This is a genomic window from Staphylococcus arlettae (assembly GCF_025560845.1).
Taxonomy (GTDB): Bacteria; Bacillota; Bacilli; order Staphylococcales; family Staphylococcaceae; genus Staphylococcus; species Staphylococcus arlettae.
Genome location: NZ_CP094803.1, coordinates 1,787,812 through 1,903,154, shown reverse-complemented (window position 1 = coordinate 1,903,154; position 115,343 = coordinate 1,787,812). Strand labels below are relative to the sequence as shown.

At 33.2% G+C, this 115,343-nt stretch carries 108 protein-coding genes, 1 tRNA gene, 2 pseudogenes and 1 riboswitch (2 of these 112 only partly in view); of the genes and pseudogenes, 75 read left to right on the top strand and 36 right to left on the bottom strand.

All coding sequences use genetic code 11. The annotated features are described in order from the left end of the window. A protein-coding gene (locus MUA37_RS09300) for a TM2 domain-containing protein (protein ID WP_002510131.1) crosses the window boundary here: on the bottom strand, positions 1-164 show its 5' portion. 46 nt of this gene lie to the left of the window's left edge; only the first 164 of its 210 coding nucleotides appear in the window; the start codon lies at positions 162-164; the stop codon falls past the left edge of the window. Between the two features lie 184 nt (positions 165-348). Between MUA37_RS09300 and MUA37_RS09295 the strand changes: the two genes are divergently transcribed. Further along, a complete protein-coding gene (locus tag MUA37_RS09295; protein ID WP_002510130.1) occupies positions 349-903 on the top strand; it encodes a GNAT family N-acetyltransferase in 555 nt (184 codons plus the stop codon). 101 nt (positions 904-1,004) lie between these two features. On the opposite strand, the gene MUA37_RS09290 is transcribed toward MUA37_RS09295, so the two are convergent. Next, the gene (locus tag MUA37_RS09290) at positions 1,005-1,943 is read right to left on the bottom strand and encodes a 1,4-dihydroxy-2-naphthoate polyprenyltransferase (RefSeq protein ID WP_021459265.1); all 939 of its coding nucleotides are present in this window, start codon (positions 1,941-1,943) and stop codon (positions 1,005-1,007) included. Positions 1,944-2,125: 182 nt separating this feature from the next. Here MUA37_RS09290 and MUA37_RS09285 point away from each other — a divergent pair, with 182 nt between their 5' ends. The 5 genes from MUA37_RS09285 (at position 2,126) to MUA37_RS09265 (ending at position 7,439) form a co-directional block, all read left to right on the top strand. Continuing rightward, positions 2,126-3,478: an isochorismate synthase gene (locus MUA37_RS09285; RefSeq protein WP_002510128.1), complete on the top strand. Its 1,353-nt coding sequence runs from the start codon at positions 2,126-2,128 to the stop codon at positions 3,476-3,478. Then, complete coding sequence (menD, locus tag MUA37_RS09280) at positions 3,471-5,153, top strand: 2-succinyl-5-enolpyruvyl-6-hydroxy-3-cyclohexene-1-carboxylic-acid synthase (RefSeq protein ID WP_002510127.1); 1,683 nt, start codon at positions 3,471-3,473, stop codon at positions 5,151-5,153. The genes MUA37_RS09285 and menD overlap by 8 nt, the downstream gene beginning before the upstream one ends. Further along, positions 5,140-5,946 carry a 2-succinyl-6-hydroxy-2,4-cyclohexadiene-1-carboxylate synthase gene (gene menH, locus MUA37_RS09275; RefSeq protein WP_002510126.1) on the top strand — a complete coding sequence of 269 codons (807 nt, stop codon included), beginning with the start codon at positions 5,140-5,142 and terminating at the stop codon, positions 5,944-5,946. The genes menD and menH overlap by 14 nt, the downstream gene beginning before the upstream one ends. After that, positions 5,939-6,757, top strand: coding sequence for a 1,4-dihydroxy-2-naphthoyl-CoA synthase (menB, locus tag MUA37_RS09270; RefSeq protein WP_002510125.1), 819 nt, complete (start codon positions 5,939-5,941; stop codon positions 6,755-6,757). Before menH ends, menB begins: the two co-directional genes overlap by 8 nt. A 229-nt stretch (positions 6,758-6,986) precedes the next feature. Beyond that, a complete protein-coding gene (locus tag MUA37_RS09265; RefSeq protein WP_002510124.1) occupies positions 6,987-7,439 on the top strand; it encodes a MarR family winged helix-turn-helix transcriptional regulator in 453 nt (150 codons plus the stop codon). Between the two features lie 77 nt (positions 7,440-7,516). Here the strand turns inward: MUA37_RS09265 and MUA37_RS09260 are convergent, their stop codons facing one another. Together MUA37_RS09260 and MUA37_RS09255 are read right to left on the bottom strand one after the other, a co-directional pair. Next, entirely contained in the window at positions 7,517-8,683 is a 1,167-nt protein-coding gene (locus tag MUA37_RS09260; RefSeq protein ID WP_021459254.1) for an aminotransferase class I/II-fold pyridoxal phosphate-dependent enzyme, read from the bottom strand. 117 nt (positions 8,684-8,800) lie between these two features. Next, positions 8,801-9,805, bottom strand: coding sequence for an acyltransferase family protein (locus MUA37_RS09255; protein ID WP_142019736.1), 1,005 nt, complete (start codon positions 9,803-9,805; stop codon positions 8,801-8,803). A gap of 174 nt (positions 9,806-9,979) precedes the next feature. Between MUA37_RS09255 and MUA37_RS09250 the strand changes: the two genes are divergently transcribed. Together MUA37_RS09250 and MUA37_RS13365 are read left to right on the top strand one after the other, a co-directional pair. After that, a complete protein-coding gene (locus tag MUA37_RS09250; protein ID WP_002510121.1) occupies positions 9,980-10,417 on the top strand; it encodes a MarR family transcriptional regulator in 438 nt (145 codons plus the stop codon). 491 nt (positions 10,418-10,908) lie between these two features. Next, positions 10,909-10,995, top strand: a pseudogene (locus tag MUA37_RS13365) (IS3 family transposase); the annotation flags it as partial. An 83-nt stretch (positions 10,996-11,078) separates the two neighbouring features. Here the strand turns inward: MUA37_RS13365 and MUA37_RS09245 are convergent. The 4 genes from MUA37_RS09245 to MUA37_RS09230 form a co-directional block, all read right to left on the bottom strand. Next, on the bottom strand, positions 11,079-15,224 hold the full coding sequence (locus MUA37_RS09245; protein ID WP_262624545.1) for a glucosaminidase domain-containing protein: 4,146 nt from the start codon (positions 15,222-15,224) through the stop codon (positions 11,079-11,081). Between the two features lie 211 nt (positions 15,225-15,435). Beyond that, positions 15,436-15,858 (bottom strand): GNAT family N-acetyltransferase, encoded by a 423-nt coding sequence (locus MUA37_RS09240; RefSeq protein ID WP_142019733.1) that lies wholly within the window; start codon positions 15,856-15,858, stop codon positions 15,436-15,438. A gap of 68 nt (positions 15,859-15,926) precedes the next feature. After that, positions 15,927-16,397 carry a DUF2538 family protein gene (locus tag MUA37_RS09235; protein WP_142019732.1) on the bottom strand — a complete coding sequence of 157 codons (471 nt, stop codon included), beginning with the start codon at positions 16,395-16,397 and terminating at the stop codon, positions 15,927-15,929. A 17-nt stretch (positions 16,398-16,414) separates the two neighbouring features. Beyond that, positions 16,415-17,737 (bottom strand): LCP family protein, encoded by a 1,323-nt coding sequence (locus MUA37_RS09230; protein WP_262624544.1) that lies wholly within the window; start codon positions 17,735-17,737, stop codon positions 16,415-16,417. A 381-nt stretch (positions 17,738-18,118) separates the two neighbouring features. Here MUA37_RS09230 and MUA37_RS09225 point away from each other — a divergent pair, with 381 nt between their 5' ends. Together MUA37_RS09225 and MUA37_RS09220 are read left to right on the top strand one after the other, a co-directional pair. After that, the gene (locus tag MUA37_RS09225) at positions 18,119-19,771 is read left to right on the top strand and encodes a phospho-sugar mutase (protein WP_262624543.1); all 1,653 of its coding nucleotides are present in this window, start codon (positions 18,119-18,121) and stop codon (positions 19,769-19,771) included. 73 nt (positions 19,772-19,844) lie between these two features. Continuing rightward, the gene (locus MUA37_RS09220) at positions 19,845-20,978 is read left to right on the top strand and encodes a serine hydrolase domain-containing protein (protein ID WP_262615963.1); all 1,134 of its coding nucleotides are present in this window, start codon (positions 19,845-19,847) and stop codon (positions 20,976-20,978) included. Between the two features lie 75 nt (positions 20,979-21,053). Here the strand turns inward: MUA37_RS09220 and rihC are convergent, their stop codons facing one another. From rihC to MUA37_RS09190, 6 genes are all read right to left on the bottom strand, one after another. Continuing rightward, positions 21,054-21,962: a ribonucleoside hydrolase RihC gene (rihC, locus tag MUA37_RS09215; RefSeq protein WP_002510114.1), complete on the bottom strand. Its 909-nt coding sequence runs from the start codon at positions 21,960-21,962 to the stop codon at positions 21,054-21,056. A 167-nt stretch (positions 21,963-22,129) separates the two neighbouring features. Next, on the bottom strand, positions 22,130-22,420 hold the full coding sequence (qoxD, locus tag MUA37_RS09210; RefSeq protein ID WP_021459248.1) for a cytochrome aa3 quinol oxidase subunit IV: 291 nt from the start codon (positions 22,418-22,420) through the stop codon (positions 22,130-22,132). Then, positions 22,417-23,022: a cytochrome aa3 quinol oxidase subunit III gene (gene qoxC / locus MUA37_RS09205; protein WP_107374164.1), complete on the bottom strand. Its 606-nt coding sequence runs from the start codon at positions 23,020-23,022 to the stop codon at positions 22,417-22,419. Before qoxC ends, qoxD begins: the two co-directional genes overlap by 4 nt. After that, entirely contained in the window at positions 23,012-25,000 is a 1,989-nt protein-coding gene (gene qoxB, locus MUA37_RS09200) for a cytochrome aa3 quinol oxidase subunit I (RefSeq protein ID WP_232159169.1), read from the bottom strand. The genes qoxC and qoxB overlap by 11 nt, the downstream gene beginning before the upstream one ends. Beyond that, complete coding sequence (qoxA, locus tag MUA37_RS09195) at positions 25,000-26,121, bottom strand: cytochrome aa3 quinol oxidase subunit II (protein WP_238126058.1); 1,122 nt, start codon at positions 26,119-26,121, stop codon at positions 25,000-25,002. The genes qoxB and qoxA overlap by 1 nt, the downstream gene beginning before the upstream one ends. A gap of 263 nt (positions 26,122-26,384) precedes the next feature. Further along, positions 26,385-26,702, bottom strand: a complete 318-nt coding sequence (locus tag MUA37_RS09190) for a DUF5011 domain-containing protein (protein WP_262614940.1) — start codon at positions 26,700-26,702, stop codon at positions 26,385-26,387. A gap of 807 nt (positions 26,703-27,509) precedes the next feature. On the opposite strand from MUA37_RS09190, the gene MUA37_RS09185 reads away from it, so the two are divergent. Then, positions 27,510-28,651 (top strand): IS3 family transposase gene (locus tag MUA37_RS09185; RefSeq protein ID WP_262624542.1). Its coding sequence is split into 2 segments (ribosomal slippage): positions 27,510-27,780 and positions 27,780-28,651, totalling 1,143 coding nucleotides; the frame shifts between segments, so codons are not numbered across the junction. A gap of 137 nt (positions 28,652-28,788) precedes the next feature. On the opposite strand, the gene folD is transcribed toward MUA37_RS09185, so the two are convergent. Further along, positions 28,789-29,646 carry a bifunctional methylenetetrahydrofolate dehydrogenase/methenyltetrahydrofolate cyclohydrolase FolD gene (gene folD / locus MUA37_RS09180; RefSeq protein WP_262614939.1) on the bottom strand — a complete coding sequence of 286 codons (858 nt, stop codon included), beginning with the start codon at positions 29,644-29,646 and terminating at the stop codon, positions 28,789-28,791. Positions 29,647-29,851: 205 nt separating this feature from the next. Between folD and purE the strand changes: the two genes are divergently transcribed. The 11 genes from purE to purD are packed head-to-tail and all read left to right on the top strand — an operon-like array spanning position 29,852 to position 41,072. Beyond that, positions 29,852-30,334: a 5-(carboxyamino)imidazole ribonucleotide mutase gene (gene purE / locus MUA37_RS09175; protein ID WP_262624541.1), complete on the top strand. Its 483-nt coding sequence runs from the start codon at positions 29,852-29,854 to the stop codon at positions 30,332-30,334. Beyond that, complete coding sequence (gene purK / locus MUA37_RS09170) at positions 30,321-31,448, top strand: 5-(carboxyamino)imidazole ribonucleotide synthase (RefSeq protein ID WP_204171915.1); 1,128 nt, start codon at positions 30,321-30,323, stop codon at positions 31,446-31,448. The genes purE and purK overlap by 14 nt, the downstream gene beginning before the upstream one ends. Further along, positions 31,448-32,149: a phosphoribosylaminoimidazolesuccinocarboxamide synthase gene (gene purC / locus MUA37_RS09165; RefSeq protein WP_002510866.1), complete on the top strand. Its 702-nt coding sequence runs from the start codon at positions 31,448-31,450 to the stop codon at positions 32,147-32,149. Before purK ends, purC begins: the two co-directional genes overlap by 1 nt. Position 32,150: 1 nt before the next feature. Then, positions 32,151-32,411, top strand: coding sequence for a phosphoribosylformylglycinamidine synthase subunit PurS (gene purS, locus MUA37_RS09160; RefSeq protein ID WP_002510865.1), 261 nt, complete (start codon positions 32,151-32,153; stop codon positions 32,409-32,411). Then, positions 32,411-33,082, top strand: coding sequence for a phosphoribosylformylglycinamidine synthase subunit PurQ (purQ, locus tag MUA37_RS09155; protein WP_021459050.1), 672 nt, complete (start codon positions 32,411-32,413; stop codon positions 33,080-33,082). The genes purS and purQ overlap by 1 nt, the downstream gene beginning before the upstream one ends. Then, on the top strand, positions 33,075-35,264 hold the full coding sequence (gene purL, locus MUA37_RS09150) for a phosphoribosylformylglycinamidine synthase subunit PurL (protein WP_262624540.1): 2,190 nt from the start codon (positions 33,075-33,077) through the stop codon (positions 35,262-35,264). The genes purQ and purL overlap by 8 nt, the downstream gene beginning before the upstream one ends. Then, positions 35,243-36,730, top strand: a complete 1,488-nt coding sequence (purF, locus tag MUA37_RS09145; RefSeq protein WP_262624539.1) for an amidophosphoribosyltransferase — start codon at positions 35,243-35,245, stop codon at positions 36,728-36,730. The genes purL and purF overlap by 22 nt, the downstream gene beginning before the upstream one ends. After that, positions 36,723-37,757: a phosphoribosylformylglycinamidine cyclo-ligase gene (gene purM / locus MUA37_RS09140; protein WP_262624538.1), complete on the top strand. Its 1,035-nt coding sequence runs from the start codon at positions 36,723-36,725 to the stop codon at positions 37,755-37,757. Before purF ends, purM begins: the two co-directional genes overlap by 8 nt. Beyond that, positions 37,754-38,320, top strand: coding sequence for a phosphoribosylglycinamide formyltransferase (gene purN, locus MUA37_RS09135; protein WP_002510860.1), 567 nt, complete (start codon positions 37,754-37,756; stop codon positions 38,318-38,320). Before purM ends, purN begins: the two co-directional genes overlap by 4 nt. Positions 38,321-38,334: 14 nt before the next feature. Beyond that, positions 38,335-39,813, top strand: a complete 1,479-nt coding sequence (purH, locus tag MUA37_RS09130) for a bifunctional phosphoribosylaminoimidazolecarboxamide formyltransferase/IMP cyclohydrolase (protein ID WP_232190747.1) — start codon at positions 38,335-38,337, stop codon at positions 39,811-39,813. Between the two features lie 20 nt (positions 39,814-39,833). Further along, positions 39,834-41,072 (top strand): phosphoribosylamine--glycine ligase, encoded by a 1,239-nt coding sequence (purD, locus tag MUA37_RS09125; RefSeq protein ID WP_021459048.1) that lies wholly within the window; start codon positions 39,834-39,836, stop codon positions 41,070-41,072. Between the two features lie 173 nt (positions 41,073-41,245). Here the strand turns inward: purD and MUA37_RS09120 are convergent, their stop codons facing one another. The 4 genes from MUA37_RS09120 to graF all read right to left on the bottom strand — a co-directional run bounded on the left by MUA37_RS09120 (position 41,246) and on the right by graF (position 44,465). Then, positions 41,246-42,052: an energy-coupling factor transporter transmembrane component T family protein gene (locus MUA37_RS09120; protein ID WP_204171912.1), complete on the bottom strand. Its 807-nt coding sequence runs from the start codon at positions 42,050-42,052 to the stop codon at positions 41,246-41,248. Next, entirely contained in the window at positions 42,045-43,451 is a 1,407-nt protein-coding gene (locus tag MUA37_RS09115) for an ABC transporter ATP-binding protein (RefSeq protein ID WP_204171911.1), read from the bottom strand. The genes MUA37_RS09120 and MUA37_RS09115 overlap by 8 nt, the downstream gene beginning before the upstream one ends. A gap of 12 nt (positions 43,452-43,463) precedes the next feature. Next, a complete protein-coding gene (locus MUA37_RS09110; RefSeq protein ID WP_002510855.1) occupies positions 43,464-44,039 on the bottom strand; it encodes an ECF transporter S component in 576 nt (191 codons plus the stop codon). Between the two features lie 85 nt (positions 44,040-44,124). After that, positions 44,125-44,227: riboswitch (TPP riboswitch) on the bottom strand. 103 nt (positions 44,228-44,330) lie between these two features. Continuing rightward, positions 44,331-44,465 carry a glycopeptide resistance-associated protein GraF gene (gene graF / locus MUA37_RS09105; RefSeq protein WP_021459046.1) on the bottom strand — a complete coding sequence of 45 codons (135 nt, stop codon included), beginning with the start codon at positions 44,463-44,465 and terminating at the stop codon, positions 44,331-44,333. 272 nt (positions 44,466-44,737) lie between these two features. On the opposite strand from graF, the gene auxA reads away from it, so the two are divergent. Continuing rightward, positions 44,738-46,039 carry a lipoteichoic acid stability factor AuxA gene (gene auxA / locus MUA37_RS09100; protein ID WP_103388151.1) on the top strand — a complete coding sequence of 434 codons (1,302 nt, stop codon included), beginning with the start codon at positions 44,738-44,740 and terminating at the stop codon, positions 46,037-46,039. Positions 46,040-46,417: 378 nt separating this feature from the next. Next, on the top strand, positions 46,418-46,726 hold the full coding sequence (locus MUA37_RS09095; protein WP_142919642.1) for a hypothetical protein: 309 nt from the start codon (positions 46,418-46,420) through the stop codon (positions 46,724-46,726). On the opposite strand, the gene MUA37_RS09090 is transcribed toward MUA37_RS09095, so the two are convergent. After that, entirely contained in the window at positions 46,723-47,268 is a 546-nt protein-coding gene (locus MUA37_RS09090; RefSeq protein ID WP_241954704.1) for a bile acid:sodium symporter family protein, read from the bottom strand. The two genes, MUA37_RS09095 and MUA37_RS09090, sit on opposite strands and share 4 nt — an antisense overlap. Positions 47,269-47,589: 321 nt before the next feature. On the opposite strand from MUA37_RS09090, the gene MUA37_RS09085 reads away from it, so the two are divergent. From MUA37_RS09085 to ptsP, 4 genes are all read left to right on the top strand, one after another. Further along, complete coding sequence (locus MUA37_RS09085) at positions 47,590-48,759, top strand: class I SAM-dependent rRNA methyltransferase (RefSeq protein WP_002510850.1); 1,170 nt, start codon at positions 47,590-47,592, stop codon at positions 48,757-48,759. A gap of 60 nt (positions 48,760-48,819) precedes the next feature. Beyond that, positions 48,820-49,362, top strand: coding sequence for a hypothetical protein (locus tag MUA37_RS09080; RefSeq protein ID WP_002510849.1), 543 nt, complete (start codon positions 48,820-48,822; stop codon positions 49,360-49,362). A gap of 176 nt (positions 49,363-49,538) precedes the next feature. After that, positions 49,539-49,805 carry a phosphocarrier protein HPr gene (locus tag MUA37_RS09075; protein ID WP_002510848.1) on the top strand — a complete coding sequence of 89 codons (267 nt, stop codon included), beginning with the start codon at positions 49,539-49,541 and terminating at the stop codon, positions 49,803-49,805. A gap of 1 nt (position 49,806) precedes the next feature. Beyond that, positions 49,807-51,522 (top strand): phosphoenolpyruvate--protein phosphotransferase, encoded by a 1,716-nt coding sequence (gene ptsP / locus MUA37_RS09070; protein WP_002510847.1) that lies wholly within the window; start codon positions 49,807-49,809, stop codon positions 51,520-51,522. A 49-nt stretch (positions 51,523-51,571) separates the two neighbouring features. On the opposite strand, the gene MUA37_RS09065 is transcribed toward ptsP, so the two are convergent. Further along, a complete protein-coding gene (locus MUA37_RS09065) occupies positions 51,572-51,808 on the bottom strand; it encodes a glutaredoxin family protein (RefSeq protein ID WP_002510846.1) in 237 nt (78 codons plus the stop codon). Between the two features lie 199 nt (positions 51,809-52,007). Here MUA37_RS09065 and MUA37_RS09060 point away from each other — a divergent pair, with 199 nt between their 5' ends. From MUA37_RS09060 to MUA37_RS09050, 3 genes are all read left to right on the top strand, one after another. After that, complete coding sequence (locus tag MUA37_RS09060; protein WP_002510845.1) at positions 52,008-53,360, top strand: cytochrome ubiquinol oxidase subunit I; 1,353 nt, start codon at positions 52,008-52,010, stop codon at positions 53,358-53,360. After that, a complete protein-coding gene (locus MUA37_RS09055; RefSeq protein WP_002510844.1) occupies positions 53,360-54,376 on the top strand; it encodes a cytochrome d ubiquinol oxidase subunit II in 1,017 nt (338 codons plus the stop codon). The genes MUA37_RS09060 and MUA37_RS09055 overlap by 1 nt, the downstream gene beginning before the upstream one ends. A 94-nt stretch (positions 54,377-54,470) precedes the next feature. Next, complete coding sequence (locus MUA37_RS09050; RefSeq protein ID WP_002510843.1) at positions 54,471-55,130, top strand: potassium channel family protein; 660 nt, start codon at positions 54,471-54,473, stop codon at positions 55,128-55,130. A gap of 51 nt (positions 55,131-55,181) precedes the next feature. On the opposite strand, the gene rnjA is transcribed toward MUA37_RS09050, so the two are convergent. Both rnjA and MUA37_RS09040 read right to left on the bottom strand, forming a co-directional pair. After that, positions 55,182-57,032 (bottom strand): ribonuclease J1, encoded by a 1,851-nt coding sequence (rnjA, locus tag MUA37_RS09045; protein WP_262624537.1) that lies wholly within the window; start codon positions 57,030-57,032, stop codon positions 55,182-55,184. After that, entirely contained in the window at positions 57,032-57,247 is a 216-nt protein-coding gene (locus tag MUA37_RS09040) for a DNA-dependent RNA polymerase subunit epsilon (RefSeq protein ID WP_002510841.1), read from the bottom strand. The genes rnjA and MUA37_RS09040 overlap by 1 nt, the downstream gene beginning before the upstream one ends. Before the next feature lie 633 nt (positions 57,248-57,880). Between MUA37_RS09040 and MUA37_RS09035 the strand changes: the two genes are divergently transcribed. Then, positions 57,881-58,153, top strand: a complete 273-nt coding sequence (locus tag MUA37_RS09035; RefSeq protein WP_103388154.1) for a hypothetical protein — start codon at positions 57,881-57,883, stop codon at positions 58,151-58,153. Between the two features lie 122 nt (positions 58,154-58,275). Here MUA37_RS09035 and def read toward each other — a convergent pair whose 3' ends face one another. After that, on the bottom strand, positions 58,276-58,827 hold the full coding sequence (gene def / locus MUA37_RS09030) for a peptide deformylase (RefSeq protein WP_262624536.1): 552 nt from the start codon (positions 58,825-58,827) through the stop codon (positions 58,276-58,278). A 125-nt stretch (positions 58,828-58,952) separates the two neighbouring features. Here def and MUA37_RS09025 point away from each other — a divergent pair, with 125 nt between their 5' ends. From MUA37_RS09025 to MUA37_RS08970, 12 genes are all read left to right on the top strand, one after another. Then, positions 58,953-59,579 (top strand): YkyA family protein, encoded by a 627-nt coding sequence (locus MUA37_RS09025; RefSeq protein ID WP_002510838.1) that lies wholly within the window; start codon positions 58,953-58,955, stop codon positions 59,577-59,579. A 237-nt stretch (positions 59,580-59,816) separates the two neighbouring features. After that, positions 59,817-60,929, top strand: a complete 1,113-nt coding sequence (pdhA, locus tag MUA37_RS09020; RefSeq protein WP_103388155.1) for a pyruvate dehydrogenase (acetyl-transferring) E1 component subunit alpha — start codon at positions 59,817-59,819, stop codon at positions 60,927-60,929. A gap of 3 nt (positions 60,930-60,932) precedes the next feature. Beyond that, positions 60,933-61,910 (top strand): alpha-ketoacid dehydrogenase subunit beta, encoded by a 978-nt coding sequence (locus MUA37_RS09015; protein ID WP_262614924.1) that lies wholly within the window; start codon positions 60,933-60,935, stop codon positions 61,908-61,910. Positions 61,911-62,052: 142 nt separating this feature from the next. Beyond that, complete coding sequence (locus MUA37_RS09010; RefSeq protein WP_103388156.1) at positions 62,053-63,342, top strand: dihydrolipoamide acetyltransferase family protein; 1,290 nt, start codon at positions 62,053-62,055, stop codon at positions 63,340-63,342. A gap of 3 nt (positions 63,343-63,345) precedes the next feature. Next, a complete protein-coding gene (lpdA, locus tag MUA37_RS09005) occupies positions 63,346-64,752 on the top strand; it encodes a dihydrolipoyl dehydrogenase (RefSeq protein WP_002510834.1) in 1,407 nt (468 codons plus the stop codon). A 134-nt stretch (positions 64,753-64,886) separates the two neighbouring features. Beyond that, positions 64,887-65,165, top strand: coding sequence for a UPF0223 family protein (locus tag MUA37_RS09000; protein ID WP_002510833.1), 279 nt, complete (start codon positions 64,887-64,889; stop codon positions 65,163-65,165). Between the two features lie 374 nt (positions 65,166-65,539). Continuing rightward, entirely contained in the window at positions 65,540-66,634 is a 1,095-nt protein-coding gene (locus tag MUA37_RS08995; RefSeq protein WP_002510832.1) for an ABC transporter ATP-binding protein, read from the top strand. After that, entirely contained in the window at positions 66,627-67,430 is an 804-nt protein-coding gene (locus MUA37_RS08990; protein WP_262614919.1) for an ABC transporter permease, read from the top strand. Before MUA37_RS08995 ends, MUA37_RS08990 begins: the two co-directional genes overlap by 8 nt. A gap of 5 nt (positions 67,431-67,435) precedes the next feature. Continuing rightward, the gene (locus MUA37_RS08985; protein ID WP_002510830.1) at positions 67,436-68,248 is read left to right on the top strand and encodes an ABC transporter permease; all 813 of its coding nucleotides are present in this window, start codon (positions 67,436-67,438) and stop codon (positions 68,246-68,248) included. Further along, on the top strand, positions 68,245-69,318 hold the full coding sequence (locus MUA37_RS08980; RefSeq protein ID WP_262624535.1) for an ABC transporter substrate-binding protein: 1,074 nt from the start codon (positions 68,245-68,247) through the stop codon (positions 69,316-69,318). Before MUA37_RS08985 ends, MUA37_RS08980 begins: the two co-directional genes overlap by 4 nt. Positions 69,319-69,390: 72 nt before the next feature. Beyond that, positions 69,391-70,542, top strand: a complete 1,152-nt coding sequence (gene auxB / locus MUA37_RS08975) for a lipoteichoic acid stability factor AuxB (RefSeq protein WP_262624534.1) — start codon at positions 69,391-69,393, stop codon at positions 70,540-70,542. A gap of 165 nt (positions 70,543-70,707) precedes the next feature. After that, a complete protein-coding gene (locus MUA37_RS08970; protein WP_002510827.1) occupies positions 70,708-71,181 on the top strand; it encodes a DUF4064 domain-containing protein in 474 nt (157 codons plus the stop codon). 49 nt (positions 71,182-71,230) lie between these two features. Here MUA37_RS08970 and MUA37_RS08965 read toward each other — a convergent pair whose 3' ends face one another. Continuing rightward, entirely contained in the window at positions 71,231-71,845 is a 615-nt protein-coding gene (locus tag MUA37_RS08965; protein ID WP_103388158.1) for a YktB family protein, read from the bottom strand. Positions 71,846-72,059: 214 nt separating this feature from the next. On the opposite strand from MUA37_RS08965, the gene MUA37_RS08960 reads away from it, so the two are divergent. Then, positions 72,060-72,878: an inositol monophosphatase family protein gene (locus tag MUA37_RS08960; protein WP_021459042.1), complete on the top strand. Its 819-nt coding sequence runs from the start codon at positions 72,060-72,062 to the stop codon at positions 72,876-72,878. 80 nt (positions 72,879-72,958) lie between these two features. Here MUA37_RS08960 and MUA37_RS08955 read toward each other — a convergent pair whose 3' ends face one another. Then, positions 72,959-73,156: a DUF5325 family protein gene (locus MUA37_RS08955; protein WP_002510824.1), complete on the bottom strand. Its 198-nt coding sequence runs from the start codon at positions 73,154-73,156 to the stop codon at positions 72,959-72,961. 98 nt (positions 73,157-73,254) lie between these two features. Here MUA37_RS08955 and typA point away from each other — a divergent pair, with 98 nt between their 5' ends. Next, complete coding sequence (typA, locus tag MUA37_RS08950) at positions 73,255-75,102, top strand: translational GTPase TypA (protein ID WP_002510823.1); 1,848 nt, start codon at positions 73,255-73,257, stop codon at positions 75,100-75,102. A 45-nt stretch (positions 75,103-75,147) separates the two neighbouring features. Here typA and MUA37_RS08945 read toward each other — a convergent pair whose 3' ends face one another. Further along, positions 75,148-75,321 (bottom strand): DUF2197 domain-containing protein, encoded by a 174-nt coding sequence (locus MUA37_RS08945; RefSeq protein WP_002510822.1) that lies wholly within the window; start codon positions 75,319-75,321, stop codon positions 75,148-75,150. 2 nt (positions 75,322-75,323) lie between these two features. Then, positions 75,324-75,806: a hypothetical protein gene (locus tag MUA37_RS08940; RefSeq protein ID WP_262624533.1), complete on the bottom strand. Its 483-nt coding sequence runs from the start codon at positions 75,804-75,806 to the stop codon at positions 75,324-75,326. A gap of 353 nt (positions 75,807-76,159) precedes the next feature. On the opposite strand from MUA37_RS08940, the gene MUA37_RS08935 reads away from it, so the two are divergent. The 3 genes from MUA37_RS08935 (at position 76,160) to MUA37_RS08925 (ending at position 81,795) form a co-directional block, all read left to right on the top strand. Next, positions 76,160-76,435: an Fpa/YlaN family protein gene (locus tag MUA37_RS08935; protein WP_002510820.1), complete on the top strand. Its 276-nt coding sequence runs from the start codon at positions 76,160-76,162 to the stop codon at positions 76,433-76,435. Positions 76,436-76,759: 324 nt separating this feature from the next. Continuing rightward, positions 76,760-77,989 carry a cell division peptidoglycan polymerase FtsW gene (gene ftsW, locus MUA37_RS08930; RefSeq protein WP_262624532.1) on the top strand — a complete coding sequence of 410 codons (1,230 nt, stop codon included), beginning with the start codon at positions 76,760-76,762 and terminating at the stop codon, positions 77,987-77,989. A 350-nt stretch (positions 77,990-78,339) separates the two neighbouring features. Beyond that, positions 78,340-81,795, top strand: a complete 3,456-nt coding sequence (locus MUA37_RS08925; RefSeq protein ID WP_262624531.1) for a pyruvate carboxylase — start codon at positions 78,340-78,342, stop codon at positions 81,793-81,795. A 116-nt stretch (positions 81,796-81,911) separates the two neighbouring features. Here MUA37_RS08925 and MUA37_RS08920 read toward each other — a convergent pair. Then, positions 81,912-83,052, bottom strand: a pseudogene (locus MUA37_RS08920) (IS3 family transposase). Between the two features lie 298 nt (positions 83,053-83,350). Beyond that, complete coding sequence (locus MUA37_RS08915) at positions 83,351-84,259, bottom strand: COX15/CtaA family protein (protein ID WP_021458950.1); 909 nt, start codon at positions 84,257-84,259, stop codon at positions 83,351-83,353. Between the two features lie 291 nt (positions 84,260-84,550). On the opposite strand from MUA37_RS08915, the gene cyoE reads away from it, so the two are divergent. After that, positions 84,551-85,462 carry a heme o synthase gene (gene cyoE / locus MUA37_RS08910; protein WP_002510873.1) on the top strand — a complete coding sequence of 304 codons (912 nt, stop codon included), beginning with the start codon at positions 84,551-84,553 and terminating at the stop codon, positions 85,460-85,462. A gap of 24 nt (positions 85,463-85,486) precedes the next feature. Beyond that, positions 85,487-85,948 (top strand): DUF420 domain-containing protein, encoded by a 462-nt coding sequence (locus MUA37_RS08905; protein WP_002510874.1) that lies wholly within the window; start codon positions 85,487-85,489, stop codon positions 85,946-85,948. A gap of 123 nt (positions 85,949-86,071) precedes the next feature. Here the strand turns inward: MUA37_RS08905 and MUA37_RS08900 are convergent, their stop codons facing one another. Further along, positions 86,072-87,424: an IS1182 family transposase gene (locus MUA37_RS08900; RefSeq protein WP_021459431.1), complete on the bottom strand. Its 1,353-nt coding sequence runs from the start codon at positions 87,422-87,424 to the stop codon at positions 86,072-86,074. Between the two features lie 358 nt (positions 87,425-87,782). Here MUA37_RS08900 and MUA37_RS08895 point away from each other — a divergent pair, with 358 nt between their 5' ends. Together MUA37_RS08895 and MUA37_RS08890 are read left to right on the top strand one after the other, a co-directional pair. Next, the gene (locus tag MUA37_RS08895; protein WP_021458949.1) at positions 87,783-88,832 is read left to right on the top strand and encodes a CAP-associated domain-containing protein; all 1,050 of its coding nucleotides are present in this window, start codon (positions 87,783-87,785) and stop codon (positions 88,830-88,832) included. Between the two features lie 12 nt (positions 88,833-88,844). Beyond that, positions 88,845-89,279, top strand: a complete 435-nt coding sequence (locus MUA37_RS08890; protein WP_002510875.1) for a YlbF/YmcA family competence regulator — start codon at positions 88,845-88,847, stop codon at positions 89,277-89,279. An 80-nt stretch (positions 89,280-89,359) separates the two neighbouring features. On the opposite strand, the gene MUA37_RS08885 is transcribed toward MUA37_RS08890, so the two are convergent. After that, the gene (locus MUA37_RS08885; RefSeq protein WP_142019718.1) at positions 89,360-90,277 is read right to left on the bottom strand and encodes a glycerophosphodiester phosphodiesterase family protein; all 918 of its coding nucleotides are present in this window, start codon (positions 90,275-90,277) and stop codon (positions 89,360-89,362) included. 117 nt (positions 90,278-90,394) lie between these two features. Here MUA37_RS08885 and MUA37_RS08880 point away from each other — a divergent pair, with 117 nt between their 5' ends. Then, positions 90,395-90,646, top strand: coding sequence for a YlbG family protein (locus tag MUA37_RS08880; protein ID WP_002510877.1), 252 nt, complete (start codon positions 90,395-90,397; stop codon positions 90,644-90,646). A 23-nt stretch (positions 90,647-90,669) separates the two neighbouring features. Here the strand turns inward: MUA37_RS08880 and MUA37_RS08875 are convergent, their stop codons facing one another. After that, positions 90,670-91,059 carry a DUF7147 family protein gene (locus MUA37_RS08875; RefSeq protein WP_021458948.1) on the bottom strand — a complete coding sequence of 130 codons (390 nt, stop codon included), beginning with the start codon at positions 91,057-91,059 and terminating at the stop codon, positions 90,670-90,672. A 74-nt stretch (positions 91,060-91,133) separates the two neighbouring features. Between MUA37_RS08875 and rsmD the strand changes: the two genes are divergently transcribed. Both rsmD and coaD read left to right on the top strand, forming a co-directional pair. Further along, a complete protein-coding gene (gene rsmD / locus MUA37_RS08870; protein ID WP_021458947.1) occupies positions 91,134-91,676 on the top strand; it encodes a 16S rRNA (guanine(966)-N(2))-methyltransferase RsmD in 543 nt (180 codons plus the stop codon). A gap of 1 nt (position 91,677) precedes the next feature. Further along, positions 91,678-92,163, top strand: coding sequence for a pantetheine-phosphate adenylyltransferase (gene coaD, locus MUA37_RS08865; RefSeq protein ID WP_002510880.1), 486 nt, complete (start codon positions 91,678-91,680; stop codon positions 92,161-92,163). Between the two features lie 73 nt (positions 92,164-92,236). Here coaD and MUA37_RS08860 read toward each other — a convergent pair whose 3' ends face one another. Next, entirely contained in the window at positions 92,237-93,376 is a 1,140-nt protein-coding gene (locus MUA37_RS08860) for a nucleotidyltransferase (RefSeq protein ID WP_142019717.1), read from the bottom strand. A 126-nt stretch (positions 93,377-93,502) separates the two neighbouring features. Here MUA37_RS08860 and MUA37_RS08855 point away from each other — a divergent pair, with 126 nt between their 5' ends. The 6 genes from MUA37_RS08855 to pheT all read left to right on the top strand — a co-directional run bounded on the left by MUA37_RS08855 (position 93,503) and on the right by pheT (position 99,903). After that, entirely contained in the window at positions 93,503-94,042 is a 540-nt protein-coding gene (locus MUA37_RS08855; protein ID WP_262624529.1) for a YceD family protein, read from the top strand. Positions 94,043-94,124: 82 nt separating this feature from the next. Further along, positions 94,125-94,298: a 50S ribosomal protein L32 gene (rpmF, locus tag MUA37_RS08850; protein ID WP_002435373.1), complete on the top strand. Its 174-nt coding sequence runs from the start codon at positions 94,125-94,127 to the stop codon at positions 94,296-94,298. A 119-nt stretch (positions 94,299-94,417) separates the two neighbouring features. Continuing rightward, positions 94,418-95,359 (top strand): M23 family metallopeptidase, encoded by a 942-nt coding sequence (locus tag MUA37_RS08845; RefSeq protein WP_262624528.1) that lies wholly within the window; start codon positions 94,418-94,420, stop codon positions 95,357-95,359. 18 nt (positions 95,360-95,377) lie between these two features. Then, a complete protein-coding gene (locus MUA37_RS08840; RefSeq protein WP_262624527.1) occupies positions 95,378-96,118 on the top strand; it encodes a TrmH family RNA methyltransferase in 741 nt (246 codons plus the stop codon). Positions 96,119-96,442: 324 nt separating this feature from the next. Then, complete coding sequence (pheS, locus tag MUA37_RS08835) at positions 96,443-97,501, top strand: phenylalanine--tRNA ligase subunit alpha (RefSeq protein ID WP_002510885.1); 1,059 nt, start codon at positions 96,443-96,445, stop codon at positions 97,499-97,501. After that, positions 97,501-99,903: a phenylalanine--tRNA ligase subunit beta gene (gene pheT, locus MUA37_RS08830; RefSeq protein ID WP_262624526.1), complete on the top strand. Its 2,403-nt coding sequence runs from the start codon at positions 97,501-97,503 to the stop codon at positions 99,901-99,903. The genes pheS and pheT overlap by 1 nt, the downstream gene beginning before the upstream one ends. A 162-nt stretch (positions 99,904-100,065) precedes the next feature. On the opposite strand, the gene rnhC is transcribed toward pheT, so the two are convergent. Further along, the gene (gene rnhC, locus MUA37_RS08825) at positions 100,066-100,995 is read right to left on the bottom strand and encodes a ribonuclease HIII (RefSeq protein WP_262624525.1); all 930 of its coding nucleotides are present in this window, start codon (positions 100,993-100,995) and stop codon (positions 100,066-100,068) included. A 382-nt stretch (positions 100,996-101,377) separates the two neighbouring features. Here rnhC and zapA point away from each other — a divergent pair, with 382 nt between their 5' ends. From zapA to MUA37_RS08760, 13 genes are all read left to right on the top strand, one after another. Further along, positions 101,378-101,647, top strand: coding sequence for a cell division protein ZapA (zapA, locus tag MUA37_RS08820; protein ID WP_002510888.1), 270 nt, complete (start codon positions 101,378-101,380; stop codon positions 101,645-101,647). Continuing rightward, positions 101,644-102,165 (top strand): CvpA family protein, encoded by a 522-nt coding sequence (locus MUA37_RS08815; RefSeq protein WP_262624524.1) that lies wholly within the window; start codon positions 101,644-101,646, stop codon positions 102,163-102,165. The genes zapA and MUA37_RS08815 overlap by 4 nt, the downstream gene beginning before the upstream one ends. 112 nt (positions 102,166-102,277) lie before the next feature. Further along, the gene (polX, locus tag MUA37_RS08810) at positions 102,278-103,990 is read left to right on the top strand and encodes a DNA polymerase/3'-5' exonuclease PolX (RefSeq protein WP_262624523.1); all 1,713 of its coding nucleotides are present in this window, start codon (positions 102,278-102,280) and stop codon (positions 103,988-103,990) included. A 9-nt stretch (positions 103,991-103,999) separates the two neighbouring features. After that, entirely contained in the window at positions 104,000-106,351 is a 2,352-nt protein-coding gene (locus tag MUA37_RS08805) for an endonuclease MutS2 (RefSeq protein ID WP_262624522.1), read from the top strand. Between the two features lie 80 nt (positions 106,352-106,431). Then, positions 106,432-106,746 (top strand): thioredoxin, encoded by a 315-nt coding sequence (trxA, locus tag MUA37_RS08800; protein WP_232198577.1) that lies wholly within the window; start codon positions 106,432-106,434, stop codon positions 106,744-106,746. A gap of 203 nt (positions 106,747-106,949) precedes the next feature. Continuing rightward, complete coding sequence (gene uvrC, locus MUA37_RS08795) at positions 106,950-108,752, top strand: excinuclease ABC subunit UvrC (protein ID WP_254712578.1); 1,803 nt, start codon at positions 106,950-106,952, stop codon at positions 108,750-108,752. A gap of 301 nt (positions 108,753-109,053) precedes the next feature. Next, the gene (locus MUA37_RS08790) at positions 109,054-109,665 is read left to right on the top strand and encodes a succinate dehydrogenase cytochrome b558 subunit (RefSeq protein ID WP_002510894.1); all 612 of its coding nucleotides are present in this window, start codon (positions 109,054-109,056) and stop codon (positions 109,663-109,665) included. Positions 109,666-109,715: 50 nt separating this feature from the next. Next, on the top strand, positions 109,716-111,479 hold the full coding sequence (gene sdhA, locus MUA37_RS08785; RefSeq protein ID WP_002510895.1) for a succinate dehydrogenase flavoprotein subunit: 1,764 nt from the start codon (positions 109,716-109,718) through the stop codon (positions 111,477-111,479). 2 nt (positions 111,480-111,481) lie between these two features. Further along, positions 111,482-112,279 carry a succinate dehydrogenase iron-sulfur subunit gene (gene sdhB / locus MUA37_RS08780; protein ID WP_002510896.1) on the top strand — a complete coding sequence of 266 codons (798 nt, stop codon included), beginning with the start codon at positions 111,482-111,484 and terminating at the stop codon, positions 112,277-112,279. Positions 112,280-112,435: 156 nt separating this feature from the next. After that, positions 112,436-113,269, top strand: a complete 834-nt coding sequence (racE, locus tag MUA37_RS08775) for a glutamate racemase (RefSeq protein ID WP_002510897.1) — start codon at positions 112,436-112,438, stop codon at positions 113,267-113,269. Beyond that, the gene (locus MUA37_RS08770) at positions 113,244-113,825 is read left to right on the top strand and encodes an XTP/dITP diphosphatase (protein ID WP_262614906.1); all 582 of its coding nucleotides are present in this window, start codon (positions 113,244-113,246) and stop codon (positions 113,823-113,825) included. Before racE ends, MUA37_RS08770 begins: the two co-directional genes overlap by 26 nt. After that, positions 113,825-114,334, top strand: a complete 510-nt coding sequence (locus MUA37_RS08765; protein ID WP_002510899.1) for a YfcE family phosphodiesterase — start codon at positions 113,825-113,827, stop codon at positions 114,332-114,334. The genes MUA37_RS08770 and MUA37_RS08765 overlap by 1 nt, the downstream gene beginning before the upstream one ends. A 232-nt stretch (positions 114,335-114,566) precedes the next feature. Next, positions 114,567-114,640, top strand: a tRNA-Arg gene (locus MUA37_RS08760). A gap of 71 nt (positions 114,641-114,711) precedes the next feature. On the opposite strand, the gene MUA37_RS08755 is transcribed toward MUA37_RS08760, so the two are convergent. Then, positions 114,712-115,343, bottom strand: the 3' portion of a protein-coding gene (locus MUA37_RS08755) for a site-specific integrase (RefSeq protein ID WP_262624521.1). 421 nt of this gene lie beyond the right edge of the window; 632 of the gene's 1,053 nt are visible here — the last part of the coding sequence; its start codon lies off the right edge, out of view — the gene reads right to left on this strand; its stop codon occupies positions 114,712-114,714.

The window sequence follows — 115,343 nt, the reverse complement described above, 5'->3', positions numbered from 1 at the left end:
ATCGTAATAATTCCACTAATTATAGCGATGATATATGGAATGCCGGTCCAAAAGAAGATGATGTGCATTATACCTTGTAGTACTTGATTTGAATAAAATTTATGAACTCCTATCCAACCAAGGAAAAAGGCTAAAACTACATAAATAACTTTGTTAACTTTCATTATTCTAAAAACCCTTTCTTTCTTTTTCTTTATTATAACAATATTACTTACAAAAGAAGATTAATAACATTTATTGTCATAATAACAATAGTTTTTAAAGATAGATAGTTAATTATTTCAATTACTAGTTCAAGTTATTATATAATGAAAAGGATAAAGAATTTAGGCAAAAGGAGATATAAAAATGATAAGAAAGGCAGAAGCGAAAGATAAAGCAGCTATTGCACAACTGTGTTATATCATATGGGATGAATTAGAAGTAGATATGGTGAAATTTGTAGAGCGAGAAAGATTGTTGTCAATTCTTGAACGTAGCATAGTCGAAGTACCATATCGTGGAAATTTAAATAATATATGGGTATATGAAATCGATGGCAATGTAGCAGGGTGTTTAATTGCATATCCAGGGGAGAAAGAATTGGAATATGAAAAGGCATGGTTAGACATGGACTTAGATCATGATGTTGCTGCATTAGGCACACCAATGCCTATGAAAGAAGCAAAAGATGATGAATACTACATTGAAACAATCGCAACTTTTCCTAATTATCGTGGTAGAGGTGTCGCTACACAATTAATACAATATGTAATTGATCTAGCACCACACGAAAAATGGAGCTTAAATTGTGATTATCACAATGAACGAGCTTTTTATGTCTACAATAAATTTGGTTTCGTCACTGATAGTGATATCGATTTATATGGTCATAAACACAGACATATGATTTACCAACAATAAATCAACAAAAAAGCGAGAGTACCAATCAAAGATAACTACTTTGATTTAGCACTCTCGCGCTGGTTGATGTATAACATTTGAGAGACACTTAATTTTAAGACTTAAATGCCTCCAAGAAGTGCGCTTATATAAATACCTAACGCATATAACACTCCGAAGAATGTATTAGTTTTACCAGTAGCTGCCATAGCTGGCATCATTGTCGCAGGTGTATCATTCTTTTTAAACCTACGAACTGCTTTAACAGGCAATGGAAATGACAGTAAAGCTAATAAAAAGAAAATTGAACCACCAGGTATGAAAAATGTAATGTAAACGACAAACGCATAAGCAACAATGTACATTAATGCTAAGAAGCGGATGGAATTTGCTTTACCTAAAACAATAGGTAAAGTTAAGCGTCCACTTTCTTTATCTTTAACTCGGTCTCTTATGTTATTAGCCATGTTGATTAAGCCAATTGTAATGATAATTGGTACGCTAATCCACACTACTAACGTTTGTAGGTTGCCAGTTTGGATAAAAAAGGCAAGAAGTATAATTATTCCGCCCATAAACACACCTGAGAATAATTCGCCAAAAGGTGTCCAAGATATTGGCATAGGGCCACCTGTGTATAAGTATCCAATTGCCATACACACTAGACCAATAGGTAGAATCCAGAACGAACTTTGGACAGCTAAATATATGCCGAGTAGTGCGGCAATAATATAAAAAGCAATTGCAAGATTCATGACTAGCTTAGGACTCATTCCATTGCGAACAATTGCGCCGCCGATACCTACTGATGTATGGTCATCTAGACCCTTTTTAAAATCATAATACTCATTAAACATGTTTGTTGCAGCTTGAATTAATAAACAAGCTAGAAGCATGGCTAAAAGTAAACTGATTTTAATGTGGTCTTCACTACCTAGCAAAAATATTTTTGCAGTAGCTGTACCAACTAAGACTGGAACAATTGCTGCTGTAAGTGTATGAGGTCTCATAAGTTGCCAATACTTTCTCACAGTTGAATATTGTTGATATTGAGAAGCCATAGTTTAATTACCTCTTATTCTATTATTTATATTTTAATAAAGTAATTTTAATAGAAGTTGTATTAAAGGTCAAATTACGTAAAGTTTCTTATGTAAGAATTAAGCAAGAATGCGTACACACATTGTGAAAGATGGTACAATATACTAATGAGTAAATTAGAATTATGAAAGAAGTGAACTAGATGACTGTGGACGTCAAGGAAGACAAAATTGTCTCAGCTGTATACGATAGTAGCCGTACATGGGTTTCGGTAGAAGCCAAAATAGACTATGAACTTGACCCGACAATGTTATTCCAAATAACTGAAGACAGTGCTGACGACCGATTTTTCTTCAAAAAAAATGATAATACGATGTCATTCTTTGGTTATCGCGCTATTAATAGGTTTAAAAATGATTTCGAAAATAAACAATCTATATTCCGGGAATGGGAAAAATATAAAAATGATATAGAGCTTATACATCCGAATTCAGATAAACATCACTTAAAGATTTGTGGTGGTTTTCAGTTTTCATCACACAAATCAGGCGATGAATGGCGTCAATTTGGCATTAATCATTTTATTTTGCCCGAAGTATTAGTAACTATGACAGAAGGCAGTACTTATATTACTTATACTACAAAACGAGCAACATTTGAATTAGCTAAATTTAATGCTGTGATTCAACATTTAACACAAAATACGACAGTTATACACGATGACTTAGGGAAGGTCAAACGTATAGAAGATATTTATAAAGAAGAATGGCGTGATTTAGTACGTGATACTATTGCACAATTAAATGAAAACAATAAAATTGTGCTAGCTCGTAAACGTATGATTCAATTTGAAAAACAAATTAAAATACCATTTATTTTAAATCAAGCAATGCAATCCGAACGAAATAGCTATTTATTTGTGTTGGAATCAGAAGATAGTATCTTTTTCTCACAAACACCAGAACAGTTAATGGAAGTAAAAAATGATGTGATTTATACGAAAGCAGTTGCAGGTACAATTAAGCGTACCCACGATGAAGCAGAGGACTTGAGGAATATTGAACAATTCCTACAAGACACTAAAAATTTAAATGAACATCAATTTGTTGTGGATAGCATACTTAATGATATTAAACCATATGTCAATGAAGTTAATTACAATGAATCACCTAAAATATTAACAAATGATCACCTGTACCATTTACTTACAGAGATAACTGGAACGTTGACAAATGAATCTTATATTGGACTTATAGATCATTTACATCCAACACCAGCATTAGGTGGTTTTCCGAAAGATGAAGCGGTTAGCTATATCGAAAAAAATGAATTTGGTACGCGTGGATTATACGGAGCACCAGTAGGCTTTATTGATATGTATGATGATTGTGAGTTTATTGTGGCGATACGTTCAATGTTGATAAAAAATCAACAAGCAACTTTATTTGCTGGTTGTGGAATTGTACATGATTCAGATCCAGATAGTGAAGTTGAAGAGACTGCAGTTAAATTCACACCAATGATGAGAGCATTAGGAGTAGATGGAAATGACTAAACATGTAGAAGCCTTAACTAAACAAGTTTATACTTTGGCATCGGAATTATATGCATATGGCATAAGAGAAGTTGTTATTAGTCCAGGTTCGCGCTCAACACCATTAGCTATAGCAATTGAAGCTCACCCTAAATTAACAACATGGATACATCCAGATGAAAGAAGCGCGGCTTTTTTTGCTTTAGGTTTGATGAAGGGTAGCGAGAAACCTGTAGCTGTATTATGTACTTCAGGCACTGCTGCTGCCAATTACACTCCAGCAGTGGCTGAAAGTCAAATCAGTCGTTTGCCTTTAGTATTACTCACAAGTGATCGACCACATGAATTGAGAGGCATTGGCGCACCACAGGCGATTAATCAAATACAAATGTTTGAAAACTATGTCCAATACCAGTTTGATTTTCCTCTTGTTGACAGTGGTGAAAATAGTGAAAAAATGATGGATACTATTGCTTTTCAAATGCAAAAAGCAAGTCAACATTTATATGGACCACATCGTGGACCAATCCATTTCAACTTGCCGTTTAGGGAACCACTTACACCAGATTTAACAAAGGTGAGTTGGTTAACGTCAGATAATAAAGCTTTACCACATTATCAAAAAACGACAACACTAAATGAAATTGCGACAATTATTAAAAAGAAACGCGGTCTTATTTTGGTAGGAGATATGCAACATCAAGAAGTAGACCAAATTTTAACATATGCGACTATTCACGACTTACCAATACTGGCAGACCCTTTAAGTCAATTAAGAAAAATTAAACATCCAAATGTAATTAGTACGTATGATTTGATGTTTAGAGCGGGTCTCGAACTTGAGGTAGACTTTATAATTCGTGTAGGAAAACCAGTTATTTCCAAAGTTATTAATCGTTGGTTGACTCAAACATCTGCATATCAAATTTTGATTCAAAATAATGATCGACCAGATGCTTTTCCAATAGCACCGCATATTTCTTATGAAATGTCAGCGAATGATTTCTTTAGACAATTATCAGAAACAGTGACTGTAGAACGTAAACAATGGCTAGAAAAATGGCAGTTGTTAGAAGTGCGTGCACAAAATGAAGTGAGAGATTATATACAGTCAGCTACAGATGAAGGTGCATATGTGGGTCATTTACTAGATAAACTGACTGATAAAGATGCATTATTTGTAAGTAACAGTATGCCAATACGAGATGTTGATAACTTATACATTAATTGTGAAGCTGAAGTATATGCGAATCGAGGCGCAAACGGTATTGACGGTGTTGTTTCGACAGCGATTGGGATGGCTGTCCACAAAAAAGTTACATTACTAATAGGTGATTTAGCATTTTATCATGATATGAATGGCTTATTAATGGCTAAATTAAATAATATTAATTTAAATATCGTGTTACTGAATAATGATGGTGGTGGCATCTTTTCTTATCTACCTCAAAAAAATGCTGCAGAACCTTATTTTGAACGATTATTTGGTACGCCAACAGGATTGAATTTTGAGCATACAGCGTTATTGTATGATTTTGCGTTCCATAAATTTGAAACAATGGCAGATTTTAAATATGAATCATTGTCGCAATTTGGCTCACATATTTATGAAATTATAACTGAGAGAGACTCCAATCAATTACAACATCAAACCTTGTATCAAAAATTGGGGGACATTATCAATGCTACATTATAATTTTCATGGTGCACAAATAACTACTGATAATTTAATAATATTATTGCACGGTTTTATAAGTGATCATTCAAGTTTTGATGACCATATTGATACTTTGAATCAACATGCAAATGTCTTAACAATTGATTTACCAGGGCATGGAGATGATATTTCAGCGAATGATGTGACATGGGATTTTGATTTTATTGCACAACAATTAGATGAAGTTATCCGACTATATGCAAGTTATAATATTTACTTACATGGTTATTCTATGGGCGGTAGAGTCGCCTTATATTATGCCTTATACGGTAATATGGCACTTACAGGGCTTATTTTAGAAAGTACTTCTCCTGGCATTGCAACTGACAGTGAGCGCGAAGAGCGTCAAAATGTCGATAATGCTAGAGCTAAAGTTTTGGAAATTGCTGGCCTTGAAATATTTGTCAATGATTGGGAAAAACTTCCACTCTTTTACACGCAATATGAACTTGAAAAGCCAATACGTAAAAGAATACGTAATATGAGAATGAATCAAGATCCGTATAAATTGGCCAAAGCTTTACGAGACTATGGCAGTGGTTATATGCCTAGTTTATGGTCAGAAATAACACATATTGATATTCCTGTTGCTATATTGGCAGGAGCGTTAGATCAAAAGTTTGTTGCCATCGGTAATAAGATGACTAATTTAATACCACGCAGCAAATTTTATGAAGTTCCACACGTTGGACATACAATTCATGTGGAAGATGCTTCAGAATTTGATAAAATAGTAGTAGGTTTTTTAAATAAGGAGGAGCAAAATGACTAGACAGTGGGAAACAATTAAAGAATACAAAGAAATTAAATATGAATTTTACAATGGTATTGCCAAAGTAACGATCAATCGTCCAGAAGTACGTAATGCGTTTACACCTAATACAGTACAAGAAATGATAGATGCATTTACACGTGCAAGAGATGATCAACGTATCTCAGTTATTATTTTAACTGGTGAAGGCGATAAAGCATTTTGTTCAGGTGGAGATCAGAAAAAACGTGGACACGGTGGTTATGTAGGTGACGACCAAATTCCTCGTCTAAATGTGTTAGATTTACAACGTTTAATTAGAATTATTCCTAAACCGGTTATTGCAATGGTTAGAGGATATGCAATCGGTGGCGGTAATGTATTAAACGTCGTATGTGATTTAACGATCGCTGCAGATAACGCTATTTTCGGTCAAACAGGTCCAAAAGTTGGTTCATTTGATGCGGGTTATGGCTCAGGCTACTTAGCGCGTATCGTTGGACATAAAAAAGCTCGTGAAATTTGGTACTTATGTCGCCAATACAATGCACAAGAAGCATTGGATATGGGCTTAGTAAATACTGTAGTACCTTTAGCTGAAGTTGAAGATGAAACTGTTAAATGGTGTGAAGAAATTATGCAACATTCACCGACTGCTTTACGTTTCTTAAAAGCTGCTATGAATGCTGACACTGATGGTTTAGCAGGTTTACAACAAATGGCTGGCGATGCTACGTTATTATACTATACAACGGATGAGGCAAAAGAAGGCCGTGATGCGTTTAAAGAAAAACGTGATCCTGATTTTGATCAATTTCCAAAATTCCCATAAATCAATACAGAAAAGCTCGAAGGTGGAAAATGCTACCTTCGAGCTTTTTATTTTAACTAAATTAGATATGTACTAATAATTTTATGAATTTAATATAGTTGAATTAGCAACCAGATAAATAAATATAAAAAAATTAACACTTAATTTAATGAATTTTGTTTTAATTAAAATATATATTTGACACACATTAATTTACATATTATATTATAATTAATGAGGTGAGTAGTCGATGAATAATGAATACGGAGAAGATGCAAGAAAAGAACTATGCTTTTTATTTTATGTTTCTACTAAAGAATTCGTTAATCGTTTTAACAAATATTTAAAGCAATATAATATTAGTTTCCCCAATTATATTGTGTTGCTGTATATAGAAAATAATATTCCAATCTATATAAAAACGCTTTGCGAAAAATTATATTTAGACTCAGGGACGATAAGCCCAATAATTAAACGATTGGAAAAGAAAAATCTAATCCAACGTACACGAACACTAGAAGATGAACGACGTGTGAAGGTTCAGTTGACAGCTGAAGGCATTGAGTTAAAACGACATTTTAATAAAATTTCAGAAGAAGTATTTAATCAATTTGATATGGAAGAAGAAGATACGCGTCAATATCACAAAATATTAAAAAAATTCACACAAATTAATGTAGTAGAAAATTCCAATGAATCATAACTTTCATGTGACTATGTAGTTCAATATTACATAATAAAAAACAACCCTACAATGCTTAAGCGTAGGGTTGTTTTTTATTATACAGCACTATAATGTTCAGCGATAAAGTGTTCTAATCGACGCATGCCTTCTTTTAAAACTTCTAAGTCATATGCATAAGATATTCGAACATGTCCTTTACCATAATCAGTAAATGATGATCCAGGTACAATGGCTAAATGAGCTTCTTCTAATAATTGGACGCAAAATTCAAAGTCATTGTCTGTAAACTTGCGAATACTAGGAAAAATATAAAATGCTCCTTCGGGTTGAGCATCTAATTCAAAACCAAGTGATTCTAATTTTTGAACTAAATAATTTTTACGTTCAATATAAGCTTCGTTCATATATTGAGGCGCCTCTAAACCTTCGTTTAAAGCAGCTATACAAGCGACTTGTGCAGGTACATTTGCACAAATGCAATTATAGGCATGCATGAACGTCAGTTTTTCAATTAAATATTCAGGACCAATTAAAAAGCCAATACGAATGCCAGTAGCAGAATGTGATTTACTTAGACCACCAATTAATAACAGTTGATCACGAATGCTGTCAAATTGTGCAAATGATGTATGCGTACCATTAAACGTATTTTCCGCATAAATTTCATCACTGATAATAAATAACTCATGTTGCTGTAAAGTCGTTACTAACGCTTCGACTTCGTTAAAAGTTAAAGTGACGCCAGTAGGATTGGTAGGGTAGTTAAGTAATATTGCCTTCGTTTTAGCTGTGATATGTTGTTCAATCGCTTCAGGTGTAATTTTGTAGTTGCTGTGAGTTGTGTCTATATAAACGGGTTTGCCACCTAACGTTTCAATTAAAGGTATATAGCCAGCATAAATGGGTCCAGGAATTAATATTTCATCCCCGATGTTTATAATACTTCTTAATGATGTATCTAACGCTTCACTCGCACCATTTGTAATAATAATTTCTTCTTCAGAGTATTGGAAATTATATTTATGATAAAAATATTGGCTTACAGCACGTCGTGTCTCTATTAAACCTTTGTTATGAGAATAGCTTGTCATATCTTCATTGATCGCGTTAATATACGCATCTTTTACGACTTGTGGCATATTAAAATCAGGTTGACCTATAGTTAAATTGACACAGTCCTCTATATCTTTCATCCGATTAGAAAACTGTCTAATACTAGGTGCTCTTAAATACTGTGCGCGATCGTTTAATGAAAGTTTCATTTTTTTCACCTCAAAATAAAATACCGAATTGTAATTTGATAATAGTTATGTATAATTTGAATATTTCAAATTATTTCTATCATAACATATTTTCTAAGACTACAATTCGGTAAAATATTAACCTTTAAAATTAGAAGGCTTCTCCAAATTAATAACTGGATTTGTCCATTTTGCAACTTTGTATGAAGACAATAGATAGACAATAATACACGTTACAACAATTAAATAAATATAGGTTAAGAAGGACGTAGGATCTTTAAATGGGTAAATTTTGAAACCTCTAATAATCCCAATAAACAATCCGTGTAATAAATACACTTGCAATGTCCTAGTTCCAATATAGGTAAAAATCCTTTTCTTTTCTGGTACCAAATTTAAAAAAGAAAACATTGTTATTAATATAGTGAAATATAAAAACAACCTTTTAAGTGGACTGTACAAACCTTCTTCATCTTCTAAAGAAGTATAAGGCGAACTGCCTAACAACCAATCGGAATTAATAGGATGAAGGGTATAGCCTATGTAAAAGACAATCAACACTAAAATTGATAGTGGGATGAACTTTTTGTTTCTTAATACTTGTGTATGTTCTTTTTTAAATAAATAGCCTAGATAGAATATTGGGAAGAAAATAATAGTTCTGGAAAAACTTAAATAATTACCAATATCATCTGAAAAACCAGCAAATAATGCAATTATAATTGCAATAGGTAAAACAAAATATGGTTTATAATTTTTAACTAACACTAAAATGATATGGAAAAAGAAAAGTGTTAATAAAAACCATAATGCAAATACTGGATCAAAAGGATCGAGTGTGACATTATCTTCTTTACCTGTAAAATAATAATATAAAGAGAAGAATGCAAAAAATATAAAATAAGGAACAAGTAACTTTTTAGAAACCTTTTCTAAATATCCTGGTTGACCAACTTTTTTAGCAAAATAGCCTGATATGAATAAAAAACAAGGCATATGAAAGCTATAAATAGTTAGATAGAGAGACGTTAAAAAAGTATCTGATTCAGTATAAGGTTGTAATAAATGGCCAAATACAACTAAAAAAATTAACAATGCACGTGCATTGTCGAAAAAGAAGTCTCTTTCTTTAATTTGTGTCATGATTCTTCTCCTTTAGTAAAAGCTCGCTATTTATAATTTATTATAAATTGGATACGAAATGCAACAATTATGTCATGAATGTAGATTATTATTGAGCATTTGATAGAATATCTTTATAATTAAAACTATTAAAAATAGTATAGAATAAATATTATATAGTGGAGATGGTCAACTATGTATAGACAACTAGAAAAATTAATCACACATACGAGTAACGAGTTGAATTTAGTAAGTAGGCATTTGAGTCAACGTACAGAATTATCACCAGATCATATTGATTTACTTTCCATTTTATTTGATTACTCAAAGCTGTCGCAATACGATTTAACTATGAAACTTAATAAAGAACAATCAATTGTTTCTAGGTGGATCAAAAAATTATGCAAATTAGGTTATATTATGAGTATACAAAATAAAACAGATTTACGTTGTAAAGATTTAATTATTACAGAAAAATCAAAGTTATTAATTCAGCAAATTAACGACAGTAGGGTAGCATTAATTGAAGCAAGATGCCAAAGTTTATCACAAGAAGATATTTTATTATTTCAAATGTTATTGTTAAAGCTATCTAGTTTAGAACAATACAAACAAAATGGTCCTAGATTATAATAATTGCTAAAAGCATGAGCATTGTACTATTTTTAACAGTTATCTCAGATTCAAACATGGTCATAATTAATAAATAAAACAGGTGGAAGTTAATTAACTTCCATCTGTTTCACTTTGTTGACAGTTTTTTGTGCACGCTTTCCGTGGGACTGCCTCAGCCTGTAGTCTTCGGCTCGTGCTTTTCCCGCAGTAGCTGTCTCAAAATAGTGTCAATATTAAACTAAAATTATTAGTGTTGTTTATGAACTTGTCGAAAACAAATTTTGTCTTAATAATGGCAGATTACTTATAGTCTCAGTTATTTTATTAAAATTATTATTTATTCAAAACCTATTTGGCATCAAATTAATGAGACAAACAATTAAAGAAATAGAAATAAATATAATTTAACTTTGCTTTAAGATTTAAAGATACTGTAAAAACGCAATATCAATTAAGCAGTGAAACAGTAGCAAAAAGCCTGAGTGGCACAAAAACACTGTTATTTAATAAAATTAACTAATAACTATAATAATAATCGAATTCAACAAAAACTAGGCTACTTATCCCCTAGAAAATATAGGGAATTAGCAGCTTAGAACATAGTGTTTTTATTAAGTTCTCATTCTAAGGGTTCAGCGCCTCTATCACCTAAAGTTTGTCTACGTTATTAGTATTTACTTTATTTTGTGTAAGTGTTTACGTCAAAATATTTGCCGACTTCACCCATAGTGTCATAGAAGTTTTTAATACGAGTTGCATTTTTTTCTGCCCATGAAATATCAGTGGCATATTGATGATCGCCTGGATTTTCTGGGTTCCAACGCATTTTATATAATGTGTTTTGACCTTGGTTGATATATGAGTTAGCAATGAATTTAGCACCACCGACAATGGCTTTCTTAACTGTATCCCAACCTTCTTCTTTGGCACGTGTAAATCCTTGTTTGACAGCGTCATGATCTACAGCACCAATGCCAAACATATTATAATATTTGTTTGGTCCATCAGTTGTAACTTCATCATCAACAACGTCACCGCCATTTGCAAGCTCAGAAGTTCCGTTTCCAGTTTCAAGTAACGCATGTGATACTAAATATACTTCGTTGATATTGTAAGTTTTAGCAGCTTCACTAAACGCTTCACCTTGACCTTCTAAGATGCCTTTACCATCAAGTAATTCATTTATACGGTTCGCATCAATATTTTGTGATTTGTCTAGACGTAAAAATTGATATTTTTGTGTCTCATCATTGGCAATACGGCTAGAATCCATAGCATATTTGATTTCACCTAGATTTGCATCTTCCCATTCACCTGGTGTGTGTTGTACTTGAGGTTTGAATTTAAGATTATATTGAGCTAAAGCAGCTTCATCTAAAGTTTGGCCTGTGCTGTAATACTTAATAAGCTCTTTACGTAAATCAGTTTCCTTAATCCATACCATTTCGCCATTAGCTAATTTACCGTAGTACCAAGTAACACCATCAATTACTAATTTTTTATAGCTTGTAAAAATGCCTTCATTGTAATCACTTAATGAGCCACTTGCTTTACCGTATGGATCGTTATAGTAATAACCGTCTTTGTTGTAAATAACATAATCATAGCGACTCTCAACTGCATCATCTGAAGCATTAGTATTATCATCTTTATTACTTGCTTCATTAGTAGCAGTAGGGTGGTGTTTTGCATTTAAGTCGTTAGCAGCTATCCAACCAGTTTTATTATTGACAATACCATAAACATATTCGTCTTTATCTACATGTAACGATTTAGATGCTTTAAAATCATTTTGTTGTAAATTATTTAAATCATCTAATTTTTGAGCTTTTGAGCCCCACGGAACAGCATATAGACCATTATTTGTTGGTTTAACTGTGTAATTGCCACTTTTTGCTGCAGATTGGCTTAAATTACGTGTATTAATATCTTTTGAATTTACCCAGCCAATAGGCGTATTGTCTTTATTATTTTGAATTAAGACATACGTATTATCACCTTGAGTACGTTGTTTACCAACTGTAAATGTTTTATTAGCATATTTTGTACTATTTAATGCTGTATTACCATTTACAGATGTTTTAATTTCAGGTTTTTCTGTAGTAAATTGACCCAGTTGTTTAACATTTTTAGTTGCTGTTTGTGTCGCAGTATTTTGCGTATTTGTGTTGGCTGTTCTTGGTGTTGTTTCTTTAGTTGCTTCTGTTGTTGCTTCTTTAGTTGCACTTTGCTGTACTACAATATCACCAGTTTGCATCCAACCGAGATTATCTTTTGATTTTTGATCAGTAATTAAATAGAATGATTTATCACCATAGTCTGCTTTTTTAGTTAGGTCGTATGTTGTGCCATTAACATATGATTTTTGAACACCTTGTTTGTCATATACAGAAGTGTACACACCATTGTTATTTTCCTTCACAGTACCACGTGTATTTTCTAATTCACTTACTGTTAACTTGTCAGTTGTAGTATTTTCATCTTGTTTGACTGTGATGTCACCAGTCTGCATCCAACCGATACTATCTTTTGATTTTTGATCAGCGATTAAATAGAATGATTTATCACCTAATTTAGCTTCTTTCGTTAAATCATAAGTTGTGCCATTGACGTATGATTTTTGAACACCTTTTTCGTCATATACAGAAGTGTATACACCATTGTTATTTTCTTTCACAGTACCTTGCTTATCTGTTAATTCATTTACTGTTAATTCGTCATTAGTAGAAGGTGTTTCTGTATCGTTAGTATTATCATCGTCCTCACTTGTATCGCCTGAATCGCTTGAACCACTTTCTCCCCAATCAGCTACTTGACCAGTTTGAATGAGATACTTTTCATTGATTAAGTCGTAAAGTTCATCATAGCTATAATTATTGCGAGCTAAGTAATCATGTGGATCGGTATGATCTGTTCCACCTAAATAGTTACTAACTGCTTTATGTGTCCATACAGTACCTTGACCATCATATTCAGCACTGTCAGGTGATAAGCCGTAATAACGTAGATTTGTTGCTGCGTAATCAGCGTAATTGTTCATTGAACGTGCGAAATCTTCTGGTGTATGCGTGTGAACTAATTCTACTTGGATATATCTTTCATTGGCTACTGGACCACCGCCCCAAGATAAGTAGTCTGTATTTGCAGTTTCGATAATGCGGTCACCATCGACATAAGCATGAACAAAGGCGTTATTATAATTATTTTTCATATAATTAATTTCGCCTTCAATAGTTGAATTATCATTTGCTGTATCATGTAAGACGATACCTTCAGGAGCACCATTACGATAATCATATTGTGGTAAATAATCAGCTATATCTGATTCATAATTTGGTGCAGTGAAATTTTGTTCTCTAATATAATCATTTACGCTTGAATCTACAGTAGGTTGGTATTTAGGTAAGTCACCAGCCTCACGTTTCACAGTAGTATTATTATCATCTGATGTAGAAGTTGCAGCAAAACTACGCATTTTTGGTGCTGATTCTAAACGCATTGTTCTAGGTTCTACTTGTTGTTCATTTGTAGCTTCCGTAGTCAATGTATTGTTTTCAACATCGTCGTTTGCAGTTTCTGTAGTTAATGTATTACTTTCAACATCATTGTTTACCGATTCATTAGTAGCTGTAGTTTTATCAGTATCATCTTGGACACTGCGATTTTGAGTAGCAGTTACTACTGGTGTTTGATCATCTTGTGGTAAGTCTTCAGAGGATTGACCATCTGTTACTGATGTTTCATCTGAATTTTGTGCTTGTACGTCACTAACATTAGTCGTTTCATTTTGAGCTGTTGCGTCATTATCGGCTTTATCTTGTTGTGCTTTATCAGTCGTATTATCTTTAGCTTGCTCGTCGGCTTGAGTATTAACATCATACTTAACGTCAGAGCCAGTAGTTGATGTAATATCATCTTGTTGACTAGCTTCAGCTGAACTGTTTTGATCTTGAGCGCTAGTTTGTGCGTCACTGTCATCAGAAGCAGCAGCATCTTGTTGACTAGCTTCAGCTGAACTGTTTTGATCTTGAGCACTAACTTGTGCGTCATTGTCATCAGAAGTAGCATCATCTTGTTGTGCTTTGTCAGTCATATTATCTTTAGCTTGGTCGTCAGCTTGAGCATTAACATCATACTTAGCGTCAGCGTCAGAGTCAGTGTTTGAAGTAGCAGCATCTTGTTGACTAGCTTCAGCTGAACTGTCTTGACCTTGAGCACTAACTTGTGCGTCACTGTCTTCAAAAGTAGCCGTGTCTTGTTGTGCTTTCTCAGTCATATTATCTTTAGCTTGGTCGTCAGCTTGAGCATTAACATCATACTTAGCGTCAGAGTCAGTATTTGAAGCAGCATCATCTTGTTGTCTAACTTCAGCTGAACTGTTTTGATCTTGAGCACTAGCTTGATCGTCATTTTGAGTATCAGTTGATTGTGCACTGTTCGCTGATGAAACATCGTTATCAGTATTCGCTGTATCTGTGTTGTCAACTTGTTGCTCTGTAGTTGCTTCATTATTTTGTGCCGAATCTTCATTTGTTAACTCGTCTAATTTGGCATCGTAAGTGGAAGTTGCTTCATTTTGAGTTTCTTCTACAACAGATGGGTCTTTATAAGCTTGTGTTCCCGAAACGTTTGTCGTAGGGTTACTTACTTCTGACTTTGTCTGCTCAGCTTGTTTAACTGTGCTGTTGTCATCTAAAATATTTTTATTTGTAGTTTGATCCTGTGTTTTCTCAGAAGCTTGAGCGTGATGTGTAGTTAAAGCTGTTCCTGCAAGTGTCAGAGCAATAATAGAAGGTGCTTTATAATTAAACTTTTTCTTTTGCATGAAACTACTCCTTTATGTATAAATTTGTTTTCATTATAATACGTCAAAAGTCTTAGAGGGTCATTTTTCATTAATTTGTAATATAATAGTAATGTGCAATAATATTGTAAACTTCTATGAAAACGCGTAATTACAATAGATTTATGTTAATTACATATAATAAATATTACAATGGTTGCATAGAATAGTAATAATAATTAGTATTGCGCTATTATATTGATTTGACCATTTTGACATGTTTTATTTCTTCCTCATAAAAAATGTCTCCGACACTGTTATACCCCAAAGATGAGTAAAATAACTTCGCTTGTAGTTGCGCATTTAAAATAAGTTTTGTGTAACCTTGTTGTGCGGCTGATTTTTCGACGAATTGCATTAATTTTTTTCCATAACCAGATTTTCTAAATGCAGGATGAATGGCTACTCTTTCGATTTTTACACCTTGTTCATATTGTCTGAAGCGTGCAGTAGCAAAAGGCTGTTGATTGTCATTATAGCCAATAATATGTGTTGCAATTGCGTCATAATCATCTAATTCATTTTCGACTGGTACGCCTTGTTCTTTTACAAAAACTTCCTTTCTAATATCAAAAGCATCTTGTTTTTCTGCTTCTGTTGTTATTATTTTGAACATAGTATCCCTCATTTCTTATAAATAAAACCCTATCAAAGCTAAACTAAGATAGGGTAGTAATCATACATTTATTGTGCTTCTTTACGTACTATAGCACTATATTGCCAAAATATACGCATTTGTGCAATGTTCCAATTATTCATGCCCATAGTAAAACCAGAAGGTTTAAACAGATTAACGTCTGTAACTTCTAAAGCTGCTGCTATTAGATATTGAATAGGGACACTGATTTGTTTCATTGTTTCAGTTATACCGTTTTGGTCATAGACCCAAGTGAAAGGTAATTCAGATTCGAACACATCCACTTTATCAAATATTTCAGGTAAAGCAACAATGTAACAAGCACCATCAACAACAGGGTTTACATCACTTTCTTTATAATAGATGCGCAAGGCTTCATAATTTTCTCTATGTGCATGATTAACATAAAAAAATTCATTTCTAAATAATGCCATATCTTTACTATGAATAATCTGTTGTTCTAACATATTAAACATCCCATTGATGTGGGCCAGTTTATCATATGTTTTGCGTGACATATTATGTGCTCCTTTCTTTAATACTGACCAGTAGGCATTTGGTTTGATTGGTTCGTATCAGCGGAAGGTGCCATTTGATCATTATTTTGAGTTTCATTTGATTGTCCTGATTGGTTATTGCCATTTTGTTGCATGTTTGGATCCATATTTTGACTATTATCCTGTTGCATATTCTGATCGGAGTTTTGACTATCATCTTGTTGCATATTTGGATCCATGTTTTGAGTATCATTTTGTTGTTGATTTGTATTTGACTCATCGTTTGATTCTTCCTCACTTTGAGATGAATCTTTTTGATTCTTCCTTAACAAGCTTTGATCTATTTCAGTTTGTGGTATGAGTGTACCATAAAAATCAGTCACTCGTTGATTTAAAAACTTGTCTGCGTCATTAATTTTAGGTAAATTTAAATCTTTTCTCAACAAATTCGATGTCTTCATAATGCTTTTTATATCTGGATTATAGTAATAGATATTGTTTAAGTAATTATCTTCACCTTTAAGTTGTGTTGTTTTGATGTCTAAATCACTTTTTAAGTATGTTGTAGCTAAAGATTTAACTTCCTTCGAGCTTAAATTATGTTTTGAATTGTTGCCGACGATTTTAATAACGTCATCAAGTTTGCTGAAAGAATTTTTCTTTTGGGCTTTGGCAATAAGTAGTTTTATTAATTCCATTTGTCTTTGACCACGTTTTAAATCGGAGTCATTGTGACGTGTACGTGCAACAGCTAATGCTTCATCACCATTTAATTTTTGATAACCTTTTTTAACTTTTATTTTACCTGTATCGTTTGTGTTTGGTTCATTTAAATTATATGGTACGTCATAGTAAATACCATCAAGTTCATTGACTGCATCAACAAAAGCCTCCATATTAATACGTACGTAATAGTCTACAGGCACATTTAAAGTGCCTTCAACAGCGTCCATAGAGGCAATCGGACCACCATAAGCATGTGCGTGTGTAATTTTATCATAATATCCTACTTTTGGAATATAGCTTATTGTATCACGTGGAATACTTAACATTCTAAGTTGTTGTGTGTCAGGATTTAAAGTTGAAAAAATCATAGCATCTGTACGAGATTTTGATGCGCTTTGGCCATTTTTTTTACGTTGTTCATTTTCATCGATACCTAAAAATAAAATCGATACTGGATCTTTTGAAGGGTTAATTTTGGTATCTCGTAAATTGGATTTACGGTTCGAGTCACTTCCATTAAATGAATCGTCAATTGCGCCTTGAGAGGCTTTAAATAACATAATAGTATAAATAACTGGAATAACGACAAGTCCTAATGAAAGTAGAATCAAAAGGTATTTAAAAAGTTTATTCATTATTTTTCTCCCACTTTATTTTATAATTTGTACAAATATAGATGTTAATAAAAAATGTTGTGATTGTAAATTGTATTAAAAAAATGTAAATATTAAAATGTACTATAAGGTACTATTTTATTACTTTGAGAGAAAAATATCAACTATGTTTCATTAAAGTGTGCGCATTGCATAGTGAAATATGATCATTACTTGAGCACCATTGACTATACTTTTTTCATGAATTTCAGCTATAATTAATATGTGTAACGTCATTACTCATTCGCTAAAACTTTGGTAGGAATTTTTAGCTATACTGTTTAATGTTTTCAGTAGTGTGGAAAGTAGATATATATTCAAAGGAAGTTAAAATATAAACGCGGCGCAGGAGGAATTATACTAATGAAACAACAATGGATTGAGAAGTTAGATGAAAGTTTAGTAAAACCATTTTATGAAACGCAATCGGAAGAGGAAGTTGAATATGGTTTTAATAGTACACTATCATTTGGAACTGCAGGCATCAGGAGTACATTTGGTATAGGTCCAGGAAAATTGAATGCTTTTACTGTACGTAAAGTAGCACTAGGGCTAGCACAATTCTTGACTGCACAACATGCAACACCATCAGTGGTTATTCATTTTGATACTCGATATTTGTCAAAAGAATTTTCTGAAGAAATGGCAGGTATTTTAGCAGCTAATGGTGTACAAGTCATATTGGCAGCGAGTTATAAGTCTACACCTGAATTATCATTTGCAGTTAGACATTTAAATGCTACTGCCGGTGTTATGATAACAGCTAGTCATAATCCTAAAAATTATAATGGCATTAAGGTTTATAATGATGCCGGAGGACAATTATTACCTGAGGAATCGACAACATTGAGTAGTTATATAGATGCTATTGATAAGCCGCTAGAGCTAACTAAACCAGATTTTTCAGAACTTAAAGCAAATCAAAAGATACAGTATTTAGATGATACAGTAACTGAAAGTTATATTGAAGCTGTCACAAAGTTGATAGATAAAATAGAATATAATAATGAAAAAGTAGTATTAACAAGTTTACATGGTACAAGTTTACCTATTTTAGAAAATATTTTGACTGGATTAGACTATACAAATTACGTTATTGAAAAAGAACAATCGCAACCAGATGGCGGATTTCCGACTGTAAAAAGTGCCAATCCCGAAGAAGTTGAGGCTTTCGAAAGGGGAATTAGCTTAGCACAAGAAAGCAATGCAAATTTAGTTATTGCTACTGATCCTGACGCTGACCGACTGGGCATTGTTGAAGTTTATGAAGATGGTTCATACCGTTATTTTAATGGTAATGAGATAGGTTTAATGTTAATGAAATTAAGATTTCAAGATCTCGCTGATTTAAATCAACCATTATATATAGTTAAATCAATTGTCACGAGTGAATTAGCTGAAAGACTAGGACAGTTACTCGATGTCGAAATTAATAATGTGTTAACTGGTTTTAAATACATTTCAGAATTATTGGAAGAAAAAGATGCGGAAGAAGAAAAATTATTGCTAGCCTTTGAAGAGAGTCATGGTTATTTAGCTGAATCTATTTCTCGTGATAAAGATGCTATTCAAATTGTGCCATTAATTATTAAATATAAAAATTTATTAGCACAAAATGGACTTACATTTAACAATGTAATTAATGATATTTATCAAAATATTGGACAATTCAAAGATAAGACAGTGGCATTAAGTTATGAGGGTGCAGCAGGGGTTAACAAAATCAATACTATTATGGATCAATTTAGAACAGATACAACTTTACCAACTGAGATGTGCGGATTAACAGTTAAACGTGTTGAAGATTATCAACAAGGTATAGTAACAAATATAACGGAACAGTCGGTACAAAGCCTGTCTTTACCTAAAACCAATTTACTAAGATTTATTTTTGATGAAGGTTTTATTGCGCTGAGACCGTCAGGTACAGAACCTAAAATTAAACTTTATTTCTCTTTAAATGTTGACAACATTACAGCAATTGAGGATCAATTTATAGCTAAATATGTAGATTGATAGTACAAAGTTACAAGGAAGGTAAAAGACAATAAAACAACATAAACTACTTATTGGATTAACAACTTTTGTGATGTTGGTAGTATTAACTTTGGGAGGTACTTATCTAGATAAGTACCTTTTCAATGAAGCTACAAAGAAAACAATACCGACCAACAGTCATAACACCACTAGAAAAACAAATAAAGTAGTGCGTATGAACACGACAATGGATACAACTAATAAAGTGTATCCACAAATTAATGACTATTTAGAATCAGTAAACTTCAATGGCACCATTACGATTATGCAAGAGGGAGAGTTAAAATTAAATAAAGGCTATGGTATGAAAAATTTTGATACATTACAACCTAATGACGCTAATACGATGTATTTAATCGGGTCAAGTCAAAAATTTTTAACAGGGCTAATGTTAAAACAGTTAGCTATTGCAAAGCAAATTAATATGGAGGCTTCGCTGACACAATATATACCATGGTTTCAAACCATTTATCCATTAAACAGCAATGATTTAATGTTACATCAAAGTGGTTTGTTTAAATATCAGCCCTCTGAACATGTTACGTCAATTCAAGAAGCTACACAGGCAATACAACGTAGAGGTATTAATCCTAAACTCTATAAAAAGCCACAATACAATGATGGTAATTATATTGTATTAGCACATTTGATTGAGGTGATTACTCACCAATCATACGAACAAGCATTTAAACAAATGATAATGCAACCAAATGATTTAAAATTTACAGCTTTTTACAATGATCATAATTTAGCACACAATATGGCAATCGGATATAAACAAGTTAATCAAAAACCAGTGAAACAACAACCGCGCTTTCTAAACCAATATTATGGTGCAGGTAATTTATTTATGGCTCCATATGATATGGCGCAGCTCATTTTAAATTTACAACACAATAAAATATTTTCTGCTGTTGAAACATTACCATTTATTAAAGAAAGCATGACTTCTCGATATCCTAAAGCATATAGATTTGGTTATTATAGTTTCCCTGATAAAAATCGCATCAATGGCGGTTTTTATAGCCAAGTGTTTACAGTATATTTTAACGATCGCTATATCATTGTCATGGGTACAAATTATGAACAACCCCATTTGACTAATGAGTCAATGTTAAAACATATTTTTAAGCATTACTTAAAACAGGAAAATCACAATTATAATAAAACAGGAAAGACATACTAAAAGGCTGGAATAATGTTATTCCAGCCTTAAAATATTATCTGAATGAGCAGATACCATTATGAGATTGTGTGAGTTTTACTTACAATATGTTAAAGCGTCAAAGAAGATTTTTTCGAAAATGTCTGTTTCAATCCCCATAACGACAGTGCAATTAGGATATGCAGATTTTAAATCTGTAACAGTAGCCCCTCTAGTTAATTCCCCAGTTGTTTCGATATCTACGCGAGCTTCTACAATTTGAAAAAGTTCAGGATGTAATAAATATAAAATGGTATATGCATCATAAATGTTAATACCATATTCAAAATCATCTCCACGATAATGTGAAAATAATTGATGCAACATACGTCCTGTATCATTTAAACTTTTCAGTTTCTCTAATTTGGCATGTATTAAAGTCGAACTACGTGCTACATCTAAACCGACCATCGTCAAAGGTAATCCTGAATTAAACACAATATGAGCAGCTTCAGGGTCGCAATAAATATTAAATTCTGCTAATGGAGTGACATTGCCACGGCCAGCACTACCTCCCATTAAAATAATTTCTTTAATCTGTGTTTTCACTTCGGGATATGTAGTTAATAACAAAGCAATGTTGGTTAATGGTCCAATCGGAATGAGTGTGATGGGTTCTTTACTATTGATAAGTAGGTCATACATTGCTGCAACTGCATTATGAGAAGACAATGTTGATGCGTCTACTTCTTGGAACTCGTAACCATCCATTCCAGATTCGCCGTGGACACTACTGGCACTGAATATGTCAGACAGTAAAGGATGTGATGCACCTCGATGTACGGGAACATTACTATTAAAAAATTGTGTAAGTTTCAATGCATTTGCTGTTGTTTTTTCAATGCCTACATTCCCATTTACAGTGGTCAACATTTTAACATCCAAATCAGGATGATTTAGGGCAATACTGATAGCAGCTGCGTCATCTATGCCTGGATCAGTATCTATTATTATAGGGTGTTTCATAAATAAACCTCCGTTCAAAATTTAAACCTATTACCATTATAATAGGGACTAACGTAAAATTACTAATACAAGCCATTACAATAATGGCAATTGCTCATAATAATAGGGGAGACAAGTAATAATTAGATAAAAAAAAGACTTCTCCGAAGAGAAGTCTTTTTTGACACTTATAAGTGACTTGAATGTCCACCTTGCATTACCCAGTAAGTACCAATAACAGTAATTAAAGTGATAATAATCGCGAAGATTACTTTGAAACCTTGAAGATTACCGTCTTTACCTTCAGTTAAATGCATGAACATTAGTAACTGCACTGCTGCTTGAATAAAAGCAAAGCCAAATATAATTGTAATCTTTGCATTTAAAGTCATTGATGTGTAAAGTGTCACGAAAACTGCTAATATGGTCAAAACGATTGAGGCGATAAAGCCTACTGTATGCTTAACTATTGTATTCATCCACTAAACACCATCCCTATCATATATACGGCAGTAAAGATGAAGATCCATACAACATCTAAGAAGTGCCAGTATAAACTAACTATAAATAATTTAGGTGCATTATCTTCATTTAAGCCACGCATACCTATTTGAATTAATAAACAAATAATCCAGACGATACCTAGTGAAACGTGGGCACCGTGCGTACCTAATAAAATAAAGAAACTTGACCAATAAGAACCGATTGTAGGATTAACACCTTCATGTGCATAGTGTGCGAACTCATAAATTTCAAAACCTACGAAGATTGCACCTAGCAATACAGTGATAATCATCCAAATCATCATTAATTTTTGTTTCTCTTTTCTCATATAGTATATGGCGATACCACAAGTATATGAGCTGATTAATAACGCAAAAGTCATTATTAATATTAATGGTAATTCAAACAATTCGGTCGTCATTTTACCACCGTAGTCGCCACCATGTTGCAATGTTAATAACGCTGCAAATAACGTACCAAAAAGTGAAAATTCAGCTGTAAGGAAAATCCAAAAGCCAAGTTTATTTAAATTACCTTCATGCGAACGTGCATCAATTGTATTTACATCATGACTCATGACTTACAGCCTCCCTTTCTTTTTTACGTGCTTCACGTAGTCTAGCTTCTGTTTCTTCTACTTCAGAAACAGGAATGTGATAACCGTGATCAATTTGGAAACTTCTATAAATCATAGTACCGAAGATACCGATTAAACATAAAATTGCCGGTAACATTGTTTCAAAGACTAAGAAGAATCCACCAATTGTAAAGAAGATACCCATCCAGAAACCAACAGGTGTATTGTTTGGCATATGGATTTCTGAGTAATTATGGTTGTCTAAATAATGACGACCATGTTCTTTCATGTTTACAAATGTGTCGTAGTCATTCCAATCTGGAGTGATTGCAAAGTTGTATTTAGGAGGGATAGCAGAAGCTGTAGCCCATTCTAAAGTACGACCTAAACCATTCCAGTTATCGCCAGTTGCTTCTCTTGGAGAAGTGAAGTGACTGTAAACCATACTTAATACTAAGAAAGCGAAACCAATTGCCATAAGTACTGCACCGATAGTTGAGATTAAGTTTAACATCCACCAACCATCTTCTGGCATATAAGTGTATAAACGACGTGGCATACCATCTAGACCAAGTACGAATTGTGGTAAGAAACATACGTTAAAGCCAATCATAAAGAACCAGAAACACCATTTATTTAATGTTTCGTTCAATTTATAACCAACCATCTTAGGATACCAGAATATCAGTGCACCGAGACAAGCAAACACAACACCAGCAACTAACGTATAGTGGAAGTGTGCCACTAAGAAATACGTATTGTGATATTGGTAGTCAGCAGCGGCCATCGCTAGCATGATACCTGTAACTCCTCCTAATAAGAAGTTAGGAATGAACGCTAAGGCGAATAACATAGGTGATTCAAATGTAATTCGACCTTGATACAATGTGAACAACCAGTTAAATAATTTAACGCCGGTTGGTATACCAATCAACATAGTTGTGATTGAGAAGAATGAGTTGATTAAGGCACCATTACCCATTGTAAAGAAATGGTGAACCCAAACTAAGAAACTTAAGAATGCGATACCTGCTGTTGCCCAAACCATACTTTGATGTCCAAATAATCGTTTACGTGCAAAAGTAGGTATAATTTCTGAATAAATACCAAATGCTGGCAAAATAACAATATAAACCTCAGGGTGCCCCCATACCCAGAAGAAGTTTGCCCAGAGCATTGGCATACCACCATCCGCAACTGTAAAGAATGCAGTGTCAAAGATTCTATCAGTTGTGAACAGCGCTAACGCAACTGTTAGTACAGGGAATGCCAAAATAACAATTAAAGCTGTGATAAATGTAGTCACAGTGAACATAGGCATTTCCATAAATTTCATAGTAGGTGTTTTACATCTTAGGATAGTAACAAAGAAGTTAATACCCGTCATTAATGTACCAATACCAGAAATTTGAATTGCAATTAAGTAATAATTGACGCCTGGACCTGGACTAAATTCTCCAGCTAACGGTGCGTAGTTTGTCCAACCTGCTGCAGGTGATCCACCTACGATAAATGAAAGGTTGAATAACAACATACCTGAGAAGAATAGCCAAAAACTTACGTTGTTAAGAATAGGGAATGCAACATCGCGTGCACCGATTTGTAACGGTACAATCACATTCCATAATCCAAAAATGAAAGGCATTGCCATGAAAATAATCATGATTACGCCGTGTGTACTAAAGATTTCGTTATAGTGGTTTGATTCCAAGAATTTGTTATCTGGAATTGCTAATTGAGTACGCATTAATAACGCATCAATACCACCACGAATAAACATTAATACGGCACAGATTAAGTACATCGCACCAATCTTTTTATGGTCGATAGATGTGAACCATTCTCTATATAGATATTTCCACAATTTAAAATATGTGATTACTGCAATTAAACCGATAACCATGAATGGGGCACCGATTTGTGCCATTGTTATCATGAAGTTACCTTGTACCAGTAATTGATCCCATGGAAAATTCATTAATGTCCACCTCCATGTTCCTGATCATTTTTCTCTAGCTCAGAAGCTTTATTATCTTTACTTCCTTCGCTGAGTTTTTCCATTTCATCCATATTATGAGATTCTTCTTCCTTGAACTCATTATTATATGGTTCGTCGTTGCCTAAGATCATGGCTTTCATTCCATGACGCTCATAGTTTGCATTTGAGATTTGTGGTTTACGTTTTGGTTGATCCGGTTCATCTAAAATATCTTTCTTACGTTCTTCTTCAGTATTGAAGTTTGGATCTTTTTGAACGTAATTATAGCGATCGTAAGCATAGAAGATATACTCAGGATCAGCTGCTGGATCGACAAATGCCATATGAGTACCACTGAAAGTAAGTTCTTTGTTTTCAGTAGTAGGTAAAAGTTGCTTATCAAAAGTATCTTGATCTAATACTTTTTTACTTTGAGCATCTTTAACCCAATCCTTGAAGTCTGATTGGCTTACAGAATGAACATCAAATACTTGACGTGCGAAACCTTCACCATTGAAGTTTGAGTTACGTCCACGGAACGTACCTGTTTCACTTGCAGTCATTGTCCAATCCATTGTCATGCCAGTCATTGCATATTTCTGACCACCAAGTTGTGGAATCCAGAAACTTGTCATCATATCCATTGATTGAAGTTTGAAGACAACAGGACGATCTTTCGGAATAGTTAAATGATTAACTGTTTCGATTTTTTCTTCAGGATAACTGAAGAACCATTTGTAACCGGCACTAGTTGCATAAATAACTATTGGGTCATCCTTTTTCTCTGGTTTCGCTTCATATTGATAAAGCGATTTGACCGTTGGAATTGCTAATGCAATAACAATGATGACTGGAATAACGAACCAAATAAACTCTATTAATGAATTGTGATGCATTTTACCTGACTCATCATTATTTCTTAAGCGGTATTTAAATAAGAAATAAGCGAACATGATGAGTACTACCGCCATAATAACAAGCATGAAGATGATTGAATAGATAATCAAGAACTTCGAATCACTTGCCATTGGCCCTTTTGGGTTTAAAACTTCTACGTTTGAACAACCACTAAGTAAAATTAGTGAGCCAAAGAGTAGAAGCAAAGACTTAAATTTTGACACTTTTTTGACCTCCTAATACTACAATTGTAGGGCTTAACATCAATTTTAAGATATTACGCGATATTTACAAGTGTTTGTAGCAAAAAAAAAATTGTAAAATTAAAACAACCCCAACAGAAACAACGTCTGGTGGGGGTTGGAAGATTTGTTAAAATTATGTGTACATTTTGTGAAAAGTGTCATAATTAGACATATTTAAAAAATATAGTGATCAACAGTGATAACTGTTATCAATTAGGGTTGGTTAAACATAGTTATGTATATTATTTTACTTCAATGTAACGTGTTGATTTATCTACTGCTCCATTAGAATCTTCTACTTGATATTCAATTTTGTACTTTCCTGATTTATTTGTATCTACATGTCCGTTTACAGTAATTTTGTCTGTAAGATCACCATCTTCTTTATCATAAGCACGAATACCGTTTAACACATTGTAGTCGTTACCTTTTTCGACAATTGTGTCCGTTGCACCTTTGATTTCAGGAATAGTATTTTCAGTTGCTTCTGCACTTAAATTAGGTGTCACTAGTGTGGCTGACACACCTATAGCTGATAAAGATTGTAATAATTTATTCATAACGCTACCTCCGTATGAAAATAAGTTGTTGCAAGTTAAACATAATATAACGCAGTTAATCGTTTTGAACATCGTACTATAGTCCTAATATAGTGAAAAATTTTAAATTTAACTGTAAGTTAACGTTAAAATTTAGTAAATATGAAAACATAACAATGGTATTTTATTAGCTGTGACATGTGCAATTAAGTGATTTTTAAAGTTAATATATATATCAATAGTAAAAATAATTAAAATGTGAAAGGCGGGGGTTATTTTAAATATCATTTGTGTAATATAATAGTAAAAAGCAGAATTTAAGTAGTTGTTTCTGTTAAACGTATTGAAAAAACTAAGAGGACATTAATTTTGTTTCAGAGTGTCAACAAACTATCGACTTTGTTGGCAGTTTTTTGTGCACGCTTTCCGCGGGCACTACCTCAGCCTGTAGTCTTCGGCGAGTGCAATTCCCACAGGAGTCGGCACAATTTCCAGCCAATATTATAGAAAAGTCTTTAGTAGAACTAATACTTATAGTCTATTTACTGACAATATGACAAGAGGATCTCGACAAAGTTTCCGACTTTGTTGGCAGTTATTTTTTGTGCACGTTTTCCGCGGGCACTGCCTCAGCTTGTAGTCTTCGGCGAGTGCAATTCCCACAGGAGTCGGCACTATTCACTGCCAATAATATAATGTGAAAAATACCCCATAGATAAAAATAAACAAGCCTTAGGAGAACTATGGACTGACCCCAATTAGTGGGAATAAAATAAAAACACTTTCGTTGAATTCATTTAAAATGAATCATACGGAGGTGTTTTTTCTATGAAAATAATGTCTTATTCAATAGAAACAAAATATAAAACGATTGAAATGAAAGAAGCTGGATATACTGTAAAAGAAATTATGGAAGCATTAAATATCAAAAATAGCACACAGGTAAAAACTTGGTGGCGATGGTATCGAAATGGTGAAACTTATAGATTTTATCAACAAAGAGGCAAGCAATATACTTACGGCAAAGGCGTGAAAGAATTATCAGAAGTAGAACAATTAAAGTTAGATAATAAGAAAAAAGATATTGAAATAGATATTTTAAAAAAGTACAAGGAGTTAGAAAGGAAGTGGTATCCAAAGTAATTGTAGAATTAGTTGATCAATTCAAGCATAAGTATTCAATCAAAATGATACTCGATGTTTTAGAAATACCTCAATCGACATACTATAGATGGAAACATAAGGACAAGGAAAAAGATAAAGTGACTCAAAAGGTTATTGAATTATGTGAAGAAAATAAATTCACCTACGGTTATCGCAAAATTACAGCATTGATTAATCAATTGTATTCAGCGTCAATTAATCATAAAAGAGTTCAGAGAATCATGCGAGAGTATAATCTGAACTGCCGAGTTAGACCTAAAAAATCTAAAAAAATTGGTGAACCTTATTATAAAACAGATAATTTATTACAAAGACAGTTTAAAGCTAACCAACCAATGGAAGTATTAACAACTGATATTACTTATTTACCTTTCGGTAACTCTATGTTGTATTTATCTTCAATTATGGATGTTTATAAAGGAGAAATTGTGGCGTATAAAATAGATAACAAACAGGGTCAAAGCTTAGTAAATGATACATTGAATCAAATAGATATACCTGAGAATTGCATACTACATAGTGACCAAGGCAGTGTTTATACATCCTATGCTTACTATCAATTATGCGAAGAAAAAGGCATTATCAGAAGTATGTCCCGAAAAGGAACACCAGCTGATAACGCCCCGATAGAAAGTTTCCATTCCTCGCTAAAGTGTGAAACTTTCTACATAAACAATGAGCTCAATAGCTCTAACCAAATTGTAATAGATATTGTCGAAAATTACATTAAAAACTATAATAATAATCGAATTCAACAAAAACTAGGCTACTTATCCCCTAGAAAATATAGGGAATTAGCAGCCTAGAACATAGTGTTTTTATTAAGTTCTCATTCTAAGGGTTCAGCGCCACTATAACCTAAGGCTTGTTTACGTACATACGAGTACATTGTGCTCGTACATTTTTATATTGTTCGTATATTTAATAACTTAAATATTAATAATTATTCGATGCCTCTACGCATTTTTTCTGCTAATAACGTATTATTTAACACCATAGTAATTGTCATTGGGCCTACACCACCAGGTACAGGCGTAATAGCACCAGCGATTTGTTTTACTTCTTCATAATCTACATCGCCTTTAAGCTTACCATTTTCATCTGGTGTATTACCTACATCAATAACTACAGCACCTGGCTTAACATCATCTTTAGATACGATGCCAGGACGACCAACTGCACTTACGATGATATCAGCATTTTTTAAATGTTGCTGCATATCTTTTGTTCTTGAATGCAAAATTGTCACTGATGCATTTTTTTGTAATAGTAATTTAGATACAGGTTGACCAACGATATGACTACGGCCAATGACTACTGCATCTTTACCTTCTATATCAATATCAGCGTGATTTAATAATTCCATTATACCTAATGGCGTACATGGCACGAATGTTTGTTCATCTATATAAAGTTTACCGATATTTTCTGGGTGAAAACCGTCCACATCTTTAGCTGGATTAATGGCTTCTAAAATCTTTTGTTCACTTACTTGAGCTGGTAAAGGTACTTGTACAAGAATACCACTGACACTGTCATCTTCATTTAAACGTGTTAACTCTTTTAACACATCTTCTTCAGATGTAGACTCGTCTAAATGTACAATTTCAGAAATCATACCAATTTTTTCAGCAGCTTTCTTTTTAGAGTTAACGTAACTTTGACTTGCACCATCGTTACCTACAAGTATAACTGACAGTTTTGGTGTATAACCTTTAGTTTGTAACGCTTCGACTTGATCTTTTAGACCTTGTCTATAATCTTTAGCAATTTGTTTTCCATCTAAAATTTTTGCGACCATGAAAATTTCCTCCTCTAAATTCTGAACCTCACCTTAACATTAAAACATATTAACGCTATAAAATTAAGTAAAATACGTAAATTAAATGATTTTTTGAAGTTAAAGTTCGATTTTTGATTGAAAAAGCATGATTTTGTTGTTATGCTATATCTGTAATATACATCTTAAAGTAGTAACATTTCAAATTATTGAAAGGGTGTTCAATTTGAAAGTGGCAGTAATTATGGGAAGTTCATCTGATTGGAATATCATGCAAGAAAGCTGTGCTATGTTAGAACAATTTGAAATACCATATGATAAGAAAGTAGTTTCCGCACATCGTACGCCTAAATTGATGTATGATTTTGCAACTGAAGCACGTACGAATGAGTATGATGTAATTATTGCTGGTGCAGGTGGCGCTGCACATTTACCTGGTATGGTAGCTTCTATGACGACATTACCAGTAATAGGTGTCCCAATCGAATCTAAAAGTTTAAAAGGACTAGATTCATTATTATCTATTGTGCAAATGCCAGGAGGTATTCCTGTAGCAACGACTGCAATAGGTAAAGCTGGAGCTAAAAATGCAGGTATTTTAACAGCACGTATTTTAAGTATAAACAATAAAACAGTCCAAAAAAATTTGGAAAATTATGAAAAATCTCTTGTTGAGAAAGTGAGTGAAATGCAACGTGAACTTCAGTAACTTAAGTTTTGGTGCAACGATAGGCATCATTGGTGGCGGTCAATTAGGCAAAATGATGGCACAATCTGCTCAACAAATGGGTTATAAAGTTATAGTGTTAGACCCTGATACAGAGTGCCCATGTCAGTATGTAGCTCATCAATTTATTAATGCGAATTATGATGATGAAGATGCATTGAATCGATTAGGTCAATTATCCGATGTCATTACTTACGAATTTGAAAATATTTCTGCACCACAATTAAAAGAATTAGTCGCAAAATACAACATTCCACAAGGGTATCAAGCTATCGAATTATTACAAGATCGTTTGTCTGAAAAACAAACTTTAAAAGAATGTGGAACACAAATTGTTCCGTTTTTATCTGTAACTTCATCTGATGAATTAATTGAAGCAAGTGAAGTGCTGGGGTATCCATTTATCGTAAAAACACGATTTGGAGGATACGACGGTAAAGGTCAAATCTTAGTGAAAGATGCGTCTTATTTAGCTGAAGTTGAACAACTTATTACACATCAAGAATGTGTCGCAGAACAATTTTTAAATCTTGAAAAAGAGGTCTCATTAACTGTAACTATTGGAAATGATAATCAAATAACGTATTTTCCATTGCAAGAAAATGAACATAGAGACCAAATCTTATTTAAAACAGTTGTACCAGCTCGCAGTGATAAAGAACAAGAGGCACGTAAGGAAGTACAAAAAATAATTAAACAAATTCATTTTGTCGGTACTTTTACAGTGGAATTCTTCATTGATAAACAAAATCACTTGTTTGTTAATGAAATAGCTCCACGACCACATAATTCAGGTCATTATTCAATTGAAGCTTGTAATTATTCACAATTTGATACGCACATTCTTGCAATTACTGGTCAAAAGTTACCTGATGACATTGAATTATTGCAACCAGCAGTAATGATGAATTTATTAGGTAAGGATTTAGATTTATTAGAAACTGAGTTTGCACATCAACCTGCATGGCATGTGCATATTTACGGTAAAACTGAGCGTAAAGCAGCACGCAAAATGGGCCATATTACAGTGTTAACAACGGATCTTGCAGCGACAGAACAACAAATGTTGAACCATTTTGAAGGGAGTAACAACTAATGACATTGCTATACGAAGGTAAAGCTAAAAAAATACATGCTACTGATACAGAAGGTATTTTACGTGTGGAATATAAAGATGAGGTTACAGCAGGGAATGGTGCAAAAAAAGATTATATCGAAGGTAAAGGACGATTAAATAATCTTATCACCTCTAAACTATTTAATTCTCTTAAACAACAAGGGTTAGAAAGCCATTTTATTGAACAAATTTCAGAGACAGAACAATTGGTACAATCTGTAGATATTATTCCATTAGAGGTTGTTGTACGCAATATTGCAGCAGGTTCAATAACTAAGCGACTAGGTTTCGATAAAGGGCATTCTTTTGAGCAACCGTTAGTTGAGTTCTTCTATAAGAATGATAAGTTAAATGACCCATTAATTACGGACGACCATGTCAAGTTGTTGCATATCGCTAATGATGATGAAATTAGCACTTTAAAAGCAGCAGCACTGAAAATTAATGAAGCATTAGTATCTATTATGGACCAAGTAGATTTACGACTTGTAGATTTTAAAATTGAATTTGGTAAAACGACAAAAGGTGACATTATTTTAGCTGATGAAATTTCTCCTGATACATGTCGTATCTGGGATAAACATAGTGATGTGAACTTCGATAAAGATGTTTATCGCGAAGATAGAGGATCAATAATAGACACTTATCAAACTTTCTTAAATAAATTGGAGGCTTTATAAAATGAAAACAATTGAATTACATGTAACTTTACAACCACAAGTATTAGACACTCAAGGACAAGCTTTAAATCGTGCTGTACATGATTTAGGCTACACGCAAGTCAACGATATTCGTGTAGGAAAATTATTATATATGACAGTAGAAGAAGCTACTGACGAAGCAGTTCACAATGTGGTAACAACATTAAGTGAAAAGTTATTTGCTAATACAGTTATTGAAGAATACAGTTATAAAGTTGTCGATGAAGGAGAGAAAGCATAATGAAATTTGCAGTGCTAAAATTTCCTGGATCAAATTGTGATAGAGACATGTATAATGCTGCTATTAAAATGGGAGCAAACGCAGAATATGTAGATTATCGAAATGAGTCACTTGCAGGTTTTGATGGCGTATTAATTCCAGGAGGATTCTCTTTTGGTGACTATTTACGTTCGGGAGCAATGGCTAGTGTGGCACCTATTATTAATGAAGTGAAACGTTTTGCAGATGAAGGAAAACCAGTGCTAGGTGTCTGTAATGGATTTCAAATTTTAACAGAAATTGGTTTGTTACCTGGGGCGTTATTGTACAACGATTCACATTTATTCGTTAGCCGAAATGAACAATTAAAAGTAGTGAATAATAACACACCATTTACTAAATTATATGCACAAGATGAACACGTTGTATACCCTGTAGCACACGGCGAAGGGCACTATTATTGTACTGAAGAAACATATGACGACTTAGTTGTTAATAATCAAATTATTTTAACTTATGTCGATAATCCCAATGGCTCTTTTAATGATATTGCAGGGATTGTAAATAAAAAAGGAAATGTATGTGGCATGATGCCGCACCCAGAACGTGCACTTGAATCAATTTTAGGTACTGACAGTGGCGTGAAATTATTTGAAGCGATGGTAAATAGTTGGAGGGAACAAAATGTCTAAGTTTATTGAACCAAGTGTAGAAGAAATCAAGTTAGAACAACTATATAAAGACATGGGATTAAGTGATTCTGAATATGAACATGTTTGTGAAATCTTAGGTAGAGAACCAAATTTCACAGAAGTTGGTATTTTTTCTGTAATGTGGAGTGAGCATTGTTCTTATAAGCACTCTAAACCGTTTTTAAAACAATTTCCAACAACAGGTGAGCACGTTTTAATGGGACCTGGTGAAGGTGCTGGTGTGGTTGATATTGGTGATAATCAAGCGGTTGTTTTTAAAGTAGAGTCACACAATCATCCTTCTGCTGTAGAGCCATATCAAGGTGCAGCGACAGGTGTAGGTGGCATAATTAGAGATATTGTGTCTATAGGTGCACGCCCAATTAATTTATTAAATAGTTTACGTTTTGGAGAATTGACTGAAAAACAAAACCGTCGACTATTACGCGGTGTCGTAGCTGGTATTGGAGGCTATGGTAACTGTATTGGTATACCTACAACAGCAGGTGAAATTGAATTTGATAATCGTTATGACGGCAATCCATTAGTTAATGCGATGTGTGTAGGTATTATCGATCATGATATGGTTCAAAAAGGAACTGCTAAAGGTATCGGAAATTCAGTTATTTATGTTGGTTTAAAGACTGGGAGAGATGGTATTCATGGAGCGACTTTTGCATCTGAAGAATTGAGTGAAGATAGTGAAAGTAAAAGACCATCAGTGCAAATTGGTGATCCGTTTGTCGGCAAAAAACTAATGGAAGCAACGTTAGAAGCTATCACATTTGATGAATTAGTTGGTATCCAAGATATGGGTGCGGCTGGTTTAACATCATCTTCTTCTGAAATGGCAGCAAAAGGTGGCAATGGCTTACACTTACGTTTAGAACAAGTACCAACAAGAGAACAAGGAATTTCACCATATGAAATGATGTTGTCAGAAACACAAGAGCGTATGTTATTAGTCGTTGAAAAAGGTACAGAACAAAAATTCTTAGATTTATTCGACAAACATGAATTAGATAGTGCAGTTATTGGTGAAGTGACTGACACAGATCGTTTTGTATTAACTTATGAAGATGAAGTGTATGCTGATATTCCGGTAGAACCACTTGCTGATGAAGCACCAGTATATATTTTAGAAGGTGAACATAAAGACTATAATACGAGCACAAATGACTACAGTGATATAGATGTAGATGAAGTATTTAATAAATTAATTGCACACCCAACAATTGCATCAAAACACTATTTATATGAACAGTACGATCAACAAGTTGGTGCTAATACAATTGTGAAACCAGGATTACAAGCTTCAGTTGTACGTGTTGAAGGTACTTCTAAAGCGATTGCTTCTACTATTGATGGAGAAGCACGTTACGTATTTAATCAGCCTTATGAAGGTGGCAAAATGGTTGTAGCTGAAGCATATCGTAATTTAATTGCTGTAGGTGCAACGCCATTAGCAATGACGGATTGTTTAAATTATGGTTCGCCTGAGAAAAAAGAAATCTACCAACAATTAATTGATTCAACTAAAGGTATGGCAGAAGCGTGTGAAATTTTGCAAACTCCGGTTGTTTCAGGAAATGTGTCACTATATAACGAAACAAAAGGGACTTCCATTTTCCCAACTCCTGTAGTAGGAATGGTGGGATTAATTGAAGATATTGACTATCTAAATGACTTTACACCTAAAGCAGGACAAGCAATATATGTTGTTGGTGATACAGGTAATGACTTTGGCGGAAGTCAGATCGAGAAATTAATTTATAATGAGGTAAATCATGAATCTGAAGCCATTGATTTATCTGAAGAGGTAGCTAAAGGCGAAGAGATAAAACAATTCATAAGAACAGGCCAGGCAGCTCATGTACAAACAGTTGGTAAAGGTGGCTTAGCTATAACGTTAGCTAAAATCAGTGCGCATTATAATTTAGGTATTGCTGCTCAAATAGCATTAACAGAGAGTCAATTATTTAGCGAAACACAAGGTCGTTATATTGTTGTTGCTAAAGAAGGTGCAGAAATCAACCTAACTAATGCAGTAAAAATAGGTCATTTAACAGAAGATGAGACATTTGAAGTGACTACCGATAAAGTTACAATTCAACGCAAAGTGTCTGAGTTCAAGGCACAATGGGAAGGAGCAATCTCTCAATGTATGACATCCACGGATTAAATGAAGAATGCGGACTTTTTGGCATTTGGAACCATACTGAATCAGCGCATTTAACATATATGGGATTACAAAGCTTACAACACCGAGGACAAGAAGGTGCAGGTATCGTTTGTTCAAATGGACAAAACTTAATTGGTGAACGTGGATTAGGATTACTCACTGAAGCTTTATCACAACAAGATTTAGCGACATTTCAAGGATATCAGCATGCTATTGGTCATGTACGTTATGCGACTTCTGGTAATAAAGGTATCGAAAACATTCAACCATTTTTATATCATTTTTATGATATGAGCGTTGGTGTTTGTCATAACGGTAATTTAATTAATGCTCAAAGTTTAAGAAAAGAATTGGAACAACAAGGCGCAATTTTCCACTCATCGTCTGATACTGAGGTTATTATGCATTTAATTAGACGAAGTAAACAACCTACTTTTGAAAGTGCATTAACTGAAAGTCTGTGTACGATTAAAGGTGGTTTCACATTTGCGTTACTTACAAAAGATGCATTATATGGTGCGGTAGATCCAAATGCAATTCGACCATTGGTTGTTGGAAAATTACAAACTGGTGAATATGTCATTGCAAGTGAAACATGTGCTATTGATGTTTTAGGTGGAGAATTTGTTCTTGATATTCATGCTGGTGAGTATGTAGTGATTAATGATGATGGTATTAGAGTCGAATCTTATACTACAGAAACAACAACAGCAATTTCAGCTATGGAATATATTTATTTTGCACGCCCAGATTCAACAATTGCAGGAAAAAACGTTCATGCTGTACGTAAAATGTCAGGTAAACGTTTAGCTGAAGAAAGTCCAGTAGAGGACGCTGATATGGTAATAGGAGTACCTAATTCCTCATTGTCGGCAGCTACTGGTTATGCTGAAGCTATGAATTTACCATATGAAATGGGATTAATTAAAAATCAATATGTTGCACGTACGTTTATTCAACCGACACAAGAGTTACGTGAACAAGGTGTACGCGTGAAATTATCGGCAGTAAAAGATATTGTTCACGGTAAAAATATAGTTATGGTTGATGATTCAATAGTAAGAGGTACGACATCTAAACGAATTGTACGTTTATTAAAAGATGCAGGGGCAAAATCTGTCCATGTCAGAATAGCTTCTCCAGAATTTATGTTCCCAAGTTTTTATGGTATTGATGTGTCGACAACTGCTGAATTAATTTCCGCTAATAAATCGCCAGAAGAAATTAAAGACTATATTGAAGCAGAATCATTAGCTTATTTATCGGTTGACGGCCTTATAGAATCAATCGGTATCGATGAGGATGTACCATATCATGGCTTATGTGTTGAAAGTTTTACTGGTGATTATCCAGCTGGATTATATGATTACGAAGAACGTTATTTTGCAAGTTTGAGTGAACGACAAAAGGCATTTTTAGCACAAAATACACAATACTTTGATAAGGCGGGGAATCAATATGTCTAATGCATATCAACAAGCTGGAGTAGATATCCATGCAGGTTACGAAGCGGTAGAGCGTATTTCTAGTCATGTGAAAAGAACGATGAGAAAAGAAGTACTAGGTGGATTAGGTGGGTTTGGAGCCACTTTTGATTTATCTCAACTTAATATGAAAGCCCCGTTGCTTGTATCTGGAACTGATGGTGTAGGTACAAAACTTAAATTAGCCATAGATTATAATAAGCACGACACGATCGGTATTGACGCAGTAGCGATGTGTGTGAATGATATTTTGACGACAGGTGCAGAACCGTTATATTTTTTAGATTATATTGCAACTAATAAAGTCGTTCCTGAAGTCATCGAACAAATTGTAAAAGGTGTAAGTGATGGTTGCGAAGAAACACATACCGCACTAATTGGTGGAGAAATTGCTGAAATGGGTGAAATGTATCATGAAGGAGAATATGATTTAGCCGGTTTTGCAGTTGGAGCTGTTGAAAAAGATGATTATATAGATGGATCAAACGTCCAACCCGGACAAGTTATTATAGGTTTAGCATCAAGTGGCATTCATTCCAATGGTTATAGTTTAGTCCGTCAATTGATAGCTAAAGCTAATGTTCAAATGACGGATAAGTTTACAGCTGATGAATCATATTTAGAAACATTATTAAAACCAACACGATTATACGTAAACCCAGTATTAGAGGTAATTAAAAAGTATCCAGTACATGCGATGACACATATAACAGGCGGTGGTTTTTATGAAAATATTCCGCGTGCACTTCCAGAAGGTGTTACTGCCAATATTGATGTGACAACATTCCCTACGCCTAAGATTTTTGACTGGTTACAAGAGCAAGGTGAGATTAGTACTGAAGAAATGTATAACATTTTTAATATGGGTATTGGCTTTACACTTGTAGTAGATGCAGCAAATAGTAAAGCGGTAATTGAGCACATTAAACGACATAATATTGAAGCATTCGAAATTGGTACGATTACATCAGGTGATGAACCAATTCAATTAACGGGGGTTAAAGCGTGACTAAAGTAGCAATATTTGCGTCAGGTTCTGGAAGTAATTTTGAGAATATTATGAGCAAAATTCATCAAGGTCAATTAGAACATATCGAAGTAACAGCGCTATATACGGATCAAGTTAGTGCATATTGTATTGAACGTGCGAGAGATTTTAACTTGGATGTGCATATTAATGAACTCAAAAATTTTGACTCTAAAGCTGATTATGAACGTAAAATTTTAGAATGGTTAACTGCTGAAAAAGTTGAATGGATTATTCTAGCAGGTTATATGAAATTAATTGGTACTGAAATGTTAAATGCATATAATGGAAGAATTTTAAATATCCATCCTTCATTGTTGCCAAAATATAAAGGTAAGGATGCAGTAGGACAAGCACTTGCCAGTGAGGATGATATTACTGGAACAACAGTACATTATGTTGATAGTGGTATGGATACTGGGGAAATTATAGAGCAACGTCAGTGTCCAATTTATCCTACTGATTCAAAAGAAGAATTAGAAGAGCGCATCAAAAAATTAGAACATGAGCTTTATCCAAAAGTCATTGCAGATATTATTCAATAAGAGGTGTAGATAACATGAAAAAAGCATTATTAAGTGTTTCTAACAAAAGAGGCATTGTAGAATTCGCACAATCATTAACAGAATTAGATTATGAATTATATTCAACTGGCGGTACTATGAAAGCTATCCAAGAAGCGGGTGTAGCTGTAAAATCTATTTCTGAATTAACACAATTCGATGAAATTATGGATGGTCGAGTGAAAACATTACATCCAGCGGTACACGGTGGTATTTTAGCTGATCGTGATAAACCAGAACATTTAACACAGTTAAAAGAACAAGATATCGATTTAATTGATATGGTAGTAGTCAATCTGTATCCTTTTAAAGAAACTGTGGCTAACCCTGATGTGACTGAAGCAGATGCAATTGAAAATATTGATATAGGTGGACCAACAATGTTGCGAGCAGCTGCCAAAAACTTTAAACATGTAACGACTATTGTACATCCTTCTGATTATAATGAAGTTATTGAACGTTTAAAAAATGACAATTTGGATGCCGCATATCGCAAGTCCTTAATGGTTAAAGTTTTTGAACATACAAATGAGTATGATGCAGCTATTGTAGAATTCTTTAATCAAAGTAAAGAAACGCTACGATATGGTGAAAACCCTCAACAGTCTGCACATTTTGTACGTACATCGAATGCTAAGCAAACACTTGGAGGCGCTAAACAATTACACGGGAAGCAATTAAGTTATAACAATATAAAAGATGCAGATGCAGCACTTGCATTAGTTAAAGAATTTCAGCAACCTACAGCAGTAGCTGTTAAACATATGAATCCATGTGGTGTGGGTATTGGTAATACAATTGACGAAGCATTTCAACATGCTTTTGAAGCAGATAGTCAATCCATTTTTGGTGGCATTGTCGCTTTAAATCATACTGTGGGCGAATCATTAGCAACAAAATTACATGAAATTTTCTTGGAAGTTGTAATTGCGCCTAAATTTACAGATGAAGCATTATCGATTTTAAGTCAAAAAAAGAATATCCGTTTATTAGAAATTGATATGACGTTAGATAAAAATGAACAAGAAGTCGTATCTGTATCTGGTGGTTATTTAGTTCAAGACAAAGACAATGTGGCAATTAAGCGTGAAGATATAGCAGTAGTAACTAATGAGACACCTACGGAAGCACAGTGGGAAGCAATGTTATTAGGCTGGAAAGTTGTTGCATCTGTTAAAAGTAATGCAGTAATTTTAAGTAATGCGAAACAAACTGTCGGTATCGGTGCTGGACAGATGAATCGTGTGGGCTCGGCTCAAATTGCTATTGAGCGCGCAATCGAAATTAATGATGATGTCGTTATGGTTTCAGATGGCTTTTTCCCAATGGATGATACAGTAGAACTCGCTGCACAACATGGTATTAAGGCAATAATTCAACCTGGTGGTTCGATTAAAGACCAAGCCTCAATCGATATGGCTAATAAACATGGTATTGCTATGGTGACAACAGGCGTGCGTCACTTTAAACATTAATATACAGGGGGACACCACAAATGAATGTACTTGTTATTGGTACAGGAGGTAGGGAGCATGCAATTGCTCATAAATTGAAGCAATCTGATTTAGTAAAACATATCTTTGCTATTCCAGGCAATGATGCAATGACAAATATAGCTGAGGTGCATACTGAAATTGCTGAAACAGCGCATAATGAAATTGTGGCATTTGCTAAAGCGCACGACATCGAGTGGACTATTATTGGACCTGAACAACCATTGACTGAAGGTCTTGCTGATCAATTACGTCAAGAAAATATTAAAGTGTTTGGCCCAAGTAAAGCAGCAGCACAAATTGAAGGTTCGAAACTTTTTGCTAAACAAATAATGGAAAGACACAATATTCCTACGGCAACTTATAAGGAAATCGACACTAAAACACAAGCGCTAGAATATATTAAGCAGTGTGACTATCCTATAGTGTTGAAAAAAGATGGTTTAGCAGCAGGAAAAGGGGTCATTATTGCTGAAAACATAGAGCAGGCTCAAAGTGGAGTAGAAACGCTTTATCCCGAAGAGCAGGGCTTAGTAGTTTTTGAAACGTTTTTAGAAGGTGAAGAATTTTCATTGATGACTTTTGTTAATGGCGATTATGCTGTACCTTTTGACTGTATTGCTCAAGATCATAAGCGAGCTTTTGATAATGACCAGGGACCGAATACTGGAGGTATGGGTGCGTATTGTCCTGTACCACATATTGGTGCTGACATTTTGCAACAAACGAATGAAACAATTGCACAACCAATAGCTAAAGCTTTGCATGATGAAGGTTATCCTTTCTTTGGCGTATTATATATTGGTGCTATTATTACGGCAGATGGTCCAAAAGTGATTGAATTTAATGCTCGTTTTGGTGATCCGGAAGCGCAAGTATTATTGGCGAGAATGGACAGCGATTTAATGCAACATATTGTTGAGTTAGAGCAAAAGGCGCCGATTGAATTTAAATGGAAAGACAATGCTGTAGTTGGTGTGATGCTTGCTTCTAAAGGCTACCCAGGTAGCTATGAAAAAGGCCAATTAGTATCTGGATTTGATTTAGATGGCACATACTTTGTGAGTGGATTGAAGCTGCAGCAGGAACAGTATGTTACAAGTGGTGGTCGTGTTATCTTGGCATTAGGCGAAGGCGTGTCTATAGATAAAGCGAAAGAACAAGCGTATCAAGCAGTAAAACGAATTAACAGTGATGCTTTGTTTTATCGTCAAGATATAAGTAATAAAGCACTGAGATAATACGTTTAGTAGTTTTTTAATTTTAGTCATTAAATGTGGTAAAGGTATAGAGCTCATTATAATAAGGACCCATTCATTTTAGATGAATGGGTCCTTTTGGTTTTAGATATTAGTAAAATTAAATGCTGCTGTTACTTGCTAATTTAAACTGGTATCAATGTTCGAATGGTCGGTTAATAAATATTAGAAATTCTCACATCATGAATACCAGTAATAGGGAAAAAGTGAGCACCTAGCATAGCTAATACTATACATAGTATTACAACTACAAAGGTTAAAATATCTTTATATGAAAAGGTCGTATGATAATAATACGTTCTTGGACCACTTCGAAATCCTTTCTTTTCCATAGCTACAGATAATTGATGTGCTTTTCTAATATTTTGACTGAGTAATGGTATCAATAAATGTTTAATTCTATTAATACCTCGGTAGTTTTTAGCTGGTATCATTTGATAACGCATTTTTAGTGAACGTTGCAATTGAATTAATGAGCTTATCATTAATGGAACCATTCGAAATGCGGCCATAAAGGCATATGCAACTTTAGGTTTTACTTTCAAATGTTGCATTAAACTATAAAATATCATCACAATTTGTGAAGTGAAAGCTATCAATATACCAAAGAGTGAGACTGTTAGTGTTCTAAGCATCAAATGTAAACCACGAATTAAACTTTCGCTACTTATTTGAATAAAACCGAATTTGAATAATACATGAGTGCCATCACCATAAAAAATCATGAATAGGGCAGATATCAGGCTGAAGAACAGAGTAAACATAACAAATATTAAGGTGATATATAGACGTACACCATTACATATTAGTAGGAAAATAAGCATGAATATTGCCAAATATAACATCAAATCAAATTGATGCACAAAAATGACAAAGAAAAATAGTAATACGGCAATGATTAATTTTGTAATGATATTCACATCATCCATAAAAGTATGGCGGACTTTCCATAATTCAAACATGGGTTTCACCTGACAATTCTATAAGTTGTTGTTGCTCTATATGTAATCGTCTTGTAGCATAACGATTAATAATTTCAGCATCATGAGTCACCATGATAACAGTTTGACCTTCAGTGACACGTTGTTGAAATAATGAGATGAGATTAAATGTATTGTGACTATCTAAACCAAATGTCGGCTCATCTAACAATATAATATCAGCTTCAGCACTCAAGGCTGTAGCAACACTTAAACGACGTTTTTGACCCATCGATAATTCGTAAGGATGTTGTGTCATAACATGTTCCAGACTGAGCGTTTGCAATAATTCCTTTGTTTTACGTTTAGCATTTGCACTATCAGATTTATTGAACTGAAGCAGCACTTCATCGTATACCGAATTAGTAATAAATTGTAGTTCAGGATTTTGGTAGACTAAATAACTATATTGGGCCATGTTTTTGATTTTTTTAATACGTTTATCGTTAATATACATGTCGCCATGATATTTGATTAATTGCATAATGGACTCTAACAGAGAAGTTTTTCCGCTACCATTTGGCCCGGTAATAGTTATGAATTCACTAGGTTTAATTGACATTTTATCAATTGTTATTAATGTTTTAGCACCACGCTTAATTTCACCATTGATAAAAGTGAACAACTCTTGTTGTACAGTATCATTATTACTCAATATAGCTTTAGGGGCATGTGACCAAGCATTAGGATGCCAAACACCATATTCAGTCAATAAATCTTCATATTGTTGTAGCATCATCTGCGGTGGTGCATCTGCAATAATTTTGCCTTCATAATTGAAGAGTAAAACACGATCGATATGTTCCCATATATGAGCAACCTTATGTTCTACAATTAATACGGTTTTATCTTGCCATAAAGCTTTAATTTTAGTCCATAATTCCTGAGTTGCTGATTCATCTAACATTGCAGTAGGTTCATCCAGAAAGAGCGTTTGTGCATTTTGTAACAGTGTTTCAGCGATAGCTAATTTTTGTTTCATTCCACCACTGAGTTGACTTATAAACTGATGTGGATTGACATGCAAATCTACAGCTTTGAGCGCACTTGAAATTTTAGCATCCATTTCAGCTCTTGGGACTTGTTGGTTTTCTAAAATAAACGCCAGTTCTTCATGTACTTTTGGCATGCAAAATTGACTATCAGGATCTTGAAAAATGACACCGCTATGAGTATCAATTTCTAGCTGGTCGTATTTCATCGGTAATTCAATCAAATCAGGTACAATGCCACTTAATACATTTAAAAGCGTACTTTTTCCTGAACCAGAAGGTCCTAATAATAGTACTTTTTCACCTGTTTTAATATTGATATCTAGACCATCGAAAATTTTATGGTCAGTGTTTGGATATTTTAAACGTAAATTTTTAGCAGTTAACACGTATAGTACTCCTTATAAATTGTCATAATCTTTTTGTGAAGAAGGGCGAAATAATCTTGTAACACCTGTCTGGTCTAATGCTTTGACGATAATATATGACAATAATCCAGCTACTATGATACCGCTAATCAATCTAAAACCAATGTATAAAGCAAGATTCCAACTTGCGATTTCAGCTAAATAGCCATAAGCAAAATCTAAAGGTAATGTTACTATTGCAGCTAATAATCCTGCTAACATCGCAACCATAGCAGTACGTGATTTATATTTGAAAATTGCAAAGATAATTTCACAAGCTAATCCTTGTAGTAATGCATAAATCATTGTCGCAATATCAAAGCGACCCATGACGATTGTTTCACCTGCACCAGCAGCAAACTCAGCTAATAGTGCAATGCCTGCCTTTGGAATAATCAAATAAGCTACTATTGCTGCCATAAACCAAGCACCATAAGTCAACTCTTCGATGTGTAAACCTGAAACCTGTACAGCTTTGTAAACAAAGTTCCATATGTTGTAAATCAATGCGAATACAACTGCAATTAAGACAGTCACTAAAATTTCTGACAGTTTTAAACCTTTTGACATTTAATATTCCTCCAAAAAAACGCACAACCTCTCTAGAAGGTTGCGCGTGTAAGATTGGGCAGAACTATACTGTACTATCGTCAAAAAGTATAATTTAGCACTTTCCTACGCTAGCTTTCATCTAGATCAGGTTCAAAGGGTTTGAGGGTATACCTCATCTCAGTCACAAAACACCCCTAGTGCGAATATTAATATTTATTTTATACTTAATGTATGACTTTTACTACAGTATGTCAAGCACATTTTCTATATACAGTTAATATCACAATTTCAGTAACAATTAAAATGTTGTTAGTCAAAAATATCTTGTATGTTTTTCTTTGTTTCCTCAGAATTCTCTTGATTCTGCTCTTTTTGTTCTTTTAATTCATCTTCAACTTCTTTAGCTTTCTCTGCTGCTTTTTTATTTACGTCGTCTTTAGTCATAATACTACACTCCTTATAGTAAACTAATAGAAAAAGATGTTACACATAACTTTTACCTCGTAAAAAATATTTAAAACAATTTGATGTCATTGTTATTGCAAATTAATGTAAAAATAAGTTATTGTTAAATAATCCGAAAAATGAGTTTGAATTTTGTTGAACTGTGGAAATTTGTTTATGATACAGTTTTATATCATACTCGAGACTTATTTAATGAGTTTAATAAAGACAAGAACAAGATGTTCATATATAATGACTTTGAGGTGAATGGTATGTCGTTTCTAAAAAAACACGCCGAAATATTATATAGTTATGTTATCGGCATAGTTTCACTTTTTATGGGGATAATTATACTCATCAATTTACCATTAATAGAGAAATTAAATGGTAAAGGTAAAGTAGAATTACATATCCATAATGTGTGGGATTTTTTCAACGCTTTTTTTAGTGAAATTATAAGAGTAGTTAGTAATTATATAGGCAATTTCCCAATTATAAGTGCGATTGTAATTATCCTATTTGGCTTATTAGTAATTGGGTTAGGGTGGACGTTGTATCGTACAACTCAGTATGATTATGATATTTCGATTTTCTTTTTAGTAGTAGGAATATTATATTTTTTAATAACACTCGTTTTAATGACGCAAGTATATAGCTTTTTTGCAATTTTATTTATTTTCCCTTTTATAATTCATATTGGTTATATCGTATATAAAGATGAATTATATACACACAATAGAAAATATCATTATTTATGGATTATTTTTAGTTATGGGATAGTATATTTGCTAACGCAATTAGTGCTATATAGCAGAATTGAAAGTGATGAAATTTTAACAATTGATATATTAAGTATTAACGTATTCTTCTTAATTATGTGGTTGCTTGGACAAATGTCTATTTGGAATTTCTTATTCTTAAGAAGAGCTTTACCTTTAACTAAGCAAGAACTTGGTGAGGAAGAGCCTGAGCTTTCTAGAACAAGTAAAGATTCTATGTCTAACCAAACTAAAATTCATTGGAAAAATATTCAAGATCGTACGACAGAGTTCACACGCAAAACACGTCGTAGTGTAGATATGGAAAAAATACGTAATAAAAAAGATAAATTTGTGAAGAAATGGAAAGACATCATCGATATTCAAGAGGACGATGTACCAAATTGGATGAAAAAGCCTAAATGGCTAAAAACAGTTTATGTAGAATTGTTCTGCGGTGCATTCCTTTTATTCTTTACACTTATCGAATTTAATAATAGAAATAGTTTGTTTGTGTCAGGTGATTGGGAAATCTCACAAACACAATATGTAATAGAATGGATTACCTTGTTACTGTTAATGTTAATTATGATAGCGTATATTCTTACAACATTGACTAATTATTTAAGAAATAAATTCTATTATATTCAGTTATTTATGATTAGTATTTTATTCTTCAAGTTATTAACTGAATTCGCCAATATTATGGTGCATGGTTTACTATTATCTATTTTTATCACGCCATTATTATTCTTAATGTTGATTGCAGTAACAGTTGCATTCGTCATCAAATTGCGTGAACGTAAACAAGAATAAATAAAATAACTATACTTGAAAGATAGCTTCAAAACATAAACAAGCCTTAGGCAACAGTTCGCCTAAGGCTTGTTTTATTTATCGTTATTGGATGATTTTATTAAATAACAGTGGTTTCCATTAGCCACATCGTCATTTTTAAATATTAATAACAGTAAAAATTAGCTTGGAATAGTACTAGCCGAAGACTACAGGCTGAGGCAATGCGTGCGTATAGCGTGCACAAAAACTGCTAACAATGTGTCTACTTTCATTGCCATATTGTCCTATAACATTGCTAAATCAACAAACTAAATATACTGTTTTTGATATTTATCTAAGACTTTTGCGAATAAAGAAGCTAAAACTTGTTGGAAAAGCATACAAAATACAACAGGCATGGCAACTTTTTTAGGGAAATACGTTACAGCAATTATTATGCCGATTGGTATGTTTCTCATGCCTCCAATCAGTACTAACGTTGTAGTGATTATAGTATTTTTGAAAAGTATGTGGCTTAGTATTAAGGCTAGAGCATATCCTATTGCTGCTAAGAAGAAAACCATTAATATAATGGCTAATAAATTCCAAGTGAAATTTGTAACATATGGAGTTACGGCGCTACTATTAATAATTACTATTGCGAAAAAGCTTAATTTTGAAAATGGTGCTAAAGTAACATTAAGTTTAGATGATTTGTTTTTTTAAAATTCATTTACTAATATTCCGAATATTGAGGGAATAACAATCATTAAAATTAAACCTTTTAGGATTGAAATAGTATCTATATTTATGGATTCTCCAACTAGTACATAAAGTAAGGTAGGTAAAATGATGGGTGCTAGTAGAGTGTCAATCAAGATGATTGAGAGACCTAATGGAAAATCTCCTTTGCATATATTAATCCAAATAATACTTGTAACGCCTGTAGGGATAGCTACAGATATTACAAAACCTATTGTAAGTAAATGATCGTTAAAAACTGTTTGAGTTAAAAAATATGCCCAAACAGGCATGAGGATATGTAAAAAAGCGATACTAAAAAGAATAATAAATGGGTGTTTGATAAACACTTTGATATCTTTAAATCTCATAGTTAGACTTCCAGCAAAAGTCATAAAAGCAAATAGCCAAGGAACTACAAAAAGTAACTGTTCTCCAATGAAATGAAAAAGAATGCCAATTACAACACAAAAAGGAGTCAGTATGGGCATCAGTTTTTGTAGTTTTTTATTAATTATATCTACCATAGTATATTTATCCCCCTTTGCTATACACTTATAGTATTAGGAAATTCATTTAGAAATAGCAATCATTTCAAAGTCTCTCTTTTATCAATAGATTTATTTTAACATACAATATTAGCAGTAATTTGGGTAGACTCTTGCGGGAACAGCACTCGCCGCAAATTACATGGTGAGGCAGTGTCCGCGGAAAGCGAGCACAAAAACTGCTAATAAAAAGGGGGATTTGGCGATAGTTTTTAATTTTTTGCTATATCTACTTTAATTACCATGCTAAAATAGTAACTGCTAAATTAAATAATAATAGTAGGAAGGTTGGCATCACATATGAAAACTGCCACTTTAAATAAAGGCAAGGAAACTAAGTATAAAAATCAATATCCTTTAATTGATGAAGAAGATATATACAATCACGACCATTTGAAAGAAGGAGATTTGTTTTATTTAGTCACTGAACAAGGCACATACATTGCTACATGTTATGTAGGAAGACAGCATAAAGGACTTGGATGGGTATTATCTTATGACCAACAACAAAATATTGATATTGCATTTTTTGAAAAGCTATTTACACTCGCTAAAGAAGATAGAACTTACTTTTATAATTTAGAAGGTACGAATGCATTTAGATTATTTAATAGTGAAGGTGACGGTGTAGGTGGACTTACTATAGATAATTATAATGGCCATTTATTAATACAGTGGTACTCTAAAGGTATTTATAAATTTAAATATTTAATCTTACAAGCGATACAAAATGTATTTCAATACACATCAATTTTTGAAAAAATGAGATTTAAAGATACTGATTTCGAGGGTGGCTTTGTAACTGGAGAAGCGCCTGAATTTCCAATCGTTATAGAAGAAAACTTCGCATTTTATAATGTTAATTTAAATGATGGACTAATGACGGGTATCTTTTTAGATCAAAAAGAAGTACGTAAGAAATTACGTGATCAATTTGCGTCAAATAACAAGGTGTTGAATTTATTTAGTTATACTGGAGCATTTTCAGTTATATCAGCACCAATTGCCGAACAAACTACAAGTGTCGATTTAGCCAATCGTTCCCGTAGTTTAACTGAAGAGAACTTCGGCTTAAATAGCATTGATCCGAAATCACAATATATTTACGTAATGGATACATTTGATTTTTATAGTTATGCCGAACGTCATCAATTGTTATACGATACGATTGTTATCGATCCACCAAGCTTTGCACGTAATAAAAAGAAAACATTTTCTGTAATGAAAGATTATGACAAGTTAATTGATGGCGCTTTAAATATTCTAGCACCACAAGGTACATTACTATTATGTACCAATAATAGTGCATATTCATTAAAATCCTTTAAAAATACTGTTAAAAAGACATTAGAAGATGCTGATGTGGATTATGACATTGTAGAAGTTATGGGCTTACCTAAAGACTTTAAAACACATCCACATTACAAGCCATCTAAATATTTAAAAGCAATTTTTGTACAAGTTAAATAAAATCAGTGAAAATAGGGTAATTATGTTATTGAATGCAATATATTTGAGGAGTGAATTAAAGTGAGCATAAAAAACAAAATTACGAATAATTTAACTAATAAAGTCGGAAATAAAGTTTTAGATATTGAAGAAATTAAACAAAAAAGTAATATACCAACAACTCAACAAGAAATAGCAGATAGACGTGATCGTGCTATGGCTTTAGTCAGAAAAAAATCATTATTATCTTCTGGAGCTAGTGTGGTACCAATTCCTGGATTAGGGTTTAGTGTAGATTTAAAACTCATGAAAGATATTATAGAAGATGTGAATAAGATTTATGGTTTAGATCATAAGCAAGTAAATTCGATGGGTGACGATATAAAAGAACGTATTTATACCACTGCAGCAATTCAAGGAAGTCAATTTGTTGGCAAAAAAGTGTCTAATGCGATATTAAAAGTAGTGATTAGAGATGTTGCTAAACGAACTGCAGCGAAACAAACAAAATGGTTCCCTATAGTTGGACAAGCTATTTCTGCTTCAATAAGTTATTATTTAATGAAGAAAATCGGTGACGATCATATTGAAAAATGTGAAAAGGTTGCCCAATCTTTAGTCTAAAAAATAAATAAAATTGCAGCGTTTTCACAAATTGGCTAAAATATCCCTAGATATTATCATATCTAGGGATTAACGAATTGAATTTATAAATATAATTTGGTAATGTAAATATATAAAACTTTGTTAGGTTTTATAATAAACTAACGATTCTAACTATACGAAGGAGATATCATATTATGGAACAAAATTCATATGTAATTATTGACGAAACGGGGATTCATGCACGCCCAGCAACAATGCTTGTTCAAACAGCATCAAAATTTGATTCAGATATTCAATTAGAATACAACGGTAAAAAAGTTAACTTGAAATCTATTATGGGTGTTATGAGCTTAGGTGTAGGTAAAGATGCAGAGATCACTATCTATGCTGACGGTAGCGATGAAACTGATGCAATTACAGCAATCACTGAAGTGTTATCAAAAGAAGGATTAACTAAATAATATGCCAAACTATATTAAAGGTATCGCTGCATCAGATGGTGTAGCTATTGCGAGAGCATACTTATTAGTTGAACCTGATTTATCATTTGATAACAATAAAGTGTCAGATGTAAATGCAGAAGTCGAAAAGTTTCAAAATGCTATCAATACATCCAAAATCGAATTAACTAAAATTAGAAATAATGCTGAGCAAAATCTTGGTGCTGATAAAGCAGCGATTTTTGATGCACATTTATTAGTATTAGATGATCCAGAGTTAATTCAACCAATAGAAGAAAAAATTAATAATGAACAAGTTAACGCACCAACAGCTTTAACTGAAGTAACTGATCAGTTCATTACTATCTTTGATTCGATGGATAATGAATACATGAAAGAGCGTGCAGCTGATATTCGTGACGTAAGAAAGCGTGTACTAGCTAATCTTTTAGGCGTAGAATTACCCAATCCAAGTATGATCGATGAAAGCGTTGTTATTATTGGTAATGATTTAACACCATCTGATACAGCGCAGTTAAACAAAGAATTTGTACAAGGATTTGTAACAAATATTGGGGGAAGAACGTCACATTCAGCAATTATGAGCCGTTCTTTAGAAATCCCTGCTGTTGTTGGTTCAAAAACAATAACAGACGAAGTAAACCAAGGTGATATGGTTATTGTAGACGGTTTAACAGGGGAAGTAATTGTTGATCCTACAAGTGATGAAGTGATCGCTTATGAAAATAAACGTGAACGTTTCTTTGAAGATAAAAAAGAATTACAAAAATTGCGTGATGAAGAAACGGTTACTGTAGATGGTGTCCATGCAGAATTAGCTGCAAATATTGGAACGCCAAATGATCTTTCTGGTGTAATAGAAAATGGTGCGGAAGGTATTGGTTTATATCGTACTGAATTTTTATACATGGGTAGAGATCAGTTACCTACAGAAGATGAACAATTTGAAGCATATAAAGAAGTTATCCAATCAATGGATGGTAAACGTGTCGTAGTACGTACATTAGATATAGGTGGAGATAAAGAACTACCATATTTAGATTTACCTGATGAAATGAATCCATTCTTAGGCTATCGTGCTATCAGATTATGTTTAGATCAACCTGAAATTTTCAGACCACAATTGCGTGCTTTGCTACGTGCATCTGTTTACGGTAAATTAAATATTATGTTCCCAATGGTTGCTACAATTCAAGAATTCCGTGATGCTAAAGCAATCTTATTAGAAGAGAAAGAGAATTTAACAAATGAAGGTGTAGATGTTTCAGATGATATTGAAATCGGTATCATGGTCGAAATTCCTTCAACAGCAGCTTTAGCAGATGTTTTTGCTAAAGAAGTTGATTTCTTCAGTATTGGAACAAATGATTTAATACAATATACTATGGCAGCAGATAGAATGTCTGAACGTGTGTCATACTTGTACCAACCTTACAATCCTGCTATTTTACGTTTAGTAAAACAAGTGATTGAAGCTTCTCATAAAGAGAATAAATGGACAGGTATGTGCGGTGAAATGGCTGGAGACGAAACTGCTATTCCAATTTTATTAGGTTTAGGCTTAGATGAATTTTCTATGAGTGCGTCTTCTGTATTAAAAGCACGTAGACAAATTAAAGGTTTAAGTAAAAATGAAATGAACGAATTAGCTGAACGTGCCATTGATTGTGCAACAACAGAAGAAGTTGAAGCATTAGTACGTGAATATTCGAAATAACAAAAAAGTTTATTAAGCGATTATCGCTTAATAAACTTTTTTTGTATTTTTAAGAATTTAGAGATAATGTATTATTTATTTTATCCATGTCGATTTGATACATTGGTTCATTGTCTAATAAAATAAAAGGAGTTGCGAACGCATCATAATCCATCATTTCATGTTTATATTGACTATTTTGATTGATATTTTTTTCGATATAACTAATGTTATGCTCGGATAAATAATTTTTAATAAACGTACATGGTGGACATTCATGTTGTGTATAAATTATAATTTCAGTCAAAGCTCTACATCCTTTCCACAAGTATTTAGTTCATAATATATAGATGATACTAGAAAAATTCAACTTTGTGAATGGTCTGTGACAAGTCATTAATTTGTCACTATTATTTTCATTCTAAAATATTTCATCTTTTTAGCACGCGCGATATAATAAATAGACGTTGTGATTTTACTCACAAATATAATTAAAAGGTGATGTTATGGATTCAGTAGAATTAGCTAGATTTCTGACTGGTATGACTCTAGCAGTACACATAATATTTGCAACTATTGGCGTAGGTATGCCACTTATGTTTGCAATAGCAGAATTTTTAGGAATTAAAAATAAGGATCCTCATTACATGACATTAGCTAAACGGTGGTCAAAAGGATATACAATTACCGTAGCAGTTGGTGTTGTGACAGGTACAATTATAGGATTACAATTATCATTGTTATGGCCTACATTTATGCAAATAGGTGGCCATGTTATTGCATTACCGCTCTTTTTAGAAACGTTCGCATTCTTTTTTGAAGCAATATTTCTTAGTATATATTTATACACTTGGAAAAGATTTAAAAATAGATGGCTACATTTTCTTTTAAGTATTCCTGTTATTATTGGTGGTTCATTCTCTGCGTTATTTATAACGTCAGTAAACTCATTTATGAATACACCGGCAGGATTCGATATGAAAGACGGGAAAATGGTCAATGTTGAACCATTAGCAGCTATGTTCAACCCGTCATTTTTAGTACGTTCTTTTCATGTTGTAGCTACAGCACTAATGACTATGGCGTTCATTTTAGCAGCTATAGCAGCTTACAAAATATTAAAAAATAAATTTAAAAAAGATACAACATATCATGTTAAAGCATTAAAATTAACTATGGTGTTAGGGTTAGTATTTACTTTAGGATCTATGTTAGCTGGTGATTTATCTGCTAAATTCTTACATCAAGAGCAACCTGAAAAATTAGCAGCTTATGAATGGCATTTTGATTCGGAATCCAATGCAGATTTAGTCTTATTTGGTACTCTGGATGAAGAGACTCAAGAAGTGTCAGGGGCTATTAAAGTGCCTGGTATTTTAAGCTTTTTAGCCGATAACAGTTTTGATACTGAAGTAAAAGGCTTAAATGATTTTTCAAAATCAGTGACACCGCCGTTAATTGTACATTACTTCTTTGATATTATGGTCTTTTTAGGCGTTTTCTGTTTTGTAGTTTCTGGTATTTACGTGACGATGTTGTGTATTAAAAAATTAAGAAAATATCTTCATGTTAAACCGATGCTTTTTGGTATTTTACTAACAGGACCTGGTGCAATGTTAGCGATTGAGTCAGGTTGGTTCTTAACAGAGATGGGCAGACAGCCATGGATTTTAAGAGGCTATCTAAAAGTTGAACAAGCGGCAACTCAAGCGGGTGGACTGACTTTAGTTACCATTTTATTCGCAATTTTATACTTTGTCTTATTGGTAACGACTTCATATGTACTAATCAGAATGTTTAAAGAGAAGCCCGCGTATCAAGAATTTGAAGCTATTGCTAATGAAAGAGGTGAGAAATAATGGTATTTGCACATATTGGAATAATCGTTTTATGGCTATTCTTATTTTGTTATATTATTATTGCCTCTATAGATTTTGGTGCAGGTTTCTTTGCTTTACACGCTAAGATTACTAAACAAGATAAAAAAATTAATCATTTGATTTCACGATATTTAAATCCGGTATGGGAAGTAACAAATGTCTTCTTTGTGTTTTTCTTCGTAGGCATTGTAGGGTTCTTCCCAGATTCTGCCAAATACTTTGGTACGGTTTTACTCATTCCTGCATCTATTGCGTTAATTTTAATAACTATACGCGGTAGTTTCTATGCGTTTGAAAACTATGGCCAAGACTCTAAATTGCAATGGCTAGCTTTATATGGATTAACTGGCTTGTTTATTCCAGCATCATTGGCAACTGCATTAACCATTTCAGAAGGTGGTTTTGTGATTCAGAAAGGAAATCAGATTGATTTAGATTGGGTAGAGTTATTATTAAGTCCATTTTCATGGTCAGTAGTATTTTTAGCTGTTATCTCAGTGTTATATATTTCATCTGGTTTCTTAACGTTTTATGCACATAAAGCAAAAGATAGCAAAGCTTATCAGTTATTAAGGTATTGGTTTTTATTCTGGGGTCCACCAATGCTCGCTATATCACTTTTCGTCTTTTTATCATTAAGAGTGCAAAATGAAGGGCATTTTGTAACAGCAGTTACTGATTATTGGTGGATGTTCTTACTAAGTTTAATTTGTTTTACTGTCGCTATGCTGTTTACGTTACAAAAAAAATGGCATGGTTGGGCATTCATATTAGTCATTTTCCAAATGGGATTCGCTTTCTTTGGATACGGTATTAGTAAATTACCTTATTTATTATACCCAATGGTCAAACTTGATCATGCAGTTGTAAATGATAATATGGCAATAGCATTAACCATTTCATTTATTTTAGGTTTACTTTTACTCATACCATCGTTAATATTATTATTGAAATTGTTTGTTTTTGATAAGGAATATGTAGAAGGTAAAAAATAAACAATAAAATTGTTTCATAGACTAAAAAAGATTGAGCAATTAACTTAGCGTGATTGCTCAACTTTTTATACTTTGTTGTTAATGGAGGACGCATATGGAAAAAGAATATGTGGTTATAGGTTTAGGTCGCTTTGGCGGGAGCATCGTTAGGGAACTCAATGCTTTAGATATGGATGTTATGGCAATTGATTCAGACGAAGCACGTGTAAATGAATATAGTGAAATTGCTACACATGCAGTTGTTGCAGATACAACAGATGAAGCTGTGATGAAAAGTTTGGGAATTAGAAACTTTGATCATGTTATAGTAGCAATTGGTGAAAATATTCAATCTAGTACGTTAACAACGTTAATACTGAAAGAACTTGGTGTGAAAAAGGTAACAGCTAAAGCGCAAAATGATTATCATGCTAAAATTTTAAATAAAATTGGTGCCGATACAGTCGTGCACCCTGAACGTGATATGGGTAGACGTATCGCACATAATGTAGCAAGTGCTAGTGTATTGGATTATTTAGAATTAGCTGACGAACACTCAATTGTTGAAATAAAAGCGAGTGAAAAAATGGCTGGCAAAACAATAATTGATTTAGACATCAGAGCACAATTTGGTATTAGTATTATTGCAGTAAAACGAGGAAGAGAAATTTTAGTGTCACCAGATCCAAATGAAAATATTGAAATAGGCGATATTTTAATAATGATAGGTCATGATAATGATTTAAATCGTTTCGAGAAAAAGGTAGTACGCTAAAATAGCATGTAAAAGAAGCCTAGTACATAAACTGTACTAGGCTTCTTTTTATTATGATTCTGATTGGTTTTTATCTGTTTCTTTTGTTGGTGTTTCTTTTTTTACTGGTTTACTTTTAGGTTCAAACGTTTTTTTATTTTGTGTTGGTTTACGATCTTTGTTGTTGTTTTTACGTTTAGGACTTGGTTTTGCTTTTGGTTTTGCTGATGTCGTAGTAACATCGTCACCTTCGTTAACTTTCATAATGACTGGTAGTATCATTGGTTTTCTTGCTGTTTTTTCATAGAGATACGGTTGTAACGTTTCAATGATTGAAGACTTAATTTGATGCCATTGAATATCTTTATTTTGATTTAATTTGGAAATGACATCAGTTTTTATTTTACGCTGTGCATCATATATTAACTGACCTGATTCACGCATATAAACAAAGCCTCGTGAAATAATATCAGGACCAGATAGCAATTGATTTGTATCAAAATCAATGCTGACTACAACAATAACTAAACCTTCCTCAGAAAGTAACTTACGATCACGGATAACTACATTTCCGATGTCACCAATACCACTTCCATCAACTAAAACATTACCAGATGGTATGCGTCCTGCTTTACGTGCAGAATCTTTAGTAAGTGCTAGAACATCACCGATATCAAAGATAAAGACATTGTCAGGATCTACACCACATTCAATACCAGATTGACCGTGGGCTTGTAACATTCTATATTCACCATGAATTGGTAAAAAGAATTTAGGTCTGATTAAACGTAACATTAATTGTTGATCTCCTTGAGATCCGTGGCCAGAAGTGTGAATGTTCGAAACTTTATTATGGATAACTTCTGCACCAGCACGATAAAGTGAATTAATTGTACGATTAATACTCTTAGTATTACCTGGAATAGGCGATGAACTAAATACTACTGTATCTTCAGGAATGATTTTAATTTGTTTATGTGTTCCATTAGCAATTCGAGAAAGTGCAGCCATAGGTTCACCTTGTGAACCAGTACATAAAATTAGTAGTTTGTGTTTTGGAATACTGTTAATTTTATTAGGTTCAACGAACGTTTCAGGTGGGGCTTTAATATAACCAAGCTCCATACCAATTTTAATATTATTTTCCATAGAACGACCAAAAGTTACAATTTTGCGATCGTACTTAATTGCTGCTTCCACTGCTTGTTGTACACGGTAAATGTTAGAAGCAAATGTCGCAAAGATAATACGACCTGTACAATTTCTGAAAATTTTATCTACATTTTGTCCTACTTCACGTTCACTTAATGTGAAATCAGGTACCAATGCATTTGTTGAATCTGAAAGTAAGCATAGTACACCTTCATCACCTAAGCGCGCCATTTTTCCAATGTTTGCTGGCTCACCTACAGGTGTAAAATCAAACTTGAAATCTCCAGTATGCACGATATTACCCTCAGGTGTATTAACAATAACACCATAAGCTTCAGGAATACTGTGCGTAGTTAAATAGAATGAAATTTCAAAGTGTTTCGATTTGATAACACTGCTTTCATCAATTTCAATTAATTTGGTAGTTCTTAATAAATGATGTTCTTCTAGTTTATTTCTAATAAGACCTAAAGCTAAAGGACCACCATAGATAGGCACATTTATTTTCTTTAAAAGGTAGGGCACACCACCTATATGGTCTTCGTGACCATGAGTAATAAATAGACCAACAATCTTATCTTGATTTTGTTCGAGATAAGTATAGTCAGGAATTACGTAATCAATACCGAGTAAATTATCATCTGGGAATTTAATACCTGCATCGATAATTACGATTTCATCCTGATACTCAATGGCATAAGTGTTTTTTCCGACCTCACCTAAACCACCAAGCGCATATACTGCTACCTCATTTTTATGAATTTGTTTCATTATTCAGCTTGCTCCACGTTGAAGTGATCAGATTGTTTTTCATATTCTAAATGTGTGCCCTCTAATTTAGTAACAAATTCAATGTTGTAATTACGGTTTTTCAAATAACGTCTTACTTGTTCTTCGGTTTGTGCTTCTACGTAAATTGTTTGCGTGTTCTCACGTACAATTACTTCGTCTTTATTATGTTGATAAAATACTTTGAATACTGCCATTATATATATTTCCTCCTAAATGCATTTCTTTTTATAAATATTAAATGTATAAATAACAAACCCTAGTATTAATAAAATAGGCAATTCTCTGAATATAAAAGAACATACCAGCTTTCTGCCTAGTATGTTTCTAGGGTGGTTGTAATTCGTTCAATTTAAGAATAAGTATTACAATATTAAACCTATCCAATTATTTATTATTTTACATGATGTGCATAAATAAATAAAGCAGTTTTATCTTCTATTAAAATAGAAGGGATCTAGTGTTGTATGTTTGTCTCTTAAATAATTGTTAATTTATTTCATAATAATGATATTGTATCACGATATGAATAATAAATTTAACTTTGCGTGTTAGTGTAAAATCTAATGACTTAAATTTATTGTAAGTCATTGCATTTACTGTATTCTAAACAGTTAATATCTCAATACAAATAGCGAATGCTAAAAATTTATAAATATGAAAAACTAGAATAATTAGGAGAGAATAGACAAATATTTTGAAATTTCAGTTTTTATATTAAATTGTACTTGAGCATTAAGTTGTAATTCTTTATGATTACAGTATAAAGGAAATGGAATTAGAGAGTGAACAAGTAAAGTAAATTTGAGAAATGGATTTAGGTGATTATTATGGATCAGGTGACAAGAATAATTGAAGATGTAAAAAAGGAAAAAAATAGAAATGATAAAATATTTAAAGGTGCTACTTTTGAAGTACGGACGGAGCAAGTAATAATGTTCTTTAATTACGACGAGATTATTAATACACAAAATGAAAATCACTTCTTTGTTAAACACAATCACGACCCTGAATTTTTAGATATTCAATCTTTAAATAGTGTAAAAAGAGAATTAGATAATTTACACATTCCATACAATGAAAGACGCGATGACTTTATGTAAAGCATATGTATACTGACAATTGAAAGTTTATTGTCATGTACAAATAGCAGTTTTTAGTTTAAAAGCGTTGAACTATAAACATATTATTTTAGGCTGGTGCATTACTGCGCCAGCCTGTTTTATTACAATTCCATTGCATCTGCTTTCGGCTGTAATGGGTGCTGTGCATCGATATGATCGTAAAACATCACACCATTAATATGGTCAATCTCGTGTTGTACTACGATTGCAGGATAACCTTTAAGACGTAATTTTACTTCTTTACCGTCAATGTCTGTAGCTTTAACAGTAATGCGGTTTTTACGATGTACTAATCCAGGGATATCTTCATCAACACTTAAACAACCTTCACCAGTTGGTAAGTATGCTTCTTGTACACTATGACTCATTATTTTTGGATTAACTAACATTAAATCATATGATTTGCCTTCACCGTCATCTGGTAAGTACACAGCAATCATTCTTTTAGATAAGTTGATTTGTGGGGCAGCTAAACCAACACCCGAACGTAATCCGTATTTATTAGCTAATTCCTCATCTTGACTATTAATTAAAAATTCGCGCATAGCTAATAATGTATTGCGGTCTTCTTCTGATAGAGGTAATGGCACTTCTTGCGCTTTTTCACGTAGCGTGGGATGTCCATCTCTAATAATATCTTTCATTGTTAACATTGTTATTACACCTTCCTTAATTCAAACTATACCAAATATATATTAGTATAATACAGTAATCTATTTGATTTATACTATAATATTATATAATATAGCACACACATATGAGGAGGTTTAAGCTCAAAATGAAATTTAAACATGGTATTGTAGTCACATTAGCATCGGCAGTTTTTTTAGCTGGATGTACAACAGATAAAGGTGAAATGAAGAATTATAATGAACAAATTCAAAAAGCATTTGACGAAGAAAAGTCTATTTCAAGTACGGGTAAAAAACTTAATGAGTTAGAACAGCAAAAACAAAAATTAGTAAAAGATATAAATGGTAATGATGAACAAAAAGTGAATAAGACTGCAAGTAAAATCTTAGATAATGTCAAAGAACGTAAATCAACATTTAAAAAAGAAGTAGAGGCAATTAATAAATCAGAAGAAGATTATAAAAAAGCTGGCAAGCATATAGAAAATATCGGTAATAATAAAAAACAAGAAGAAGTTCAACAATTAGATGATGCTTTGAAAGCCAAATATCAAGCACATGAAAAGTACGCTGAAGCATACAATAATGTGTTAGATAAAGAGGAAGATATGTTTAAATATATGTCTGGCGATCAAATTGAACAAAGTAAGATTGACGAAAAATCAAAAGAAGTTTCTAAATCTTATAAAGAAATGGACAAACAATTTAAAGCATATTCCAAAGCAATGAAAAAAGTAGATGAAGAAAAGAAAGATGTAGATAATTTAATTTAATAATCCAACATGTCATGGTATATATATCAATAATATGATTGCGTTTACATTTGTCGCATAATTTACTCCAATAAATAGTGGTACAGTTGCAACTGTTTTATTAGTACAGTTACAAAACTGTACCTCTTTCTATTGCAACAGAACTTTTTTTAATTGTTTAACAGTATAACAGATATGTGATACAATGTGAGAGGATAAAATGAATTTCTATTATACGGGAAAGGTATGGTGAATTGAATGGCTCAGAAGTTAAAGGCCCAATTCGATGCAGAGAAAGTATTGAATGATACTCAATCTCAATTTGAAATGATTCAAATATTGGATGAAGACGGTAATGTTGTTAATAACGATTTAGTACCAGACTTATCAGACGAAGAGTTAGTTGAATTAATGGAGAGAATGGTTTGGACACGTATTCTTGATCAACGTTCTATTTCTTTAAATAGACAAGGACGTTTAGGTTTCTATGCTCCAACAGCAGGACAAGAAGCTTCACAACTTGCTTCACAATACGCTTTAGAAAAAGAAGATTATATTTTACCAGGTTATCGTGACGTACCTCAGTTAATTTGGCATGGTTTACCATTAACAGAAGCGTTCTTATTCTCAAGAGGACACTTTAAAGGTAACCAATTCCCAGAAGGCGTTAACGCACTAAGCCCACAAATCATTATTGGTGCACAATATGTACAAACAGCTGGTGTTGCACTAGGTATTAAAAAACGCGGTAAACAAGCGGTAGCAATTACTTATACTGGTGACGGTGGTTCATCACAAGGTGACTTCTACGAAGGTATCAACTTTGCTTCTGCATACAAAGCGCCAGCAATTTTTGTAATCCAAAATAACAACTATGCTATTTCAACACCACGTAGTAAACAAACAGCAGCAGTTACTTTAGCGCAAAAAGCAATTTCAGTAGGTATTCCTGGAATTCAAGTAGATGGTATGGATGCTTTAGCAGTATACCAAGCAACTAAAGAAGCTCGTGATCGCGCAGTTAATGGCGAAGGGCCAACGTTAATCGAAACAGTGACTTATCGTTATGGTCCACATACAATGGCTGGTGACGACCCAACTAAATACCGTACTTCTGATGAAGATTCTGAATGGGAGAAAAAGGATCCATTAGTACGTTTTAGAAAATTCTTAGAAAACAAAGAATTATGGTCTGAAGAAAAAGAAAATGAAGTAATTGAACGTGCGAAAGCAGAAATTAAAACAGCTATTAAAGAAGCTGACAACACTGACAAACAAACTGTTACTGATTTAATGGATAACATGTATGATGAAATGCCACAAAACTTAGTAGAGCAGTACGAAATTTATCAAGAGAAGGAGTCGAAGTAACCCATGGCACAAATGACAATGGTACAAGCGATTAATAATGCGCTTAAAACTGAATTACAAAACGACGAGAACGTTTTACTTTTCGGTGAAGACGTTGGTGTTAACGGTGGTGTTTTCCGTGTAACTGAAGGGTTACAAAAAGAATTTGGTGAAGACCGTGTATTCGACACACCATTAGCAGAATCAGGTATCGGCGGTTTAGCATTAGGCTTAACATTAGAAGGATACCGTCCTGTTATGGAAATCCAATTCTTAGGTTTCGTATTTGAAGTGTTCGATTCAGTAGCAGGTCAAATCGCACGTCACCGTTTCCGTTCAGGTAACTCAAAACAAGCACCAGTAACAATTCGTGCACCTTTTGGTGGTGGTGTACATACACCAGAATTGCACGCAGATAACTTAGAAGGTATTTTAGCTCAATCACCAGGATTAAAAGTGGTTATCCCATCAAATCCATATGACGCTAAAGGATTATTAATTTCTGCTATTAGAAGTAATGACCCAATTGTTTATTTAGAACACATGAAATTATATCGTTCATTCCGTGATGAAGTACCGGAAGAAGAATACACAATTGATATCGGCAAAGCTAGCGTAAAACAAGAAGGTAACGATATTACTTTAATTGCTTATGGTGCAATGGTTCAAGAATCATTAAAAGCAGCAGAAGAATTAGAAAAAGAAGGTTATTCAGTCGAAGTTATTGACTTACGTACTGTACAACCTATCGATATCGAAACATTAGTAGCTTCAGTTGAAAAAACAGGACGCGCAGTTGTAGTTCAAGAAGCTCAACGTCAAGCTGGTGTTGGTGCTACAGTAGCATCTGAATTAGCAGAACGTGCTATCTTATCATTAGAAGCACCTATTGCTCGAGTAGCTGCAGCAGATACTGTATATCCATTCACACAAGCGGAAAATATTTGGTTACCAAATAAAAACGATATCATTGAAAAAGCTAAGGCAACTTTAGAATTTTAATTATTACTTAGAGACGAAGTAGATAAGTTAATTTAATTACTACTTCGTTCTGAGATTAATATAATTTGTGCTAAGCTATAGATACAGCTTAGTCACATTTATCATAAGAAAACTTAAAATGAAATCTTAGGAGGATAATAACGTGGCATTTGAATTTAAATTACCCGATATTGGTGAAGGTATCCACGAAGGCGAAATCGTAAAATGGTTTGTAAAAGCTGGAGATCAAATCGAAGAAGATGACGTTTTAGCTGAAGTACAAAACGACAAATCAGTTGTAGAAATTCCGTCTCCTGTTAGTGGGACTATTGAAGAGGTTCTTGTTGATGAAGGAACTGTAGCAGTCGTAGGTGATACGATTGTTAAAATCGACGCACCTGATGCAGAAGAGATGCAATTTAAAGGTAGCGACGAAGATTCATCTGAAGAATCAGCACCTGCTGAAGAAGAAAGCAAAGAAGAAGCACCAGTAGCATCTGCTTCATCTGATGAAGATGTAGATGAAAGTAAACGTGTTAAAGCTATGCCTTCAGTACGTAAATATGCGCGTGAAAAAGGCGTTAACATTAAAGCCGTTTCTGCTTCAGGTAAAAACGGTCGCGTAACGAAAGAAGACATTGATGCACACTTAAGTGGTGATACACAAGCTTCTAACGAAAGTGCTGCTCAAGAAACAACTGAAGCAACATCAACTTCAGGACAATCAACTGCAGTATCAACAGAAGGTGAGTTCCCAGAAACAACTGAAAAAATCCCTGCTATGCGTAAAGCTATCGCAAAAGCAATGGTTAATTCTAAACACACTGCACCACACGTAACATTAATGGATGAAATTGATGTTCAAGAATTATGGGATCACCGTAAAAAATTCAAAGAAGTTGCAGCTGAACAAGGTACTAAATTAACTTTCTTACCTTATGTAGTTAAAGCATTAGTTTCAGCACTTAAGAAATACCCAGCATTAAATACTTCATTTAATGAAGAAGCTGGCGAAATTGTACACAAACATTATTGGAACATCGGTATCGCAGCTGACACTGATAGAGGTTTACTTGTACCAGTTGTTAAAAATGCTGACCGTAAATCAATGTTCGCTATTTCAGATGAAATTAATGAACTTGCTGTTAAAGCACGTGATGGTAAATTAGCACCAGATGAAATGAAAGGTGCTACATGTACAATTAGTAATATCGGTTCAGCTGGTGGACAATGGTTCACACCAGTTATCAATCACCCAGAAGTTGCAATTTTAGGTATTGGCCGTATTGCACAAAAACCTATCGTAAAAGATGGCGAAATTGTTGCAGCACCAGTATTGTCATTATCATTAAGTTTTGACCATAGACAAATTGATGGTGCAACAGGACAAAACGCAATGAACCATATTAAACGATTATTAAATAATCCAGAATTATTATTAATGGAGGGGTAAAACATGGTAGTTGGAGATTTCCCAATTGAAACAGATACTATAGTCATTGGAGCAGGACCAGGGGGTTACGTTGCAGCAATTCGTGCAGCACAATTAGGTCAAAAAGTGACAATCGTAGAAAAAGGCGAATTAGGCGGCGTTTGTTTAAACGTTGGTTGTATTCCTTCTAAAGCATTGTTACATGCTTCACACCGTTATGATGAAGTTCAAAAATCAGAAAATTTAGGTGTTATTGCTGAAGGCGTATCACTTAAATTTGATAAAGTTCAAGAATTCAAACAATCAGTTGTTAAAAAATTAACTGGTGGTGTTGAAGGTCTATTAAAAGGTAACAAAGTTGAAATTGTTAAAGGTGAAGCTTACTTCGTAGATAACAACAGTTTACGTGTTATGGACGAAAAGAGTGCACAAACTTATAATTTCAAAAATGCAATTATTGCTACTGGATCAAGACCTATTGAAATTCCTAACTTTAAATTTGGTAACCGTGTTATTGATTCAACAGGTGCTTTAAACTTACAAGAAGTACCAGGCAAACTTGTTGTTGTTGGTGGCGGTTATATTGGTTCTGAATTAGGAACTGCTTTTGCTAACTTCGGTTCAGAAGTTACAATCTTAGAAGGTGCAAAAGACATCTTAGGCGGTTTCGAAAAACAAATGACTCAACCTGTTAAAAAAGGTATGAAAGAAAAAGGTGTAGAAATCGTTACTGAAGCGATGGCTAAATCTGCTGAAGAAACAGAAAATGGCGTAACTGTTACTTATGAAGCTAAAGGCGAAGAGCAAACAATCGAAGCTGACTATGTTTTAGTAACTGTAGGTCGTCGTCCAAACACTGATGAGCTTGGATTAGAAGAGCTAGGTGTTAAATTCGCGGACCGCGGATTAATTGAAGTAGACAAACAAAGCCGTACATCAATTAGTAATATCTTTGCAATTGGTGATATCGTACCTGGTTTACCACTTGCACATAAAGCAAGTTATGAAGCAAAAGTAGCAGCTGAAGTTATTTCAGGTGAAGCTTCTGAAGTAGACTACATCGGTATGCCTGCTGTATGTTTCACTGAGCCAGAACTAGCACAAGTAGGTTACACTGAACAACAAGCAAAAGATGAAGGCTTAGAAGTTAAAGCTTCAAAATTCCCTTATGCAGCAAATGGTCGTGCGTTATCATTAGATGATACAACTGGATTTGTTAAATTATTAACATTAAAAGAAGATGATACATTAGTAGGTGCACAAGTAGTAGGTACTGGCGCTTCTGATATCATTTCTGAATTAGGTTTAGCAATTGAATCTGGTATGAATGCTGAAGACTTATCATTAACAATACATGCTCACCCAACATTAGGTGAAATGTCTATGGAAGCTGCTGAAAAAGCATTAGGATTACCAATTCATACAATGTAATTAACGTTAATATTTATTAAGGTGTTATTAGCTTTAGAAACGTATTAACTATTTGGGGCGGGACTATGGAATCAAATTAATATAATTTGGTTACTATCCCGCTCTTTTTATATTAAAAATAAAGTGGTGATTACATGGAATATGAATATCCTATTGATTTAGATTGGTCAAATGATGAAATGATGACAGTAGTGTCTTTTTTTAATGCAGTAGAAGCATTTTATGAAAATAAAGTACAACGAGAAACACTCTTAGCGAGATATCAACAATTTAAAAAAATTGTTCCTGGTAAAGCTGAGGAAAAACAAATATTTAAAAGTTTTGAACAAAGTAGTGGCTACAGTAGTTATCATGCTGTAAAACACGCTCAAACAGCAACTGATCAACAGTTTGTTAGTGACAACACGAAATAACTATTGTCTTAAGAGCTATATTTTGGTATTTTTATAAAGCGTTACATAAATGCGTTATAAAATAGACCAAAATATAGCTTTTTTAATTTGCTAATAATGACACAGCTAATACTCAAAAATATTATCTTACTACTGATAGATGCAACATGGGACATAACCTATAACAGAATGGTATATAGTAAATAATGTGTCTTATAAATTGAGCCATGCAGTATATAAATGAATGTGACATTAAACTTAAACTATTTATAATGAGTGACAACTTAGCACTATAAAGTAAAATAAAGTCTCTATGTAGGGGCGGTTATATGAAAGCAAAGTAATGTTGTTTGTTTTCTAACCAGCTCCTTTCTATTATTTGAGGAGGAAAGTAAGTGAACCCTTTATTATCATTTCAATCTGTTAGTAAAGCTTATAATGACGAAAAAATATTGGATGGAATAGATTTACAAATTGAATCAGGACATTTTTATACTTTACTAGGACCTTCAGGTTGTGGTAAAACAACAATTTTAAAACTGATTGCTGGATTTGAACAACCTGATGACGGTACTATAATCTATCAAAATCAAGCTATAACAGCGCTACCTCCAAATAAGCGAAAAGTGAATACGGTATTTCAAGATTATGCATTGTTTCCGCATTTAAATGTTTTTGAAAATGTTGCTTTTGGCTTACGAGTTAAGAAAAAAGACAAACAAACCATTGCTCAAAAAGTAAAAGAAGCATTAGCTTTAGTAAAGTTAACAGGTTATGAACAAAAGAATATTGCAGATATGAGTGGGGGACAAAAACAACGTGTTGCAATCGCGCGTGCAATTGTAAATGAACCTGAAATTTTATTGTTAGATGAATCATTATCAGCATTGGATTTAAAACTGCGTACTCAAATGCAATATGAGTTGAGAGATATTCAAGCTCGCTTAGGCATTACTTTTGTTTTCGTGACACATGATCAGGAAGAAGCATTGGCATTGAGTGATTATATATTTGTTATGAAAGATGGTAAAATTCAACAATTTGGGACGCCGACTGATATATATGATGAACCCGTAAACCGTTTTGTTGCTGATTTTATTGGGGAATCTAATATTATTCCGGGAACAATGGTACAAGATTATGTAGTAAATATTTATGGCCAGAATTTTGATTGTGTAGATATGGGGATTACACCTGATAGACAAGTAGAAGTTGTAATTCGCCCAGAAGATATAATTTTATCATCTCTCGAACAAGGCTTGTTTGAAGTGACAGTTGATTCAATGTTATTTAGAGGTGTACATTATGAAATTTGTTGTATAGATAGAAAGGGTTATGAATGGGTTATTCATTCAACTAAAAAGGCCGAACTTGGTGCTAAAGTAGGCTTGTATTTTGAACCTGAAGCGATACATATTATGGTGCCAGGAGAAAGTGAAGCTGAATTTGATAAACGTATCGATAGCTATGAGGACTCAACACATGCGTAATATAAGTCGTTGGTTGTTTGTACCATATATTTTATGGATGTTACTGTTTATTATTGTCCCTATATTATTACTTGTGTATTTTTCATTTGTAGATTTAGATGGTCATTTTAGTTTGACCAATTATCAACAAATTTTGTCTTCACGTTATCTTATAATGTTTTGGGAGTCTATTTTGTACGCTTCACTAATAACACTCATTACGTTAGCTATTAGTTATCCTGCTGCCTATTTTATACGTGGTTCCAAATGGCAAAACTTATGGCTGCTAATTTTAATTATTCCAACTTGGATAAATTTACTTCTTAAGACTTATGCATTTATAGGATTATTCAGTCATGATGGTATTATCAATCAAATATTAACTTTTTTACATTTACCTAAAGTAGATCTCTTATTTACTGCACCTGCTTTCTTAATTGTAGCAAGTTATATTTACATTCCATTTATGATTTTACCTATTTTCAATAGTATGAAAGATATACCAACTAATATTTTACAAGCTGCTAGTGATTTAGGAGCTAGCCCGATAGTTAGATTTACAAAAGTAATTCTACCGTTAACTAAGCAAGGTATTCTTACAGGGGTACAAGTTACGTTTATTCCTGCTTTATCTTTGTTTATGATTACACGATTAATTGCAGGTAACAAAGTCATTAACATTGGTACATCAATTGAAGAGCAATTTTTAGTAATTCAAAATTACGGTATGGGTTCGACGATAGCTATCGGTTTGCTCGTGTTTATGGCTTTAATATTAGTTATGACAAATAAAAAATCTTCAGAAAGAAAAGAGTGAATCATATGAAATGGTATGGCAAGTTATATATTGGTATTTTAATAGGCATTTTATACATACCTATTATATTTTTGATGGTGTATTCATTTAATTCTGCCGGCAATATGATCCATTTTGAAGGGTTTACCTTAGAACATTATCAAGCTTTGTTTCACAATAATAAACTGCTATCTGTAATTTTTAATACAATAGCAATTGCTTTAATTGCTGCTGCTATCTCTACTGTTATTGGTACGATGGGGGCGATTGGTTTATACCATTTGAGAAATAAGCAATTAAAAGTTTCCTTATTGACTTTGAATAATGTCTTGATGGTATCTTCTGATGTCGTAATTGGCGCTTCATTTTTAATCATGTTTACGACAATAGGGCACTTTACAGGGTTAGGATTAGGTTTTACTACTGTGTTAATTTCTCATATCGCATTTTGTATACCAATCGTAGTAATTATAGTGCTACCAAGACTATACGAAATGAATAGTAATATGATTCGTGCAGCTAGAGATTTAGGTGCTACTGATTATCAAGTGTTAAGCAAAGTGATGTTACCACAGTTATTTCCTGGTATTTTAGCAGGTTTTTTTATGGCATTAACGTACTCCTTAGATGATTTTACAGTAAGTTTTTTTGTAACAGGTAATGGTTTTAGTGTATTATCAGTTGAAGTCTATGCCATGGCAAGAAAGGGCATTAGTATGGAAATTAACGCTATCTCTACCTTGCTCTTCGTAATTATTATAGTTGGGGTTATAGGTTATTACACTGTTCAAAATATAGTGACACGTAATCATCATCGAAAGCGAGGTATGGAATCGTGAAATATGTGTTACAATTAATATTTACTGCTTTATTCGTTGGTCTATTAGCCCTATATATTAGTCATGAATTGACTACAGGAGATACAACTAAAAAGACTGAAAAAATTAATGTTTATAACTGGGGAGAATATATCGATCCTGCATTAATTAAACAATTTGAACAACAGACAGGAATACAAATAGTCTATGAAACATTTGATTCCAATGAAGCAATGGAAGCTAAAATACGTAATGGCGGAACAAATTATGATGTTGTGTTCCCAAGTGACTATACTGTGCAAAAAATGACTAGAGAAAAATTATTATTACCAATTGACCATTCAAAAATACCAAACATTAAAAATCTTGATAAACATTATATGGATATGCCATTTGATCCAAAAAATCAATATTCTGTACCATATTTCTTTGGTACTGTGGGTATTATATATAATACCAAGGCATATCCTAATGATAATTTTACTTCATGGGAAAGTTTGTACAACCCAAAATATGAGGAAGATATTTTATTGGTTGATGGTGCACGGGAAATTATAGGATTATCTTTAAACAAATTAGGTTATAGTTTAAATGATAAGAATCCTCAACATTTACGACAAGCAGAACAAGATTTAACACAATTAGCTCCTCAAATTAGAGGGGTAGTTGGTGATGAAGTAACTATGATGTTAGAACAACATGAAGCAAACATTGCGGTTGTATGGAGTGGTGTTGCAGCACCTATTATTCAAAATAATCCAGATTTTAATTACGTAGTCCCTAAAGAAGGGTCGAATTTGTGGTTCGATAATATGGCCATTCCTAAAACAGCACAAAATAAAGCAGGAGCTTATAAATTTATGAATTTCCTGTTAGATAAAAAAGTAAGTAAGCAAAATACTGAATGGGTAGGTTATGCAACACCTAACAAAAAAGCTCGAGAAGCATTACCCGAAGAAATTAGCGATGATCAACGTTTTTATCCTAATCGTACTACCCAAGAGCGTTTGGAAGTTTATGAAGATTTAGGACAGAAAACACTTAGTGAATATAACGAAAAATTCTTGAATTTTAAAATGTTATTAAAATAAAGAAAGTTAGTAGTTATTTTCATTTGTTTTCGATATAATGATTTGACTAGTAATATAAGGAGTTGTAGATACATGTCAGGAGAGCAATATATGCAAGTTAGACGTCCTGTGAGTAGGTTGGCAGAAAAAGTATTAGGTTGGTTAAGTTGGGTATTTTTATTACTCTTAACAATTGCTACTATGTTTGTCGCCTTAGTTTCATTTAGCAGTGAAACGTCCATCCAAAACTTAGAAACTTCATTGAATGGTAATCAATTCATACAACAAATTTTAGCGAATAATAGTATGACAACAACACAAGCAGTTATTTGGTTACAAAATGGTATATGGGCTGTAATTGTCTTTTTAATTGTATGTTTGTTGATTTCATTTTTAGCACTTATTTCAATGAATATTAGAATGTTATCTGGTTTCTTGTTTTTAATTGCTACACTCATTACTTTGCCATTAGTGCTATTATTTGTAACACTAATTATTCCTGTATTATTTTTAATCGTATCGATTATGATGTTTGCAAGAAAAGAGAAAGTAGAAGCTATACCGGCTTATTATGGTTACGATGATGACTATGAAGATGACGTGTATGAACCTGCTAAAAAACGCAGAAACGGTAGAGTTCAACAAGAGACAACAGTTGAACCAGAGCCGGAACCAGAAGAACAACACAGTGAACCTGTTGAAGACGTCGAAGCAGATACAGAGAAAAACTCATTACGTCGTGGTGGATATAGTTCAGAAGTAGCTCGACAAGTGAATGCTGATATAGCTGACGAAGAACCTCAAGTATTATCTAGACAAGCTAAATATAATTACAAAAAGAAAAAAGATGATAATACGCATGATGATGATTTTGGTCAAGTAAGCAGTGTCTACGGTGAACGTAATGACGATTATGTCTCTCAAGAAGAACAGAAAAAACAAGAAGAAATGCAACGTCAACAAGCCGAAGAAGAGCGTCGTAAACAGCAGGAAGCGGAAGAAAAGGCTCGCATAAAACAAGAGAAAGCAGAAGAAGCCCAAAGATTAAAACAGGAAAAGGCAGAGGAAAAATCTCGTATTAAAGAAGAAAAGAAAGAACGTAAAAAACGTATTAAAGAAAAACGCAAACAACAACCAAGTGCAGTGGCACAACGTAGAATGAACTATGAAGAACGTAAAAAAGTGACATCACAAGATGTTGATAATCAAGCTGAAGATACTCAGCAAGATGAAAAGGAAAAATAATTTAATTACTCTTAAAAATAGCTACTTACATTATCTTATGTAAGTAGCTATTTTATGTTGTCATTGAAAACAATTTCGGTATTTTTTACAACTCGAATAAATCGTACATGTTTGGGATTTTCTAAAAATTTGATAATATTAAAACGAGAGAAAGGATGAATAAGAATGAAATTAAAAGCTGAAAAAATTATGGCTTGGATAGCTAATGGTTTAAGTATTTTATATGTGATAATTGTTATTTTTGGATTGTTCTTATTGAAGTCTAATACCCAAGAATTTCAAGCCATGTTTGATGAAATAACACAGCAACAAGGACAAACTATATCTACGGATATGATGTATATGAGTTACATTATCCAAGTAGTGGCACTGGTGATAGTTAGTATTATTGCCATCATTGCAACATTGATTATGAAAGCTAATAGAGTTTTAGCGGCAAGTTTATTTATAGTTGTTGCAATTATAAGTTTGTTTGTTTCTAATTTAGTTGCTATGGTTTTATGGCTTATTGTGGCAATTCGCTTATTTACAAAGAAAAAAAATAAAAATGATGGAACGAGGGGTCAGTTTACTAAAGAGAATTCATGGAACCCCGAAGAAGAGTTGAAAGATAAAAAGAATGATCCTTATATTTACTAACAAAAAAACGCCAAGTGGTGAAGCACTTGGCGTTTTTCATTATGTAATATTAAAATTTATAAAATTGTAATAACTGAGTAAATGTATCTTCTAGAAATGTTAAAAAGGCTTTGTCGGACTTTAACTCATTCGCATTTGGTTCAAGTGTGCGAGCAACAAAAAATTCACCTTTTTTCACATTTTTAACTCGTTCTATTGCTTCTTGAATACTAGCATCATCCATATCTTTGATGTATGTTTTTTCTTGAGTCATATGATCTAAGCTAATACTATAATCAGCCGGTAATTGTTTTAAAGCATCCATATTATTTTCGAAGACAGCTACTTGTTGTCCTTTGTTTTTGGCTTCGTGCATAATACCGTACATCACAAATAATTGTGACTCAAAAAGTCCGATTTGAAAATGTGGTTGCATTTTATAACCACGTTTATTAGTAGCGAATGCTACCCACGTGTCTTTTGGTGGATTGACAACACGTCTTGCATGTTTGGCCACATGTGGATAAAAAGTTTCTCCTGTGGCAGTTTCAAGAAATTGAGAGAAATAATCTCCTAATTCATGCAATTGTGGTCTTATATTATCATCTAAGGCTGACATACGTGCGTCTAAACCTGGAATTGAAAAAGTTTTAAAGTCTTTGGGTTTAAAAGTATATTTTGTCATGTTGACCTCCTAATAGCAGTCTATTTGATGGTATTGTAGCATAAATTTCGACTGAAAAAATATAGTTATGCATAGATTGTTATTAATTAGACAAAAATAAAAGTGTATGTATACCACTAAAGCATTCCTTGAGAAATTTTAGGGTTTTAAAGTTTATAGTCGAGTTTAATAGTGTATTTACTGTATAATATGAAGCAAGGTAGGAGATGATATGATGACTGTATACGAATTTGCAAAAGGCTTGATATTAGAAGCAGGCAATAACGTTAGGAAGATTATGGATCAAGATCTTGAAATTGAGACCAAATCCAATCCTAATGATTTAGTTACGAATGTTGATAAGGCAACTGAACATTATATTTATGATAATATCATGCAAACTTATCCTAATCATGCTGTAATAGGTGAAGAAGGTCACGGACATGATTTAGTAGATACATCAGGCGTAGTATGGGTTGTTGATCCTATTGATGGTACGCTTAATTTTGTGCATCAAGGTGAAAATTTTGCTATTTCAATCGGCATTTTCCAAGATGGTCAACCGTATGCAGGTTTTGTTTATGATGTGATGAATGATGTGTTATATCATGCAAAAGTAGGTGAAGGCGCATTTGAAAATGAGACGCTATTACCGAGCATAAAGGATACACAATTAAAACAAAGTATTATTGCTATAAATCCCAACTGGTTAACTAAACCTAAATTAGGTGAAATGTTTAAACCAATAGTAGAAGATGCGCGCAGTGCAAGAGCATATGGCTCTGCAGCTTTAGAAATTATTTATGTTGCTACGGGTAAACTTGCTGCGTATATTACACCAAGACTACAACCGTGGGATTTTGCTGGAGGACTAATTATTCTCCATGAAGTCAATGGGGTTGCTTCTAATTTAGCAGGAGCTACTTTATCTATTACATCTGCAAATTCCATCGTGATAGCAAATAAACAATTACACAATGAATTATTAACTTCTTATTTTAATTATCATCAAGACACGATTACTGTTTTACATGAGCGTATGCAGCAAAAATAAAAATAGAGAGCTAAGGTTACAAATCATCATAATGTGATTTGCGAATCCTTGCTCTCTTTTATTAAACAGTAAAGTACTGATTATAACCAGCCGTTTTCACGATATTTCTTTTTTAACGTAAAGCCAACGCCAAATGTTGCAATGAATAATATAAGTGTTAAAATCATCAGTGGAACATTTGTAGCTGCTAAGCTGAAACTAAACAATAATAAGAATACTATTGCTACTACTGAAAGTACCCAAAAAATTGCTTTAGATTTTTGTTGTTTTTGTTGCATCCCGACCACACCTTTATTGTTTTCTTTAACCAATTATATGATATAATAAAAAAGTTGCAATTAAAAGTGGGAATTTACTCAAGAAAGGAAAATAATTAATGACTCAAATTAGAGAAGATGTTCGTAATATAGCTATCATTGCACACGTAGACCATGGTAAAACAACTTTAGTAGATGAATTGTTAAAACAATCTGGTATTTTTCGTGAGAATGAACATGTAGACGAAAGAGCGATGGATTCAAATGATATAGAAAGAGAACGTGGTATTACTATACTAGCTAAAAATACTGCCGTAGATTATAAAGGGACACGTATTAATATTTTAGATACTCCTGGACACGCTGACTTTGGCGGTGAAGTTGAGCGTATCATGAAAATGGTAGACGGAGTGGTATTAGTAGTTGACGCTTATGAAGGTACGATGCCACAAACGCGTTTTGTGTTGAAAAAAGCGCTAGAACAAAATTTAAAACCTGTTGTAGTTGTAAATAAAATAGATAAACCATCTGCAAGAGCAGAAGCGGTAGTAGATGAAGTATTAGACCTATTTATCGAATTAGAAGCTTCAGACGAGCAACTAGAATTCCCAGTTGTTTATGCTGCAGCAGTAAATGGTACAGCGAGTTTAGATGCAGAGCAACAAGATGAAAATATGCAGTCATTATATGAAACAATTATTGATTACGTACCAGCACCAGTAGATAATCGCGAAGAACCTTTACAATTCCAAATTGCATTATTAGATTACAATGATTATGTGGGACGTATTGGCGTAGGACGTGTGTTTAGAGGAACAATGCGTGTAGGTGATAATGTTTCACTTATTAAATTAGATGGAACAATTAAAAATTTCCGTGTAACTAAAATCTTTGGTTATTTTGGTTTAAATAGAGTTGAAGTTCAAGAAGCCGTTGCTGGTGATTTAATTGCTGTATCAGGAATGGAAGACATTAACGTTGGTGAAACAGTAACACCTCATGATCATCAAGAAGCGTTACCAGTACTACGAATCGATGAACCAACATTAGAAATGACATTTAAAGTAAATAATTCACCCTTTGCAGGTCGTGAAGGTGACTTTGTAACAGCACGTCAAATTCAAGAACGTTTAGATCAACAATTAGAAACAGATGTATCATTGAAAGTTACGCAAACTGATTCACCTGATACATGGATTGTTGCAGGACGTGGAGAATTACATTTATCAATATTAATTGAAAATATGCGTCGTGAAGGCTATGAATTACAAGTTTCTAAACCACAAGTTATCTTAAAAGATATTGATGGTGTTACTTGTGAACCATTCGAACGTGTACAATGTGAAGTGCCACAAGAATATACTGGTGGCGTTATTGAGTCTTTAGGTCAACGTAAAGGTGAAATGTTAGACATGGCAACAACTGACAATGGCTTAACTCGTATCATCTTTATGGTACCAGCTCGAGGCTTAATCGGATATACTACTGAATTTATGTCACAAACGCGTGGTTATGGTATTATTAACCATACTTTCGAAGAATTTAAACCACGTATTAAAGGCTATATTGGTGGTAGAAGAAATGGTGCGCTCGTTTCAATGGATCAAGGTCAAGCAAGTGCATATGCAATTATGGGCTTAGAAGACCGTGGTACTAACTTTATGGAACCAGGTACTGAAGTATATGAAGGTATGATTGTTGGTGAACATAATAGAGATAATGATTTAACAGTTAATGTGACTAAAGTTAAACAACAAACCAACGTACGTTCAGCAACGAAAGACCAAACAGTGACAATGAAACGTCCAAGAGTCTTAACATTAGAAGAAGCATTGCAATTCATTAATGACGATGAATTAGTAGAGGTTACTCCTGAAAGCATACGTTTAAGAAAGAAAATCTTAGAAAAATCAGCTCGTGAAAAAGAAGCAAAACGTGTGAAACAATTAATGCAAGATGAAGAGTAACACAAAAATCCCAGTCCATGAAATTCATGGACTGGGATTTTTATGTTATCGATGATTAAATGTTGTATATTGATGGCGCTGTTTTGGGCGATCTAATCTACTTTTACATTCATCACACATAAATGTGTGCATCGGATCATTACGTAAACGTTTGGCTTCTAGAGTGTTCTCATCAATAAATACAGTTGTATCACAAATTATACACTGTACTTTAATCATTATTAAATCACCTCAATATGTGTTACATAGTCAAATTGGTGTGAATAGCCATTTTCCGGTGTATAGATAAAACTATTAACGGCGTTGTCTGTATAAAGACGTTTACCTTCATGCGCAAATTTGAAAAATAAATATGGTAATAATTCAATGTCTAATTCAATAGCATCTTGATCATTAAATAAACGAATTTTTGAAGCATTTGCCGAAGGTTCAGCATTTTTGAAAAATGGCGCCATATTAATTACAAATGTACCGTCTAACATAGCGTTCTTTTTATATTTAATTTCAGAATTTAGTGTTGGTGGATTTGTTTGACCTTCTAAAATGGCACGATTCCATTCACGGTTATCACTAAATTGAATGGGTTTGGAACCATCAAATACACCAGCTTCTAAATCTTCAATTTTGACTTTACGATCATCAAAAATCCAAGTTGTACTATCTAATGTAATTGGAAATTTTACTGCACCTTTAATTTGTATCATTGTCCCAGCTCCCTATGTTAAATTTATCGATTGTTGACACAACTATATGCTAATTATAGTTATAAAAAGTAAAGTGAAATTATGACTATTTTGTGAATTAATATTACATCATGGTTACGTTTTTATTAAAGATATAATGTATTGCAAATAGCAAAATTCCAGTTGATAACTATGCCTATTACTTTTTAGCCCTATTTAGAATAAGTGAAAAAGCGAAGTAATAAACATAAACAATATGTTTTAATTTTACCATAGATGAAAGGTTGAAGTATATTACCTAAATTAACTTGCTTTTTAAATCTGTGTAAGATAGAATTTTAATATAAAGTTACATTTGATAGGGGGAGTATGTCATGGTAAAGAGTAAAAATTTAAATAGTGCGGCATATGACCAGTTAAATAAAGATGCAGATAGAATTCTCCAATTGATTAAAGTTCAAATGGATAATCTTACTTTGCCTCAATGCCCATTATACGAAGAAGTACTCGATACTCAAATGTTTGGTTTACAAAAAGAAGTTGATTTTGCAACACAATTAGGTTTAATTGATAGAGAAGAAGGAAAAGCGCTAATGTTACGTTTAGAAAAAGAACTTTCTAAATTACATGATGCTTTTACCAATGTTTAATATAACGTATAAATAGTTAAATATTTATTCATAGTACAGACCATAAAATAAGTTTGATGACAGTAATAAAACTACATAAACAAATTTTTTAGCTAGAGAGACAATATTACAATTGAGCTTTCTAGCTATTTTTAATAAATAAATTAAAATTACCTATGACTTTATTCGAAACTATAGGATAAAATTTGCTATAATGTACAATGTGCAATTTAAATATAATCTAGAAGTTATACATATTATGCACAGTTAAAAACGAAATCAATTAAGATTTACGGGTTAAACTGTTAAAAACAGATATTAATATTAGAATTGGATGAAATGTAAATGAAAAACATAAAGCAACTATTTCGACAAGTAGGTAAATATGCGCGATATATCGATTATCCATTAGTTGTTACATATTTATTAATGTGTTTAATCGGGTTAGTTATGGTTTACAGTGCTAGTATGGTAGCAGCCACTAAAGGTTCATTAACAGGTGGTAACCCAGTTTCAGGAACTTACTTTTATACACGTCAACTGATGTATGTCATCATGAGTTTATGTATTGTCTTTTTCATGGCTTTTTTCCTGAATGTTAAATTTTTAGCTACCACTCGATTTCAAAAATGGATGATGGCGCTTTTAGTAATTTTGTTATTAGCCACATTAGTAGTGGGAAGCAATATTAATGGTTCTAAAAGTTGGATAAATTTAGGATTTATGAATTTACAAGCATCCGAACTGTTAAAAATTGGTATCATTTTATATATACCATATATGATAGAAAAAAAGCGACCACGTGTCTTTACTCAACCTAAACTATTAACCTCACCTATTATTTTGGCAGGTTTTTGTATTGGTCTCGTCTTTTTACAACGAGATGTGGGACAAACATTGCTTATTTTAATTATCTTTTTCGCTATTTTATTTTATGCTGGTATTGGTGTTCAGAAGTCCATTAAGTACATATTAACTATTTTAGTTGGAGCGGTGATCATCGGTTCGTTATTACTATTATTAGGATTAGTACCGGACTATTTAACTGCTCGTTTCAGTACGCTAGCAAATCCATTTAGTACTGAAAAAGGTACTGGTTATCATATTGCCAATTCGTTATTGGCAATAGGTAATGGAGGATTGTTTGGTAGAGGACTTGGTAACAGTATAATGAAACTTGGTTATCTACCTGAACCACACACTGATTTTATCTTTGCGATTATTTGTGAGGAACTTGGTTTAATAGGCGGCTTGTTTGTCATTTGCTTGTTATTCTTTATTGTTTATCGAGCGTTTGAACTAGCTAATAAAACAAGCTCTTATTTCTATAAACTTGTCTGTGTCGGTGTAGCAAGTTATATTGGTAGCCAGACTTTCGTTAATTTGGGTGGTATTTCAGGAACTATTCCATTAACCGGTGTACCATTACCATTCTTGAGTTTTGGTGGCTCTTCAATGATTAGTTTGAGTATTGCTATGGGCTTATTGCTGATTACTGCTAAACAAATTAAAATTGATGAGCAGCGTCTTAAAAAGCAACAACAAAATAATCCGTTTACTAATAGACAACGGTGATTAACATAAAACAAACTTTACAAGGTAAACTGCCTGTAAAGTTTGTTTTTCTATCTCTAGAAAAATTATAATTGCTTAGCTTATTTGCATATAGTGATAAGTTTTTGTTATCAATAGTAATAACTTTTTTTAATTTTTAAAATGTGATAATATGATTAGAGATACGACAAATATACGTTTTATGGCATGATTTAGGTTATAGCCAAGTGTCTCTACAGTGAATTTTAGGTGTATAAATAAACGGAAATTTGCATTATCAATTTTAATCACTGTATACAAAGTTCGTATTTTGATATAATATAATGTATCTAATTATTTAGAAAATTCAAAATTTTAAGGGGGACCATGATTTGAGGAATATAAATAAATTACTAGTAGCCAATCGTGGGGAAATTGCAATACGTATTTTTAGGGCAGCGACAGAATTAGATATTTCGACTGTTGCAATTTATTCAAATGAAGATAAAGGTTCTTTACATAGATATAAAGCAGATGAGTCTTACTTAGTGGGAGAAGATCTAGGCCCTGCGGATAGTTATTTAAATATTGAACGTATTATAGATGTTGCTAAACGTGCAAATGTAGATGCTATACATCCAGGATATGGCTTTTTAAGTGAGAATGAAACATTTGCCAAACGTTGTGCTGAAGAAGGGATTAAATTTATTGGTCCACATCTTGAACACTTAGATATGTTTGGAGATAAAGTTAAAGCAAGAGAAACAGCAATAAAAGCAGATTTACCAGTTATACCTGGTACGGATGGCCCAATAGAAAGCTATGAAGCTGCACAAGATTTTGCTAATGAAGCAGGCTACCCATTGATGATTAAAGCCACAAGTGGTGGTGGCGGTAAAGGGATGCGTATCGTTAGAAGTAACGATGAATTAGAAGATGCTTTTTACAGAGCGAAATCTGAAGCTGAAAAATCATTTGGTAATAGTGAAGTTTATATTGAAAAATATATAGATAATCCTAAACATATTGAAGTACAAATTATGGGTGATGAACACGGTAATATTGTACATTTGTATGAACGTGACTGTTCTGTACAACGACGTCATCAAAAAGTAGTGGAAGTCGCACCTTCAGTTGCACTACCAGATGCATTAAGAGAAAAAATTTGTGAAGCGGCATTAGATTTATCACGCAAAATAAAATATGTGAATGCAGGTACTGTAGAGTTTTTAGTTTCAGGCAATGAATATTACTTTATTGAAGTAAATCCACGAGTTCAAGTAGAACATACTATTACTGAAATGATTACTGGTGTTGATATTGTTAAAACACAAATCTTAGTAGCTGATGGTGCATCATTATTCAGTGACAGTATAGCGATGCCACAACAAGAAGAAATACAAACTTTAGGTTATGCTGTGCAATGTCGTATCACAACTGAAGACCCAACAAATGATTTCATGCCAGATACAGGACGTATAATTGCTTATCGATCAAGCGGTGGGTTTGGCGTACGTTTAGATGCTGGTGATGGCTTCCAAGGTGCAGAAATTTCACCATATTATGATTCTTTACTAGTTAAACTATCTACGCATGGTATGAATTTCAAACAAGCCCAAGAGAAGATGGACCGCTCGTTACAAGAAATGAGAATTCGTGGTGTTAAAACAAACATACCTTTCCTTATCAATGTAATGCGTAATCCACAATTCATTAGTGGTGACTATACAACAAAATTTATTGAAAATACGCCAGAATTATTTAACATTGAACCTACAAGAGACCGAGGTACTAAAACGTTAGAATATATTGGAAATGTGACTATTAATGGTTTCCCAAATGTTGATAAAAGACCGAAACCAGAATATGAAGCATCACCGATTCCTCGAGTAGATGGTAAAACGATAAGTCAACTTTCTGGTACTAAACAGATTTTAGATAAAGAGGGGCCAGCAGGAGTTACGAAATGGTTGAAAGAACAAGATGATGTTTTAATCACTGATACAACATTTAGAGATGCACATCAATCATTACTAGCAACACGTGTACGTACGAAGGATATGATGAATATAGCCTCTAAAACGTCACAAGTGATGCAAGATAATTTTTCTCTTGAGATGTGGGGCGGCGCAACATTTGATGTAGCTTATAATTTCCTAAAAGAAAGTCCTTGGGAACGATTAGAACGTCTACGTAAGGCAATTCCTAATGTGTTATTCCAAATGTTGTTACGTGCATCAAATGCTGTAGGATATAAGAACTATCCAGATAATGTCATCAAAAAGTTTGTGAAGGAAAGTGCTGAAGCGGGCATAGATGTTTTCCGTATATTTGACTCACTTAATTGGGTAGATCAAATGAAGGTAGCAAACGAAGCCGTGCAGGAAGCAGGTAAAATTTCTGAAGGTACGATTTGTTATACAGGTGATATTTTAAATCCTGAACGTTCTAATATTTATACAATTGATTACTATGTGAATTTAGCCAAAACTTTAGAGCGTGAAGGTTTCCATATTTTAGCAATTAAAGATATGGCAGGTTTATTAAAACCGAAAGCAGCGTTCGAATTAGTAAGTGAATTAAAAGCAGCTGTGAATTTACCAATTCATTTACACACACATGATACAAGTGGTAACGGCATATTAATCTATAAACAAGCAATTGACGCTGGTTTAGATGTTATTGACACGGCTGTTGCGACGATGAGTGGCTTAACGAGTCAACCAAGTGCTAACTCACTTTACTATGCACTTAATGGCTTCGATAGAAATATGCGTGCTGACATTGATGGATTGGAGACATTATCACATTATTGGGGAACTGTCAGACAGTATTATAGTGACTTTGAGAGTGATATCAAATCACCAAATACTGAAATATATAAACATGAAATGCCTGGTGGTCAATATTCTAATTTACATCAACAAGCTAAAAGTTTAGGATTAGGAAATCGCTATAATGAAGTGAAAGACATGTATCGACGAGTGAACTTCTTATTTGGTGATATTGTGAAAGTAACGCCATCATCTAAGGTTGTCGGAGACATGGCATTGTATATGGTTCAAAATGACTTAGACGAAGACTCAGTTATTAAAGATGGACATAAACTTGATTTCCCAGAATCTGTAGTGTCGTTCTTTAAAGGTGAAATAGGTCAACCTGTTGGTGGATTTAATGAAAAATTACAGAAAGTAATTTTAAAAGGCCAACAACCACTCACAGATAGACCGGGTGAATATTTACCATCAGTTGATTTTGAACAAGTAAGACAAGAGCTAGAGCAATTACAACTTAAAGATGTCACAGAACAAGACATCATTAGTTATGTGTTGTACCCTAAAGTATATGAACAATATATACAGACAAGAGAACAATTTGGTAATGTTTCGATACTAGATACTCCAACATTCTTCTTTGGAATGCGACACAATGAAACTGTTGAAATTGAGATTGATACGGGTAAACGTCTAATTATTACGTTAAAAGCTATTACAGAGCCAGATGATAAAGGTGTTAGAACGATATTTTTCGATATGAACGGTCAAGCACGTCGTATTTACATTCAAGATGAAAATGTAAAAGCGAATGCAAGTGTTAAACCAAAGGCAGATAAATTAAATCCAAATCATATTGGTGCTCAAATGCCTGGATCAGTCACTGAAGTTAAGACTAAAGAAGGCGAATCTGTTAAAAGTGGCCAAGCATTGTTAATTACTGAAGCTATGAAAATGGAAACAACAATTCAAGCTCCATTTGAAGGTGTAGTCCGTAAGATAACAGTGCAAAGTGGCGATGCTATTGAAACAGGAGATTTATTAATCGAAATTGAAAAAGAACCAGTAGATTAATTATAAAGATAAAAAAGAGATGTGCCGTCTAGTAGCTTCTCGCACAACGTAAACAAACCTTAGGTGATGATTGGCGCTGAACCCTTAGAATGAGAACTTAATAAAAACACTATGTTCTAGGCTGCTAATTCCCTATATTTTCTAGGGGATAAGTAGCCTAGTTTTTGTTGAATTCGATTATTATTATAGTTTTTAATGTAATTTTCGACAATATCTATTACAATTTGGTTAGAGCTATTGAGCTCATTGTTTATGTAGAAAGTTTCACACTTTAGCGAGGAATGGAAACTTTCTATCGGGGCGTTATCAGCTGGTGTTCCCTTTCGGGACATACTTCTGATAATGCCTTTTTCTTCGCATAATTGATAGTAAGCATAGGATGTATAAACACTGCCTTGGTCACTATGTAGTATGCAATTCTCAGGTATATCTATTTGATTCAATGTATCATTTACTAAGCTTTGACCCTGTTTGTTATCTATTTTATACGCCACAATTTCTCCGTTATAAACATCCATAATTGAAGATAAATACAACATAGAGTTACCGAAAGGTAAATAAGTAATATCAGTTGTTAATACTTCCATTGGTTGGTTAGCTTTAAACTGTCTTTGTAATAAATTATCTGTTTTATAATAAGGTTCACCAATTTTTTTAGATTTTTTAGGTCTAACTCGGCAGTTCAGATTATACTCTCGCATGATTCTCTGAACTCTTTTATGATTAATTGACGCTGAATACAATTGATTAATCAATGCTGTAATTTTGCGATAACCGTAGGTGAATTTATTTTCTTCACATAATTCAATAACCTTTTGAGTCACTTTATCTTTTTCCTTGTCTTTATGTTTCCATCTATAGTATGTCGATTGAGGTATTTCTAAAACATCGAGTATCATTTTGATTGAATACTTATGCTTGAATTGATCAACTAATTCTACAATTACTTTGGATACCACTTCCTTTCTAACTCCTTGTACTTTTTTAAAATATCTATTTCAATATCTTTTTTCTTATTATCTAACTTTAATTGTTCTACTTCTGATAATTCTTTCACGCCTTTGCCGTAAGTATATTGCTTGCCTCTTTGTTGATAAAATCTATAAGTTTCACCATTTCGATACCATCGCCACCAAGTTTTTACCTGTGTGCTATTTTTGATATTTAATGCTTCCATAATTTCTTTTACAGTATATCCAGCTTCTTTCATTTCAATCGTTTTATATTTTGTTTCATTGAATAAGACATTATTTTCATAGAAAAAACACCTCCGTATGATTCATTTTAAATGAATCATACGGAGGTGTTTTTATTTTATTCCCACTAATTGGGGTCAGTTCAGATTATTGCCTAAGGTTTGTTTGTTTATAGTTAATAGTTAATTTTAGTAAATAGCAGAGGTCTTTTAGATCAATGTTAACTCTTTGGTATCACCAAATGGCTGAGGCAGTGCCCGCGGAAAGCGTGCACAAAAAAACTGCCAACAAAGTCGGTGGACTTTGTCGACAGTATAAGAGATGCGACGTCAAAGCGTTTCTCTTTTTTAATGATTTAATCAACCGCCACTTCGTATTGTTCGTAACATAAGAACGATGAAATAAGCGATTAGACCAAATAAAAACGTAATGAATAAAGCATGTAGTAATGCGATAAACAAATTAACATTCGTCATCATTGATAATGCACCAGTAATTACTTGTAAAATAACAAGGATAAATGCAGTAGTATATCCGTAACGAATTGTACGATTATGTTGATAATGATTTATGGCATGAATAAATGTTATTAAAATCCATACAAAAGCGATAAATGCCATACCTCTATGTGCAAAATTAACCCAGTCCGCCACATTATGTGGTATTAAATCATTAAATGGTAATGGCCATGCACCATATGCTAGACTTGCTTCTTTATGTCTAACTAATGCGCCCGTGTAAATTGTTAAATATACAATTACAGCCATAATCCAAGTATAAACACGTAAAGGTTTTCTGATAAATAACTCGTCAGCTTCATATTTTTGATCAATTTCATATATAATTAAAGTCAGTACGAAAACGGAAGAGAAACTTATTAAAGAGATACCAAAATGCAACGCTAAAACATAAGAATTTTGTTGCCACATTACAGCTGCTGCACCAATTAATGCTTGTAATAGTAAAAAGCCAACACTAATCATACATAAAGGTTTAACTTCTTTAATATGACCAATATGCTTCCAAGCAACGATTGTTAACCACAAGACAACCATTAAAGATAATCCTGAAACAGCTCTATGACTTAATTCAATTAATGTTTGTATTGGTAAGTTTTGTGGCAAAAATGCACCGTGACACAATGGCCAGTCTGATCCACAACCATCAGCTGAACCAGTTTTTGTAACTAACGCTCCACCGAGTTGTACAAAAGCCATAATAATTGTTGCTAAAATGGATAACCATTTTAGGTTTTGTTTTTTAAACAATAATGAACACCCCACTAAAAATAACCTGATTCAGACTAAAATTTCCAATACATAATAGTATAGTATAATTTACAAGTTTTGCAAAAAGTACAATAACTATAAAATGACTAGTAATTTATAGTCTTTAAACTCACTTAAAAACAATTATAACAAGAATAATTATATAAATTGTGTCTTAATCATGACGATTTTGAATGTCGCTAAAGTGTCACAAATAAATTTTATTAAATCTAGTCAACGCATTAAATATGCTTTATCATAGATATTATATGAGAAATTAGGAGGGGAACTATGAACAAAGAGCAAACTTTGTCACATTCAACAAGTCGTGTAACCTATAAAGAGTTACAACAAATTATCAAAATGGGACTTGTACAAGGTAACTTGATTCCTGCTTTCGCAGGTTCATGGCTGGCGATTGTTTTGGCAAACCATTCCTTCCTCATGTCAATACCACAAATTCTTATGATGTTAATAGGGTCAACATTAATTATGGGTGGCGCATGCGCGTTGAATAATTATTATGATCAAGATATTGACAGTATCATGCCAAGTAAACAAAAAAGACCAACTGTTAATGGCAGAATATCAGAAAGAAACTTATTACTGTTAAGTTTCGGCATGATGCTGATAGGGGAAGCGTTATTATTTGCATTAAATGTACCATCTGGAGTAATCGGTCTATTGGGCATAGTAGGCTATGTTTCTTTTTATTCAATTTGGTCAAAACGTCACACAGTATGGAATACTGTAATTGGTAGTTTCCCAGGGGCAGTACCACCACTTATCGGTTGGACTGCAATAGAAGGAAATATAAGTATGACAGCAATTGCACTATTTTTAGTTGTATTTTGTTGGCAACCAATCCACTTTTATGCATTGGCTATCAAGAGAAAAGATGAATACTCATTAGCGAATATTCCAATGTTACCATCTGTTAAAGGTTTTAACAGAACGCGTATAGGAATGTTTGTATGGTTAGTGTGTTTATTACCATTACCATTTTTATTTGCAGACTTAGGTGTTACTTTTATAATTTTAGCCACGTTGCTTAACTTAGGGTGGTTAGCAATGGGATTAACGAGTTTCAAGAAAAATGTAGATCAAACGAAATGGGCAACAAATATGTTTATATATTCTTTGAATTATTTAGTTGTTTTCTTTGTTCTTACAGTTATCGTTTCGTTAATTCAGATGTTTTAAATTTTAAATATAAGGATGGAACTTATGAATTTACCAATTTTACCGACTATAAGTACGTCATGTATTATTATTAGTGCAATATTAATCGCAATAGGCTGGCGATTAATTTGGAAACGAAACATAGAAGCACATAAAAAAGTAATGTTAACAGCAGCTGTTTTTGCACTTATATTCTTTATTATTTATGCCTCACGCACTATTTTTATAGGAAACACTGCTTTTGGTGGTCCTGATTCAATAGAGATATACTATACAATTTTCTTAGTATTTCATATTAATTTAGCAACAATTGGTGCAATTTTAGGTATAATTCAAATAATCACAGCATTTAAAGATAAATTTAACATTCACCGTAAAGTAGGGCCTGTAGCATCGATTATTTGGTTCTTTACAGCTATTACGGGTGTCGCTGTTTATTTATTGTTATATGTTATTTATCCTGGAGGAGAAACAACTTCTCTATTAAAAGCTACATTTGGAGGATAATTAACAGAACTCAAAGCTTAGCATAAGGCTAAGCTCAGAACGTGGACAAACCCTTCGCAAGTTAATGCGAAGGGTTTATTTATTTTCTTTTTTTATAGTTTTTTTCAAAATTGCAGTGGTCTTTCAGACCATTACTGGGCCTTTTATTAGCCACATTGCGATTTTTTTAAGATTCATGGCAGCACAAATTAGCGTGGTATCCATGGAAACTTTGTCATGTCCTCTATATCTCGTCCATCTCATACCATGCTGTTCTTTTGCATCGCCAAATTTTCTCTCTATTGTTTGACTTCGCATTTTATATTGTTTTTTAATTGTATCCACAAACCTTAAATCTTCAACTATATCTAAATCATCTTGCCAAACATGTCTTCTAATTTGTTTTATGGCATCTTTACTTTCAGTACATTTATTTAGTAGTGGACAGTCTCGACATATTGAAGCATCTGATACATATAATCTGTGTCCTGTTGGCATTGTTCTTTTATATAGTAAAGTTTCATCATTAGGACAAATATAAGTATCATAATGTTCATCGTAGATGAAATCTTTTGTTCTGAAAAAACCAGGTTTTCCTTTAGGTCTCGTATATGGCATTGCTGGTACAATTGCTTTTTCAAGCAAAAAGTGTGCATTAAAAGGTGTTTTATAACCTGAATCAATTGCTAATGTGATAGGCAACATCTGCTTGGTTTCCAATCTTTCAATCATTGGTTTGAGTTGTGTACTGTCGTGAATATTACCAGGTGTCACGTGCTTATCAATAATATAACCATTTTTATCTACACATGCGTGTAAACTATAAGCAAATTGCTTTTCTCGTTCACCTTTAACGTAGTACCCAGCTTCTGGATCAGTCGTACTTACTTTTTTGGTTTTATATTCCTCCTTGCTTTTATTTTTTATTGGCTTTTTTCCTTGTGCTCGCCTTTGTTCATTTATTTCATTATCCAATTCTTCTTGGAAGTGAAGTGTATCTTTTTTTACAATTTTTTTGATGTATTTATTCTTATTTGCATTTGCTTTAATATGTGTAGAATCAATGAATAAAGATGAGTGATCTATTAAGTTATTTTTGATAGCTATTTCTAGTATTTTCTCAAATATTTGTTCAAATAAATCTGTATCATGAAAACGACGTGTATAGTTCTTACTAAAAGTTCCGTAATGAGGTACTTTATCTAAAAAGCTATATCCTAAATACCAACGGTAAGCTACATTTGTTTCTATTTCTTTAATTGTTTGTCTCATTGATTTAATGCCAAACAACCTTTGTATGAGTAATATTTTTACTAAAATAACAGGATCTATAGATGGTCTACCATTATCAAGGCAATATTTGTCTTCGACAAGTTCATACACAAAATTTAAATCTAATATCGCATCGACTTTACGTAATAAATGATTATTAGGGACTAATTCAGAGATAGAAATCATTTCATATTGATCTCTTTTATCAATTGATTTATTCAACATAATAAACACCACCACTGTTTAATTTACATATATTATAATGTTTTTGTGTAATATTGGCAGTAATTTATGCCGACTCCTGCGGGAATATCACTAGCCGAAGACTACAGGCTAAGGCAGTGCCCGCGGAAAGCGTGCATAAAAAAACTGCCAACAAAGTCGGAGACTTTGTCGACAGTCTGAGCTTAGCATAAGGCTAAGCTTTTTATTTTTGTACAATTTGAAGTGTAATCAATAGTCATCGAATTATTATTAGGCTAAACTGATACATCTAGGTTACTGTTAAACCATAATGAAGATTCTTGCTAATGACTTGATAAAATGTGTACAATGACCATATGATGAATTAGGTGGGTGAATGATGAATAAGCTAATAATAAAAGTTATTGGTGCTTTAGTTTTAATATTATTCCTAATTTATTTATTTTATTCTCCAAGATTAAAATTTGATGTATTAGAAAATCCAAATAACAATAGTAAACAAACAACGTCGAATAAAGATTACAAACAGCAAAAGGGAGATACAGAAAATAAAACACCTGAAAGTGGTGTAGGTACTTGGATAGGAAAAAATATTAATAATTTAACAGATAAATATGGTCAAGCTGATCGTGTTTATCCATATCAAAATGGATTTAAAACATATGTATTTAAAGATAAAGATCAGTATTATTTAGTTTCAGCGAAAAAGAACGTTATCAAGTCTGTCTATGCTACTGGAACAAAATCTGATGTATCGCCATTAAAAATATCAGATAATGCTTCGAGTGTGTTTGAAGATTTAACAATTAATCCAGAACCAACAATCTCAACGCAGAATAAAACATATGATTTAGAACTATCAGATGAAGATATGAAAACACAAACTTTAGTTAAATTTGATCATATGTATGCTCAAGTTTATACAGACCAACAAACTAACAAAATTGTTGGCGTTCGCTATTTAGATAGTGAAGCTTTAACAACTTTCAAACCGTATCAAACAGTGGAAAATGAAGAAGCTAATGACAAAAAAGAAAAAGAGCCTAAAAGACCATATGAACAAAATGCCAACCAATTAATGACTTTGTATGAAATCACTAATGAAATGCGTAAATTAAAAGGGGCAAAACCTTTAAATGTTAAGAATGAGCTATCTCATATAGCTTCATATAACTTATATGAGGCAACAGATTCAGAAAGTGTAGAATTTACAGAAGAAGCATTAAAACAACAACTAGATGCACGACAAATTCCATTTAATTCAGCGAGTCAAAACGTTGGATATGAATTTAATGATGTGCCAACGTTGATTCATAGTTGGTTAAATTCAGACATTCACCGTTCACGAATGTTGAACACTAAGTACAATACTATGGGTGGAGAAGTAATGGATGATTATTATACATTAATCTTTGTTGAAGATAAGTAAGGAGGATATAAGATGATAACGGAAGAAACAGTAAAAGTCCTCGACAAAATTGAAATGTTAGGTGAAATGATTGGTAACTCAGACTTATATGACGCGTATCGTCAAGCGGAGCAAGCGTTAGAAGCTGATGATGAAGCCCATTTATTGTACCAAGCATTTTTGAAGTCGAAAGAATCATACGATGAAGTGATGCGCTTTGGCAAATACCATCCTGATTATCAAACAGTAATGATGGACACGCGAAAACGTAAAAGAGCATATGAAATGTTACCTGTAGTGATGGACTTTAAACAAAAAGAGATGGCACTTCAAACACTTGTTGACGAAGTGATTACCAAACTAGCACACGCTGTTTCACAAAATGTGAAAATTGAAGCAGGTAATCCATTTTTCCAAAAAGATGTTGGTGGTTGTTCCACTGGCGGTTCGTGTAATTGTTCTATTTAGCAATTGTTATAGACAGTGATATAAATAAATTGAAAATTTTTAAGTAAAAAAGTTAGCGAACAAAGATGTTTGCTAACTTTTTATTTAATATTATTAAAACGTTGAGCTAAATCTGGTCGATCGGTAACTATCGAATGGACACCATGTTTCGTTAATTCTTGCATTAAATCTAAGTTGTTCACTGGGCTATAACTAGGAACTATATTTAAACGTAGTAACCATTGAATATAGTTGTATTCTAGACGTTTTGTATGGTTTATTTGAGGTGTTAATTGAAAAAAGTGTGATTTAGGTTTGAACGTATGTCCTATTCCTAAAATGTATTTAATAAATGCTTCAGTCATTTCCTTTTGACTTGCTCCAACAGCAATCTCTTCCTCATTGTAGTCAGCGAATGCTGTTATATGTTCTACGAATGGACTCATAACAACAACACGGTGTTGTGCGTGATGCTGTACGATAATATCAAAGAGCAACTTAGGTATACGATGTGCATTAGTAGTATCAGGCGCATCTAAGATATGTACAATGATTAATTGATTAGGATATTTTGTTAATACTTCTGATAGCGATAGTATTTTAGCCAAATGATGGTCTCTGTATGGGTGGTGTTTATTTATATCTGTAAAGTAATATCCAGCATCTAAATGTTGTAATTCAGCTAAATTATGAGTCATAACAGCGCCCGAACCATTTGTTGTGCGGTCAAGTTCACTATCATGAAAAGCAACTAAATGATAATCTTGTGTTAACCTAATATCAATATCAAAACCAGTTACTTTGTGGTTATTGGCATAATCAAAAGCAAGTTGTGTGTGCTCTGGACGAACGGCCATACCGCCTCTACGTGCAAAAATATAAGGGCTTGCATGAGTGAAAAACGTAGGGACAGCCATATTTGTGCGTTTGTAGTTATATTTTTTGAGAAAGAATAAACTGCCAACTACTCCCACTGTGCCTATAAAAGCACTTTTGATTAATACATTAAATTTAGTCATTATAGATAACCTCCTATAAACTATATACCCAAACATCGTACTACTACATATAATTGTTATTTATAAAAATAAAAAGTCATGATATTATAAAGTGGCTAACAAATGGAGTGAAATAATATGGATATTATAGCGAGAACAAGTTTAGTTATTTATTTGAAACATATGAAACACGAACGTCAAATTAGGAAATTCGGTCACATCGTCCATTCAAATAAGCAAAAAAAATATGTCATGTTGTATATAAATGAAGATGAAGCGGACGCCATTGTACACAAGTTGATGAAGCTAAAATATGTGCGTAAAATTGACGGGTCACCATACAAATATTTGAAGAAAGTTTATGAAAAAGAAAGACATGAACTTTCATAAATATAACGAGCGCTAATTTGAATTTATTGTAACGGTGGAATCCAATTTTGCATGCGTAAAACACTGGTCAAATAATTAAAATATAAATCTAAATCATGATACGTTTCAGGTGGTTGGACATCAATCCCTTTAAACGATAGATTATATTGTTCTGCGTATTCTTTAATGAGTTCAAATTTTTTATTAGTTTTTGGATACGGATAATTAAAGGCATTTATCATAATGTACATAGCTTGAAAATGTCGTTCTGTTGTTGGATGCATAATTATCGCTACAGAAGAACGCTGTTTGTCCGACATGGGTGTATGAAAATTGACAATGGCTGCAATTCGTTGATGGTTATATTCAATTAATGTTGTAAATTCAAACAAATCGGTGAGACCTTCACCTAGCAAAATAAATGATTGTTTCATTTTATATGTCTCCTTTTACGTTGTGCATATAAAATTATATAAAATTTGGTGTGAGATTGGAAGTGTAGATAACAATGAGAGTAATTTCAGGTGTACACAAAAGTAAACCGTTAGAAAGTATGGAAGGGCGTAATACACGACCAACTATGGACAAAGTCAAAGAGGGGATTTTTAATAGTTTACATGAAGTATCGGGCTTAGGCTTAGATTTATTTGCAGGCAGTGGTGCCTTAGGTATAGAGGCACTGTCTAGAGGTATGGAAAAAGTTATTTTTGTAGATCAAAATTTTAAAGCAACACAAGTCATTAAAGGTAATTTAAAAAGTTTAGGTATTGAAGCACAAGCAGAAGTATATAAAAACAATGCAGATAGAGCGTTAAAAGCATTAAGTAAACGAGAGATTCAGTTTGATTACATCTTTTTAGACCCACCCTATGATAAAGGGCTTATTGACGAAGCATTAGAAGCAATAGCAAAATTTGATTTATTAAAAGAACATGGTATTATCATCTGTGAGTTTAATCATAAAGAAACTATAAAGTATGAACCATTTCATAAAATAAAGCAGTATCATTACGGGCTAACAGACACATTGTTACTAGAAAAGGGAGAATAATATGACTACTACAAAAGCTGTGATTCCAGGAAGTTTTGACCCAATTACTTTTGGACATCTAGATATCATTGAAAGAAGTACGGATCGATTTGATGAAATACATATTTGTGTATTAAAAAACAGCAGTAAAGCAGGCACTTTTTCGGTGGATGAACGGATGGCTTTAATTGAAGAATCTGTTAAAGGTTTAGACAATGTCACTGTGCATGCCTTTAGTGGGCTTTTAGTGGATTTCTGTGATGAAATTGGTGCACAAACTATTATTAGAGGACTACGTGCTGTAAGTGATTTTGAATATGAACTGAGATTGACTTCAATGAACAAAAAACTTAATAGCGATGTTGAAACATTGTATATGATGACGAGTACTAATTATTCATTTATTAGTTCTAGTGTGGTCAAAGAGGTAGCTGCATATAAAGCAGATGTTTCTGATTTTGTGCCAGAGCATGTTGCAAAAGCATTGAATGAAAAGTTTAAAAAATAATAGCTGTGCAAACGTATAACTACCTAGTGCATCCACACTAGGTAGTTATACGTTTTTTGTAAACAGTAGGTTTTTAAGTTTCAGTACGAATTACCGGGGTGTTGAAATCGGTAGCTTGTTGTTGTGACAATAAATTATAAACTGTTGTTGCGCGAATTTCGGAAGAGAAAAAGTGTCCATTTTGCTTATTGATATTAGTAACAAAATGACGTTCTGGGAACTGCTTTTTGAGTTGCTTTAGATAGCGTTGTCCTTGTTGTGACATTCCTAATATATGCACGGCTTCGATATTTTGTGGCTTGTCACCTTGATAGAACTGTAACAATATATTCATTAAGACACGTTGTATATGTGTATAAGTATAACGTTTAGTTTTTAAAAGTTGCATTAATTCAGCAAAAGAGGTTGCTTGTCCAATATACTTTTTAATACGTTGTTCTAGTCCTTCATTCATTAAATGAATGCCTTGTAATGCTTCAATAGAGTGTGTGATGATAGCATACTTTAAAAATGGAAAGCACTGTTCTACTGTCAAATGTGGCGCAGTATATAGCTGTTGAATATCATTAGGTACGACAGACTGCCAACTTGGATCATTGTCTTGTAGTGCATTTCTAATAGAAGTACCACTAGCATATGTTGGATTGATAATATTACTCTCATGGTGATTAGTTTGATGACGTGAAATGGTCCAAGGTTGGATATGTGGCGCATATTGTTGAATTGCTCTCACATAGGATACACCTAATGTATTATTCGGTGACTTTAAAATTGTATTATTATTCGTCAGTTCACTTATAATTCGAGGATAACTTTTACCTTCTTTTACTTTTTGGGTGAAAGCTGGTGTATGTTCCAATTGTGTTAATTGTTGCGCTACTTGTTGAAATTCTGTGATATTTCCAGATTCGCTGCCAAATGACAAGTGATCAACATTGAGGTACTGTGCAACCTTAACAGCACTTTCAGCAAAGTATTGGCCTGCAGATATTGCTGCAAACGCAGGTAATTCAACAACAATATCGACGGCTTGTAATGCCATACGTGTGCGCAGAAATTTATTATAAAATGCAGGGGCACCACGCATGACAAATTGTCCGCTCATGATTGCGACACTAATATCTGCTCCTGAGATTGACTTTGATTGTTTGGCATGGTATAAGTGACCATTGTGGAAGGGATTATACTCTGTTACTAACGCAACGCTTTTCATTTGCATTTCTTCCTTTCGGTATTCATTATAGATATTGTAACAGATATAAAAGTGTTAAGAAAAAATCTTGACAACTTAAATCTATAAAGTTAAAATAAATTTTGTGCTTGTTAGAGGTGAAGCCATATGAAATGGTCAATAACGCAATTAAGAAAATACCAAGATGAGCCATTTGTATTTAAGCAAACGGTGAATTTTGATCATTTGAAAGACTCATTGGATTTGTTAGATTTATCTGCCATTACGGTAGAAGGTGAACTAACCGTTAAATCAAACGAGGTTATCGCAGATATGCATATTACTGGTGTTTATACCATGTCATGTGCCAGAACCTTAGTTCCTGTAGAAGTGCCGCTAGATACTACTTCTCAAGAAATTTTTGATTTAGAGGGATTTGATTCATACAGTGAAGATGATGAACATTATCACGATGCCACTGATGGAATGATAAATTTAAAAGATATTGCAGAAGAACTTGTCATCATAGAAAAGCCAATGCGTGCATTTGCAGAAAATAGTGATCAAATGATGCGCGAAGGTAATGGTTGGCAAGTTATTGACGAAACGCAAGCGGCTGAACTTAAAAAAGAACAAGAAGCGTCAGAGTCTAAGCAAGTCGATCCAAGGCTTCAAAAATTACAACAATTATATGACGAAGAGCAATAGCAGTTTCAAGTAATCTATAGTATAATAGATTATTGAATCTGAACATTAATGATTTTGTGTTTGAATATAAGGAGGATAAATCATGGCAGTACCAAAAAGAAGAACATCTAAAACAAGAAAAAATAAACGTCGTACTCATTTCAAAATTTCAGTACCAGGTATGACAGAATGCCCAAGCTGTGGCGAATACAAATTATCTCACCGCGTATGTAAGAACTGTGGTTCATACAATGGTGAAGAAGTTGTATCAAAATAATTTCAATATGTAAATGACTTCATTAAGTCAAGACAATCGTTCATTAATTATTAAGTCAATAATTTTTGGACGATTTTTTTAGATATGTAAATCTAATGACAATGATTGGTAGTGACAATGTGAGCACATTAAAACAGCAGAACATTATAGAGAAAATTGAAGCAAATGATTTCGAGTGGTTATATAACCATTTTAGTGACTATTTTCAAGATGTAACTTCATTAGTAGAGTTAAAATCAATACTAAAAGAGTATAATAAAATTAGCACTACCCACACGCTTTTTCGCCATATAAAAGTCAATAAAACAGATGAATTTATTTGGATAGCTGACAATGGGCAAGCAGGCGTTAGTGTGACACTTAATAAATATAATGAAATTGTCAGTATGGTGTTATTACCATTAGAAAAAAATAAATCGCAAAAATTGACAAAACAATATTATACGATGCCAATTGAAGGAGAATATTTTGTTAGTGCCGGCGGGGATAATGAATTATTAAATCATCATTTTAATTTTAAATATCAGCGTAATGCTTATGATTTAACAATGGTAAATGAAGATATGACTTATCAAGGTACACCTAATCAAAATGAAAATTATTATTGTTATGGTCAATCAGTTGTAGCTCCAGCCAATGGAAAAGTAGTACAAACATTAAAAAATATTAAAGACAATACCCCAGGTGAAGCCAATACGAATCATCCAGAAGGTAATTTCGTTATCATTCAACATCAACTAAATGAATATAGCATAGTAACCCATTTGCAAAGTGACTCTATCAAGGTAGATGTAGGTGATATTGTAAGAAGAGGACAACATATTGCTAACATAGGTAACTCTGGCAACAGTAGTGAACCGCATCTCCATTTTCATATTATGAATAAAATTAAAACACATAGTGGTTATACTTATAAAATTAAATTTTTAGACCAAAATGAGCCACTAAGAGGCGATAAGGTTTATTATTCAGGTGATAAAATGAAAATAGAATCACATCACGCGCTCACAAATGTATTGAAAAATTATGGCTTACATCTTTTACACAGATTTAAAAACTAAAGATAGTGAGGATATGTTATGGAAAACATTACTTCTGCACAAAATAGTAAAATTAAGCAAGCTACTAAATTAAAAAAGAAACGGGAACGAGATAAAACAGGTTTGGCATTAATTGAAGGTCATCACTTGATTGAAGAAGCTTTTAAAAGTGACATAAAAATTTTACAATTATTTATGGTTGAACAAGGTCGATTAGATAGCCAAATTGTGGACTATGCTGAAACATGTTTTGAAATTAACATCAAAGTAGCTGAAGCACTGTCTGATACTGTTACACCTCAAGGTTTTTTCGCTGTGATCGAAAAACCAACTTATGATACTACTAAAGCAACACAAGTTTTGCTAATAGATCGTATTCAAGATCCTGGTAATTTAGGGACATTGATTAGAACTGCAGATGCGGCTGGTTTAGATTTAATCGTCTTAGAAAAAGGGACTGCGAATCCGTATCAAGATAAAGTATTACGAGCAAGTCAAGGCAGTGTGTTTCATTTACCAATCGTTACTGACGACTTACATACATTTATGCAATCATTCCAAGGAGATATCTTTGGTACGGCTCTTAACGATGCAAAACCATTTAATGAGGTGGCAAATGTAAATCATTTTGCACTATTGTTAGGTAATGAAGGTGAAGGTGTTAACCCTGACTTATTGGCCGAAACAACACAGAATTTAAATATCCCTATTTATGGTAAAGCTGAAAGTCTCAACGTAGCCATTGCTGGTAGTATTTTAATGTATCATTTGAAAGGTTGACCCTTACTACCAACATCGTATATAATTATTTTGAATGAAAAAAATATAAACCAATAAAAAGACGTAAATTATCACTAATTATTGTTCAGGGAGAATAATCATGACTGTAAATTATTCCAATAATGTATAATTTTTTTCACCTTTTTGGTTACTTAAAGAAATTTAAGTCGGCTCACATTCCGTTACCAATGTCTAACAAGTGTATGCAATTGCATAAATTTGGGTGGTACCACGGAAAGACTTTCGTCCCTTAATTACAGAGGGGTGAAAGTCTTTTTTTGTAATAATGAAGTAAATGAAACGGTAATATAAGGAGGAACTACTATGGCTCTACCAGTAGAAATGTCGGAATTAAAGCAACAAGCTTTAATAGATATAAATGAAGCTAATGACGAACAAATATTACAAGGAATAAAAGTGAAATATCTTGGTAAAAAAGGTTCGGTTAGTGCATTAATGAAACGTATGAAAGATTTGCCTAATGAGGAAAAACCTGCATACGGTCAACAAGTGAATGAAGTACGTCAAGCTATTGAAAATGCAATTGAAGCACGCCAAGGAATTTTAGCAGAGGCTAAATTGGAACAACAATTAGCGACTGAAAAAATTGATGTGACTTTACCTAGTCGTAAAATTGCTATCGGAGCAAAACATCCTTTAACGCGCACAATTGAAGAAATAGAAGACTTGTTCCTCGGTTTGGGTTATGAAATTGTTGATGGCTACGAAGTGGAACAAGATTATTATAATTTTGAAGCTTTAAATCTTCCTAAATCTCACCCAGCAAGAGATATGCAAGATAGTTTTTATATTACTGAAGAAATTTTAATGCGTACACATACGTCACCTGTTCAGGCGCGAACTATGGAACAACGTAATGGCCAAGCACCTGTAAAAATTATTTGTCCAGGTAAAGTATATCGACGTGATTCAGATGATGCGACGCACAGTCATCAATTTACTCAAATTGAAGGATTAGTAGTTGATGAAAATATTAAAATGAGTGACTTAAAAGGTACTTTGGAATTACTTGCTAAAAAACTTTTTGGTGATGCACGTGAAATCCGTTTACGTCCAAGTTATTTCCCATTTACAGAACCATCTGTCGAAGTTGATATTTCATGCTTTAAGTGTAAAGGAAAAGGCTGTAACGTTTGTAAACATACTGGCTGGATTGAAATATTAGGCGCTGGTATGGTACATCCTAATGTACTAGAAAAAGCTGGATTTGACTCAGAGAAATATACTGGTTTCGCCTTTGGTATGGGTCCAGATCGAATTGCTATGTTGAAATATGGCATTGAAGATATTCGTCATTTTTATACTAATGATGTAAGGTTCTTAAATCAATTTAAAGCAGTAGAAGATAGAGGTGAAGCGTAATGTTAATTTCAAAAGAATGGTTAGAATCATATATAGATATAAATCAACCAGTAAATGTATTGGCTGAAAGAATTACACGTACAGGGATTGAAGTAGACGATATTATAGATTACACCGAAGATATCAAAAATTTAGTTGTAGGTTATATTACTGCTATAGCACCTCATCCTAATGCTGACAAATTAAATGTTTGTACGGTAGACATTGGTGAGAGTGAACCTGTACAAATTGTGTGCGGTGCACCTAATGTCGATAAAGGACAAACGGTAATTGTAGCAACAGTAGGTGGAAGATTACCTGGTGGTATTAAAATCAAAAGAGCAAAATTACGTGGCGAACGTTCAGAAGGTATGATTTGTTCATTACAAGAAATTGGTATTGCCGAAAATGTAGTTCCAAAAGCATTTGAAAATGGTATTTTTGTATTTCCAGAAGCAGTCGCTCCAGGAACAAATGCATTGGATGCATTATATTTAAACGATCAAGTAATGGAATTTGATTTGACACCAAATAGAGCTGATGCATTAAGTATGATAGGTACTGCTTATGAAACAGCGGCACTTTATAATACGACAATGACAAAACCACAAAGTACTACTGAAACAGCGACAAGTTCCATCTCAGACCAATTATCTGTCACGATTGATGCTACAGATCATGTACCATATTATAGTGCGCGTGCAGTAGTTGATGTGACAATTGCACCATCTCCAATATGGATGCAAGCGCGTTTAATGAAAGCAGGCATTAGACCAATTAATAATGTAGTAGATATTTCGAATTATGTATTGTTAGAATATGGTCAACCTTTGCATATGTTTGATAAAGATCAAATCGGTTCTGATTCTATCGTGGTACGTCATGCAAATCATCAAGAAACGATGAACACGTTAGATGACCAACAGCGCCAGTTACAATCTTCAGATTTAGTGATTACAAATGGTCAAGAACCAATTGCTATCGCTGGTGTTATGGGTGGAGATTTTTCAGAAGTCACAGCGGAAACAAAAAATGTAGTTATTGAAGGTGCTATCTTTGATCCAGTGTCAATTCGTCATACTTCAAGACGATTGAATTTACGCAGTGAAGCGTCAAGTAGATTTGAAAAAGGTATCGCTACTGAATTTGTAGATGAAGCAGTAGATAGAGCATGTTACTTACTTGCAACGTACGCCAATGGTACGGTATTAGCTGATCGCGTTGCAGCAGGTGGTTTAGGTAGTTTTGTAACACCTATTGAGATAACAGTAGCAAAAGTAAATAACACAATAGGTTTTAATCTAACAGTTGAAGATATCGAAAGTATTTTTGTACAACTTGGCTTTGAAACACATAGTGACGGTGACACAATTAAGGTGTTAGTACCGTCAAGACGTAAAGACATTACAATTAAAGAGGATTTAATTGAAGAAATTGCTAGAATTTATGGTTATGATGAAATTCCATCTACATTGCCTGTGTTTGATCAAGTTACGAGTGGTGAACTAACAGATAACCAAGCTAAAGCGCGTCAAATTAAAGCGACTTTAGAAGGGGCAGGTTTAAGTCAAGCTATTAATTACTCACTAATTAGTAAAGAGCGTGCGCAAGACTTTACATTAGAGAAACATAACACAATTGATTTATTAATGCCTATGAGTGAAGCACATGCGACGTTACGTCAAAGTTTAATTCCACATTTGATAGATGCAGTAGCTTATAATGTAGCTCGTAAAAATGATGACGTGCGTCTCTATGAACTTGGTAGAGTTTTCTTTGGTAACGAGGAAGGCGAATTACCAGATGAAGTTGAATATTTAAGCGGAATTTTAACAGGGGATTATGTTGTTAACCAATGGCAAGGTAAAAAAGAAGCAATTGATTTCTTTATTGCCAAAGGTTTTGTAGATCGTATTGCCGAAGTATTAGACCTATCATTCGCTTATGAAGCTACAGAAATTGATGGTTTACACCCTGGCCGTACAGCTCATGTCTATTTGAATGACCAAGTTGTTGGTTTTATTGGTGAGTTACATCCAAATGTCGAAAAAGATTATGATTTAAAACAAACTTATGTCTTTGAATTAAATTATGATAAGTTAATGGCTGTCGCAGTGGGCTATATTAACTACGAACCAATTCCTAGATTCCCGGGAGTAACAAGAGATATAGCTTTAGTTATTAATAGAGATCTGCCATCAGCAAAATTATTAGACACAATTAAACAAAATGGTGGAGATATTTTCCAAAATGCACAAGTCTTTGATGTATATCAAGGTGAACATGTTGCAGAAGACGAAAAATCTGTAGCTATTAGAATTAACTATTTAGATACTGCAGATACATTAACAGATGATAAAGTAAATGCTGTACATGACAATATTTTAGAAGCATTAGTTGCCCAAGGTGCGACAGTAAGATAATGCTCACAAAAAGAGGACTAATCTTTAAAATGGATTGGTCCTCTTTATATTTTGCTATAAAAAATAAAGAAAACGTCAATTTCCATATCTTCTCGATAGAAATTGACGTTTATTTTTGAGTCAGAGACGTTTTATGTCTAGGGCTCTTTTTTATGTTTAATTTTATTGATATTTTGAGGTAACGAGTTGCTGAGCTTTATTACGATTGGCAAAATGCTTTTTACTTAGATGATCAAGAAAACTTACACCATGTCGCTCAATAAGTTTTGCTGCAAATAGATCAACTTTTTTACTGGCACCTTTAGGCACTGTGGCATTAAGTTGTTGTGACATTTTGTCCATGTGTTTTACGAAAGCATATCTGGAAATAATACTAGCTGCGGCAATAGCAATTGATTTAGATTCACCTTTGGTTTCAAATTGAGTTTTTGATTCACAAGGTAACGCTGATAACGTATAGCGTTTGTAAACTTTAGGTTCCGCGAATTGATCGACAACAATATAATCTAGCGGTGCGCTATTTAACTTTGTAACTACGTTTTTTATTGCCTCATTATGTAGTACAGCTTTCATTTTCACTTGAGACCAACCAGCATGTTGTTTGTCATTATAGCGATCATTATCTAAAGTCAGTAAAGAATGTGGAATGAAAGTCACTAATTGTTCAGCAAGTTCTACAATTTTAGCATCAGTTAATTTTTTGGAGTCGTCTACACCCAACGTTTTTAAAATAGCTACATTTTCAGTAGAAACATATGCAGCACATACTGTTAAAGGTCCAAAATAATCGCCACTACCTGCTTCGTCGCTTCCTATACAATTAAATTGGTTATAGGCTATAGAAGTTGCTGGCGTTTGTTTGGTTGTTGAAGGTGATGTTGTTGCTGTTTTCTTAGGTAGTAATTGTTGAGCAATAGCTTCTGCATCTTTACCTTGGAACATCACTTTATTAGAATTATAAATTGATATCACTGTACTTTTATACTTTGTTTTTGCTTTCATACCTTGTGGTAATTGCGCTGTATCAAAGTTAATTTGTTGCATTAATGTTTGTATTTCAGTGTTAGTTAATTTATGTACGATATTTCCCATAATGTGTCACCACTTTTGAATTTTAATTGTTTGAAAGACAACGTTAATCTTATCATAAATGTAGAAAATTTAGCGACTATATCATCAATTCAACGGAAAGATAAAAGTATACATTACCACATAATATTCTACGTATTAGTGAGTTATAAAGGTATTTAGCAAATATTTGAACAAAAAGACATCGATTTAATTAATTTTGCCGATTTACTAAATTATCAATCAGCAAATAATAATTATTACCAGTTCTATATCAATTCAAATACAGGTCTTACAAAATAATTTACAGTCATGTATAATGGTGTGTGATAAATATATTAATAATTTTTAATAAACATAAATTTAACTATATATTGGAAATTACTGAAAAAGGTAGGCGCTAAATATGGGTGATTTTAAAAATCGAATTAACGTCAATATCAATGACCAACACTATACAATTGTTGGTACGGATAATCCAGAGCATATACGCTATGTAGCGAATTTAGTAGATGAAAAGCTAAAGGAGTTAGGCCGTAAAAATGCTGGTTTAGATACTACAAGAAAAGCAATCTTAACAGCGGTTAATGTGATGCATGAAAAAGTGCAATTGGAAGAGGAAAATGAACGTTTGCAACAACAGATTAAACAACTTCAAGATAGAAAAGACCAATGATAATCGATGTACTAAGTCTATTATTTATTATTTTTTTAGGATTTATTGGATTTAGACGTGGTACAGCATTTAGTGTTTTACATATAGGTACGATGATGGTAGCCTTATTTATTGCTAAATCCTATTATTTACCAATAGCAGAGCGCTTGGAATTGTTTTTGCCTTATCCTAAAACACAGGCTTATGATATAACATTTGCAATATCATTTAATCATCTAGAAACTCGTTTCTATCATATTATTGCCTTTATTGTAATAGCATCACTGGCAAAACTTATTTTTTATGCCATTATCGTTACGTTTGACAATTTAATATTAGCACATAAGTTAAGTAAGATGAGTAGGGGAATAGGAGTCATTGTCAGTATATTTGCGGCAAGTATTTATCTCGTACCGTTGCTATATATTACTTCACTTTACCCTAACGCGTGGATTCAATCCCAATTGACATCTTCGATAATTGCGAAGCAACTTATAACACAACTACCCATACTATCTCAGTTTGTTGTGAATATTTAATATCTTTCATAGGTGATGAAGGATAAAAACATAGGAGGATAAGACAAAGCGGCCATACTGCTACCAAGGCAAAAGTCATTTGTTTTATCTTTTTTTTATGGAGGGAATTGTAATGACTAAAAAAGATATCATTCAACTATTAGAAAAAATTGCTATATATATGGAATTGAAAGGTGAAAACACATTTAAAGTCTCAGCATATCGTAAAGCAGCACAAAGTCTAGAAATTGACGAACGACTACTTGATGAAATTAACGATGTCACTGAGCTAAAAGGTATCGGAAAAGGTGTAGGTGAAGTCATTAATGAATATTACCAAACAGGAGAATCAATGACTTTAAATAGTTTAGAACAAGAGGTGCCTGCTGGATTAATTCCATTGATGAAAATACAAGGTTTAGGTAGTAAAAAAATTGCCAAACTGTATAAAGAGTTAAATGTCATTGATAAAACAACTTTACAACAAGCATGTGAAGCAGGGAAAGTCAGTGAATTAAGTGGTTTTGCTAAAAAGACAGAACAAAATATTTTAGAAGCGGTTAAAGCATTAGGTGCTAGAAAAGAGAAATACCCAATAGATCAAATGCGTGGTTTAAATCTAAAAATAAAAGCGCATTTGGAAACTATTAATCAAATTGATAAATTTGAAGTTGCAGGTAGCTTTAGACGCTTTAAAGAGATGAGTAAAGATTTAGATTATATTATTAGCACAGATGAACCTGAATTAGTGCAACAAGCATTATTAACAATACCAAATAAAGTCAAAGAAGTTGCCGTGGGCCAAACTAAAGTATCACTTGAAATTGATTATGACGATGAAATTATCGGTGTTGATTTCAGGTTAATTGAACCTGCAGCTTTTTATCATACGTTACAACATTTTACAGGGTCAAAAGATCATAATATACGTATTCGTCAAATGGCAAAGGAACGTAATGAAAAAATTAGTGAGTATGGTATAGAACAAGCAGATGGTAATTTATTACAGTACCAAAGCGAAGCTGAAATTTATCAACATTACGACGTAAATTGGATTGCCCCTCCATTAAGAGAAGATGGTAGTGAATTTGATAAAAATTTAGAGCAAATTGTACAGTTAAATGATATTAATGGCGATATCCACATGCATACAACATATAGTGATGGTGCATTTAGTATTAAAGATATGGTGGAAGCAAATATTGCCAAAGGCTATGAATTTATGGTAATTACTGACCATTCACAAAGTTTAAAAGTAGCGAATGGTTTATCTGAAGAACGGTTATTACGCCAAATCGACGAAATTAAACAATTAAATGCTGAATATGATGAAATTGATATATATTCAGGCATAGAAATGGACATTTTACCTAATGGTGATTTAGATTATAGTAATGAAATTTTAGCGCAATTAGATTATGTTATTGTTGCAATACATCAAAGTTTTAATCAATCTGAAGCAGAGATTATGCAACGTTTAGAAAATGCATGTCGTAATCCTTATGTTAAACATATTGCACATCCAACTGGACGTATTATTGGTAAAAGACCAGGTTATGAACCTAACATTGAGCAATTATGTGCTTTGGCAGAAGAAACGAATACAGTGTTGGAAATTAATGCTAATCCTAAAAGATTAGATTTAAGTGCTGATGTGTTGAGAAAACATCCCAATCTAATGCTAACAATTAATACTGATGCCCATCATATTGACCATTTAGATTTTATGGCTTATGGGGTAGCAACAGCGCAAAAAGGATTTGTAACAAAAAATCGAGTTATTAATGCAATGTCGCGCACAGCTTTTCAGTCATTTGTAAACGACAATATTAAATTGAAGAAATAGAGGGATTAGATGAGACAGAAATCATTAGATGTCTTAGAATTCGATAAAATCAAGCAGAGTGTTGAAAATGAGGCCATGAGTGATATTGGTCGAGAAAAAGCTCGCGGCATGACACCTGCTATAGATTTTGATACTGTAACTTTTCAAATCGCAGAAATAGATGAAATTGCCCAAATTTATAATAAACATCGCATGCCTAGTATGAGTGGGTTGGCACAAGTGCAACAATATATTCATCGGGCGACAATTGGTGGCGTATTAAATGTAAATGAGCTCAATGTGATCAAACGATTGATCCAAATACAAAATCAATTTAAGACGTTTTACAATCAATTAGTAGAGGAAGACGAAGGAGAAATCCAGTTCCCGATTTTAAATGATAAAATGGAACAATTACCGATTTTAACGGATTTATATCAAACAATACATCAAAAATGTGATGCTTATGATTTGTTTGATGATGCTAGTTATGAACTACAAGGTATTCGCAGTAAAATTTCAAATACAACACAAAAAATCAAACAAAATCTAGATAAAATCGTCAAAAGTCAAAGTAATCAAAAGAAATTATCAGATGCTATTGTTACTGTTCGTAATGATCGCAATGTTATACCTGTAAAAGCTGAATATCGTCAAGACTTTAATGGTATCGTTCATGACCAATCAGCTTCAGGACAAACACTTTATATCGAACCATCATCTGTAGTTGAAATGAATAATACAATCAGTAGGTTAAAAAATGATGAGGCTGTCGAACGTGAGCGCATATTAATTGAAATAACGGCACAAGTTGCAGCAGAAGCAGACGCATGCCTAACTGCAGAAAATGTTATGGGACAAATTGACTTTTTAACAGCTAAAGCGAGATATGCACGCTCAATTAAAGGAACAAAACCAACATTTCATCAAGATCGAACAGTCTATTTACCTAAAGCATTTCATCCATTATTAGATAGAGATACTGTTGTCGCCAATACGATTGAATTTGCTGAAGATATTTCAACTGTTATTATTACAGGTCCAAATACGGGCGGTAAAACAGTAACGTTAAAAACGTTAGGACTTATTGTCATCATGTCTCAATCAGGCTTATTAATACCTACTTTAGATGGAGCCCAGTTAAGTGTATTTGAAAATGTCTTTTGTGATATTGGTGATGAACAATCTATTGAACAATCACTGTCTACTTTTTCATCACATATGACGAATATAGTCGAAATTTTAGAAGAAGCGAATGGTAATAGTTTAATACTTTTTGATGAGTTAGGCGCAGGTACCGACCCGAGTGAGGGTGCAGCGTTAGCTATGAGTATTTTAGATTATGTACGAGCAGTTGATTGTCTAGTTATGGCAACGACCCATTATCCTGAGCTCAAGGCTTATAGTTATAATAGACAAGGTGTCATGAATGCCAGTGTAGAATTCGATGTGACAACATTAAGTCCAACATATAAATTATTAATGGGCGTACCTGGACGTTCAAATGCCTTTGATATTTCTAAAAAATTAGGTTTGAAAATGAGTGTGATTCAAAAAGCTAAATCCATGATTGGTCAAGATGAGCAAGAAATAAATGAAATGATTGCGTCATTAGAACATAATTCTAAACGCGTTGATGAACAACGTATTGAATTAGACGAATTGTTAAGAGAAGCACAAGCTACACATGATGCACTAACAAAGCAATATCACAACTACCAAGCATACGAACGTCAGCTCATGGATGAAGCCAAAGAAAAAGCTAATCAACGTGTTAAAGCAGCTACTAACGAGGCTGATGAAATTGTTAAAGACTTACGTAAGTTGAGAGATCAAAAAGGTGCAGATGTAAAAGAACATGAACTTATCGATAAGAAAAAACGTCTAGATGACCAATATGAAGCTAAATCCATTAAGCAAAATGTCAAAAAGCAAAAATGGGACAAAATCACTGCGGGTGATGAAGTGAAAGTATTAACCTATGGACAAAAAGGGGAAGTACTTGAGTTGTCAGGAGATGACGAAGCGGTAGTTCAAATGGGTATTATTAAAATGAAATTACCACTTCAAGATTTAGAAAAAACACAAAAAACTCAAGAACAACCAACGAAAATGGTTAAGCGTTCCAATAGACAAAATATTAAAATGGATTTAGACTTAAGGGGCTATCGATATGAAGAAGCGTTGAGCGAATTAGATCAATATATCGATCAAGCTGTGTTAAGTAACTACCAACAAGTGAATATTATTCATGGTAAAGGTACAGGCGCATTACAAAAAGGTGTACAAAACTATTTGAAAAAGCATAAAAGTGTGGCATCATATAGGAATGGAATGCCAAGTGAAGGTGGCTTCGGTGTTACCGTTGTAGAATTAAAATAATAGTGAGCAAGTATTATGCATATGAAAATAAAATTTGTTATAATTTGCTCATCATTTGAAAATAAGGAGGATTGGCATTTATGGCAATCGTAAAAGTAACGGATTCAAATTTTGATGAAAATATCCAATCTGGTGTTAATTTAGTAGACTTCTGGGCAACTTGGTGTGGACCTTGTAAAATGATTGCACCAGTTTTAGAAGAGTTAGCAGGCGACTATGATGGAAAAGCTAATATTTTAAAATTAGATGTAGATGAAAACCCATCAACTGCAGCTAAATTTGAAGTAATGAGTATTCCAACATTAATCGTATTCAAAGATGGAGAACCAGTTGATAAAGTAGTAGGTTTCCAACCAAAAGAAAACTTAGCTGAAGTTATCGACAAATATCTATAAGTATAAAATAAATAAAGTGGACTGTATTTGTAATTTATTGTCCAACTGCACTAAAGTTTATTAATATGACTTTCAGTGCAACAGTCAGCTATTGTTAATACGTTAAATAAGAGAGTGTGGAACATTTACGATGTCTCACGCTCTTTATTTGTATAAATATCGGCAATATGATGATTGAAATTGTAACGAAGGGAGGTAAAACTATGGTGGAACAATATCAAGAAAACATTAAACAAAAATTAACAGTAGTACCTATGGAACCTGGCTGTTATTTAATGAAAGATCGCAACAATCAAATTATTTATGTCGGAAAAGCAAAAAAGTTACGAAATAGATTACGTTCATATTTTACTGGCGCTCATGACGCAAAAACTACAAGACTAGTTGGTGAAATACGTAATTTTGAATATATTGTCACATCAAGTGAAACAGAATCACTTTTATTAGAGTTGAATTTAATTAAACAATATCAACCACGTTATAATATTTTATTAAAAGATGATAAAAGTTATCCCTTCATTAAAATCACAAAAGAAAAGCATCCAAAACTTATTGTGACACGTACGGTTAAGAAGGGCAGTGGTAAGTATTTTGGGCCATATCCAAATGCATACTCAGCGCAAGAAACGAAAAAATTACTAGATCGAATTTATCCATTTAGAAAATGCGATAAAATGCCAGATAAGTTATGTCTGTATTATCATATAGGTCAATGTATGGGGCCGTGTGTTTATCCTGTAGATTTAAATAAATATGCTGAGATGACAAAAGAAATAACGGATTTCCTAAATGGTGAAGATAAAACAATAATGCGTAATTTAGAACATAAAATGCAAGCTGCGAGTGAAGATTTAGACTTTGAACAAGCGAAAGAGTATCGTGATTTAATACAACATATTCAAAATCTCACGAAGAAACAGAAAATTACTTCGACCGATAATACGGTTAGAGATATATTTGGTTATAGTGTCTCTAAAGGTTGGATGTGTATTCAAGTGTTTTTTATAAGACAAGGTAATATGATTAAACGTGATGCTACAATGATTCCTATCCAACAAACTGAAGAAGAAGAGTTTTATACTTTTATCGGGCAATTCTATGATTTAAATCAACATATCCTCCCTAAAGAAGTACACATTCCTAAACATTTAGATAGTGAAGTTGTTCAATCGGTAGTAGATACGAAAATTGTTCAACCGCAAAAAGGGAAGAAAAAAGAGATGGTTGATTTAGCCAATCATAATGCTGAACTTAGTTTAGAGAATAAATTCGAGTTAATTGCTAAAGATGAATCTCGTACAATAAAAGCAATAGAAGAAATTGGTGATAGAATGGGAATTCAAACACCCATTCGAATTGAAGCGTTTGATAACTCTAATATTCAAGGTGTTGATCCTGTATCAGCAATGGTGTCATTTGTTGATGGGAAACCAAATAAAAAGGGCTATCGCAAATACAAAATTAAATCAGTCGAAGGGCCTGATGATTATAAATCAATGCGTGAAGTTGTACGTAGAAGATATAGTCGTGTCTTAAATGAAGGGTTACCGTTACCAGATTTAATTATCGTTGATGGTGGTAAAGGTCATATGAATGGCGTAATTGATGTTTTAGAAAATGAACTCGGTTTAGATATTCCAGTTGCAGGTTTGAAAAAAAATGATAAACACCAAACTGCAGATTTATTATATGGTAAAGAAGCAGAACTAGTACCATTGAAAAAGAATAGCCAAGCGTTTTATTTATTACAACGTATACAAGACGAGGTACACCGTTTTGCTATTACATTCCATCGCCAAACACGACAAAAAACTGGATTACAATCTGTATTAGATACCGTTGAAGGAATAGGTACAAAACGTAAAACTAAATTATTACGTACATTTGGGTCAATAAAAAAAATGAAAGATGCATCAATTGAGGAATTACAACAAAGTGGTTTACCACTAAATGTTGCGAAAAACCTACATGATGCATTACATGACAATAGTGACAAAAAAAATTAGGCATGAGAATCATTCTCATGCCCAATTTACAATTATTTAGTGTTACAATAAGAAATAACGAGGTTTCTTTTTTTGGGTTTATTTGGAAGCGTTTTCTAATTGAGAAATATTATCATTTAATTATGGAACATTGTATGTAGTGTAATATATAAACGTATTGAAAATTTAATGCTTAGTTTATATTTAATTATATCACATGTAAGTTTCATTTTTTTGATGATTATACTTTGCTTAATTGGTTTGCGTGATACAAAGCAATAAAGAAATCAAAATTTAATTGTTTCACAGGGGGGACTTCCTTTTGGCTTATACGAAAAATCAATTCTATTTAAGACGCTTACATTCATTATTAGGCGTAATACCTATAGGTGGCTTTTTATTAGTTCACTTAATGGTTAACCACCAAGCGACTAAAGGTGCAGAAGCGTTCAATAAAGCAGCTGCATTTATGGAATCATTACCATTTTTAATCGCTTTGGAATTTGTCGTGATTTATATTCCGATATTGTATCACGCAGTTTACGGTGTACATATTGCCTTTACGGCAAAAGAAAATGTTGGTCATTATTCAGCATTTAGAAACTGGATGTTTTTATTCCAACGTATCACGGGTGTAATTACTTTTGTTTTCATTGCAATTCACTTATGGCAAACAAGAATTCAACGTGCATTAGGACATGAAGTTAACTTTGATATGGTACATGACATTGTAACTAACCCAGGATGGTTAATTTTCTATATCGTTTGTTTATTAGCTGTTACATTCCACTTTGCAAACGGCTTATGGTCATTCGGTGTAACGTGGGGTATTTTACAATCTAAAAAATCTCAACAAATTTTCACATGGGTTTCACTAGTCGTATTTATAGTTGTATCATATATAGGAATTAGCGCGATTTTAGCTTTCCTATAAGTTTTTTAATTTAATTTGATTTTTAGAGATATTTAGGGGAGTGACAAGATATGGCAGAGAAGAAAGTTATTGTTGTCGGTGGAGGACTTGCCGGTCTGATGTCAACAATTAAAGCAGCAGAGCAAGGTGCACAAGTAGACTTGTTCTCACTTGTACCTGTTAAACGTTCACATTCAGTGTGTGCGCAAGGTGGTATAAATGGTGCAGTAAATACTAAAGGTGAAGGCGATTCACCGGACATACACTTTGACGATACAGTATATGGTGGGGACTTTTTAGCAAACCAACCTCCAGTTAAAGCAATGACTGAAGCAGCACCTAAAATTATCCATTTACTTGACCGTATGGGTGTAATGTTTAACCGTACCAACGAAGGATTACTCGATTTTAGACGTTTTGGTGGTACAATGCATCATAGAACAGCTTATGCTGGTGCAACAACCGGACAACAGTTGTTATACGCACTAGATGAACAAGTAAGAAGTTTTGAAGTAGATGGTTTAGTAAATAAATACGAAGGCTGGGAATTCTTAGGTATAGTTAAGGATGACGAAAATACAGCTAGAGGTATTGTTGCACAAAATTTAACTACTTCAGAAATCCAATCATTTGGCTCAGATGCTGTAATTATGGCTACAGGTGGACCTGGAATTATCTTTGGTAAAACTACTAATTCTATGATTAATACAGGATCTGCTGCTTCAATTGTTTATCAACAAGGTGCTAAATACGCTAATGGTGAGTTTATTCAAATTCATCCAACAGCAATACCAGGTGATGATAAGTTAAGATTAATGAGTGAATCAGCACGTGGTGAAGGTGGTCGTATTTGGACTTATAAAGACGGTAAGCCTTGGTACTTCTTAGAAGAAAAATATCCGGATTATGGTAACTTAGTACCACGTGATATTGCAACACGTGAAATCTTTGATGTCTGTGTTAACCAAAAATTAGGCATTAACGGTGAAAACATGGTTTACCTTGATTTATCACATAAAGACCCACATGAATTAGACGTTAAATTAGGTGGTATCATTGAGATTTACGAAAAATTCACTGGTGATGATCCTAGAAAAGTACCAATGAAAATCTTCCCAGCAGTACATTACTCTATGGGTGGCTTATATGTTGACTATGATCAAATGACGAATGTTAATGGTCTGTTTGCTGCTGGTGAGTGTGATTACTCACAACACGGTGGTAATCGTTTAGGTGCGAACTCATTACTATCAGCGATTTATGGTGGTACTGTTGCAGGGCCAAATGCTGTCAAATATATTCAAGATATTGAAAAATCATATAGTGATTTAGATGAGACAATTTTTGAACGTCGTGTACAGGAAGAACAAGAAAAATTCGATCACTTATTAGCAATGAAAGGTGAAGAAAATGCCTATAAACTTCATCGCGAATTAGGTGAAATTATGACAGCTAATGTAACTGTAGTACGTGAAAATGAAAGTTTATTAGAAACAGATCGTAAAATTGTAGAATTGATGGAACGTTATAAAAATATTGATATTGAAGATACACAAACTTGGAGTAACCAAGCAGTATTCTTCACTCGCCAATTATGGAATATGCTTGTATTAGCTCGTGTTATTACTATTGGGGCATACAATCGTAATGAATCTAGAGGTGCACATTTCAAACCAGAATTCCCAGATAGAAACGATGAGGAATGGTTGAAAACAACTTTAGCAGAATATCAAGGAAAAACAGAAGCACCAAAATTCACCTACGATCCTGTAGATATTAGCTTAATTCCACCTCGTAAACGTGACTATACGCAAAAGTCTAAAGGAGGTAAATAATCATGGCAGATACTCAACAAGCAACTGAACAACAAAACCAACAAAAAACAATCAAATTAATTATCAAGCGTCAAGATAATGATCAAGCAAAGCCTTACGAAGAAGAATTTGAAATTCCATACAGAGAAAACTTAAACGTTATCGCTTGTCTGATGGAAATTAGACGTAATCCAATCAATAGTAAAGGTGAAAAAACGACACCGGTTATTTGGGATATGAACTGTCTTGAAGAGGTTTGTGGTGCTTGTTCTATGGTTATTAATGGTCAAGCAAGACAATCATGTTCAGCTATCGTTGATCAACTTGAACAACCAATTAGATTAGAGCCAATGAGCACTTTCCCAGTTATTCGTGACTTGCAAGTTGACCGTTCTAGAATGTTCGATAACCTAAAACGTATGAAAGCATGGGTACCAATTGACGGTACATATGATTTAGGTCCTGGACCACGTATGCCAGAGAAAAAACGTCAAACTGCTTATGAATTATCTAAGTGTATGACTTGTGGTGTATGTTTAGAAGTTTGTCCTAACGTTACAAGTAAAAATGACTTCGTTGGTGCACAAGCTATCTCACAAGTTAGATTATTTAACTTACATCCAACAGGTTCAATGACAAAAGACGAAAGATTAGAAGCACTAATGGGCGGTGGAGGCTTACAAGAATGTGGTAATTCACAAAACTGTGTAAATGCTTGTCCAAAAGGCATCCCATTAACTACTTCTATCGCAGCATTGAATAGAGAAACTTCATTCCATATGTTCAAATCATTCTTTGGTTCTGACCATCAAGTAAATTAATATTTATATACCAACATCTGTGGCGTAAACAGGTGTTGGTTTTTTTATGAAAAAATTTATATAAAATTTCTAAGTAATATAAAGTGAGATAGATGAATTAAAAAAAGTATCTGTGCTACAATAGTAGTTACTAATATTAAGAGGATGAACGCATATATGGATAAACCAATCGGAGTTATAGATTCAGGAGTTGGTGGTTTGACTGTTGCTAGTGAAATTATCCGCCAACTTCCCAATGAAACAATTTATTACTTAGGAGATATTAAACGCTGTCCTTATGGTCCGAGAGCAAGTGAGGAAGTTAAAGCATTTACTATTCAATTGGCACAAAAGTTATTACAATATGATATTAAAATGCTAGTTATTGCATGCAACACTGCAACTGCAGTGGCATTAAAAACGCTACAAGAACAATTAACAATTCCTGTTATTGGCGTTATAGAACCTGGCGCAAGGACTGCAATTATGACTACTAAAAATCAAAATGTTTTAATTTTAGGTACAGAAGGTACAATAAAATCTGAAGCTTACCGTCATCATATTAAGAATATCAACCCAAATGTCGAAGTATCAGGCGTAGCATGTCCAGGATTTGCACCTTTAGTAGAGCAAATGCGCTATAAAGATCCGACAATTACGAGCATCTTAATCCATCAAACTTTAAAACAATGGCGTAATTGTAAAGCTGATACAGTAATATTAGGATGTACGCATTATCCATTACTGTATAAGCCAATCTATGACTATTTTGGTGGTAATAAAACAGTGATTTCATCTGGATTAGAGACAGCTAGAGAAGTTAGTGCATTACTAACATTCAGTAACGAACATGCAGGTTATCAAAAAAATCCTAAGCATAAATTTTTTGCGACAGGGGATACAGAACATATCGAAAGAATTATTGCAGAATGGCTAAAAATGAATGTTACAGTCGAAGTAGTCGATGTAGAGGAGGAAGTAGTAAGTGAAAGATATAGTCATAGCATCTAATAACAAAGGAAAAATAAACGATTTTAAAGTTATTTTTCCTGAGTATAATATCATTCCAATCGGTGATTTAATTCCAGGTTTCGATGTTGAAGAAACAGGTGCTACTTTTGAAGATAATGCTAAATTAAAGTCTGAAGCAGCAGCACAAGCTTTAAATAAGCCTGTAATCGCAGATGATAGTGGATTAGAAGTATTTGCTTTAAATGGTGAGCCTGGCGTATATTCAGCTAGGTATGCAGGTTTAGAAAAAGATGATGATGCAAATATCAAAAAAGTATTAGAGCAGCTAGGTGACACAGAGGATCGTCGTGCTCAATTTGTTTGTGTCGTTAGCCTAAGTGCACCAAATGAAAAAACAATTCAATTTAAAGGCACAGTTCAAGGTGAAATTACACTAAATAAAATTGGTGATGAGGGATTTGGCTATGATCCAATATTCTACGTACCAGATTTAAATAAAACCATGGCACAGCTACAAGCGCATGAAAAAAGTGAGATTAGCCATCGAGGTAAGGCAATCGACCAATTACAACGCTATTTAAAGGATGATAATTAATGTCGAAATGGATAATTGTAAGTGATAATCATACGGAAAAAGGTATCTTATTTGAAGTGATTAATCACCACCCAGATGCTGATGTAGCCATACATCTTGGAGATTCTGAGTTTACTTATGAAGATAGTGAACTTAGTTATTATTATAAAGTAAAAGGGAATACCGATTTTTATCCAGAATTTGAAAACGAACAAGTCATAAATAGTGAAAGCTGCCGAGCATTTATTACACATGGGCATCTATATCAAGTTAATCGTAGTAGAATGCAACTGGCCGAACGTGCCCATGAAGCAAACTGTCAATTAGCATTTTATGGGCATACACATGTTGCAAAATATGAAAATATTGCAGGTGTGCATGTCATCAACCCTGGTAGTATTAGTCAATCAAGAAGCAGTGAAGAAGAAAGTTATGCAGAACTGTTAATTGCTGAAGACACTAATGCAGTTACTTTGAATTTTAGAAATCGTCGACATGAAATAATAGAAACAATTAATTTTGAATTATGATCTCTAAAAGCGTGTAAGTGAATGTCGAATTATAATGCATAGTAAGTGGAGTTGTAACTATGCATTATAATTTATATTTACTTAATGATTGTTATTGAAAAAAAGAGGGTTATTAGGTTATAAATCGTGCAAAATGGCTATTTATAGTGAAAAATCATCATTATTTTAATTATAAAAGTATTGCTTTATAAAGATGAATTAGATATAATAATTATTGTGTTCAAAACGTGATGTCCTGGTAGCTCAGCTGGATAGAGCAATGGCCTTCTAAGCCATCGGTCAGGGGTTCGAATCCCTTCCAGGACGCTAATAAACCCCGTTAACCATTGTGGTTACGGGGTTTTAATTTTGTTTGGGGAAAATATGGGGAAAGTAATTTAAAGATTATCTAAAAACTCAATTATATTTTTATCTTCACGTTCATAAGTTTCCTCTAATAAGTGTAAATATACGCTTTGCGTTACTAATGTAGAGGCATGGCCTAATCGTTTAGAAATATAATGTAAACTATAACTGTTGTGTATTAAAACAGATGCGTGTGTGTGTCTTAGGGCGTTGATTGTGATACTTTTTTTAATGCCTAGATGATTGCATGCTTTTCTTAACACTTTATTTACAGCAGTATTTGAAATCACGCTACCATTTACTGTAAACACATAGCCATTCATATTTGCAGGTTTATCATTAATATATTGTTTAACTTTATATAAAGTATTAGTATCTATAGAAATTATACGATCTGATGTTTCTGTTTTTGTACCTGGTAAGTGAATTTTATTATTACCTAAATAAAAATCATCACGTTTCATATTAGCAATTTCAGAAAATCGACCACCTGTCACAAGTGCCATGAGAAGCACAAGTGATGAGGTGGTATTTTTTTGTTCTAAATAATGCTTTAACTTCACATAATCGGTGTGATTAATAAATTTTAAATCTTCATCCTTACTTGGATTATCACCAGTAACCGTAGCTTTATATGTAGGATTACGTAATATTAAGCCTTCAT

Excerpts from the sequence above, each read along its gene's own strand:
- MUA37_RS09295 (WP_002510130.1), top strand. The coding sequence starts at position 349 with ATGATAAGAAAGGCAGAAGCGAAAGATAAAGCAGCTATTGCACAACTG.
- MUA37_RS09290 (WP_021459265.1), bottom strand. The coding sequence starts at position 1,943 with ATGGCTTCTCAATATCAACAATATTCAACTGTGAGAAAGTATTGGCAA.
- MUA37_RS09285 (WP_002510128.1), top strand. The coding sequence starts at position 2,126 with ATGACTGTGGACGTCAAGGAAGACAAAATTGTCTCAGCTGTATACGAT.
- menD (WP_002510127.1), top strand. The coding sequence starts at position 3,471 with ATGACTAAACATGTAGAAGCCTTAACTAAACAAGTTTATACTTTGGCA.
- menH (WP_002510126.1), top strand. The coding sequence starts at position 5,140 with ATGCTACATTATAATTTTCATGGTGCACAAATAACTACTGATAATTTA.
- menB (WP_002510125.1), top strand. The coding sequence starts at position 5,939 with ATGACTAGACAGTGGGAAACAATTAAAGAATACAAAGAAATTAAATAT.
- MUA37_RS09265 (WP_002510124.1), top strand. The coding sequence starts at position 6,987 with ATGAATAATGAATACGGAGAAGATGCAAGAAAAGAACTATGCTTTTTA.
- MUA37_RS09260 (WP_021459254.1), bottom strand. The coding sequence starts at position 8,683 with ATGAAACTTTCATTAAACGATCGCGCACAGTATTTAAGAGCACCTAGT.
- MUA37_RS09255 (WP_142019736.1), bottom strand. The coding sequence starts at position 9,805 with ATGACACAAATTAAAGAAAGAGACTTCTTTTTCGACAATGCACGTGCA.
- MUA37_RS09250 (WP_002510121.1), top strand. The coding sequence starts at position 9,980 with ATGTATAGACAACTAGAAAAATTAATCACACATACGAGTAACGAGTTG.
- MUA37_RS09245 (WP_262624545.1), bottom strand. The coding sequence starts at position 15,224 with ATGCAAAAGAAAAAGTTTAATTATAAAGCACCTTCTATTATTGCTCTG.
- MUA37_RS09240 (WP_142019733.1), bottom strand. The coding sequence starts at position 15,858 with ATGTTCAAAATAATAACAACAGAAGCAGAAAAACAAGATGCTTTTGAT.
- MUA37_RS09235 (WP_142019732.1), bottom strand. The coding sequence starts at position 16,397 with ATGTCACGCAAAACATATGATAAACTGGCCCACATCAATGGGATGTTT.
- MUA37_RS09230 (WP_262624544.1), bottom strand. The coding sequence starts at position 17,737 with ATGAATAAACTTTTTAAATACCTTTTGATTCTACTTTCATTAGGACTT.
- MUA37_RS09225 (WP_262624543.1), top strand. The coding sequence starts at position 18,119 with ATGAAACAACAATGGATTGAGAAGTTAGATGAAAGTTTAGTAAAACCA.
- MUA37_RS09220 (WP_262615963.1), top strand. The coding sequence starts at position 19,845 with ATGTTGGTAGTATTAACTTTGGGAGGTACTTATCTAGATAAGTACCTT.
- rihC (WP_002510114.1), bottom strand. The coding sequence starts at position 21,962 with ATGAAACACCCTATAATAATAGATACTGATCCAGGCATAGATGACGCA.
- qoxD (WP_021459248.1), bottom strand. The coding sequence starts at position 22,420 with ATGAATACAATAGTTAAGCATACAGTAGGCTTTATCGCCTCAATCGTT.
- qoxC (WP_107374164.1), bottom strand. The coding sequence starts at position 23,022 with ATGAGTCATGATGTAAATACAATTGATGCACGTTCGCATGAAGGTAAT.
- qoxB (WP_232159169.1), bottom strand. The coding sequence starts at position 25,000 with ATGAATTTTCCATGGGATCAATTACTGGTACAAGGTAACTTCATGATA.
- MUA37_RS09190 (WP_262614940.1), bottom strand. The coding sequence starts at position 26,702 with ATGAATAAATTATTACAATCTTTATCAGCTATAGGTGTGTCAGCCACA.
- folD (WP_262614939.1), bottom strand. The coding sequence starts at position 29,646 with ATGGTCGCAAAAATTTTAGATGGAAAACAAATTGCTAAAGATTATAGA.
- purC (WP_002510866.1), top strand. The coding sequence starts at position 31,448 with ATGACATTGCTATACGAAGGTAAAGCTAAAAAAATACATGCTACTGAT.
- purS (WP_002510865.1), top strand. The coding sequence starts at position 32,151 with ATGAAAACAATTGAATTACATGTAACTTTACAACCACAAGTATTAGAC.
- purQ (WP_021459050.1), top strand. The coding sequence starts at position 32,411 with ATGAAATTTGCAGTGCTAAAATTTCCTGGATCAAATTGTGATAGAGAC.
- purL (WP_262624540.1), top strand. The coding sequence starts at position 33,075 with ATGTCTAAGTTTATTGAACCAAGTGTAGAAGAAATCAAGTTAGAACAA.
- purF (WP_262624539.1), top strand. The coding sequence starts at position 35,243 with ATGTATGACATCCACGGATTAAATGAAGAATGCGGACTTTTTGGCATT.
- purM (WP_262624538.1), top strand. The coding sequence starts at position 36,723 with ATGTCTAATGCATATCAACAAGCTGGAGTAGATATCCATGCAGGTTAC.
- purH (WP_232190747.1), top strand. The coding sequence starts at position 38,335 with ATGAAAAAAGCATTATTAAGTGTTTCTAACAAAAGAGGCATTGTAGAA.
- purD (WP_021459048.1), top strand. The coding sequence starts at position 39,834 with ATGAATGTACTTGTTATTGGTACAGGAGGTAGGGAGCATGCAATTGCT.
- MUA37_RS09120 (WP_204171912.1), bottom strand. The coding sequence starts at position 42,052 with ATGTTTGAATTATGGAAAGTCCGCCATACTTTTATGGATGATGTGAAT.
- MUA37_RS09110 (WP_002510855.1), bottom strand. The coding sequence starts at position 44,039 with ATGTCAAAAGGTTTAAAACTGTCAGAAATTTTAGTGACTGTCTTAATT.
- graF (WP_021459046.1), bottom strand. The coding sequence starts at position 44,465 with ATGACTAAAGACGACGTAAATAAAAAAGCAGCAGAGAAAGCTAAAGAA.
- auxA (WP_103388151.1), top strand. The coding sequence starts at position 44,738 with ATGTCGTTTCTAAAAAAACACGCCGAAATATTATATAGTTATGTTATC.
- MUA37_RS09095 (WP_142919642.1), top strand. The coding sequence starts at position 46,418 with ATGGCAACTTTTTTAGGGAAATACGTTACAGCAATTATTATGCCGATT.
- MUA37_RS09090 (WP_241954704.1), bottom strand. The coding sequence starts at position 47,268 with ATGGTAGATATAATTAATAAAAAACTACAAAAACTGATGCCCATACTG.
- MUA37_RS09085 (WP_002510850.1), top strand. The coding sequence starts at position 47,590 with ATGAAAACTGCCACTTTAAATAAAGGCAAGGAAACTAAGTATAAAAAT.
- MUA37_RS09075 (WP_002510848.1), top strand. The coding sequence starts at position 49,539 with ATGGAACAAAATTCATATGTAATTATTGACGAAACGGGGATTCATGCA.
- ptsP (WP_002510847.1), top strand. The coding sequence starts at position 49,807 with ATGCCAAACTATATTAAAGGTATCGCTGCATCAGATGGTGTAGCTATT.
- MUA37_RS09060 (WP_002510845.1), top strand. The coding sequence starts at position 52,008 with ATGGATTCAGTAGAATTAGCTAGATTTCTGACTGGTATGACTCTAGCA.
- MUA37_RS09055 (WP_002510844.1), top strand. The coding sequence starts at position 53,360 with ATGGTATTTGCACATATTGGAATAATCGTTTTATGGCTATTCTTATTT.
- MUA37_RS09050 (WP_002510843.1), top strand. The coding sequence starts at position 54,471 with ATGGAAAAAGAATATGTGGTTATAGGTTTAGGTCGCTTTGGCGGGAGC.
- rnjA (WP_262624537.1), bottom strand. The coding sequence starts at position 57,032 with ATGAAACAAATTCATAAAAATGAGGTAGCAGTATATGCGCTTGGTGGT.
- MUA37_RS09040 (WP_002510841.1), bottom strand. The coding sequence starts at position 57,247 with ATGGCAGTATTCAAAGTATTTTATCAACATAATAAAGACGAAGTAATT.
- MUA37_RS09035 (WP_103388154.1), top strand. The coding sequence starts at position 57,881 with ATGGATCAGGTGACAAGAATAATTGAAGATGTAAAAAAGGAAAAAAAT.
- def (WP_262624536.1), bottom strand. The coding sequence starts at position 58,827 with ATGTTAACAATGAAAGATATTATTAGAGATGGACATCCCACGCTACGT.
- MUA37_RS09025 (WP_002510838.1), top strand. The coding sequence starts at position 58,953 with ATGAAATTTAAACATGGTATTGTAGTCACATTAGCATCGGCAGTTTTT.
- pdhA (WP_103388155.1), top strand. The coding sequence starts at position 59,817 with ATGGCTCAGAAGTTAAAGGCCCAATTCGATGCAGAGAAAGTATTGAAT.
- MUA37_RS09015 (WP_262614924.1), top strand. The coding sequence starts at position 60,933 with ATGGCACAAATGACAATGGTACAAGCGATTAATAATGCGCTTAAAACT.
- lpdA (WP_002510834.1), top strand. The coding sequence starts at position 63,346 with ATGGTAGTTGGAGATTTCCCAATTGAAACAGATACTATAGTCATTGGA.
- MUA37_RS09000 (WP_002510833.1), top strand. The coding sequence starts at position 64,887 with ATGGAATATGAATATCCTATTGATTTAGATTGGTCAAATGATGAAATG.
- MUA37_RS08990 (WP_262614919.1), top strand. The coding sequence starts at position 66,627 with ATGCGTAATATAAGTCGTTGGTTGTTTGTACCATATATTTTATGGATG.
- MUA37_RS08985 (WP_002510830.1), top strand. The coding sequence starts at position 67,436 with ATGAAATGGTATGGCAAGTTATATATTGGTATTTTAATAGGCATTTTA.
- auxB (WP_262624534.1), top strand. The coding sequence starts at position 69,391 with ATGTCAGGAGAGCAATATATGCAAGTTAGACGTCCTGTGAGTAGGTTG.
- MUA37_RS08970 (WP_002510827.1), top strand. The coding sequence starts at position 70,708 with ATGAAATTAAAAGCTGAAAAAATTATGGCTTGGATAGCTAATGGTTTA.
- MUA37_RS08965 (WP_103388158.1), bottom strand. The coding sequence starts at position 71,845 with ATGACAAAATATACTTTTAAACCCAAAGACTTTAAAACTTTTTCAATT.
- MUA37_RS08960 (WP_021459042.1), top strand. The coding sequence starts at position 72,060 with ATGACTGTATACGAATTTGCAAAAGGCTTGATATTAGAAGCAGGCAAT.
- MUA37_RS08955 (WP_002510824.1), bottom strand. The coding sequence starts at position 73,156 with ATGCAACAAAAACAACAAAAATCTAAAGCAATTTTTTGGGTACTTTCA.
- typA (WP_002510823.1), top strand. The coding sequence starts at position 73,255 with ATGACTCAAATTAGAGAAGATGTTCGTAATATAGCTATCATTGCACAC.
- MUA37_RS08945 (WP_002510822.1), bottom strand. The coding sequence starts at position 75,321 with ATGATTAAAGTACAGTGTATAATTTGTGATACAACTGTATTTATTGAT.
- MUA37_RS08940 (WP_262624533.1), bottom strand. The coding sequence starts at position 75,806 with ATGATACAAATTAAAGGTGCAGTAAAATTTCCAATTACATTAGATAGT.
- MUA37_RS08935 (WP_002510820.1), top strand. The coding sequence starts at position 76,160 with ATGGTAAAGAGTAAAAATTTAAATAGTGCGGCATATGACCAGTTAAAT.
- ftsW (WP_262624532.1), top strand. The coding sequence starts at position 76,760 with ATGAAAAACATAAAGCAACTATTTCGACAAGTAGGTAAATATGCGCGA.
- cyoE (WP_002510873.1), top strand. The coding sequence starts at position 84,551 with ATGAACAAAGAGCAAACTTTGTCACATTCAACAAGTCGTGTAACCTAT.
- MUA37_RS08905 (WP_002510874.1), top strand. The coding sequence starts at position 85,487 with ATGAATTTACCAATTTTACCGACTATAAGTACGTCATGTATTATTATT.
- MUA37_RS08900 (WP_021459431.1), bottom strand. The coding sequence starts at position 87,424 with ATGTTGAATAAATCAATTGATAAAAGAGATCAATATGAAATGATTTCT.
- MUA37_RS08895 (WP_021458949.1), top strand. The coding sequence starts at position 87,783 with ATGAATAAGCTAATAATAAAAGTTATTGGTGCTTTAGTTTTAATATTA.
- MUA37_RS08890 (WP_002510875.1), top strand. The coding sequence starts at position 88,845 with ATGATAACGGAAGAAACAGTAAAAGTCCTCGACAAAATTGAAATGTTA.
- MUA37_RS08885 (WP_142019718.1), bottom strand. The coding sequence starts at position 90,277 with ATGACTAAATTTAATGTATTAATCAAAAGTGCTTTTATAGGCACAGTG.
- MUA37_RS08880 (WP_002510877.1), top strand. The coding sequence starts at position 90,395 with ATGGATATTATAGCGAGAACAAGTTTAGTTATTTATTTGAAACATATG.
- MUA37_RS08875 (WP_021458948.1), bottom strand. The coding sequence starts at position 91,059 with ATGAAACAATCATTTATTTTGCTAGGTGAAGGTCTCACCGATTTGTTT.
- rsmD (WP_021458947.1), top strand. The coding sequence starts at position 91,134 with ATGAGAGTAATTTCAGGTGTACACAAAAGTAAACCGTTAGAAAGTATG.
- coaD (WP_002510880.1), top strand. The coding sequence starts at position 91,678 with ATGACTACTACAAAAGCTGTGATTCCAGGAAGTTTTGACCCAATTACT.
- MUA37_RS08860 (WP_142019717.1), bottom strand. The coding sequence starts at position 93,376 with ATGAAAAGCGTTGCGTTAGTAACAGAGTATAATCCCTTCCACAATGGT.
- MUA37_RS08855 (WP_262624529.1), top strand. The coding sequence starts at position 93,503 with ATGAAATGGTCAATAACGCAATTAAGAAAATACCAAGATGAGCCATTT.
- rpmF (WP_002435373.1), top strand. The coding sequence starts at position 94,125 with ATGGCAGTACCAAAAAGAAGAACATCTAAAACAAGAAAAAATAAACGT.
- MUA37_RS08840 (WP_262624527.1), top strand. The coding sequence starts at position 95,378 with ATGGAAAACATTACTTCTGCACAAAATAGTAAAATTAAGCAAGCTACT.
- pheS (WP_002510885.1), top strand. The coding sequence starts at position 96,443 with ATGGCTCTACCAGTAGAAATGTCGGAATTAAAGCAACAAGCTTTAATA.
- pheT (WP_262624526.1), top strand. The coding sequence starts at position 97,501 with ATGTTAATTTCAAAAGAATGGTTAGAATCATATATAGATATAAATCAA.
- rnhC (WP_262624525.1), bottom strand. The coding sequence starts at position 100,995 with ATGGGAAATATCGTACATAAATTAACTAACACTGAAATACAAACATTA.
- zapA (WP_002510888.1), top strand. The coding sequence starts at position 101,378 with ATGGGTGATTTTAAAAATCGAATTAACGTCAATATCAATGACCAACAC.
- MUA37_RS08815 (WP_262624524.1), top strand. The coding sequence starts at position 101,644 with ATGATAATCGATGTACTAAGTCTATTATTTATTATTTTTTTAGGATTT.
- polX (WP_262624523.1), top strand. The coding sequence starts at position 102,278 with ATGACTAAAAAAGATATCATTCAACTATTAGAAAAAATTGCTATATAT.
- MUA37_RS08805 (WP_262624522.1), top strand. The coding sequence starts at position 104,000 with ATGAGACAGAAATCATTAGATGTCTTAGAATTCGATAAAATCAAGCAG.
- trxA (WP_232198577.1), top strand. The coding sequence starts at position 106,432 with ATGGCAATCGTAAAAGTAACGGATTCAAATTTTGATGAAAATATCCAA.
- uvrC (WP_254712578.1), top strand. The coding sequence starts at position 106,950 with ATGGTGGAACAATATCAAGAAAACATTAAACAAAAATTAACAGTAGTA.
- sdhA (WP_002510895.1), top strand. The coding sequence starts at position 109,716 with ATGGCAGAGAAGAAAGTTATTGTTGTCGGTGGAGGACTTGCCGGTCTG.
- sdhB (WP_002510896.1), top strand. The coding sequence starts at position 111,482 with ATGGCAGATACTCAACAAGCAACTGAACAACAAAACCAACAAAAAACA.
- racE (WP_002510897.1), top strand. The coding sequence starts at position 112,436 with ATGGATAAACCAATCGGAGTTATAGATTCAGGAGTTGGTGGTTTGACT.
- MUA37_RS08765 (WP_002510899.1), top strand. The coding sequence starts at position 113,825 with ATGTCGAAATGGATAATTGTAAGTGATAATCATACGGAAAAAGGTATC.